Genomic DNA, 113362 nt, shown 5'->3' on the forward strand with positions numbered 1-113362 from the left:
GGGAAGGGGCGGGATAGGGGCGGATTAATGATTAGCCGGAAAATTAAGTGATGGCTAATTGCTACAGTCCGTTAAAAAGAGTTAACTTTTCACGCTGCGAGGCGCCGGTTTCACAAAGCTTTCATCTGGCTGTCACACGAAAACGATACCGCATCGCAGACGTCCAACGGCGTCAGTTCAATGGAGAGAACACATGTTCAAATTCACGGGGAAAGTGCTTTCCCTTTCGGCCGCGACCCTGATGGTGTCGTCGGTGATTTCGTCCGCCGCTTCGATGGACGATCTCATCAAGGCCGCCAAGGCCGAAGGCCAGCTCACCACGATCGCCTTGCCGCATGACTGGTGCGGCTACGGCGACGTCATAGCCGGTTTCAAGGCGAAGTATCCGGAAATCACCGTCAACGAACTCAACCCCGACGCCGGCTCCGGCGACGAAGTCGAGGCGATCAAGGCCAACAAGGACAACAAGGGTCCGCAGGCTCCTGATGTCATCGACGTCGGCCTGTCCTTCGGCCCGACCGCCAAGGCCGATGGCCTGTTGATGCCATACAAGGTGTCGACCTGGGACTCGATCCCGGACAGCGCCAAGGATGCCGATGGCGCCTGGTACGGAGACTATTATGGCGTTCTCTCGTTCATGGTGAACAAGGACCTGATCAAGGAGTCGCCGAAGGACTGGGCCGATCTCCTCAAGCCCGAATTCGCCAACGCGGTCGCCGTTGCCGGCGATCCGCGCGCTTCGAACCAGGCCATCCAGGCCGTCTACGCCGCAGGCCTTTCCGGTGGCGCGGCTGCTGGTGAAGCCGCTGGCACCGCCGGCCTCGACTTCTTCAAGAAGCTCAACGCCGCCGGCAATTTCGTGCCGGTCGTCGGCAAGCCGGCAACGCTTGCCCAGGGCCAGACCCCGATCCTGATCAACTGGGACTACAACGCGCTCGCCGGTCGCGACACGCTGAAGGGCAACCCGCCCGTCGACGTCATCGTGCCGAAGACCGGCGTTGTCGCCGGCGTTTATGTGCAGGCGATCAGCGCGTTCGCGCCGCATCCGAATGCAGCCAAGCTGTGGATGGAATATCTCTATTCCGACGAAGGCCAGATCGGCTGGCTGAAGGGCTATTGCCACCCGATCCGCTTCAACGATCTTGCCAAGAACGGCAAGATCCCCGCGGACGTTCTGGCCAAGCTGCCGCCGGCGGAATCCTACGCCTCGGCTGCCTTCCCGACGCTCGACGAGCAGGGCAAGGCGAAGGAGACCATCAGCAAGAACTGGGACGCCGTTGTCGGCGCCAACGTCAAGTAAGGCTTGAAATCCACCGGGCGGCCGCGAGGCCGCCCGGCTTCCCCTCGAAGACGGTAGCCGGCGCATGACCGATCTTACGCTTTCAAATCAGTCTGTCACCACCAAGCCCGCGCCGCCGAACGAGGCGACCACTTTCCGCTTTCCGATGCAGTGGATTGGCGTGGCGCCTTTCTTCATCTTCGTCCTGATGTTCCTGATCCTGCCGACGATCTATCTCGTCCTGGGCGCTTTCCAGAATGGCGACGGTCAGCTGACGCTGGACAATATCCTGCAGCTGGTCAGCGATCCCTCGATCAGCGCTTCCTACTGGGTTTCGATCAAGATCAGTTTCTGGTCGGCGGTCATCGGTGCCTTTGCCGGGCTCGCGATTGCCATCGCCATCGTGCGCGGCGGGCTTCCCAACTGGACCCGCTCGGCGACCTTGACTTTTTCGGGCGTCGCCTCGAATTTCGCCGGCTTGCCACTGGCCTTCGCCTTCCTGGCGACCCTCGGCCGCGTCGGCATCGTCACGACGCTTCTGCGTGACGTTCTCAATGTCAACATCTACGCGATGGGTTTCAATTTCCTCACGACATCGGGTCTGATCGCGGTCTATCTGTTCTTCCAGATTCCGCTGATGGTGGTCATCATCGTGCCGGCCATCGACGGCTTGAAGAAGGAATGGGGCGAGGCCGCCGCCACGCTCGGGGCCACCCAGTCGCAGTATTGGCGCATGGTGGTCATCCCGGTCTTGTGGCCGAGCTTCCTCGGCACCGTTATCCTGTTGTTCGCCAATTCCTTCGGCGCCATCGCCACGGCTTATGCGTTTGCCGGCCCGGCACTCAACATCGTCCCCATCAAGCTCTATTCGCAGATCAACGGCGACGTGCTGCACAACCCGCAGCTCGGCTATGCCATCGCCTTCGGCATGATCGTCATCACGGGCTTGGCCAACGTCTTCTACATCTGGTTCCGGACCCGGTCCGAAAGGTGGCTGAAATGAAGTCGGGCAAATTCTGGGCCTGGGTCGTCTTCATTGTCGGCGCGGCCTATTTCTTCATTCCGCTGATGGCGACTGTCGAGTTCTCGTTGCGCATGCGCCGCGGCGTCCATTCCTTCGACGCCTACCAGATCGTGCTGGGCGACGCTCGCTTCCAGTCGACGTTCCTGTATTCGGTGGTAGCGGCCGTCTTCACCATCATCCTCGGCGTGCTGATCGTGGTGCCGGCGGCATACTGGATCCGGCTGCGCCTGCCGCAGCTCAGGCCGATCGTCGAATTCATCACGCTGTTGCCGCTGGTCATTCCGGCCATCGTCATCGTGTTCGGCTATATCAGGATGTACGGCTCGAATTCCCCGCTGCCGTTCCTGGGCAGCAATATGGGCGCCAATGCCTTGCTGGTGATCGGCTATGCGACGCTGGCTCTGCCCTACATGTATCGCGCCGTCGATACCGGGCTGCGCACCATCGATGTGCGGACATTGACCGAAGCAGCGCAGATTCTGGGCGCCGGCTGGGGCACGATCATTGGCCGGGTGATCCTGCCCAATGTCCTGATCGCCGTGCTGTCGGGCGCCTTCCTGACCTTCGCCATCGTCATCGGCGAGTTCACCATGGCGAGCCTCCTCAACCGTCCGGCCTTCGGCCCGTATCTGCAAAACGTCGGCGCCAACCGTGCCTATGAGCCGGCAGCCCTAGCCATCATCGCCTTCGCCATTACCTGGGGCTGCATGTCGCTCATCCAGATCCTGTCCCGCTTCGCGCCGAAATCGGCGAACCGCCCGAATTGATCGAAAAGCACTGACCTGAGAGAAAAAGCCATGGCCGAGCCATTCCTGTCCATCCAGCATGTGCGAAAGTCCTACGGGTCCAACACCGTGGTGCAGGATTTCAGCCTCGACGTCGAGCCGGGCGAGTTCGTCTCGTTCCTGGGGCCATCCGGATGCGGCAAGACCACGGTGCTGCGCATGGTCGCCGGCTTCGAGGAGCCGTCGGCCGGCAAGATCGTCGTCGCCGGCAAGGACATCACCCGGCTGAAGCCCAACCAGCGCAATGTCGGCATGGTGTTCCAGGCCTATGCGCTGTTTCCGAACCTCACCGTGGCGCAGAACATCGCTTTCGGGTTGAAGGTTGCCGGCATGCCGAAGGCCGACGCCGACAAGCGTGTGGCCGAGATGCTCGACATGATCAGGCTGCCGCAGATGGCGGACCGCTATCCCTATCAACTCTCCGGAGGCCAGCAGCAGCGCATCGCGCTGGCGCGTGCTATCGCGCCGAAGCCGAAGCTCCTGCTGCTCGACGAGCCGCTGTCGGCGCTGGACGCCAAGGTGCGTGTGTCGCTGCGTGAGGAAATCCGCTCGATCCAGAAGAAGCTCGGCATCACCACCATCTTCGTCACCCATGACCAGGAAGAGGCGCTGTCGATCTCCGACCGCATCGCCGTCATGTATGGCGGCAAGGCCGAGCAGGTCGCGACGCCGTTCGAGATCTACAACCGGCCGGCGACCAAGTTCGTCGCCAATTTCGTCGGCACGCTGAACGTGCTCGAAGGCAAGGTCACCGACGCCGCCTCCGGCAAGGTGCAGGTCAACACGCAGGAAGTCTCGCTCAAGGGCAAGCTCAACGGCTCGAAGTCCGGCGATACGCTGTCGCTGGCGCTGCGGCCCGAGGCGATTTCGCTCGGCCGCCAGCCCGGCCGCGACTCCAGCCTGACCGGAGAGATTTCCGAAGTGCACTTCCTCGGCTCGGTTATCCGGGTCCGTGTCGGCATCGGCGGCAACACGGTGTCGCTCGACACGTTCAACAACTCCGCCACCCCGCCGCCCGCAGTCGGGGAGAAGGCCGAGATTTCGTTCTCGTCGAGCGATATGCTGGTGCTGCATTAGGTAGTCCCGCTGTCGGAAGGCGCTCCCAACCGGCGCTCCAGCCATCGGGATTTTCTCATGCTGTCCGCGGCGACAGGACCCGTGCCAGAGGTGTTCCTGTTGTTTCACGACCATGACTTTGGCACTGCCAATCGCCTCGTTCGGCGGCTACGATAGTGCATGGCTCTTTTCGAACTGACGCTTATCCTCCTGTTGATTGCAGTCGCGCTGACAGCGCTGTCGCGGCGGCTGCAAGTTCCCTATCCGTCGCTGCTGGCGCTGGCGGGCGCGGGCATCGCCTTCCTGCCCGGCATGCCCACCATCGAAATCGACCCGGAACTGGCGCTCGCCTTGTTCATCGCGCCGGTGCTGCTCGACGCCGCCTATGACACCTCGTTGCGCGACCTCAATCGCAACCGGCTGCCGCTCGCCCTGCTGGCCTTGGGAGCGGTCGTTTTCACCACCGCAGCGGTTGCGCTGCTCGGCTGGAAGATGGCAGGCCTGCCGATCGCCGCGGCTGTCGCCCTTGGCGCCATCGTAGCACCACCCGATGCCGTCGCGGCGTCGGCCGTGCTCGGACAATTCAAGGTGCCGCACCGCATCACCACCATCCTGCAAGGCGAGAGCCTGCTCAACGATGCAACCGCGCTGCTGATCTACCGTATCGCTGTCGCCGCCGCACTCGGTCCGTTCCTGTTGAGCAGCGCCGCGCCCATGGTCGTCTTGTCGACCGTTGGTAGCCTGGTGGCCGGCTATGTACTCGGCCGGCTGTCGCTCGCCACGCTGAGCCGCATCGAGGACGCGGCCAGCGGTACCGTGGTGCAGTTCGCCGGCACGTTCGGTGTCTGGATCCTGGCGGACAGGTTGGGTCTGTCGGCGATCATCACCATCGTCGTTTATGCCATGACCATCGCGCGGACCGCGCCACGCCGAATGTCGGCGAGAAAGCGTGTCAGTTCCTATTCGGTCTGGGAGACGGCGGTGTTCGTGCTCAACGTGCTGGCCTTCGTGCTGATGGGTCTGCAGGCGCGGTCGATCGTCGGACGGCTCGCCGGTACGGGAGAGCTCGACGCATTCGTCTTTGCCGCGGCTGTGCTGGCGGTCGTCATCGTTTCGCGCCTGATCTGGGTGCTGGGCTGCGGTGCGGTCATCAGGTGGTTTGCCCGCTTTGGCGGCGCCGAGCATCAGCCGGATACGCCGTCCTTTCGCGGCGGCGTGCTCATCGGCTGGTGCGGCATGCGGGGACTGGTAACCCTTGCCGCGGCATTCGCCTTGCCGGTCGAATTTCCTGCTCGCGACCCGATCGTGCTCGCCGCCTTCACGGTCGTGCTCGGCACCCTGGTGCTGCAAGGAATGAGCCTGAAGCCGCTGCTGCGCGTCCTGAAGCTGGATCCCGACGAAATGGTCGACCGGGAGGTAGCGAAGGCGCGCGTCGTGGTCATGCAGGCTGCCCTCGATGTATTGAGCGGCAAGACCTCGAGCGCCGCAGCCGCGGTGCGCGAGCAATATGCCGCCCAGCGCAAGATCGCCAAAAATCCCGAGGATGCCCAGGCCGCGACCGAATATGACAGGCTGCGTCTCTATGCCATCAAAAGCCAGCGCGATGCCCTGGAGGAGCTGCGCCGCAACGGCACCATCGGTGACGAAGCCTATCACCGTCTGGAGGAAGAGATCGACTGGACGGAACTTGCGGCATCGCCGGCAGGCCGGTTCCAGCCGCTGACCACCGACTAGCAGATACCGCGTCTCGGCCGCTGCCCTGCTGGCCCAAGCCCCGTCCGTCCTCCTGCACATTGCAAGCGATCGGCCGAACCGTTACTGCCAACACCGAAAAGTGAGCCGGATAAGCAATGAAGCTGGTCAGCTACAACATCCAGTACGGATTCGGCAGCGACGGGCGCTACGATCTTTCGCGTGCGGCACGCCTTGTCGCCGGCGCCGACATCATCGCCTTGCAGGAGGTCGAGCGGCACTGGCAGCGCAGCGATTTCGACGACCAGCCGGAGCGGCTTTCCCAATTGCTGCCTGGGTATTACTGGGTCTACGGCCCAGCCTTCGACATGGATGCCAGCGAGCTGCGCGACGGCCGCCTGGTCAACCGCCGCCGGCAGTTCGGCACCATGGTTATGTCGAAGCTGCCGATCGTCTGGTCGCGACTGCACGCGCTGCCGATGCGCCGCACGCTGCGGCCGCTCAACACCCGCAACGCCGCCCTCGAATGCATGATCCGCACGCCGGCCGGGCCGGTCAGGGTGCTGTCGCTGCATCTCGCGCACATCGCGGCGGAAGAGCGGCTGGAGCAGATCGACTATCTCATGGCCGAGCACCGCCGGGCACCATCGGAAGGCGGACCGTGGAGCGGCGCGGACGATGAACCTTCGCGTAACTGGACACATGGGGAAGTCGAGCCGGAAAATCCGCTGGCGACGATCTGGATGGGCGATTTCAACATGGAACCCGGCAGCGCCGAATATCGCCGCATTGTCGGCAGCACGCCCTATCATCGGGGCGCTGCCTATCTCGACGGCTTCGTCGATGCCGCTTCTGTCGCCAGCGAGCCGGTGGCGGATTTCCATACGCATGAGAAGATCATCGACGGCAGACTGGCAAAGCGCCGGCTTGATCATTGCTTCGTCGGCGGCATGCTGGCCGGGCGTGTGCGTTCTGTTGGATCAGACATGGGCGAGGTGGCTTCCGACCACTTCCCGGTCCGGGTCGACATCGATCTCGAGACGCCCTTCGGCTTGGGAGGTCGATGAGCTCCCCATGACGCTTTTCGTCTTTTTCGCGGTGCTTGCCGCGGCCGCCATGCACGCGATCTGGAACGCACTGGTCAAGGTGCATCTCGACCGCTTCCTGTCGATCACGCTGATGACGCTCGGCATGGGCACTGCTGCCCTCGTCGTGCTGCCCTTCGTCGAGTTGCCGAAGGCGGAGGTCTGGCCCTACATCATCGCTTCGGTGATCTTCCACGTGGGCTATCGCACCTTCCTGATCGGCGCCTACCAGGCCGGCGATTTCGCCCAGACCTATCCGCTGGCGCGTGGCACGGCACCCCTGCTGGCCGCGATTGGCGGCATGTTCGTCGTCGCCGAAGTGCCAGCGCCGCTTGCCATCCTTGGCATCCTGCTGTTATCGGCCGGCACGCTTGTGATGTCGTTTCGCGGTGGCGCGCATCTGGAGAAGCTGAACCTGCGCGCGGTCGGCTATGCGCTGGGCACGTCGATCTTCATCGCCAGCTACACGCTGTCCGACGGCAGCGGCGCGCGGCTGGCGGCAACGGCGCAAAGCTATGCCGCCTGGTTGTTCATCTGCGATGCATTTGGCGCGCTGGTGCTGTGCCTCGTTTTCCGAGGGCCCAAAGCGCTTCCCGTTCTGGCGCGCGACTGGAAGACGGGACTGTTCACCGGGGTGCTTTCCGGCGCCGCCTACTGGATTGTCATGTGGGCGATGACCAAGGCGCCGATCGCCTCGGTGGCGTCGCTGCGCGAGACCTCGATCCTGTTTGCCATGATGATCTCGGTCTACGCCCTCGGCGAGAAGATGACAGGCTGGCGCGGCGCTGCCGCGCTCAGCATTGTTGCAGGCGTCATCGCGTTGAGGATGGGTTGACCTCTCAGCCGAGCACCGTCATTACCTGGCCGCGCCGCTCCGGACTGAAGCGGATGACGACGATGATGCAGACGGCGACCACACCGGCAAAAAGCGCCAGCGCATAGCCATAGCTGCCGCCGGGGGCTTCGGCGATCCCGGCCTGATATGGACCGCCATAGGAAGCGGCGAGATTGCCGGCCTGATAGATGAAGCCGGGCAAGGTGGCGCGCACCGCACCGGGAGAAAGCTCGTTGAGGTGGACCGGGATGACACCCCAGGCGCCTTGCACCGCGACCTGCATGACGAAGGCGCCAATGGCCAGCATGAAGGGCGTGGAACTGTAGGCCCATAGCGGGATCGCCGGCAGGGCGATGATGCAGGCGAGTGTAATGGCGTTGATGCGGCCGATCTTCTCCGACAGCGCACCGAATGCCAGGCCGCCGACGATGGCGCCGATGTTGGCAACGATGGTGATCCAGCTCACCGTGTGTGGGTCAAAGCCGTGCTGTTTCTTCAAAAAGGTCGGGTAGAGATCCTGCGTGCCATGGCTGAAGAAGTTGAAGAACATCATCAGCACGACGGCATAGAGCGCGACGCCCCAGTGCTTCTGCAAGGTCTCCAGCATCCCCGGTCGAGCGGTTTTCTGTGCCTCGACGAAGGCAGGAGATTCCGGCACATGCGAGCGGATGAACAGGACGACCAGCGCCGGGACGAAGGAGAGCAGGAACATGGCGCGCCAGCCGATCGTGTAGCCGCCGATCGTCTGCTGGTAGAGCAGGCCATAGACCACCGCCGCCAGCAGGTAGCCGGCCGGATAGCCGCATTGCAGGATGCCCGAGACGATGCCGCGGGCGCTCGGCGGGACGGATTCCATGGCGAGTGAACTGCCGAGGCCCCATTCGCCGCCCATGGCGATGCCGAACAGCGCGCGCAGCGCCAGGAAGATGCCGAGATTGGGCGAGAAGGCGGCCAGCGCCCCGATCACCGAATAGCTGACGATGTTGAGCATGAGAATGGGCTTGCGCCCGTATTTGTCGGCTAGCATGCCAAAGAAGAACGCGCCGATGAAGCGCGTGGCCAAGGTCAGGAACAGTGCCTTTGAGACTGCCGGGACATCCGTCTGGAATTCAGTCGCAATATCGGTGAGCAGGAATGTCAGAAGGAAGAAATCAAAAGCATCGAGCGTCCAGCCCAGGAATGAGGCCAGGACGGTTTTCTTCTGCTCGGTAGTGAGGTTCAAGGCGTCCTCCTTTGCATCCCCCAAAGGAACGATATGTCGCCCTGTCGGCAAAAGAGAACAGCGATCAGCCGGCTTTCGAAAGGCCGGCGGTCACTTTTTCGTAAGATCGAGATCGAAGACCATCAATCCGTCCGCGCCGCCTTCGAGAGCCGCGACCAGGCGAGCGCCGGCACGCTGATGCGCCTCATGGACGAGATAGGCGTCGCGCGCCGCGGCATCGCGGAAATCGATGGTGAAGCCATGGGTGAACCCGCGCGCGAAAGGCTCTGGGCTGACATTGGTGCTGAACTGGACGGTGTCCATGCCTTCGATCACCTGTCGCAACGCCTCGAGGCCGGCGTGGATGGCCGTGCGCTCGGTCGACGACACATCGCTGCGAAATCTGGCGAAGACGCAGTGGCTGATCATTTCTTCATCCCCTTCAAGCAGCCCGGTTTCCTGAAAATACAGCCGGCGGCAGCGGTTCGCGGCCGAGGATCAGGTCGGCACCCTTTTCGCCGACCATGATGGTCGGTGCATTGGTGTTGGAGGAGGGCACGCGCGGCATCACCGAGGCGTCGCAGACGCGCAAGCCTTCGATGCCGCGCAGCCGCAAATCCGGCGTCACGACAGCCATCTCGTCATGGCCCATGCGGCAGGTGCCGACAGGATGGTGATCGGTCTTTGCGCTGCGGCAGGCGTAGTCGAACAGTTCGTCATCGGTCGCCAGCGACGGGCCGGGCAGCACTTCGCGCAGCACGTAAGGCTGAAGCGCCTTCTGCCGCATGATCTCGCGCGCCAGCCGCAGCCCTCTCAGCGACATGTCGCGGTCATAAGGATCGGACCAGTAGTTGGGGTCGATCAGCGGGTGGTCGGCGGGATCAGCGCTTTTCAGCCGCACCGTGCCGCGTGAGCGCGGGCGCAGGAAGGCCGAGTTCAAGGTGACGCCCGGGTTTTTCAGCTTCTCGACGCCAGCCTCGATGCCGGAGCCAAGACCCAGATGGAACTGGATATCGGGCGAGGCGGCGGTCGGGTCGGCATACCAGAAGCCGCCCGTCTCGAACAGGCTGGAAGCCACCGGCCCCTTCTTCAACAGCAGATATTGCAGGCCAGCCCAGGCCGTGCGGTGCAGCTTGGCGTAATTGTCATAGGTGTGGTCGCCGGTGCATTCGGCGATGACGAACAGGTCGAGATGGTCCTGCATGTTGGAGCCGACGCCGGGCAGGTCATGCATCGGCGTGACGCCGACCGATTTCAGATGGTCGGCCGGGCCGATGCCCGACTGCATCAAAAGCTTAGGCGAACCGATGGCGCCGGACGAGACGATCACCTCGCGGTCGGCGCGCAGGATTTTTGTCTCGCCGCCCGGCCTGTCGACCACCTCGACGCCGATGGCGCGACCGTTCTCGACGACGATGCGGGTGACCAGTACGTCGGTCCTGACGGTGAGGTTCTTGCGAGCGCGGATCGGCCTGAGATAGGCGACCGAGGCGGAGGAGCGCCGGGCATCCTTCTGGGTCAGCTGGTAATAGCCGACGCCTTCTTGGGCAGCGCCGTTGAAATCCGGATTGAAGGGAATGCCCATCTCCTGGCCGGCGCGGAAATAGGCTTCGCAGATCGGCAGCGGCGCAATCGGGTTCGAAACGCCGAGCGGGCCCTGGTCGCCGTGGAAATCGTTGGCGTAGCGCTGGTTGTTTTCGGCCCGTTTGAAATAGGGCAGCACGTCGCGGTAGCCCCAGCCGGCCAGCCCTTCCTCCTTCTCCCAGGCGTCGTAGTCGCGCGCATTACCGCGCGTGTAGATCTGGGCGTTGATTGAGGAGCCGCCGCCGACCACCTTGGCCTGCGTGTACCAGAAGACGCGGTCGTTCATGTTTCTCTGCGGCACCGTCGACCAGCCCCAGGACGCAATGCCCTTGGTCATCTTGGCAAAGCCCGCCGGCATGTGGATATAGGGATGCCAATCCTTGCCACCGGCTTCGAGCAGCAGCACGGAGTTGGAGGGATCCTCGCTCAGCCGGTTGGCCAGCACGCAGCCGGCAGGGCCGGCGCCCACGATGATGTAGTCGGTCATTGTCTCATCCACTCACAGCCGAGGCACGGAAAGCGCGCCGTCGACATTGATGATCGAACCGGTCGAAAAGCCCAGTCTCCCGGCAGCGAGCGCGGCCACCATGGCGCCGATGTCGGACGCTTCGCCCCAGCGTTTCGCCGGCACCAGGCCGCCGTCTATCAAAGCGTCGTATTTGGCGGTCACGCCCGCCGTCATGTCGGTGCGGATAATGCCCGGCCGCAGCTCGAACACGCCGATGTTTTCCGGGGCGAGCCTGAGCGCCAGATTCTTCACCCACATCGAAAGCCCTGCCTTCGATATGCAATATTCGGAGCGTTCCGGCGAGGCCATCTCGGCGCTGACCGAGGTGATAGTGATGATCGATTTCGCTTCATCGCTGGGCTGGCGGAGCATCGCCTTGGCGACCGCCTGGCTGAGAAAGACGGTGCCCCGCAGGTTGACGCCGATCGCGCGGTCGAAATTGTCGGGTTTGAGGTCGAGCAGGTCGCCCCGCACCACGGCGCCGACGCCGGCATTGTTGACCAGGCAATCGATGCGGCCGAACGCGCCCATGGCAGAGTCGACGAGGGCGGCGTGGGCGTAAAGATCGGCGATGTCGCAGCCGAAATAGGCGAACTTCGCGCCGCGCGCGGTTATGTCAGCGGCGAGCTCGCCTGCGGCTGTTTGGGCAAGGTCAGCGACGAGAATGTCGAAGCCGGCGTCGGCCAGCGCTTCGGCGCAGGCAAGGCCGATGCCGCGCGCGCCGCCGGTGACGATGGCCGCCGGGCGGGTCATGCGGCGAGGTCCGTCTTGCGGATGTGTTCGGCGACACGCAGCGCCTGGGCGGCGATCGACAGCGCCGGGTTCACGGCGGCCGAGTTCGGCAGAAAACCGCCGTCGACGACGAACAGGTTCCGGTGATCGAAGGCACGGCAGAACGGATCGAGCGGCGACGTCGCCGGATCCTCTCCGATTTTCACCGTCCCGCACTGGTGCGAGGGCGTGCGTTTGTCGAAAGGGCGCGACAGCACCAGGGGATAACCGCAGGCGCGAAAATTCTCGCGCATCACCTTGGTCAGCCCGTCGAGCGACTGCATATTGGAGCGCCGCCATTGCATGACGATGTCCTTGCCGTCGACCATGATGCGGCTTTCGGGGTCGGGCAGGTCCTCGCACATCAGGTACCAGTCGACCGCATGGCCGGCCATGAAATCGAGCGCGAATTTCGGCACTCGTTTCACATTGGCCTTGAGCATGTTGCCGTCGATCTTGCCGAGAAGCTGGACATTGCCGAGCGGTTTGCCGCCCTTGCCGTCGGAGAGGTAATAATCGTTGAGCATCAGCGTCTTCTGGTAGACGGCATCGTTCCGGCGGCGCGGATCGATCGCCAGCATGGCGCTCGAATTGTGGTTCATGAAGTTGCGGCCGACCTGGTCGGAGCGGTTGGCCAGGCCCTTGCCGCCCCCCTTGCCATTGCTGGGTGAGGGCGAGCGCAGCAGGATGACCGCTGAATTGACCGCGCCGGCCGACAGGATAACCAGTTTTGGCGACAGCTTTTTCAGCTCGCCGCTCTGGCGGTAATGAACCGCTGATACGGTTTTACCGTCCGGAGCAGTCTCGAGATATTCGACATAGGCGCCGGTTTCGAGCTTGATGTTAGGATCGTTCAGTGCCGCCGCCAGCGGTGCGGTCTGGGCGTCCATCTTTCCCTGGCCAGTGTTCGGAAAAGCGTCCCAGCCGGTCCTGCCTTCCCTGAGCCAGGTGCCGATATCGACGCCAAGCGGCAGCGAGGCCGGATGCAGGCCCAGCCCCTTGAGCTCGGCGCGGGCACGGGCGATCGGCGCCTCGTCCGGCACTGGCTTGTAGGAATAGGGGATCGAGTGGAACGGCTCGGTCGGGTCCTCGCCAAGCGTGCCGCGCACGCGGAACAGCTGCTCTGCCCTGGAATACCAAGGCTCGAATTCGTCATAGGAAAACGGCCAGGCCGGCGAGACGCCGCCGAAGTGCTCCATGGCGGAGAAATCCTCTTTGCGGTAGCGGATCAGCACCGCGCCGAAGAATTTCGAATTGCCGCCGACATAGTAGTAATTGCCCGGGTTGAATGCGGCGCCACCGGCCTCACGCCACATCTCCTTCGGCCGGTAGTGGCCATCAACGAAAATCGAGCGCGTGTCGCGTGCATGCGGCGTTGCCGGCAGTGGCTCGCCGCGTTCCAGCATCAGGATCGAGGCGCCGCTGCCGGCTAAGCCGGAGGCGATCGTGGCGCCGCCGATGCCGGAGCCGATGATGACGATATCCGGGTTTGTCATGGCCTAAAGCGCGCCGCTTTTGAATGGACACATGCGACGCGCTTTAGGTCTATTGTCTTGATGCATGTCGTTGCCCCAAAACCGGACCCACTTTTGGGCGACGCACATCAGCGGATACGGCTCTCGGTCGCCGGATCGAAGAACACCGCCTTGGTCAGGTTGAAGGCGAGCGGCGTGTTGGTGCCGGGCTGGATGTTGGCATCTGCGCGCAGCCGCGCCACCACGCCTTTGCCGCCGAGGTTGGTGACGGCGAAGGTATCGGAACCGGCCGGCTCCACCACCTCGATATGGCAATCGGCGGTGGCGATTTGCGAGGCGTTGCGCTCCGCGCCTTCCGGATCGGTGAGCGCCTCGGGGCGAACGCCGAAGATGACCGGCTTGCCCTTGAACGCCGACAATCCGGCCGGGGCGTTGGCCATCGGCAGAGTGATCGGCTGGCGTGCCTCGCGATCGAGCACGACGGCCAGGTCGCTGCCATTGCCGTCGATGGTCGCCGGGATCAGGTTCATCGCCGGCGAACCCATGAAGTCGGCGACGAAGACATTGCTGGGGTTGTTGTAGATCTCGGCCGGCGTGCCGAATTGCTGCACCTCGCCATCGCGCATGACGGCGATTTTGGTCGCCAGCGTCATCGCCTCGATCTGGTCGTGGGTGACATAGACGATGGTTGTGCCGGTGGTGGCATGCAGGCGCTTGATCTCGATGCGCATGTCGACGCGCAGCTTGGCGTCGAGGTTGGACAGCGGCTCGTCGAAAAGGAACAGCTTGGGGTCGCGCACCAGCGCCCGGCCCATGGCGACGCGCTGGCGCTGGCCGCCCGAAAGCTGGCTCGGCTTGCGGTTCAGCAGATGGCCGATCTGCAGCACCTTGGCCACCTTGTCGATCGCCTTCTGGCGTTCGTCGGCCGGCACGCCGCGCATCTCCATGCCGAAGGAGATGTTCCCGGCGACCGTCATGTTGGGGTAGAGCGCGTAGCTCTGGAATACCATGGCGATGTCGCGCTTGGACGGGTGCAGATCCGTGATGGTGCGGCCATCGACGCGGATATCGCCGGAGGTGATGGTCTCCAGTCCGGCGATGGTGTTGAGCAAGGTGGATTTGCCGCAGCCGGAAGGACCGACCAGCACCAGGAAGCCGCCCTTTTCCAATTCGAGATTGATCCCCTTCAGGATCTCGACCTGGCCGAAACGCTTCCTCAGACCATCAATTTCCAGAAAAGCCATTGGGTTATCCTTTGACCGCGCCCGCCATCAGGCCACGCACGAAGTAGCGGCCGGCGAGCACGTAGACGAGAAGGGTGGGCAGTGCCGCGATCATCGCGGCCGCCATGTTGACGTTGTATTCGACGACGCCTGTCGAGGTGTTGACGACGTTGTTGAGCGCCACCGTCATTGGCATGGCGTCGCCGGTGCCGGCATAGGCGGAGGCGAACAGGAAGTCGTTCCAGATGTTCGTGAACTGGTAAATGACGGTGACGACGAAGATCGGCATCGAATTCGGCAGCATGATGCGCCGAAAGATCTGGAAGAAAGAGGCGCCGTCGACCTGCGCGGCCTTGACCAGTTCGGTCGGGAACGCCTCGTAATAGTTGCGGAAGAACAGCGTGGTGAAGCCGATGCCGTAGACGACGTGGACGAACACCAGGTTCACCGTCGGGTTGCCGAGGCCGAAGCTGGTTCCGACCGTGTTCTGCAGCGTCACGCCGAACCGGCCGAGGCTGCCCAGGATCGTCGCCATCGGCAGCAGTACCGACTGGAACGGGATGAAGCAGGCAAACAGCATCAGCCCGAATACCAGGGTCGCGCCGCGAAAACGCCATTTGGTCAGCACGTAGCCATTGAGCGCACCGAGCATGGTCGAGATCAGCACGGCCGGAACCACCATCTTTATGGAGTTCCAGAAATAGCCCTTGATGCCGGCGCAGGTGAGGCCTACGCAGCTCTCACCCCAGGCCTTCAGCCAGGGGTCGAAGGTCGGCGCCTTTGGCAGCGCCAGCATGTTGCCGTTCTGGATCTCGTCCATGGTCTTGAACGAGGTCACCAGCATGACGAACAGCGGCATCAGGTAGAACAGCGCGAACAGCGCCAGAAGCCCGTAGATGACGATGCGATTGACAATCTTGACGTTGACGCCGCCGCTGACCCGGCGGGCGGGAGTGGTCACGGCGCTCATCGCGACTTCTCCCTGAGTTCCGAATAGAGATAGGGCACGATGATGGCGACGATGGTCATCAGCATGATCACGGCGCTGGCCGAGCCGACGGCCATTTCGTTGCGCTTGAAGGTGTATTCATACATGAAGTTGGACGGCAGCCAGGCCGAGCCGCCGGGACCGCCGCTGGTCAGTGCCACGACCAGGTCATAGGATTTGATGGCAAGGTGCGCGAGCACGATGAAGGCCGACAGGAAGATCGGCCGCAAGAGCGGAATGACGATGCGGCGATAGAGCTGGAAGGTGGTGGCGCCGTCGATCTGCGCCGCCTTCATGATCTCGCCGTCAATGCCGCGCAGGCCGGCCAGGAACATCGCCATGATGAAGCCGGAGGCCTGCCAGACGCCGGCGATGACCACGGTGTAGATGACGAAATCCTTGTTCTTGATCCAGTCGAAATGGAAGCTCGTCCAGCCCCATTGATGCAGCGTCTGTTCGAGACCGAGGCCGGGGTCGAGGAACCATTTCCAGGCAACACCGGTGACGATGAAGGACAGCGCCATCGGATAGAGGTAGATGGGACGCAAAACGCCTTCGCCGCGGATCTTCTGGTCAAGCAGGATGGCCAGGAACAGGCCGAGCGCCAGGCAGATCAAGATGTAGAGAAAGCCGAAAATGCCCATATTGGTGATCGACGTGTACCAGCTCGATGGCGGGTCGGTGTCGAAGGTCCAGCCCCATAACCGCTGATAGGCGCGTGCGCCCGTAATGGCATAGGACGGGAAGGTCTTGGAGTTGGTGAAGGACAAATAGATCGTCCACAGGATAAAGCCGTAGACGAAGACGATGGTGATGGCGAAGCTCGGCGCCAGCACAATTTTGGGCAAGGCATCCTGCAGGCGCGAGCGCACCGAGGTGCGCGACCGCTCCGGTGTCAGCTTGATCTGGGTTGTCGCTACACTGCTCATGGGTTCCTCCCGTCGGCATCCGGCCGATCGGCCTCACGGACCGGAAACCTTCCCCGCCGGAGCGGGGAAGGTGTTTGTGGCCGGCGCTTACTTGGCGTCGTCGATCGCCTTGACCAGTTCGGTCACGGCCTCGTCCGAGGTCTTGATCTGACCGTGGACAAACTTCGAGATGACGTCCTTATAGGCATTGGCGACAGCCGGAGGCGCGCCATAGCCCTGGGCAAGCGAGCCGAACAGCGTGCCGCCTTCATTGGCCTTCTTCAGGTCGGCGATACCCTTCTTGCCGCAAGCGTCGAAGTCGGTGTCAGGCACGTCGGTGCGGGCCGGAACCGAACCCTTGACGACGTTGAAGGCCGACTGGAAGCTCTTCGACAAGGTGGCGGTGGCCAGAGCGACCTGGGCGGCCTTGCGGTCGTCCGGAACGTTGAACATGCCGAACATGTCGGAGTTGTAGATCACCGAGCCGTCGGTGCCCGGGAAGCGATAGCAGAGGAAGTCCGTACCCGGCGTCTTTTTAGCGGCGTGGAACTCGCCCTTGGCCCAGTCGCCCATGACCTGCACCAGCGCATCGCCCTTGATGACCATGGCGGTGGCGAGGTTCCAGTCGCGGCCCGAGAAGTTCGGGTCGACATAGGTGACGAGCTTGGCCAGATTGTCGAACGACTTCTTCATCGTGTCGGACTTGAGCGACGCGTCGTCGAGGTCGTTCATCGCCTTCTTGTAGAACTCAGGTCCGCCGGTCGACAGCACGACGGAATCGAACATGGTCGCTTCCTGCCAGTTCTGGCCGCCAAGCGCGAGCGGGGTGACCCCAGCCGCCTTGGCCTTGTCGAGCAGGGCGATGAAATCGTCGAAGGTCTTCGGCTCGGTGCCGCCGATCTTGTCCATCACCGCCTTGTTGATCCACAGCCAGTTGACGGAGTGGACGTTGACCGGAGCGGCAACCCACTTGCCGTCATAGACGGAGAACTTCTGCAGCGCGGCCGGAACCGACTTGTCCCAGCCTTCCTTCTTCGCCGTCTCTGTGAGGTCGCCCATCACGCCGGCAGCGGCATAGTCGAGCACGGTGTAGCCGAGCATCTGCGAGGCGGTCGGATAGTTGCCGGCCGCGACCATCGCCTTCAGCGCGGTCATGGCGGCATCGCCGCCGCCGCCGGCCACGGGAACGTCCTTCCAGGCATAGCCTTCCTTGGCCAGATCGCCCTTGAGCACGTTGAGAGCAGCTGCTTCGCCGCCCGACGTCCACCAATGCAGCATCTGCACTTCCTTGACGTCCTCGGCATGGGCCGCGAAAGCCAGGCCCGAAGCGAGCGCCGTTCCGATAAGCAGTTTGCGCAACATGTACTTCCTCCCTTGTTGCATTACACGACCGGTGGCAGCCCACCGGGTTCTTCCCAACTCAGCCGACCCACCAACCGGTGCGCTGGCCGCGATGAAACTGGATTGTCTTTTCCTCGGTATAGTCCTCAACAGCGCGCTTGCCGAGTTCGCGGCCCAAGCCCGACTGCTTGTAGCCGCCGAACGGCAGTTCTGGATAACCTTCCATGAACGTGTTCACCCAGACAGTCCCCGAACGCACGCCCCGCGCCACCGACATGCAGGTGTCGATGCTGGCGCTCCACACACCCGCCGACAGACCATAGGGCGTGTTGTTGGCGATGCGCAACGCCTTTTCAATCGATTCAAAAGTCAGCACCGAGAGCACCGGCCCGAACACTTCCTCGCGCGCGACCGTCATGTTTTCGGTGACGTTGCGTAAGATCGTCGGATCGAGATATTGGCCGGCATTGGAAGGGCGTTGCCCGCCGCCGCTGTAGATACTGCCGCCTTCACTCGCGGCAGCCGCGACGTAACCCGTCACCTTGGCCAGATGGTCTGACGAAATCATCGCGCCGACCTTGGTGAGGTCGTCGAGCGGATCGCCCACGGTTACCCTGGCGGTCAATGCCTTCACGGCGCCCAGGAAGTCGTCGGCGATCGCCTCATGCACGATCAGCCGGCTGCCGGCATTGCAGCACTCGCCGGCGTTGAAGAAGCCGCCGAATACCGCGGCATCGGCAGCGGCTTTAAGATCGGCATCGGGGAAGACGATCTGGCCGTTCTTGCCGCCGAGTTCCATCGAAACTTTTTTAAGGGAATTCGAGGCCGCGGCCATGGTCATCTTGCCGACGCGGGTGGAACCGGTAAACGAAACCATCTCGACCAGGGGATGGCTGACCATCGGCGCGCCGACATCGGCGCCGAGACCTGCGAGGATGTTGACGACTCCAGCGGGAACGCCGGCTTCCAACAGGATATCGCCAAGCACGAAAGTCGAGGCCGACGTCATTTCGCTTGGCTTGACCACGGCCGTGCAGCCGGCGGCGAGCGCGAAAGGCAGTTTCTGGCTGACGATGAGGAATGGGAAATTCCACGGCGTGATGATCGAGACGACGCCGATCGGCTCACGCAGGACGACGCCCAGCATGGCATCGCCAAGATTGGCGTAGCTTTCGCCGTGCAACGTTCGGGCCAGTGAGGCGGCATAGCGCCAGATGTCGACGGCGCCGCCGATCTCGCCGCGCGCCTGGGCGATCGGCTTGCCGGATTCCAGCGCATCGAGCCGGGCGATGTCTTCCAGCCGGATCTCGATCAGGTCGGCGGCCTTAAGCAGGATCGCGGCGCGTTCGGACGCTTGCATGCGCGGCCAGGGGCCGGTCTCGAAGGCCCTGTGCGCCGCCTGCACCGCGGCTTCCACTTCGGCGGCACCCGCCTGAGCATAGTGTGAAACCATGAAGCCGTGGCCGGGGCTCTTGCGTTCCAGCATGCGGCCATCGCGGGCATCGACATGCTTGCCGTCGATCAGAAGCTTGTATGCCTTGGGGGCCACGGAGGCCTCGGCAGGCATGGGAATCTTCAGAGGTGCATTCATGTGATTTCCACTCTGTCCTACGAACGCGAAAACACGGGCTTCTGCTTGGTCTTGAAGGAGCCGACGCCGGCCTTGAGATCACCGGTGAGCGCCATGAAGCCGCTGGCCAAGGCTTCTGTTGCAGCGGCGCTTTCCTCGCCCTCCGCCACCGCAATCATCAGCTTGGCGGCTTCGGTGGCCAGCGGTCCGCGTTCGGCGATTTTTTCAGCCCAGATCCTGGCTTCATCCGAGGCCTTGCCGGTTTCGACGACGCGGTCGACGACGCCTAGCGCAAGCGCTTCCGGCGCCAGAAAAATCTCGCCACCGACAGCCATGCGACGCACCGCCTGGGCGCCGAAGCGACGCACCGCGCGCTGCGTGCCGGACCAGCCGGGGACGACGCCGATCGAGGTCTCGGGGAAGCCGAGCTTCACCTGCGTTTCCGCGACGCGGAAATCACAAGCCACAGCCAGTTCCAGCCCGCCGCCAAGCGCGTGGCCGGACAGAACGGCGATGGTCGGTTGCCGCAGCCGCGCCAGCCGGTCGAAGACACGGTGGCCGTAACGCACCCATTGCACCTGGAAATCGGCGGCGCTCATGCTCCCCCAGGCCTCGACATCGCCGCCGGCGCAAAACCCCTTGCCTTGACCGCATATGAGGACGATGCGGACATGCTGAGCGCTTTCCGCCTCGTCCAGCGCCGCTTCCAGCGCGCGCAGCATCGGGATATCGAGCGCATTGAATTTTTCCGGACGGCGCAAGGTGACAATGCCGATCGCGCCATCCTGCTCGAAGGTGACGAGGCGCTCAGCCATGCGCGCCTCCGAGCGAGGCGCCGCCATTCAGCGACAGGCCGATCGGCCGATCCTGGTAGAGTGCCGCCGGCGTCACCTTGAGGTCGTTGGCTACGTTGAGCGGGATCTCGGCCTGCGCCAGCACATCGCGCTCGAGGTCGATGCCCGGCGCCAGTTCCATCACCATCAGCCCATCGGGCGTCAGCTTCATGACGCAGCGCTCGGTGACATAGGTGATGTCCTGTCCCTGCGCGACGGCGCGCTTGCCGGAGAAGGAGATGTGCTCGACCTCCTCGACGACTTTCTTGACCTTGCCTTCCGCGTCGATGCGGATGCCGCCATTGGCGAGCGACAGCTTTGCCCCGGCATTGAAGAAGCCGGAAAAAACGATCTTCTTCGCCCGTGACGTGATGTCGACGAAGCCGCCGGCGCCGGCGGTGACATGCGGCCGCGCCGAAAGCCTGGACACGTTGACCGAGCCGTGGCGATCGATCTGCAGGAAGGAGAGCAGCGAAGCGTCGAAGCCACCGGCCTGGAAATAGATGAACTGGTGCGGCGAGGGCATGATCGCCTCGGCGTTGGAGGCGCAGCCGAACTTGAAGTCGAGCAACGGCACGCCGCCGACCGCGCCCTGTTCGATCAGCCAGGTGACCTTGCCGTGCTGGCCTTCTTCCAGAAGAATACGCGGCACGTTGGCCGAAATGCCGAAGCCGATGTTGACGGCCATGCCGTCGCGAAGCTCCATGGCGACCCGGCGCGCGATCACCTTTTGGACATTCATCTCGGCATTGCGGAAGCTCGACAGCGGCCGGAAGATCTCGCCGGAGATTGCGGGATCGTAGGGCGTCAGCGTCGTCTGCAACTGATCCGGCGCAATGACGATATGGTCGACCAGCACGCCCGGCACGCGCACATCATGCGGCTTCAACGTGCCGTTCTCGACGACGCGTTTGACCTGCGCGATGACGATGCCGCCATTGTTGCGGGCGGCGAGCGCCTGCTCCAGCCCGCCGAGATAGGCCCCCTCATGCTCGTAGGTAAGGTTACCGCGCTCGTCAGCCGTGGTGGCACGGATGATCGAGACCTGCGGCACGATGGCGCGGAAGTAGAGCCATTCTTCGCCGTCGAATTGCTGCACCGACACGATCGGCTCGGCGGCGGCGGCGTTCATGGCGCAGCCCTGGTGGCGCGGGTCGGCGAAAGTGTCGAGGCCGACCTTGGTCAGCACGCCCGGTCGCTTGGCGGCGGCCTCTCGGTGCATGTCGAACAGGATGCCGGACGGCACGTTATAGGCGGCAACCGCATTGTCGCCGATCATCTTCCAGATTTGCGGCGGCTCGGCGGAGGAGGGACCTGACGGATAGGAGCCGCACAGCGTACGCTTCAAGAGACCGGGCTTCGCCAGATGATCGATGCCCTTGATGCCATACATGTCGCCGGCGGCGATCGGGTGCAGCGTGGTGATATCCTTCGGATGGCCCTCGCCGTCGAAGCGTTCGCCGATCGCGGCGAGCACGGCGTCCGGACAGCCGAGGCCGCTCGACGAGGACACCGAGACGACCATGCCGTCCTTGATCAGGCTGGCGGCCTGCGCCGATGAGACGACCTTGCTCAATTCATGCTCCCGAGTTTCGGGTCGATCTTGACGGTCCTGCCGGAAGCCGCCGATAGCAATGCCGCCTCGGCAGCGGCGAGCGACCAGATGCCGTCTTCTCCGGTGGCGGAAGGCTGGCCCTCGCCACGGACCGCGGCATGGAACCCGCGTACCGACCTGGCGTATAGATCCTCGCGGTCGAAGCTCAACTGTTCTTCGCCGCTGGCGGTGCACAGGAGGACCGAGCCGGCCGGCTTCTGCGTCATCACATCGCGGGCGATGAGCGAGCCCTGCGAGCCGTGCACCTCGAAGCCGGTGTCGGCAAACCTGGTGGTGAACCCCTCATGCGATTGCGCGATAAGGCCCGATTTGAAGCGCCAGACGCACATGGCGCCATCTTCCAGCCCGCTCCCGGCCATGCCGGCGGATTGCGTGAAAGCGGAAACCTCGACCGGATCGTCGCCAAGCACGAAGCGCAGCGTGTCTGCATCGTGCACGGTGATGTCGAGCACCACCCCGCCGCCCGCCTCGGGCCTGGCGATGCGCCAGCCCTGCAGGTTTTCGGGCAGGTAGACGGAATGGAAGACACGCGCGGCAATGGGGTTGCCGATGCGGCCCGCGGCAACGGCGTCGCGCATGGCACGGTGCGCGCCGGCATTGCGCAGATGATGATTGGTACCGAGCACGATGCCAGCCTCCTTGGCCGAAGCGACCATCTTGCGCGCGTCATCGCTGGTCAGCGCCAGCGGCTTCTCGCACAGCACATGCTTTCCCGCCTTGGCGGCGGCCAGCGCCTGTTCGAAATGCAGTTCATTGGTGGTGGAGATGTAGACGGCGTCGATGTCCGATCCGAGCAAGGCGTCGAGATTCGATACGGCGGCTGGAATGCCATTTTCCCTTGCATAGGCCGTGGCGCGTTCCGCGCTGGAACTCATGACAGCCGCGATCTCGCCATCGGGTTGAGCGCGAATGGCATCGATCATGAATTGCCGGGCGATCGTGCTGGCGCCGATCAGCCCCCATTTGACGCTCATGGCGCGGTTCCCGCTGCCACGGGCCTTTTTCGCGTGCGGCGGTCCGGGCCGCAGCTTTCCCTGACCACGAGATTGACGGCGCCGACATGATCCTCGGCCCGCGTGGTGCGCGACTGGATCATCTTGATCATGACGTGGGCCGCGCGTTCGCCGAGACCGGCGGAGTCCACCGCTACGCTGGTCAGCGGCGGCATATAATGTTCGGCCTCGACCACATCGTCGAAGCCGACGACAGCGAAATCCGCGCCCGGCTCAAGTCCGCGCTTGCGCAGCGCCAGCATGACGCCAAAGGCAACGGCATCGTTGAAGCACAGCGCCGCGGTCGGCGGCTCGGCCATTGCCAGCGACGTTTCCAGACAGGCCATGCCGCCCTTGCGGTTGGTCTCGCCCTCGATGATAAGCGCATCGCGGGCGTCGATGCCGAGCGTCTCGCAGGCCTCGCGAAAGCCGCCCAGGCGCTCATGATAAACGACGAGGTCGGACGAACCGCCGAAGAAGGCCAGGCGGCGATGCCCCTTGCCGACGAGATGCGAAGTCGCGAGATAGGCGCCCCGATGATTGTCGGGAGCAATCACCGGAATGCGGCTTTCAGGCAGCCGGCGCATGGCGAAGGCAATCGGCAGACCGGCTATTTCCAGCCGCCGGAACGCCCCTGGCGTCGTGCCGCGCGCCGGGGAAACGATGAGCCCGGCGACGCCCTGTTCCATCAGAGACTTCAGCACTTCTTCCTGGCGCACCGGATTTTCGGCAGTGTTGGCGATGAAGGGCACGATGCCGGCCGACTGGAAGACCCGCTCCATGCCGACCGCCATCTCGGCGAAGAACGGATTGGTGAGGTCGTTGATGACCATGCCGATGACGTTGGAGTGGGCCTTGCGCAGATTGGCGGCGCCGCGGTTATAGACATAGCCGACATCCTCGATCGCCTTGCGCACCTTGACCGCGGTTTCGGGGCGGATCAGGCCGCTGCCCTGGAGCACGAGCGACACCGTCGATTTGGACACGCCTGCTTCGCGGGCGATGTCGAAGATCGTCGCCTTCGGCCGGCTGGCCATCCAGATATCCTCCCCGGTTTTTTCAATCGAATTTATTGGAACGTTCTAATCCTTGCTCCGAGGATGAGTCAATCAGGATTTTTCTCTAGCAAGAGCAGCAGGTCATATGTGGTCAAACGATTGCTACCCAAGGGGTCGTTGTGTTGCAACGCAGCATCGCTGGCCGTCCATCTCAAACCTTAAAGGTTCTTGATTTATTGGAACGTTCCATTTAGGAGACACGAAAGGGAGAGATCCATGGACATTGCCTTGCCTGGCGAGGGTGGCCGCAGCACACCCTACGCGCTTGTCGGACAGCCGGTCCAGCCGGTGACCGGCGCGCGGTTTTCGCGCATCGCCTATGCCGCCGCGCATGTCGTCGCCGATCCGCTGGGAATGACAGATCCATGGTCGCGGCCCGTTGTCGATTGGGACAGGACGATGGCGTTTCGTCATCATCTATGGCGGCTCGGCTTCCGCATCGCCGAGGCAATGGACACGTCGCAGCGCGGCATGGGTTTCGATTGGACGAATGCGCAGGAATTGATCCGCCGTTCAATCGCGGAGGCGCGGACCGTCGCTGGCGCCGATCTCGCCTCGGGTGCGGGCACCGACCATCTGGCACCGTCGAAGGCCCGGACGGTCGACGACGTGGTCGCCGCCTATGAGGAGCAGTTCGCTTTCATCGAAGGCCAGGGCGGCAAGGCGATCATGATGGCCAGCCGCGCGCTGGCGGCCGTGGCGAAGGGGCCAGACGATTACGCCCTGGTTTACGACCGCATATTGGGCCAGGCCTCCGGCAAGGTCATCCTGCACTGGCTGGGCGACATGTTCGATCCGACCTTGAAAGGCTACTGGGGCAGTGACGATTTCGAGACCGCGCTCGATACGGTGATCGCCATCATGGAGCGCAATGCCGGCAAGGTCGAAGGCATCAAGATATCGCTGCTCGACGCCGGCAAGGAAGTGGCGCTCAGGAACCGGCTGCCGGACGGCGTGATGATGTTCACTGGCGACGACTTCAATTATCCCGAGCTGATCGCCGGAGACGGCAAGCGGCACTCGCATGCGCTGCTCGGCATTTTCGACGCGATCGCACCGGTCGCCAATGCCGCGCTGGCGAAGCTGGCTGCCGGCGATCGTGCCGGCTACGACGCGCTGATGGCGCCGACCGTGCCGCTGTCACGAAAAATCTTCGAGGCGCCGACTGAATATTACAAGGCCGGCATTGTCTTCATGGCCTGGCTCAATGGCCACCAGGACCATTTCTCGATGGTCGGCGGCATGCAGTCGGCGCGCGGCATCCGCCATTATGCCGACGTCTTTCGCCTCGCCGACCAGGCAGGATTGCTGGCCGACCCCGACCTTGCCATTTCGCGGATGAAAAGCCTGTGTGCTGTCGCGGGGGCCTAAACGCGTTTCGCGATCGGATCACCCGTCGTCCATTCCGGTGAGCGCCAGGATGCTCGCGCCATTATGCAAGGTCCGAATATCTGGGTTGGATGGTGGGCGTGACAGGGATTGAACCTGTGACCCCTGCAATGTCAATGCAGTGCTCTCCCGCTGAGCTACACGCCCATCCGAAGCCGCGCATACACCATTTTTGGTCAGGCGCGTCAATAGCAGGAAAAGAGGAAAAACACGTCGTCCCGCCGCGGCTGTGGACCGACGCCGGCGGCTTGCGAAAGGCGGTTCAAGCCGCCTGCAGCATCTTCTCGACCTCGTTGACCAGATCGCGCAGGTGGAAGGGCTTGGACAGCACCTTGGCGTCTTTCGGCGCCTTGGAATCCGGGTTCAGCGCGACGGCGGCAAAACCGGTGATGAACATGACCTTGAGGTCGGGATCGATTTCGGTGGCGCGACGCGCCAGTTCGATGCCGTCCATCTCCGGCATGACGATGTCGGTCAGAAGCAGCGAGAACGGTTCCTCGCGCAGCCGCTCATAGGCGCTGGCGCCGTTGTCGAAATCGCTGACCTGATAGCCGGCGCGCTCCAGCGCCTTGACGAGGAACCGACGCATATCGTCGTCGTCTTCCGCCAGAAGAATGCGTGCCATGTTATCCCGTCCGAATCACCCGCCGGAGACTGCCGTGGGGCAGGCCCGTTAACCATCCTGTATATGAGGAGGTGAGAGTAAACATCAAGTGAACGCGGACGCGCCTGACCCACATTTGCCCAGCGGCACGACCGCCGAAATGCTGGACATGCGGTCAGCAAGGTGGCAGTTTCATGCCATGATGCACTGGTGTTTTCGGGTTCGTTCAAATTGAAGACGGCAGCCGAGGATTTTTCGGTCTTTCCACCCTTCGAAATCCGGTCGGGCGCCGAGCAGCGCGTCCCCTTCCTTTTCAACTCGCCGCATAGCGGCCGCTACTATCCCGAACGCTTTCTTGCCATGGCAAGGCTCGATCGCAATGCCATCCGCCGCTCGGAGGATTGCTATGTCGACGAGTTGTTCGGCGGCGCCGTGGCGCTCGGCGCGCCGCTGCTGGCGGCGAATTTCCCGCGCGCCTATCTCGACGTCAACCGCGAGCCCTGGGAACTCGACCCGCGCATGTTCGCCGAGCCGGTGCCGTCCTTCTGCAACATCCGCTCCGCGCGCGTGGCCGGCGGGCTCGGCACCGTGCCGAAGCTGGTGGGCGAGGGGCTCGACATCTATTCGGGCCGCTTGCCGCTCGCCGAGGCGGTTGCCCGCATCGAGGCCGTCTACAAGCCCTATCACGAAACGCTGAAGCGGCTTTTGACCAGGACCCACGCCCGGTTCGGCTTTGCCGTGCTGATCGATTGCCATTCGATGCCGGCGAGCATCCGTGTCGGCGACAGCGGGCTGCGGCCGGATTTCATCATCGGCGACCGTTTCGGCATCTCGGCCACCGCGGCCCTGACCGAAACCGCGATCGGCCTATTGACCGCGATGGGCTATACGGTTGCCCACAACAAGCCTTATGCCGGCGGGTTCATCACCGAGCATTACGGCCGTCCGGCGCGTCATTTGCATGCGCTGCAGATCGAGGTCAATCGCGGGCTCTACATGAATGAGCGGACATTCGAGAAAGCCGCCGGCTTCGACGCGCTGGCCGACGACCTGACGCGGTTTTCAGCCGACCTGATGGCGATGCCGGACCATCATTTCATCGATCTGCCGCTGGCTGCGGAGTGACGACCACGCCTTGTCTCATGCGTGCCACCGCCCAAGATTTTTGTGTGCTTCTTTGGACGGCCCGCTCCAGGAGCGGCCGTGAAAAAAAGACCGCATCGTTTGCACGATACGGTCGAAGTCTAGGGAGGAAACGCCCAAGGAGGGCATGGACAGGAAACCCTGTCCAAGATTGAGGGTATTGTGCAGCGCACAAATGTCAAGCGACGTTTAGGCTTTTTTAATTCAGAGTGATGTGGAAATTGCGTTTCGATCACGTCGGAGTGACATTCCGGCAACAGTTGTCGCGGCGGATAAATCAATAAACAAGCTTGTCTTGGCGGGGAAGTCGCGGCAGGCCCGGCTCGGGCGCGCTGCAAAGCGGGAGAATCAGTTGGACATCAGCATCGATTTCATGCGCCGTATCGCGCAAGCGGCGGCGGCGGAGACCTTGCCGCGCTTCCGCGCCCAGGGCGCGGTCGCCAACAAGGAAAAAGGCAGTTTCGATCCGGTCACGGAGGCCGACCGCGAGGCCGAGCGCGCCATCCGGGCGCTGATATCGGCTGAGTATCCCGACCACGGCATCCTGGGCGAAGAGCACGGCAGCGAGAACATCTCCAGCCGGCATGTCTGGGTGATCGATCCGATCGACGGCACGCGCGCCTTCATCTCCGGCCTGCCGGTGTGGGGCACGCTGGTCGGGCTGACGGTCGATGGTGACGCGGTCGCCGGCATGATGGCACAGCCTTTCACCGGCGAGCTGTTCTACGCCAACGCTTCCGGTTCCCATTATGAGGGGCCGGGAGGCCCCCGCAAGCTGACGACCCGCAAGACGACGAAGCTGGCCGAGGCCACGTTGTTCACCACAACGCCGGCCCTGTTCAAGGGCGAGGCACGCAATCGCTATGACGCGTTCGAGCGGCAAATCCAGCTCGCCCGTTATGGCGCCGATTGCTATGCCTTCGCCATGATCGCCTCGGGGAGCGTCGACATCGTCGCCGATCCTGGATTGAAGCCCTACGACATCGTGGCGCTGATCCCGATCATCGAGAAGGCAGGCGGGGTCGTCACCACTTTCGACGGCGGACCGGCGGAGAATGGCGGCGACGTTCTGGCGGCCGCGACACCGGAGCTTCATGCCGCCGCCATGGCTGCCCTGCGCGGCTGACATCGCCTCCGGTCGGCGGCTTCTCGAGCGCTGGAATGCCGCCGGCGTATGCCCATAGGTCTGCCTGAACGCCGCCAGCGCCGCCTTCCTGAAAAAGGGAGTGTCAGCTACGCCCTCTCGCGGAAGAGCCGCAGGCCTGTCAGGCTGTCGGGTCGTCTGAGCCGGGGACGAAGGCGTCGAAGGCAGCGAAGAATTGTTCGCGGTAGAGATCGGCTTCCTGCAGGATTTCGTGCTTGGCGCCGTCGATCATCAACAGCGAACCCAGCCTCAGATTTCTCGCATATGCCTCCACCGCCCTGGTCGAGACGACCTGGTCGGCGCCTGCGGCGATGATCAGCAGCGGCACCTGAATGCGGGCCATGAAGTCGGGGTCGCTGATGGCTGCCGACGCCTTCGCCGCCGCCTGCAGCCAGCGGATCGTCGGGCCGCCGAGCGCCATTTGCGGATATTCTTCATAAATGCGCGTGTTACGGCGATAGCGTTGCGGATCCGATGTCACCTTGTTGGCTTCGAAGGGCAGCGTGTGTCTCGGCCTTGGACCCCAGGCGGCATAGAGCCAGCCGAGCCCCAGGGCGCAGAAAAACGAACAGATCCGGCGCACCGTCCCTATCGAGACCGGCAGGTCGGGCAATGTCAGGAACGGCGCGATCAGCACCATGCGCCGCACGCGGTTTACCATCGACGGCGCGGCAAGCAGCGCGATCACAGCGCCGGCCGAATGGGCGAGGATATAGTACGGTCCGCGGCAGTCCGGCAGCACGATCTCTTCGAAGAACTGCTCCAGGTCAGCCGTATAGTCGCGGAACGACCTGACATAGCCACGCTGGCGATCGCGGATCAGCCTGTCCGAACCGCCCTGACCGCGCCAGTCCAGGATGGCGACACCAAAGCCACGCGCGGCAAGGTCACGGATGGTCTCGAAATATTTCTCGATGCACTCGTTGCGGCCGCCGAGCAACACCACGGTGCCCCGCATCGGCCGCGCCACCCCCGCGAACAGGCCATAACGTATTTTCTTGCCGTCGCGCGTGGTGAAAAAGCCGCCCGTGGCGTTTTCCGGTCGCGGATTGCCCTCGGTTTCGTGGAAGAGCGGAGTGTCGTGGAAAAGATCCGTCATTCGGCGCTTTGTGCTCGGCGTCCTTGCGCGCCAGCCGGTCGCGGCTGGCCTCGTCACGGTGATAGACGCCAACACATCAAAAGCAAAGCAAATCCGGGTTATGGAGGACTGAGACGGGTCAGGCCGGAAGCGGCTTTGAGCGCGCTTCCGGCCCCTGTCGATCCGGGAGGAAGGGACGTTAACACCCGGTTCGGCCTCGTTGCGGCACCTTCGCAGATCCGGCGCCGCCAATCCTTGATCTTGAAAGCCACTTTAGCGCGGGCTGTCTGAACGGGCGCCGAAGCACCGGTTCATCTGCCGTTCATCAAAGGTTGGCCGCCTCGTTCTTTTTTGCCGTCAAACGAAACTTGAAATGCTTTCGAGCGCTCCCCAGATGTGGGTTGCGGTCGCCAATCGGGGCCGCTGGTCCTCCCGAAACGCCGCTCGCGGGTTTCGCACCGACCATACGCAAACCATGTTGCTCAACAGGAGAACACCTCATGCGTCACGTTGATTTTTCCCCGCTTTACCGTTCGACCGTCGGCTTCGACCGTCTCTTCACCATGTTGGATTCGCTTGCGCAGCCCGACGGCGCGCAGACCTATCCGCCCTATAACATCGAGCGCACCGGCGAGGATTCCTATCGGATTTCGATGGCCGTCGCCGGCTTCTCGGACGAGGAAATCTCGATCGAAGCTCACCGTAACGTGCTGACCGTGAAGGGCGAGCGCAAGGACGAGGGCACCGGCGAGGGTTCCGAACTGCTCTATCGCGGCATTGCCTCCAGGGCCTTCGAGCGCCGCTTCCAGCTTGCCGATCATGTTGAAGTCGTCGGCGCCGCGCTGAAGAACGGCCTGCTCTTCGTCGACCTCAAGCGCAACATTCCCGAAGAGCTGAAGCCGCGCAAGATCGCGATCACCTCGGCTCCGGCCAAGGCCAAGCAGATCGAGGCCAAGACGGCAGCCTGACGACCGCATAAAATCTAAAGTCTCCTCCCGAGACGGAAGCGGCGCCGCGAGGCGTCGCTTTTTTGTCCGAAGATTGACTGTTATCCGGCGATCAGCTGGCCAAAGCGGTCGACTTCCTCAGTCGTCGTGGCAAAGCTGGTGACGAAGCGATAGAGCAGTTCGTCCTCGCCGATATGGCCGTCAAAACCATGCGGCCTGTGCCAGTCATAGAAGGCCGCGCCTGCAGCCTGCAGCCTGTCTGCTTCGGTTTTCTCGATCACCGCGAACACCTCATTAGCCTGCGGCAGCCAAGCGAGCTTTGCCGTGGCCGAATCCTCGATCGCCGCCGCAAGGCGCGCGGCCATGGCGTTGGCATGCCTGGCGGTGTCGAGCCACAGCCCGTCCTTGAAATAGGCTTCGAACTGCGCAGCGACGAAGCGCGACTTCGAAAGCAGCTGTGCGGCACGCTTGCGCAGGAAGGCCAATTCCTTGGCACGGTCGAGGTCGAACAGCACGATCGCCTCAGCACACCAGCAACCGTTCTTGGTACCGCCGAAGGACAGGACATCGACCCCGCGTTTCCAGGTCATTTCGGCCGGGGTGGTGTCGAGCGCGGCCAGCGCATTGGCAAAGCGGGCGCCATCCATGTGCAGTGGCACGGAATGCTGTTTGGCGATGGCCGAGATCGCGTCTATGTCGTCCAGACCATAGACGGTGCCGACCTCGGTCGACTGGGTGATCGAGACCGCCATCGGCCGGCCCCAATGGACAACCTCGCTTGCGAAACGGCCGATCGCCCTGTCCAGATTGGGCGGGTCGATCTTGCCCAGGGGGCCGTCGACGGCGTGCAGCCGCGAGCCGCCGGAAAAATACTCCGGCGCGCCACATTCATCCTCGATGACATGCGATTCTCGGTGAGCGAAGGAAATGCCGCCCGGCTTGTTGAAAGCGGTCAACGACAGCGAATTGGCGGCGGTGCCGGTTGCCACGAAGAACACCGCGACCTCGCGTTCGAAAATTTCACTGAAGCGCTGATAAACCGCCTCGTCGAGGGCGCTGTCACCATAGGCGGTGGCAAAGCCGCCGGCCACGGCCGACAGGCCGGCAACGATATTGGGATGGGCGCCTGCCCAATTGTCGGAAGCGAAGAACATGTATCTGCCTGTGTTGGGGAAATCAGCCGGAGTTGACCGGTTTAACGCGCCGACCGCAAGGGCCAGGCGCCGGAAAACCGTTGAAGCCAGCCAACGTGGCGGCAAGCGTCGGCGACTTAAGCTTACGTTTTTCTCCAACTCCGTGTAATTTTATGTCGCGGAAGCTCCAAGTTTTTTGTGAATCGGTCTTGTGCGCGTTTCGGAATTCTGCCATAAAAATTTAGGACAGTAGTGCTGTCTTATTTTGTCGCACAAAACAGGCCGGATTGGCGTAACATATTGGCCTCTCCGGCTGTTGCCGCGAGCGACAGGTGGACGGCCGGACGCTGGCCTGTACGATACCAGATGCGAAGCATGCGAAAAGCCGCATGGTTCGAAAAGGATTTCGCAAGACGTGCCGCAAGGATCAGGGTGAGCCAAGCGCTTGCCGAGGCAAACCAGCGCCTGAAGGGCTGGAATGGAGGACAGGACAATGACGGAATTGACGCTCTCTGCGACGAACGGCCAGGCCGCGCAGACGAAAGCGGCTCCCGTCAAAAATACCTCCACCAAAAATTGCGCGACTGCCGGCGGCTTGACCGCCCAGGGCCTCTACGATCCACGCAACGAGCATGACGCCTGCGGCGTCGGCTTCATCGTCAACATGAAGGGCGTAAAGTCGCATCAGGTCGTCAAGGACGGGCTTGCCGTGCTCGAGAACCTGACGCATCGCGGTGCCGTCGGCGCCGATCCGCTGGTCGGCGATGGCGCCGGCGTGCTGGTACAGCTTCCGGATCTTTTTTTCCGTGAGGAGATGGCGGCACAAGGTATCGAACTGCCACCGGTAGGCCAGTACGGCGTCGGACACTGGTTCATGCCGCAGGATGCTGCCCTTCGTGCACATATCGAGGAGATAATCGCCGAATCGGCGCAGTCCGAAGGGCTGCCGCTGCTCGGGTTCCGCGACGTGCCGGTCGACAATTCGTCGCTATCGAAGGCGCCTGACATCGTCGCGTCCGAGCCGTTCCACCGCCAGGTCTTCATCGGCCGCACGGCCGACATTACCGACGACGAGGAATACGAGGCAAGACTTTATCTGCTGCGCAAGGTCATATCGGGCCGCATCTACGCCGAGAACGACAACAAGGACATCGGTGCCTACTGCGTGTCGCTGTCGGCGCGCACCATCGTCTACAAGGGCATGTTCCTGGCTTATCAGGTCGGGGCCTACTACAAGGACCTCAAGGACCCGCGTTTTGAGACCGCGCTGATCCTCGTCCACCAGCGCTTCTCGACCAACACCTTCCCGTCGTGGAAGCTGGCGCATCCCTACCGCATGGTCGCGCATAATGGCGAGATCAACACGGTGCGCGGCAACAACAACTGGATGGCGGCGCGCCAGGCGTCGGTCGATTCCGAACTGTTCGGCAACAACATCTCGAAGCTCTGGCCGATCTCCTATGACGGCCAGTCCGATACCGCCTGCTTCGACAATGCGCTCGAGTTTCTGTTCCAGGGCGGCTACAGCCTCAGCCACGCCATGATGATGCTGATCCCGGAAGCCTGGGCCGGCAACAAGCTCATGGATGCCGATCGCAAGGCCTTCTACGAATACCACGCCGCGTTGATGGAGCCTTGGGACGGGCCGGCGGCGGTCGCCTTCACCGACGGACGCCAGATCGGCGCCACGCTGGACCGCAACGGCTTGCGCCCGGCACGCTATATCGTCACTGACGACGACCGCGTCATCATGGCTTCCGAGGCCGGCGTGCTGCCGGTGCCGGAAGAGAAGATCGTCCAGAAGTGGCGGCTGCAGCCCGGCCGCATGCTTCTGATCGACCTTGGCAAGGGCCGCATCGTCCCCGACGAGGAAATCAAGTCGGAGATCGCGACCAAACACCCCTACAAGACCTGGCTTGCCAATACGCAGCTCATCCTGGAAGATTTAAAGCCGGTCGAGCCGCGCGCGCTGCGCAAGGATGTCAGCCTGCTCGATCGCCAGCAGGCGTTCGGCTACACCCAGGAAGACACCAAACTATTGATGTCGCCGATGGCGACCACCGGCCAGGAAGCCGTGGGCTCGATGGGCACCGACACGCCGATCTCGGCGATGTCGGACAAGTCGAAGCTGCTCTACACCTACTTCAAGCAGAATTTTGCCCAGGTCACCAACCCGCCGATCGACCCGATCCGCGAGGAACTGGTGATGAGCCTGGTGTCGTTCATCGGACCGCGGCCGAACATCTTCGACCTGGTCGGCAATTCGCGCCGCAAGCGGCTCGAAGTGCGCCAGCCGATCCTGACCAATGGCGATCTCGAGAAGATCCGCTCGATTGGCCACACCGAGGACCGTTTCGACACCAAGACGATCGACATCACCTATGGGTCGAGCGAGGGTGCTGCCGGCATGCAGGGAGCCATCGACCGGCTGTGCGAGCGGGCGGAAGCGGCAGTCGCCGGCGGCTACAACATCATCATCCTGTCCGATCGCCAGCTCGGACCGGACCGCATCGCCATTCCGGCGTTGCTGGCGACTGCCGCCGTGCACCACCATCTGATTCGCAAGGGGCTGCGCACCGCGGTCGGCCTGGTCGTCGAATCGGGCGAGCCGCGCGAGGTGCATCATTTCTGCTGCCTTGCCGGCTACGGCGCGGAAGCGATCAATCCCTATCTCGCCTTCGACACCTTGCTCGACATGCACAAGCGCGGCGAACTGCCCGAGGAGGTCGACGCCTATGAAGTGGTGTCGCGCTACATCAAGTCGATCGGCAAGGGCATCCTCAAGGTGATGTCCAAAATGGGCATCTCGACCTATCAGTCCTATTGCGGCGCGCAGATCTTCGATGCCATCGGGCTGAAGACCGATTTCGTGCAGCAATACTTCACCGGTACCGCGACACTGATCGAAGGCGTCGGACTGGATGAGGTCGCGGGTGAAACCGTCAGCCGTCACACGGACGGTTTCGGCAGCGATCCGGTGCTGCGCAACAGCCTGGAGGTCGGTGGCGAATACCTGTTCCGCATGCGCGGCGAGGCGCATATGTGGTCGCCCGACGCGGTCGCCACCTTGCAGCACGCCGTGCGCCAGGGATCGTGGGAGACGTTCAAGGACTATTCGGCGCAGATCGACAGCGAGACGGCCCGCGCCCAGACCATACGCGGCCTGTTCAAGATCAAGCTGGCGGATGAGACCGGCCGCACGAAGGTCGCACTCGACGACGTCATGCCGGCGGCCGACATCGTCAAGCGCTTCTCGACCGGGGCGATGTCGTTCGGCTCGATCTCCAGGGAAGCGCACACCACGCTGGCGCGTGCCATGAACCAGATCGGCGGCAAGTCGAACACCGGCGAGGGCGGCGAAGAGGCCGATCGCTATCTGCCGCTGCCAGGTGGCGGCAAGAACCCCGAACGTTCGGCGATCAAGCAGGTCGCGTCGGGGCGTTTCGGCGTGACGGCGGAATACCTTGTCAACTCCGACATGATGCAGATCAAGGTGGCGCAGGGCGCCAAGCCCGGCGAGGGCGGCCAGTTGCCCGGCCACAAGGTCGACGCAACCATCGCCAAGGTTCGGCATTCGACGCCGGGCGTCGGCCTGATCTCGCCGCCGCCGCACCACGACATCTATTCGATCGAGGATCTGGCGCAGCTGATCTACGATCTGAAGAACGTCAATCCGGCGGCCGACGTCTCGGTCAAGCTGGTGTCGGAGGTTGGTGTAGGCACGGTCGCGGCCGGCGTTGCAAAGGCGCGCGCCGACCACATCACCATCTCTGGCTATGATGGCGGCACCGGTGCGTCGCCGCTGACCTCGCTCAAGCATGCCGGCAGCCCGTGGGAAATGGGTCTTGCCGAAACGCACCAGACGCTGGTGCTGAATGGCCTGCGCTCGCGCGTGGCGCTGCAGGTCGATGGCGGCCTGCGCACCGGGCGCGACGTCATCATCGGCGCGCTGCTCGGCGCCGACGAGTTCGGCTTCTCGACCGCGCCTTTGATCGCGGCCGGCTGCATCATGATGCGCAAATGCCATCTCAACACCTGCCCGGTCGGCGTCGCGACGCAGGATCCGGTGCTGCGCAAGCGCTTCAAGGGTACGCCCGAGCACGTCATCAACTTCTTCTTCTACGTGGCGGAAGAGGTGCGGGCGCTGCTCGCCGAAATGGGCTTCACCCATATCGACCAGATCATCGGTGACGCCGACCTTCTGGAAAAGCGTGACGTGATCCAGCACTGGAAGGCGCGCGGGCTCGATTTCTCGAAGATGTTCTACAAGCCCGATGCGCCGCATGAAGCGGTGCACTGGACCGAGCGGCAGAAGCATCCGATCGACGATGTGCTCGACCGCAAGCTGATCGAACTGGCCAAACCCGCGCTGGAGGCCAAGCAACCGGTCAAGATCGAGGTCGACATCCGCAATGTCGACCGTTCGACGGGCGCCATGCTGTCGGGCGAGGTCGCCAAGCGCTTCAAGCACAAGGGCCTGCGCGAGGACACGATCCAGGTAAAACTCACCGGCACGGCCGGCCAGTCCTTCGCCGCCTTCCTGGCACGTGGCATCTCGTTCGAACTCGTCGGCGCCGCCAATGACTATGTCGGCAAGGGCCTGTCGGGCGGGCGCATCGTCATCCGGCCACCGGAAGAGGCAAGGATCGTCGCGGCCGACTCCATCATCGTCGGCAATACGGTGCTCTATGGCGCGACCGAGGGCGAGGCCTATTTCGCCGGCGTCGCCGGCGAGCGCTTCGCGGTGCGCAATTCGGGCGTCGCCGCGGTCGTCGAGGGCGTCGGCGACCATGGCTGCGAATACATGACCGGCGGCGTCGTCGTCGTCATCGGCAAAACCGGCCGCAACTTTGCCGCCGGCATGTCGGGCGGTGTCGCCTATGTGCTGGACGAAGCAGGTGATTTCGCCGAGCGCTGCAACATGGCCATGGTCGAGCTGGAGCCGGTGCCGGAAGAAGACGATCTGATGGAAAAGCTGCTGCACCATGGCGGCGATCTCGACCACAAGGGCCGCGTCGATGTGTCCGGCGACATGACCAGTCATGACGAAGAACGGCTTTACCAGCTGATCTCGAACCACGTGCACTATACGGGTTCGGTGCGCGGCCGCGAGATACTCGACGACTGGGCTATTTTCCGGCCGAAATTCCGCAAGATCATGCCGGTCGAATACCGCCGCGCGCTGATCGAGATGGAACGCATGCGCATGGGCGTCGCGGCCGAATAGATTTGATAATTGCCGGGGGGCCCAGGCTTCCCGGCCCCTTCATCGACAGTTTGACCTCGGGCTCAAGGTTGCCACGGCTGCCTCAAGAGGTTAACGGGTGCGGCGAAACCGCACCATCTGGACAGCAGGAACTGGACTATGGGCAAGGTAACAGGCTTTCTCGAAATCGACCGGCAGGTGCACAAGTACCAGCCGGCCTCCGACCGCATCCGGCATTTCCGCGAATTCACGCTGCCGATGTCGGACAAGGAAGTCGAGAAACAGGCCGCGCGCTGCATGGATTGCGGCATTCCGTTCTGCCATGGGCCAACGGGCTGTCCGATCCACAACCAGATCCCCGACTGGAACGACCTCGTCTACAACAGAGACTGGGACAACGCGATCCGCAACCTGCACTCGACCAACAATTTCCCGGAGTTCACCGGCCGCATCTGCCCCGCGCCTTGCGAGGAAGCCTGCACGCTGAACCTCGAGGACATTCCGGTCGCCATCAAGACGGTGGAGCAGGTGATCGCGGACAAGGCTTACGAGACCGGCCACATCAGGCCCTATCCGCCGGAGAAGAAGACCGGCAAGCGGGTCGCCATCATCGGCTCCGGCCCAGCCGGCATGGCGGCCGCCCAGCAGCTTGGCCGCGCCGGTCACGACGTGCATGTCTATGAGCGCGAGAGCCGCCCCGGCGGGCTGATGCGCTACGGCATCCCCGACTTCAAGATCGAGAAGCATTATATCGACCGGCGCATCGAACAGATGCAGGGCGAGGGCGTCACCTTCCATTGCGGCGTCAATGTCGGCATCGACATGCCGGTGGCTGAACTCCTCGCCGAACATGACGCCGTGCTCTATTGCGGTGGTTCGGAAACGCCGCGCGCTGCCGGTATTCCCGGCGACGATCTCGGCGGCGTGCATGACGCGATGCCCTATCTGGTGCAGCAGAACCGCCGCGTCGGCGGCGAACCGATCCAGTCGGTGGCATGGCCGTCGCATCCAATCATCGCCGGTGGCCAGCACGTCGTCGTCGTCGGCGGCGGCGACACCGCGTCCGACTGCGTCGGCACCGCCTTCCGCCAGGGTGCGGTGCGCGTCACCCAGCTCGACATCCGTCCGCAGCCGCCCGAGAAGGAAGACAAGCTCTCCGTCTGGCCCTACTGGGCGACCAAGATGCGCACCTCGTCCTCGCAGGCCGAGGGCGCCGAACGCGAATTCCAGGTGGCGACGCTCGAATTCATCGGCGAGGAAGGCCAGCTTACAGGCGTGAAGTGCTGCGAGGTCGACGACAAGCGCAAGCCGATCGCCGGCACTGAATTCGTCATCCGCGCCGATCTCGCCTTCATCGCCATCGGCTTTGCTGGCCCGGCGATGGCGGGCGTTGCGGCGGAACTCGAGGGGGAGATGAAGATCACCACCGACAGCCGCCGTTCCAGGAATGTCGAGGCCAATGACCGCGATTACAGGACGAGCGTCGACCGGCTCTACGCGGCGGGCGACGTACGCCGTGGCCAGTCGCTGGTCGTCTGGGCGATCCGCGAAGGCCGCCAGGCGGCACGCTCGATCGACGAGGCGCTGATGGGGACGACCGTCCTGCCGCGTTAAGGGCTGATCGCCGTGGTGGTGTCGGACGCTGCCGCTGTCGCCGGACTTGCCTTCGGCGGCCGGGAAAAGTCGTCGGCGCGGCCTGGGGAAGCCTCCGGCGCCTTGCCCTCGATCACCAGCCTTTCGCCAGGAAGAGCCGGATTGGCCTTCGGCGGTGGGGCGGCGCCGAGCAATTCTGTGCCGCCGTCGAGCGCGGGATCGCTGAGCAGCATGGGTTGGGTGCGATCGATGACGATAGGCGCGGCCGCTGGAGCGGGGGTCTCGACCGGTGCGCCCGCCGGCGCCGTCGTCGGTGCCACGCTTCCCGGCGCGGCCAGTCCAAGGATCTTAAGCAGCGGCTTTTCGGTGTAGAAGGCGAGCTTGCGCTTGCCGGCTTTGGACACGTTGATGCCGTCATCGGCGCGCAGTCGCACCGGCTGACCGTTCATGTCGGGGCCAGAGGTGACGAAGGCGCCGTTCTCGTCGACGAAGCCGTCCCAGACATCGACGAATTCGCCGCCGTGGCTTTCGGCGGCCTTGTGGTAGATGTCGTTGAAGGCCAGCATGTCGGAGGTCATCTTCGGCACCCGGAAGGCCGGCATGCCGACCCACAGGAAAGGCACCTTGGCGGTGGCGATTGCCTTGCCGAGCTCATCGGTGCGGCGCTCGTATTCCTTCGTCCAGTTTTCGGAGCGGGGCTGTTCGCGTACGTCGCCGACCTTCATCTGCTGGCGGTCGTTCGACCCAAGCATGACGACCACCGCGGCGGGTTTTTCGGTGTCGATCAGCGATTTGATCTGTTCGGGCCAGTTGTAGAAATCATCGCGCACGAAGCCTGACGAGCCATTGCTGCGGACCACGATCCTGACGCCGGTATTCTCGGCGAAGGCTTCGTCCAGACCCTCGGCGAGGCCGGCCGCCATGAAGTCGCCGACCACCAGGACGGTGCGGGCGTCCGGCGCTTTTTCGACCACGGGCGTTGCCGGCTCCTCTGGTGGGCGAGGCGCACGCGGTTTCTTCTTGGGCTTAGGTCTCGCCTTCTGGATGTCCTGTGGCGGCTCGACCCGCTCGCTGCGGCGCGGAAACAGAAGGTCGCGCAATGACCAGCCCCGGCTTTGCTGCGGCTGTTCCTGCGCCATGGCTGGGGCATGGACGGCTCCGGCCACGGCAATGGCGAGCACGGCGAAGGCCAGGATCAGCACCGGCATGCGACGGACGAACGTCCCGATGCGCGTAGGCCAAACCAATCGCTCCCTCCCTACTCAACTTCGTCAGGCTCTATTTCTGCCTGAGCCATTTCAGCACTTCCAAGCTCGGATAGCCATCCTGGGTCAAGCCAACCTTGGCCTGATAAGCCATGATGGCCGTCTTCGAGCCGTCGCCGATCTTGCCGTCGAATTTGCCGTCGTAAAGGCCGTGCTGGGAAAGTCGCTTCTGCAACTCCTGCCGTTCCTCGAAGCTGAGCTTGGTAAAAGGCCGGTTCCAATCCTGGACCAGGCCGCTGCCACCCGCGATCTCATCGGCAAGCAGACCGACGGCGAGCGCGTATTTGTCGGCATTGTTGTAGGCCTTGATGACCGAAAAATTCCTGACCATCAGGAAGGCCGGCCCGCCACGGCCGTCCGGCACTTTCAGCGTTGCCTTGTCGGTGAGGTTCTTGAACGGCTTGCCGCTGGCGCGGCCCACGCCGAGCGCCTGCCATTGCGCCAGGGTCTTCGACCCGGCGGGAAGTTTGCCGGCCGGCAACGCGACCTCGTAGCCCCAGGTCTTGCCGGCCTGCCAGCCATTCTTCTTGAGCAAATTGGCTGATGTCGCCAGCGCATCGGGAATGGAATTCCAGATGTCGCGCTTGCCATTGCCGTCCATGTCGACGGCATAGTGCTGGTAACTGGTCGGGATGAACTGGGTCTGGCCCATGGCGCCCGCCCAGGAGCCCATCAGGTGGCTTTCGTCGATATCGCCGGTCTGCAGGATCTTCAGCGCCGCTACCAGCTGGGTGCGGGCGTATTTCGACCGTTTCGCGTCGCCATAACCCAAAGTCGCCAGCGAACGGATGACGTTGCGCATGATGTCGTCGCGCTTGAGAATTTCGCCATAGTTCGATTCCATCGACCAGATGGCCAGGAGAACGTAGCGGTCGACGCCGAATCTCGCCTCGATCCTGTCCAGCCAAGGCTTCCATTTCTTCGCCATCTGCTGCCCGACGGCGACGGACTGGTCATGGACGCGGTTGTCGAAATAATCCCAGGCGGGCGCGGTGAATTCGGGCTGGGTGCGGGCCTTTTCCAGCACCACCGGATCGGGCTCGTTGATGCCCCGGAAAGCCTGGTCGTAAACGGCGCCGGAAACGCCACCCGCCACGGCGGTGGCGCGGAAGCCGGCGACCCATTGCCGGAAACCGGCGTCGGCGAAGGCCGGCCCGGTGGGGACAAGCAAAGCGAGCGAGAGGCTGGCCGCCGTCATGACGCTGGCGAAACGTTTTGCGGCATTGCGAACGGACATTTTTTCCTCCTTCTCTGTCCCAGGAAAGACCATTCTTCGCCGAACCGGGTTAGGAATTAGTTTACCATAGGCGTCGCCTGGAACGAAAAGACACCTCGATGCTTTAACCGGCGGGAGTTTCCCTCAGCCGCCCCACTAATCTTCAATTCCGGCGCGAAAATGTCGGGGGACGGGGATTGCGGAGCTGGCCAGCAAACGGATAATTTAAACTATGAAGAGAGTTCGCAAGGCAGTTTTCCCGGTCGCCGGTCTCGGCACGCGGTTTCTCCCGGCCACCAAGGCTGTTCCCAAGGAGATGCTGACCGTCGTCGACAGGCCAGTCATCCAGTATGTCGTCGATGAGGCGCGCGAGGCGGGCATCGAGCATTTCATCTTCGTCACGGGCCGCAACAAGGCGGTCATCGAGGACCATTTCGATATCCAGTTCGAACTCTATGACACGCTGGCACAACGCGGCAAGGACGAGCAGCTTGCCCGCCTGCAGCGGCTGCAGCCGGCACCGGGGCAGACCAGCTTCACCCGCCAGCAGGTGCCGATGGGTCTTGGCCATGCCGTCTGGTGTGCGCGCGAACTGGTCGGCGATGAGCCGTTCGCCCTGTTGTTGCCCGACATGATCATGCAGTCGGAAAAGAGCTGCACGAAGGCGATGGTCGAGCTCTACGAGGAGACCGGCAACAACATCATCGCGGTGCAGGAATGCGACCCGGCGGAGGCTCATAAATACGGCATCGTCGGGCGCGGCGAAGACACGCATCACGGCTTCCGCATCACCGAGATGGTCGAGAAGCCGAAGTCGGGCACCGCGCCGTCCAACCTCTACATCAACGGCCGCTACATCCTGCAGCCCGAGATCTTTAGGATTCTGGAAGGCCAGGAAAAGGGCGCCGGGAACGAGATCCAGCTGACCGACGCGATGCTGAAGCTGGAGAAGCAGCAGGCCTTCTACGGCTACCATTATAAGGGCCGCACCTTCGATTGCGGCTCGCCGGAAGGTTTCGTCGAGGCCAATGTCGCCTTCGCGCTGTGGCGCAACGACATGAACCAGAGCATGGCCGGCGTTATCCGCACACTGCTCGACGAGATGAAGCCATCAGAACGGCGCGGGGCAGCCTTTTAGGGCATGCCGATATTCAGGTGATGCCGGCCTGCGAATGGCCGCTTCCTACGCTTCCCCATTCTACCGCGCCGCAGTAGAACTGTGCTCACGTACATAAAGGCTCTCGGTATCAGCCATTCTCGACTCGGCCCGACCCTGACTCTCGCCATACCTTGGCGCACACGCCTTCAGCGCTGCACCTTCACGCCGACGAAGATGCTGTTGGCGGTGTAGTCGCGGCCGGGCAGGTTACTGGTCAGCTTTTCGGTCCTTACCCTGCTGGTGAGGCCCGCATAGCGGTTCAGCCACCAGGTCAGCCCGGCCTCGGCGCTCAAGATCCTGTCATGGCCGTCAATGCCGACATAATCGCGCCAATCGAGACCCAGGGCCGCATTCGCGGTAAGATTGGATCGGATCACGCGCTCGCCCGTCAGGCGTCCGGAATAGAGGATATCGCCGCTTTCGCCCGATGTGGTCGTGGTCTCGACGGTGGTCTTGCCGGTCAAGCCGATGGTGGTGCCGCGCTGCGGCGACCATTTGAGGTCGGCATTGAGGGTGGCCCCCGAAATCGCTTCCAGGCTGTTGTCGTCGATCGCCTCTCTGAGCCAACCGGCCGAGAATTCGCCCGACAGCTTCTCGCCCATATCGAGTTGCAAGCCGGCGCGGGCGCCAAGACGCGTCGAGGAGCGCTCGAAGCCTTCATTGTCGATGCGCTGGTCGTAGGCCCGGCGGCCGACCTCGATCTCGGTGAAGGGCGTGAGCGCGGGGGAGATCTCGTAGCCGGTGCGCAAGGTTGCAGTGTAGAGCGTATTGTCCTGATCTTTCTGCGACAGCGAGGTGCCGTCCGAGAGCTTGGCGTCACCATAGAAGTCGTGCGAGACCGCCCCGGTCAACGTATACTGCATCTTGCCGACGGCCTTTTCGACGCCGATGCTGCCGTCGATGGTCTGCCGCAGCGGCTGGGTGCTGACGCCAGCGATGGCATCGGGCGAGGACGCGGATTCCGGCACGGCTTCGTAGCCGAGCTTGGCGATGGCACGCAAGTCATTGTCGAGGTCGACATTGAGCTGGCCTTCGATGCGCCCCTGCGCATCGTGAACCGGGTAGCCCGACACGGTTTCACGGAAAATTCCGTAGCCGTCGATGGTCGCGGCGTTTTCACGCCAGTCGGAAGCAGCGGTAAAGCGCAGCGCCGTCTCGGACAGCAGCGCCGATGTGCCGGCACTGCTCGAATCGCCGTTCGTCGTCGCCGTCAGCCCCTGTTCGATGGTCGGCCGGATGATGAAGGAGCCCCATTTGACGCCGGTTGCGGCGAACGGATCGTCCTCGGGTTTCTTGTTCTGGCCCTCGATTGCAGCGGTGCGCTCGGCGCCGGGGTCGAGTTTCTGCTTGTCCGCACTGTCGATGGTGAGTGCACGGCGATTGGCCGCTTCCTGATCCGCCGCGATATCGGCGGTGTCGTCCGTCGCGGCCGTCGTGGCGGTGGTGGTTGGATCCGTAGCCGCCGTGGTGTTCTTTTTCTTCTTCTTTTTGTCGGCGACCTTGTCCTTTGCCTTGTCGGCCGCATTCTGCCTGGCGGTCGAAGCGCGGCGTGGCTTGGGCGGCGTGGGCGCGTCGGCGGAGGCATCGTCGCCGGCCTGGGGCGGGTCGAAGACGCTGGTGGTCGAGTTCGCGGCGTCCGCGTCGTCAGGCACGGCGCCGGCGCTGGCCGGCAGATAGGTTCGCGCCGGCGCATTGTCCTGCGCGGCCGCGTTGGCCGCCGCTTGCTGTGCAAGAACCAGGTTTCTCGCCTTGCGCTGCTGGTCGGACAGGATCGCCGATTCCGACACTTCTCCGCGCAATTCCGTTTCCTGGGCATGGAGTGGCGTGGAACGCAGCAAGGCAAGGATGCTGGTCGCCAGCAGCAAGGCGCAGATCGCCTTGCCCTGTCGTCCTCTCAATTTTTCTGGCTGGACCCCGGACATCGCCACCACTGCCTGCGCGGCGCACGCGCGCCATACTTACCGAACCGTAAATGGGGATGGTTAACGGAGGGTTGAGGTCGCGCGCGCCACTGGCTCCAAACGCGGATTTCCGCGGGCGACAATGCGGGTCTGCGTCGTGCCTTCCATTTGATCCTTGTCGTCGTCCCCAACGACCGCACACATCCGGCCGTCATGCAGAGGCCATTTCTGTTGGACAGGCGGGCGGCAAAGCGCTAATCGCATCACCCATGCATGCGAGATCTCTCGATAAGAAGCCTCTGGACAGGCAAGCGTCGATCGAATCGGCGCTGAGAACGGTAACAACCGAACAGGCGGGAATCGCGGCCCTTGCCGAGGCGCTTGAGAACGGACTGGCGGCACCCTTTGCCCAGGCCGTCGAGACGATCTCGAAGATCGAGGGCCGGCTCATCGTCACCGGTGTCGGCAAAAGCGGCCATATCGGTTCGAAGATCGCCGCGACGCTGGCCTCGACCGGCACGCCGGCCTTCTTCGTCCATCCCGTCGAGGCAAATCACGGCGATCTAGGCATGATCGCCAGGGACGACGCCATCATCGCGATCTCATGGTCGGGCGAGAGCAAGGAGATGATGGGCATCGTCGCCTATTCCAGGCGCTTCTCCATTCCACTCATCGCCATCACCTCCGGAGAAACCTCGGCGCTGGCGCGCGCGGCCGACGTCGTGCTGCTTTTGCCGCGCACCCCGGAAGCCTGCCCGCACGGCCTGGCGCCGACGACGTCGACGCTGCTGCAACTGGTCATCGGCGATGCGCTGGCGATCGCACTGCTCGAGGCGCGCGGCTTCACGCCGGACCATTTCCGCACCTTCCATCCCGGCGGCCAGCTCGGCGCCAACCTGACCATGGTCTCCGAGATCATGCGGGTCGGCGAGCAGATGCCGCTGGCTTCGCTCGGCACCAAGATGCCGGAAGCGGTGATGACGCTGTCGCAGAAGAAGGTCGGCTGCGTGCTGATCGTCGACGCCAATGGCGAGTTGGCCGGGATCATCACCGATGGCGATGTCGCGCGCAACCTGCACCGCAACCTGGCCGACGTCATTGTCGACGAGGTGATGACCCGCACACCCAAGACGGTCGACCCGCAGACGCTTGCAGGCACTGCGATCGCGCTGCTCAACGAGCACAATGTCGGTGCGCTGGTGGTGACCAGGAACAACATGCCGCTGGGCGTGGTGCATTTCCACGACCTGCTGCGCATCGGCGCCGCCTAAGATATTGATCTTCAGGTGAGGCCGGCCTGCGAGCGAAGGCTTCCTGCGCTTCCGGCATAGGCCGGAGCGCACGGACTTAATGTCCGCCCTGCTCGTCGCAAGAGCGACCCGAAACCAATCGTTCACGACTTGGCCTGACCTGAATCTCAATACTTTAGCGCGTTGGCACTCGCTGGAATTCAGACCCGCTCCACCGTCAGTTCCAGATCCGTGTCCGCGGCGCTTGTCACACGAACCTGAGTGCCGGCGGGCAGATCGGGGCCGGAGACACGCCACAGCGTGTCGCCGAGCTTGATGCGGCCACGACCGTCGCGGATCGGTTCGGCGAGCGTCGCCATCCTGCCGACCATCTGGGCGCCACGGCGATTGAGCAGCGGCTGATCGGTTGGCTGGTCGTGTCCGCCCATGAGTTTCTTGCCGACAAAGGCTGAAACCAGCGACAGCACGAGGAATAGCAGCACCTGGACCTGCCATGTCCAGATGGCGACATCCCAGATCAGCAGCGACACCGCGCCGACGATCAGAGCGGCGATGCCGATCCAAAGCATGAAGAAACCCGGTGCGATGACCTCTACCACCAGCAGCACGAAGCCCAGAACCATCCAGTTCCACGGCCCGAGTTCAGAAACGATGCGGTCGATCATGAGAGTGGCCTATCTCAGTTGTCGGAGGGCCCGACGACGGGCGGACGTGCCGCCTGCCTTTGCGCGCCGGTCGTGCCTTCGCTGCGAAAGACTTCCTTGGCGATTTCGCCGATACCCCCGAGCGAGCCGATCAGCGACGATGCCTCGAAAGGCATCAGCACGATCTTGCTGTTGGTGGCGGTGCCGATCTTGCCCAGCGCCTCGGTGTATTTTTGGGCGACGAAGTAGTTCAGTGCCTGGACGTCGCCCTTGGAGATCGCTTCCGACACCACCTGGGTGGCGCGGGCTTCCGCTTCGGCGGAGCGTTCGCGCGCCTCGGCGTCGCGGAAGGCGGCTTCCTTGCGGCCCTCCGCTTCGAGGATCTGCGACTGCTTGAGGCCCTCGGCGGCCAGGATCTGCGCGCGCTTGTTGCGCTCGGCGGTCATCTGGCGGCCCATCGATTCGATCAGGTTGGCGGGCGGGTTGATATCCTTGATCTCGACGCGGGTGATCTTGATGCCCCAAGGATGCGCGGCCTCGTCGACGACGCGCAGCAGGCGCTCGTTGATGGCGTCGCGGTTCGACAACAGCTCATCGAGGTCCATCGAACCCATGACGGTACGGATGTTGGTCATCGTCAGGTTGAGGATGGCGTTCTGCAGGCCGGCAACCTGATAGGCGGCCTGTGCCGCATTGAGGATCTGGTAGAAAGCGATGCCGTCGACACCGACGATGGCATTGTCGCGGGTGATGATCTCCTGGCTCGGAACGTCGAGCACCTGTTCCATCATGTTCATCTTGGCGCCGATGCGATCGACGAACGGAAAGATGAGGTTCAAGCCGGGGCTCAGTGTCTTGGTGTAACGACCAAAGCGTTCGACGGTATAGTTGTATCCCTGTGGGATTGTCTTGATGCCCTTGAACAGCACCAGTACGACAAGCGCCACCAGAACAACGACCGCAATATCGAAACCACTGAAATCCATTTGGCCCTCCCTCATGGGCAGGCCGCGCGAGCCATTCCCGCGCAACCGGCTTCACCAAAGACTTAAGTGTGTTTCAGGAACGTTACAATCAGGTGATGAGGGATTGTTTGTGGGTATGCACTCAGCGGTTGAAGGCAAACAGGCTTGCATCCGTGTCTTCAAGCCCGCCGATCGAAGCAGAGATGATCTCGGCGGCGATGCGCGAGAAGGTAATGCCGTTGCCGCCATAACCCATCACGGCATGGATGCGCGGGTGCCTGGGAATGGCGCCGATGTAGGGGAGGCCAGTGGTCGTGGTGCCGAAGGAGCCGGTCCAGGCAAAGTCGGGCCGGGTGTCGAGGTGCGGAAACATCAGGTCGAGTTTTGCGGCAATGCGGGCGCTTTTGTCGGCTATCAGCTTATCGCGCCGCGTCTCGTCAAGGAATTCCTCGTCCTCGCCGCCGCAGATGACCCGGCCATCGGCGGTTGCCCTGACATAGAGGTAGGGATCCGACGCCTCCCAGATGAACGCCGCGCCCGGCCAGAGCTTCCGTGGTTGCGGACATGTCGCAATCGCCCATGTCGAGATGACCCGGTGAGCGGCCGCCGGCACGATGTCGATCAGCTCGTAACCGGTGGCCAGGACAACATGCCGTGCCGTGATGGTGGGGCCGTCCGTGGTTGCCACCACCACCTCATAGGCGCTGTCCTCGATCGCCGTCGCTTCGACGGGAGCGTATAAACGTGCCTTGCGCTCCAGCGCCTTGAGCAGCAGCCCTGCCGTCAGCTTGCGAGGGTCGAGCGCGATGTTGCCATGGCTCAGGATGGCGCCACCCCGATCGATGCCGAATGCTCCGGCCAATGGCGCCGATGTAAGATAGGTCGCGCCGATGCCGGCCATCTGCCGCGCCTCGGCTTCGTCCCGGAGTTCCGATGGGCCGAGCACGGTGCCAGCCAGATAAAGCGATTGGGTGCGGCTTATGCCGCAGTTGATGCCGAGTTCGGCGATGCGGGCGGCAAGGTTGGAAACGGCTAGCCGGGAGCGTCGCCAGGCCTGCCGTGCCTGGCCCTTGCCGATCATCCTCGAGAGCGTTGAAAGCGGCTGGTCGATCTCGAATTGCACAAGCGCGGTTGTTGCCGCCGTCGATCCTTTCAGCGGCCCACGCCGGTCGATGCAGATCACGGCGTGAGCGCCGGCTGTCAGCGCCTCGGCCATCATGGCGCCGCTGATGCCCATGCCGACGATAAGCACATCGGTCTTGACGTCCCGGGTCAGACTGCCAGTCGGTACCGCGGGCGCCCGATAGGCGAACCAGACGGGCCGGCCAGTGCTGAGGTCAAGTTTGCGGAGCATTGAGTTCTCCGGAGGCGCTGCTCAACGCTCCGGAGCTGGTGTTGTTCCGGCATCAAGCCCAGCCTGACAGCTCGCGCCGTACCATCGCTTCGATCACCGCCATGCCTTCAGGGCTGTCATTCAGGCATGGTATGTGGGCGAAGTTCTTGCCGCCGGCATGGTGGAAGGTCTCGGCCGCTTCGCGGCCAATCTCATCCAGCGTCTCGATGCAGTCGACTGAAAACCCCGGATTGACGACGGCGATCGACTTGACGCCGTCCTTGGCCAGTTTCTCCACAGTCTTGTCGGTGTAGGGCTGCAGCCATTCTTGCGCCCCGAAGCGTGATTGGAAGGTGGTGATCAGTTTTCTTTCGTCCCAGCCGAGCCTGTCGCGCAGCAGCCGCGTCGTCTTCAGGCAATGGCAATGATAGGGATCGCCCTTCTCAAAATAGGGTTTTGGAATGCCGTGATAGGAGGCGATGACCACCTCGGGCTGGAAATCCAGGGTCGCCAGGTGCCGTTCCATCGAACTGGCTAGGGCCTCGATGTAGACTGGCTCATCATAATAGGGCGGCACGCTGCGGACGGCAGGTGCTGCCCGCATCTTCATCAAGGCGCGAAACAGCTGGTCGTTGGCGGTGGCGGTCGTCGTCGCCGAATATTGCGGATAGAGTGGAAAGCTCAGGATGCGATCGCAGCCTTGTGCGACCAGCCTTTCGGCGACGCTCGACGTCGAAGGGTTGCCGTAGCGCATCGCCCAGTCGACGACCACGTTGGGCAGATCGCGTAGCGCCTCGGCCAGTTTTTCACCTTGTGCGCGGGTATAGGTTCGCAAAGGCGACTCGTTCTTCTCCCGGTTCCAGATCCTGGCGTAGTTGGCGCCCGACTTCTTCGGTCGCGTGGTCAGCACCAGTCCATAGAGGATGGGATACCAGATCGCCTTGTTGAGTTCGATAACGCGTGGATCAGACAGGAACTCCCTGAGATAACGCCACATCGGCCTGAACTCGGTGCCGTCGGGTGTTCCAAGGTTGACCAGCATGACCCCTATCTTGCCGGTCTTGACGGGGGGATGCTCGACCGGTCGTGGGCCAGGGGCTTTCGCGGCTTTGGGATCGACAATAGTGGAAAGCGGCATATGGGTCTCCGAGACGTGAACCTAACCATCCTGCAGGAGCTTTCAATGCCGCGTCTGGCCGCACCTTGCAGCATGTCGCGGCGGATAGGATTAGCCCGACCTGCCGTAAGCTTCTGATAACCGAGGACACCTCCGGGCGACATGCATCAGGCCATGGAGATATAAACCCGCCCGGTTCCCCGGGCGGGCGATGTGGCGGAGCTGGACGAAATTACTTCGCCGGGATGGTCAGTGTCGCGCCCGGCATAAGCCGATGCGGCCTTTGGCCCTTGTTCGCCTCATAGATGAGCTTCCACTTGGTCGCATCGCCATAGGCCTTCTTCGCCAGATCCCAGTAGGTATCGCCGGTCACGACGACATGATTGCCGGTGGCTGGTGTGGCTTCAGCGGGCTTTGCCGGCTCGGCGGGCGCGGGCGTCGCAGGCGCAGGAGTGGCCGGCGCGGGAGTGGTCTCGGCAGGCTTCGCCGGTTCGGCAGGTGCCGGCGGGGCCGGTGGTGCAGGCGCGTTTTCCGTCGATATGGCTGGCGGCGTGTTGGCGATATCGCCTGAGTTGGCAGGCAATTCCGGCATCGCCGGTGCAGCCGGTTTGGCAGCCTCGGCCGGTGCCGGCGCTGCCGGTGCGGTCTCCGCCGGCTTTGCTGGTTCGGCGGCGGGAGCTGCCGCTGTCGTCGCGGCGATCTCGGTGATGCGGCCGTCGAGCTTCGGCGTATAGGGCCGGTGCGCGCCGAGATAGTCGGCCACGACCTGTTCGAGGCCAGGGCCGTAGTCATAAGCGTTCTTGGCCTTTTCGGCGAAGACCTTGTAGCCGTCGCCGCCCTGGCGGACATAGTTGTTGGTGGCGACCAAATAGTCCTTGGTCGGATTTATCGGCGTCCAGGCGCCATTTTCCATCACCTCCACCGACTTGACGCGGCCGGCATTGGGTGCGACCGATCTGTCGAAGGAATATTTGAGGCCCGCCACCTGCGGGAAGCGGCCGGCGCCGTCCTCGATCTGGCTGAGCCCGCCTTCGAGGCCGGCGACCAGGTCCTTGCCGGAAATCTGGAAAGTCGCCAGCGTGTTTTGAAACGGCAGCACGGTCAGCACCTCGCCCATGGTGACGGTGCCCTTATCGATGGAGGCGCGCAGGCCGCCACCGTTGGAAATGACGATCTCGACGCCCTGTCCCTTGACCCGATCGAGGATGGCGTCGGAGACGAGATTGCCCATCGCGCATTCCTTGGCGCGGCAGCTTTCGCGGCTGCCGTCGATGACGTCGGTGGTCTCGGCCACTTCCTTGTTCTTCAAGGCCTCGATCGGCGCGCCAAGCTCCTTGATGCGGGCGAGCACGGCCGGGTCCGGCGTGATCGATTTGTCGAGATAGATCGGGTCGCCGCTTGCCGATTTGACGACGCCGTTGTCGTCGAACACCACCTTGAACTCGCCGAGATATTTCGAATAGGACGCCGCCTGCACCACCGGCACCCTGTAGCCGCCGGGGTTGTCGACCATGGTCGGGTAGGGGCCAGCCGCCTTCGGATCAGTATTGGACAGAAGCGTGTGGCTGTGGCCGCCGACCACGATGTCGATGCCAGGGATCTTGGCGATAACGTCGCGCTCCCTGTTGTAGCCGATATGGGTCACGGCGATGATCTTGTCGACGCCTTCTCCCTTGAGTTTCTCGACCTCGGCCGTGATCGACTTGACGTCGTCCTCGATTTTGATGTTGGGGCCGGGGGAGGCGAGTTCGGGCGTGTCGTTGGTGACGGCGCCGATGATGCCGATCTTCTGTCCACCGACCTCGACGACAACAGACGGCTTGACGCGGTCGCCGAGCTTGGACTGCGCGTTGGCCTTGACGTTGGCGCCGAGCACCGGGAACTTGATCATGTCGAGGAACGGCGCCAGCGCCGCCTCGCCGTCGTCGAATTCATGGTTGCCGAGTGCCATGGCGTCGAACTTCATGTCATTGAGGAACTCGCCTTCGACCTTGCCCTTGTATGTCGTGTAGAACAGCGAACCCTGGAAATTGTCGCCGGCGCTGAGCAGCAACACGTTCTGGCCTTCCAGCTTCTTGCGTTCCTGGGCAATGGCGGTGATCAGCCGGCCGGCGCCGCCGATGCATTCGCCCTTGGTCTCCTCCTCGGCCGAGCAGGTCGATTCGTATTTGTTGTTGCCTTCGATGCGGCTGTGCCAGTCATTGATGTGCAGGATGTTCAGTGTGTAGTCGGCAAAGGATGCGCCGGCCGACAGGCCAAGCGTCGAAGCGGAAAGGGCGGCAATGGCGGCAAGCTTCTTCATCTTCGTCTCCCGGTAGGCTGATCAGAGGCGTCTGGCGCCCTTGCTTGACTGGGTATTACAGCCAGCCTTTCGATCATGTTCCCATCGCGTTCGGGCCGACGCAAGCGGAAATGCGGCGGTATCTCCAGGCGCGAAACCCGGGATATGCCGGTACAAAAAAGAACGGCGGCCGAGGGGCCGCCGTTCTTTGTGACTGGAATGTTCGCCGAGTTCAGGTGCGCCGCGTCAGCACGAAATTCTGGCCGGCGGAGCTGGTGCAGTTGAGCTGGCTGGTCGACACCATCAGGCAATTGAAGCTTACCGGGGTTTGGCGGATCAGCGAGGTGCCGCTGATCTGTACCGACGTGGCGCCGGTCATCGTGTAGCTGCCATCGGCAAGCTTCTGTCCCGTGTCGGTGGCGACGGTCGTGAAGGTGCCGCCGGTGAAGGTCGACAGGCCGGTGCCCTTGGCATCGATCCAGGAACCTTCGACCCCTTTCGGGGCGGCGGCCATGGGCGGCGTATCTGGGCCGCTGGTGGCACAGGCAGCAAGCATCGAGGCAAGGGCGCCCGCCAGGCCCGTCGAAAGAACTTTGCGCGCAATCGTCATATGAAATCCTCTCCAAACGCGTCGTCCCAGAAATCGGGCCGATTTCTGGGAATTGACGCGAACGTCCAAAGTGCCGGGGTATTCAACGGACGCACATCGCCACCCCAGGCCGCCTCCCTTCAATCGCCCGATTTCCGGGCGATTGCAAGGCAAGGGCGCATGGTCCGGGTGCTGCTATCGGACGAGGATGTTGCGGAATTGCCACGGGTCGCTGCGGTCGAGGTCCTCCGGGAAGAGACCCGGGCGTCTGTCGAGCGGCGTCCAGTCGGTATAATAGCCCTTGACCGGTCCGAGATAGGGCGACTGCACGTCCAGGCAGCGTTTGTAATCCATCTCGTCGGCCTCGACGATGCCGGCGGCGGGATTCTCCAGTGCCCAGACCATGCCGGCCAGGACAGCCGAGGTGACCTGCATGCCGGTGGCGTTCTGGTAGGGGGCCAGCTTGCGCGCTTCGGCGAGTGACAGCTGCGAACCGTACCAGTAGGCATTCTTGTCATGGCCGTAGAGCAGGACGCCGAGCTCGTCGACACCGTCGACCAGTTCGTTCTCGTCGAGCACGTGGTGCACCGGCTGCGGCTTGCCGGCGGCACCGAACATCTCGTCCAGCGATAGCATCGCATCGTTGCAGGGATGGTAGGCGTAGTGGCAGGTCGGGCGGTATTGAACCTTGCCCTTCTTGGAGCGCACTGTGAAGAAATCGGCGATCGAGATCGCCTCGTTGTGCGTTACCAGCAGGCCATATTGCGGTCCCGGCGTCGGGCACCAGGAGCGCACGCGGGTGTTGGCGCCGGGCTGCTCCAGGTAGATCGCGGCCTTGGAGCCATGCTTGTGCTTCTTGCCGTTCTTGGGCATCCAGGTCTCATGCGTGCCCCAGCCGAGCTCGGCTGGCTGCAACCCCTCGGAGATGAAGCCCTCGACCGACCAGGTGTTCCAGAACACATCCATCGGCTTGGGCTTCTTGGTCCGCTGGGTGTCGCGCTCGGCGATGTGGATGCCCTTGACGCCGGCCTTCTTCATCAGCTTGGCCCAGCCCTCGCGATCGTCCTGCGATGGCTCGGAGAATTCCATGCCAAGATCGGTGGCGAGGTTGACCAGCGCCTGCTTGACGAACCACGACACCATGCCGGGATTGGCACCGCAGGTGGATATCGCAGTGGCGCCGCCCGGCTTGTCGTGCTTTTCCTTGATCAGCGCCTCGCGCAACGCATAGTTGGTGCGGCTGGCGTTGTCGGCCTTGGCGTCGAAATAGAAGCCAAGCCAAGGCTCGACGACGGTGTCGATATAGAGCACGCCGAGCTTGCGGCAGAGCCGCATCAGGTCCACCGAGCCGGTATCGACCGACAGGTTGACGCAGAAGCCCTGGCCACCGCCATTGGTCAGAAGCGGCGTCAACAGCTTCTTGTAGTTCTTCTCGGTCACCGCTTCCTGGACGAAGGCGATGCCGCGCTCGTCGAGCAGCTTGCGATCGGTATCGCGCGGGTCGAGGACTGTCATGCGCGACTTGTCGAACTCGAAATGGCGCTCGATGAGCGGCAACGTTCCGCGTCCGATCGAGCCGAAGCCGATCATCACAACCGGGCCGGTGATCTCACCGTAAACGGGCCAGTTTTCGTTCGCCATTTTATCGAGCACTCCTTCAACTACGTCCAAAAGCCGGGCAACCGCGTGCAAAAGCTGGACAACTGCGTGCAAAAGCCGGGCATTTTCGCCCAACGGCCATGCGCTACATCACAGATCATTGTCACAAACCAGCGAAAAGCGCCAACCAGCGACTACGCGTCCTTGGCCATGTGGTTAAGGGCGGCGATCAGCCGATCGCGATCCGATGTCAGGCCCTTGTAGTCGAGCTGGGCGACATCGAGCGCTTCGAGCTGCGCGGCAAAGGACGCTGCCAGCGTCGCCCGGTCCGGGTGCCGCGCCAGCACGGCGAGCGGGTCGAGATGGATGCGGATGGTGAACAGGATGTCACGTGAGGCGGGCAGTTTGCGCAGCGTCTGACGCTCGACCCGGATGAAGGCGTGCGTCTTCACGTCACCGTCGGGGAAACGCGTCGGCCGGCTGGTGGCGCGGTCGATGCGCTCGATATTGGACAGCGGATGGTAGAGTGCATCGCCTGATTGGATCGACCAATTGTAACGTTCGACGGCTTGGCCCTGCAGGCCATCGAACATCCGGTTGATCAGATCGGCCGGCCTTGTGCCTGGGCCGAAGCCCGGCACCGGCTCGTGGATCTGCTGCAGCGGCTTGCCGAATTTTTCGACAAGCGACCAGGATGAGGGAAAGCACAGCGAACCCGCGGCGAGCCGCCAGCCGTCTTCGCCCCGCCGCATGAGGATCAGGTCTTCCTGGACCAGCAGCGAGGCCGCGACGAGGGGGGCGCCGGCGAGGCTGGAGGGGATCGTGGGACGGCTCATCGCACCCACGATCGCAACGCCCGCATCGCTGCGCCGGTGGGTGTCGGGAAATCTTTCCGGCAGGTAAGCGCCGAGCAATTCGAGCACTTCCTGCTGGGCGTCGCGCGTACCGTCCTGCTCGACGAAGACGCGTTCAGGGATTTCGGCATAAAGCCGGCGCTTTTCGGCGAGATAGGGCAGCAAATGGCCGTCTACCTCGATCCAGTTCGCGGGGTCGAGCGGCTTCAGCCCGATGGTGAAGAGTTTCGACGAGCCGTCATACGGCGTGTGGGCGGGTAGGGACGTCATGCCTCAGATCAGTTTGACTTCAGATTAGTTTGGCCGGGATCAGCCCGCGCAGCGAATTGCCGACGAACAGCGCCTTGGCGGATTTCAGGTCATTCAAGCTGTAGATCGCTTCACCGGCGCGGCCTTCATCCAGAAGCGCGCCGCGCAGTACGCCAGGCAGCAGGCCGCAATCGAGCCGGGGCGTTGCCAGCACGCCGTCGCCGAAATCGGCGAAGACATTGGTGATCGTGCCTTCGCAGATCTCGCCGCGCTCATTGGCCAGCAGCACCTCATCGGCCTGGGTGACGAGGTATTCGGAGCGGGCATGGGTGTAGGGCTGCCGCCGGCTGGTCTTGTGGCGCAGCAGCATGTTGCTCGAATCGAGCCTCGTCCGCGCCAGCCGCAGTGCCCACACCTTGTCGGCGGCAAGCGGTTCATAGGGCTGCGCCGAGGCGTTGGCCTGGCCATTGCGCGACAGGGCGAGCCGCGTGCGCATGGCGACGGGCGATCGATCGACCGCGTCGCTCAGGGCCTCGCCAACCCTTTGCGGATCATAGCTGAAGCCCAGTTCCGCCGCCGAGCCATAAAGGCGCGCAAGATGGCGATCGAGGCGCAGGAAGCCCGAGGCGGGCTCCCAGCGCATGGTCTCGATCAGCTCGAAACCGGCGGTGTCCCCGTCGCGAAACGGGCTTTGAGCAGACACTCCTGATACTCCTCTTCCGCGACCGAATCGAAGACGATGCCGCCGCCGACATTGTAGACGGCCTCGCCGCTGGCAAAGAGCGAGATGGTGCGGATCGCCACGGAAAAGCGCATCGTGCCGCCGGGCGCGATCCAGCCAATGGCGCCGCAATAGACATCGCGCGGCGTGGCCTCCAGATCGTGCAGGATCTCCATGGCGCGGATCTTCGGCGCGCCGGTGATCGAGCCGCAGGGAAACAGCGCCGCGAATACCTGTCGTATCGAGAGGCCGGGCAGCAGCTTGGCCCTGACGTCGCTCACCATCTGGTGCACGGTCGGGTAGGTCTCGATGCGGAACAGTTCCGGCACCTCCAGCGTGCCGACCTCGCTGATCAGCGATATGTCGTTGCGCAGGAGGTCGACGATCATCCGGTTCTCGGCCTGGTTCTTCTCGTCATTGCGCAGGAAATTCTTCTGCCGCTCGTCCTCGTCCCCGGTTGCGCCGCGCGGTGCGGTACCCTTCATCGGATGCGTCTCGATCATCCCCGCCGCATCGATCTCGAAGAACAGTTCGGGCGAGCGCGACAGGACGATCGGGTCGCCCAGCGCGATCAGGGCGCCATATTTCACGGGCTGGCGTTCGGTCAGCGCGTCGAAGGCGGCGAGCGGATCGCCGGACCATTGCGCGTGCACCGGAAAGGTCAGGTTGCCCTGGTAGCAATCGCCTTGCCTGATGTGCCGATGCAACCGCGAGAACCGCTTCTCGTAGTCCTCGAACGACCACGTTGCCCTTGCGTCGAAGATCGGGCCGTTGGTCGGCGTACCTAGCGGCGGCACCGCTTCTTCATCAGGAGCATCGAAGACCCCGAGGCAGACCAGCGGGGCCCGGCGCCGGCCCGGCAGCAAGGGAACGAGTTTCGATTCGAGCAGGTAACCGGCCTCGTAGGAGAAATAGCCGGCCAGCCATTTGCCGGCATCGTGCGCGGCCTGCGCCGCTTGCAACGCCGCCGGGAAGTCTTTGGGCTCATGCGCAACGATGACATCGGCCGGCCGCTTGAAAACGAGCTGGCGCGCGCTTTCGTCGTTGCGGAAAATTGCTGCGGGCAGGGACATGGGAACCGGGATCGATGGAGCTGACGATCGCTCTATATAGGGGGCCGGGCGCGCGCAATCGAGGGAACGGCACCCTGTCCCTCAAAGCCGACCTTTGCCGGATCGAACCTTGCCGACAAAAGAAAGCGGCGGCGCCCTTGGCGCCGCCGGTCGCATGGCCTCTGTATCCGTCGTTCAGGTATTGCTGGCGGTTCCGGCCGTCGGAAACTGCTTGGCGAATTCGGCCTCGTTGCCAGCGGCGAGCAGCTTGGCCTGCTCGATCCAGCGTTCGCGCGCGATGCGGCCGTCGAAGTTCATCACCTCCTCGATCCGCTTGATGTCGGCTGGTGTCCAGCCGGCGATCTGGGCGTATGTGGTGACGCCTTGCGCCTTGAGCAGCTTTTCGTTGACTGGGCCGATGCCGATCAACCGGCGCAGATTGTCGGGCTTGCCCGACGCCGGCTTGGCCGCTGCCGGTGCGGTCTTCTTTGCAGCGGGTGCTGCCTTGGGCACGGTCGAAGTCTTCGCCGGAGCCTTGGTCGCCGGAGCCTTGGTCGCCGGAGCCTTGGCTGCCGGTGCCGAAGCAGTTGCGAGTTTGGCGGCCGCGGGCTTCGGTGCTGCCTTTGCCGGGGCCGCCTTCGCGGCGGCTGGCTTGGCTGCCGCCGCACCGGATTTTGCAACGGCTGGCGTCGACATCAGGGCTGCCGGTGGCTGACTTGACGCCTTTGCTCCGCCGGTGCCCGACGAGGCCTGCGCCTCGCGCAGCTGACGCTCGAGGTCTGAGCGGCTCTTGCCGCATGCACTGAGTTCGCCGGTCAGGCGGTCGCTGTCGGCGCGCAGCTTGTCGCGCTCGCTGCGGGTGCGATCGAGGTCGCCGCGAAGACTGTCGAGCTCACCGCGCAGGCGCCCCCAGATGAACCAGCCGACCAACACGCCTACCAACAACGCCAGGACCACGTAGAAAAAAGTGCCCATTGTCTCTCTCCAGTCAGATCCGTCTGCCGTGGGTCATGGCCTTCGGCGCAGGACTACTCGATGATGGTTCCGCGGTTCGCGGAACAGCCGGCTTCGGTCAAGCTGTCGGCGATCGGCTTTGCCTGCCCATGGCCAACGGCCGTTGTCGCGTTTGCCTGATCGCCACGGCCGGCTGAGATTTCCCTCGCCGATCCGCATGCGCTCCGGCTGAGCTTAAACGGAAAGCTACCATAGAGCTTGCGGAAAGCTATGGGAAAACGTCGATGTAGAGTTCTTCAAGAACAAATATTTAGGGCAAGAAAAGCGCGGCCCGAACATGCATTCCGGCTAAACTGTTCTTGCCGGGCGAGATGCGTCTCAATCGTCGAGCGTTTCCAGTTCGTCAATCAGGCCGCCGATGACGCCGAGCCCGATCTGCCAGAAGGCCGGATCGGTGGCGTCGAGGCCGAAGGGCGCCAGAAGCTGCGAATGATGCTTGGTGCCGCCGGCACGCAGCATCTCGAAATATTTGTCCTGAAAGCCGCGTTCGGCATTCTGGTAGACGGCGTAGAGCGAATTCACCAGGCAGTCGCCGAACGCATAAGCATAGACGTAGAAGGGCGAGTGAATGAAGTGCGGAATGTAGGTCCAGAACACCTCGTAGCCCTCGCGCAACTTGATCGCCGGCCCGAGGCTTTCGGCCTGCACCTCCAGCCAGAACTCGCCCAGCCTGTCGGATGTCAATTCGCCGTTGCGGCGCTCGGCATGCACCTTGCGCTCGAATTCATAGAAGGCGATCTGGCGCACCACGGTGTTGATCATGTCCTCGACCTTCTGGGCGAGCATGGCCTTGCGCTCGCGCCGGTCGGTGGTCCGCTCGAGCAGCGAGCGGAAGGTCAGCATCTCGCCGAAGACGGATGCCGTCTCGGCCAGCGTCAGCGGCGTCGAGGCCATCAGCGCGCCCTGGCCGGCGGCCAGCACCTGATGCACGCCGTGCCCAAGTTCATGCGCCAGCGTCATCACGTCGCGCGGCTTGCCCATGTAGTTGAGCAGCACATAGGGGTGAGCCGAGGGTACGGTCGGATGTGCGAAGGCGCCCGGCGACTTGCCCGGACGCACCGGCGCGTCGATCCAGTTGCGGTCGAAGAAGGTGCGCGCGATCTCGGCCATCTCGGGCGAGAAGCGGTGATAGGCCGACAGGACCGTGTTCCTGGCCTCATCCCAGCCGATCACCGCCTGCGGCGTCTCCGGCAAGGGCGCGTTGCGGTCCCAGTGGTTCATCACCTCCATGCCGAGCCAGCGCGCCTTCATCGCATAATAGCGGTGCGACAGGCGCGGATAGGCCTCGCGCACGGCGGTGGCGAGCGCATCGACCACGCCGCGTTCGACGCGGTTGGCGAGGTGGCGTGAATCGGCAATGTCCTCGAAGCCGCGCCAGCGGTCCGAAATTTCCTTGTCCTTGGCAAGCGTGTTGGTGATCAGCGTGAAGGTGCGCAGGTTCTTGCGGAAGGTCGTGGCCAACGCCTCCGAGGCGCGGCGGCGGACCTCGCCGTCGGCATCCTGCAAGCGATTGAGGGCCGGCTCCAGGGTCAGTTCCTCGCCGTCGATATCGAAGCGAAGATCGGTCATCGTCTCGTCGAACAGGCGGTTCCAGGCGCCGCGCCCGGTTATCGATTTCTCGTGGAAAAGCTGCTCGACGCGGTCCTCGAGCTGATAGGGCTTGTCCATTCTGAGATCGAGCACCCACGGGCGGTAATGCCCGAAGGCGGGATCGGCGGCCAGCGCGCCCTCGATCGCCGCATCGTCGATCAGGTTCAGCTCGAGCGCGAAGAACAACAGATGCGCGCTGGCGTCGGTCATCTTCTCCTGGATGTCGCCATAGAGCTTGGCGCGCTGCGGATCGGCGGTATTGCCGGCATAGACGAGGCCGGCATAGGAGACGATGCGGCCGATCAGTTCCTCGAGCGCCTCGTACGCGGCCAGTGCCTCGCCCAGCCTGCCGGTAGTTCCGCGCCCGGCCTCGGCGGCGAGCGTGCCTTTCCAGCGGGCCTCGAATGCGACGGTGTCGGCCGCCGCCTTGGCAATGTCACGCTTCAGTTCCGGCGCGTCCATGCCGGCATAAAGGTCGGCGAGGTTCCATTCCGGCAGATCGCCAAGCCCGGCAGCGCCCTGACCGGACGCTGGCGCTGCAATCCGCCGATCAAACATCATGCGCATCGAGATACCTTCTTTGAATCAAATGGCCTGGGTTGAATCACGTGGCCGCAATCACGGAGCCGGACTCAACGGGAATGGAGAAGCCGGTCAAATCCTAAGGAATTCGTTCACCGGGTTTTTTGAAACCTTATTTAGAACCCTGTGCCAAGATGATCCATGGGGTTTTCGGGCGCGGGCGAAGCAAGACAGTCATGACAGGTTCCATACTCATAGTCGATGACGATCCCGTGCAGCGCCGGCTGCTCGAGGCCGCGGTGACGCGGTTCGGCCATACCGCCATCGTTGTGGATGGCGGTACCGCCGGCCTCGAAGTTCTCGACGGGCCTGGCGCCCGCGATGTCTCGGTCGTGATCCTCGACCTTGTCATGCCCGGTCTCGACGGCATCGGCGTGTTGAAGGCGATGCGCGAGCGCGACATCAGCGTGCCGGTCATCGTGCAGACCGCGCAGGGCGGCATCGAAACCGTGGTTTCGGCGATGCGCCACGGCGCTTTCGATTTCGTCGTCAAGCCGGCTTCGCCCGACAGGCTGCAGGCCTCGATCTCCAATGCGCTCAAGGTCGAGGCGGTAGAGGGCGAGGTCAAGCGCACGTCGCGCAAACGCGGCGGGCTGCTGACCTTCAGGGACATGATCACCCATAGTCCGGCCATGGACCGGGTGATACGTCTCGGCCAGAAAGCGGCGGCCTCTCACATCCCGATCCTGATCGAGGGCGAGTCGGGCGTCGGCAAGGAACTGGTGGCGCGTGCCATCCAGGGCAGCGGCGACCGCCGCTCGAAACCCTTCGTCACCGTCAATTGCGGCGCCATTCCCGACAATCTGGTGGAATCCATCCTGTTCGGCCATGAGAAAGGCTCGTTCACCGGCGCCACCGACAGGCACACCGGCAAATTCGTCGAGGCGCATTCCGGCACGCTGTTCCTCGACGAGATCGGCGACCTGCCGCTCGACGTCCAGGTCAAGCTGCTGCGCGCCGTCCAGGAAGGCGAGGTCGATCCGGTCGGCGGCCGCTCGACCGTCAAGGTCGACATCCGGCTGATTTCGGCGACGCACCGCAACCTCCTGCAACAGGTCAAGGACGGCAAATTCCGCGAGGATCTGTTCTACCGGCTGAACGTCTACCCGATCTTCGTGCCGCCTTTGCGCGACCGCCGCGACGACATTCCTCATCTGGTCACGCATTTCATGGAGAAGGTGGCGCCGGCCGACCCGCGCCACCGGCTGAAAGGCATTTCGGCGGCAGCACTTGCGGTGCTGCAGGCTTATGACTGGCCCGGCAACATCCGGCAGCTCGAAAACGCCGTCTTCCGCGCCTCGGTGCTGTGCGAAGGCGATGTGTTGACCGCCGATGACTTCCCGCAGATCCGCGCGCAGGTGGAAGGCACCGTCAATCTCGACGCGGACGACACGTTGGAAGCAAGCAGCGTTGCGCCGCCGCCGTCGCTGGAGCCGCGCGACGAGGACGTTGTGCCCGACGAGACCGCTCCGGCGGCTGTGCTGCCGGCCGGGGTCCAGGCCCGCTTCGGCACGCTGCGGGCGCTCGACGAGCGCGGCAATGTGCGTGCGCTGGCCGATGTCGAGCTCGAAATGATCAAGCTCGCCATCGATCACTACAATGGCCAGATGAGCGAGGTCGCCCGCCGGCTCGGCATCGGTCGCTCGACGCTTTACCGCAAGCTCAAGGAATATGGCATCGACCCGGAAACCGGCCGCGTCGACAGGCTTGCTTCCTGAGCCGCAAGGCAGGCACCAGTTTCCCTCGTCATTATATGGTTCGACAGAGCGCCGTCGCCGGATAATGGCGGCGCTCGACGGGGTATTGTTCACGCATTGAGGCCGGCGGTAACAGATTGTGTTCGGCCCAAGCCGGAATCCTGATCTAAACCAGCGGTTTACCAAGAAACCTTGCGGACAATTTTTGACGGGATATCGCCATGGTCTTACCGCATTTTGGCTTCAATAAGCGATGATTAACCATTAGGATCGATATTCGGATGTGAAAACGACACGTCCGTTTGGGCAAATCCGGGGACAAACGGCAGCCTGCAAGGCCTTTTGATTTGAACAGAATCGAACGACTCACAAACGGGCGGCACTATCATTTGAGCGTCTGGCCGAGATGGTTGGCGGCGGTGATTGTCGCATTTGGTTTTGTTGCCGCGGCCGCCACTGGCGCCCAGGCCGAAGTTCGTTCACTGAAGCTCTACCATCTTCACACGCATGAGAAGGCGGAGATCGTCTACAAGCGCAATGGTCGCTACGTTCCCGAAGGCCTGAGGAAGATCAACATCATTCTGCGCGACTGGCGTCGCAACGAGCCGACCAAAATGGACCCGCGTCTGCTGGATCTGGTCTGGGAGGCGTATCGGGAAAGTGGCGCCACCGATTATATCCAGGTCGTCTGCGGCTACCGTTCGCCGTCCACCAATTCGATGCTGCGCAGCCGCAGCCGCGGTGTCGCCGAGAAGAGCCAGCATATGCTTGGCAAGGCGATGGATTTCTACATTCCCGGCGTACCGCTGAAGAAGCTGCGCAACATCGGCCTCAAGATGCAGGGCGGTGGTGTCGGCTATTACCCGACCTCCGGTTCGCCATTCGTCCACATGGATGTCGGCAATGTGCGCCACTGGCCCGGCATCAGCCGCCAGGAACTGGTCAGCCTGTTCCCCAATGGCAAGACGCTGCATGTGCCGAGCGATGGCCGGCCGCTGCCCGGCTATGAACAGGCGCTGGCCTCCTACAAGTCGCGCAAGGGTTCGGGCACACCGAATATCGAAGTGGCCAGCGCTGGCGGCAGCGGCAAGAAATCCGGCGGGTTCCTCGCTGCCTTCTTCGGCGGCGGTGGCGATGACGAGGCCGACGACAGCGCAGACGTCGAGACCGCTTCGGCCGCACCCGCGCCCAAGGCTAGAAATCTGAAGCCGGCCGCGACAGCCAAGAGCGGCAACCTGCCTGGCATCGCCATCGTGGCCCCCGAGAATGCCCAGCGCGCCGACATTCCGCAGATTGCCGACGAGCAGGCTCCGGAACCGGAGAAGGACACGCCGGAGACAATCATCGCGGCGCTGCCGGCCAAGGAAATCCCGCTGCCCGATTTCGCGCCTCGGCCGAAGGCCGATGTCGGCGCACAGACGCCTGAAAACGTTCCCTTCGCCACGGCGGATGCGACGACCACCACGGAACAGGCCGTGGCGACCGCGCAGGCGCCGGCGAACATGCCTTTCGGCAAGGCCGATCCGGCGGCGCTGGCAGCGGCGGCCGATCCGGCGCAGGTCGCCGTCAACAATATCCCCTTGCCGACATGGCGTCCCGAACGCACGCTGCCGGCGGATCTCGCGCCGCCGCCCAGCAAGGATGTGCTGATGGCGCTGGCCGAAACGGCTGACCAAGGCAAGACCGCGACGGATGCGTTCTCCGTGCTGCCGACGGCGCGTCCCGAGCCGGCCAAGCCGGATGCCGTCAAGGCCGTGCTCGACGAGGCCAATGCCAAGGCCGGCGCCGCCGACGAATATCAGCTGGCCTCGCTGTCCGTAGAACCGCGTTCGGCCTTCAACGATCCGTCCGGTGTCGATGCGGCGTCGCCGCGCCAGGCTGTTGCCGGCCGGCCGGCCGGTTCGGATCCGGCCGCCGCGATCGGCGCCGGTGTGAAGACGACCCGCAAGGAAGCCAGGGCCACCGCCCGCGATCAGAAGCCTGGCCCCAGGGCCGTAGTGGTTGCCGCAGCGCCGCAGGCCGCCCGCTGGGCGCTGACCAGCGGCGAGAACGTCGCCACCGTTTCGAGTGCGACGACCGCGCCGGGTTACGCCTACAACATCGTGCATACGCCGCCGAGCGAGGTCTATACGGCCGGCTTCCAGCAGGACAATCAGGTGGCCGACGCCAATCGCTTTACCGGCAACGCCGTCAAGTTCCTGTCTGTCGCCCGCTTCCAGACGAAGTAACGAACAGGCCGCAGTATGCCGAGGCCGCGCCGGGGGACCCGCGCGGCTTCTTGCTGTCCCAGCGTGTGATGCATGCGGCCTCCGACCCCTGAGGATCACGCGCGGCTGAACTTCTCGTGAAGCGGGAACGGCCCGCTCATTTCCGGTTTAGTGTGGGTACGCTCCAACCCGAGGATACTCATGAAAAAGATTATATTGGCATCAGTTATGGCGGTGGCGGCAGCATCGGCCGCCATCGCGCCATCACAGGCGGAGACCGTTGTCGTCAAGACCGACAATCATATGCACATGATCAAGAAGCACTGCCGCACCAGGGTGGTGACGCACTGGCGGCACCATCGCAAAGTGACGGAGACGGTCAAGGTCTGCAACTGATCGCAGTCTGGATTAGCCAGTCAGAAAGGCCCGGTCGACGCTCGTCGGCAGGGTTTTTCATGCCGTGCGGAAAGACGCTATTTCCCGAGTTCGCTGGCAGCGCGTGCGAGCGCTTCGATCTGGTCCCACTTGCCGGCCTTGACCATGTCGTCGGGCGCCACCCATGAGCCGCCGACGCAGATGACATTGGACAGGCTGAGATAATCGGCCGCGTTCTTGCCGGTGATGCCGCCAGTCGGGCAGAACTTGACGTCCGCCAGCGGCGAGGCAAAAGCCTTGAGCGAAGCGATGCCGCCGGACTGTTCGGCCGGGAAGAATTTCAGGAAGCGAAGGCCGGCTTCGCGCGCGGCCATGATCTCGCCGGGCGTGATGGCGCCGGGCAGCAGCGGAACCTCGCTGTCGGAGGCGGCAGCCAGAAGCTCGCGGGTGATGCCGGGGCTGACGATGAAGCGCGAACCGGCCGCGGCCGCTTCGTCGAACTGGCTGGCATCCAGAACGGTGCCGGCGCCGACGATGGCTTCCTCAACTTCGCCCGCCACTCGACGGATCGCTTCGAGCGCATCCGCGGTCCTCAGCGTGATCTCGATCGCCGGCAAACCGCCACGCGCCAGGGCACGGGCCAGCGGCACCGCATCGGCAACGTTGGCGATCTTCAACACCGGAATGACCGGCTGGCCATTGAGGAGCGACAGGAGGTTCTCGGTCTTGCTGGACATTCGGTCTCTCCTTGTCGGGGGCGTATCGAAGGGAATTTCAACCGATTAGCAGACAGGTATTGCCCTGTCCACGGAACCCATCGCGGCGCGATGTCACGCGTTGCCGCTCAGCTTAAAGGTTCTTTCCCGACAGGGCCATGACAGACGGATCGAACCCGTTTCACTTGAATCGGCTTCTACTAGCGTCTAGTTGCTCTGGCAATGACAACACTGCCCGCGCCATCCCAGCCAGCCCGCGTCGCCGCGCTCTACCGTTTTGCCCGGCTCGATGCTTTCGAGGCGTTGCGCGCGCCGCTTGCGGCCTTCTGCTGCGGGCGCGGCATCAAGGGCACGCTGCTCCTGGCGCATGAGGGCATCAACGGCACCGTCGCCGGCAGCGACGAAGCGATCGCCGCGCTGATCGAACACATCGAAGCGATCGACGGCCTGTCGGGTCTCGAGGTCAAGTACAGCAGTGCCGCGGCCATGCCTTTCCACCGCATGAAGGTGCGGCTGAAGCGCGAGATCGTCACCATGGGCGTCGAGACCATCGACCCGGCGGCAAGTGCGGGCACCTATGTGGAGGCGGGCGACTGGAATGCGCTGATCTCGCAAGCCGACACGATCGTCATCGATACGCGCAACGCCTATGAGGTCTCGATCGGCAGCTTCAAGGGCGCCGTCGACCCGGCGACGGCGAGCTTTCGCGAATTCCCGGCCTGGGTGGAAGCGCATCGGGCGGATCTCGAAGGACGCAAGGTGGCGATGTTCTGCACCGGCGGCATTCGCTGCGAAAAGGCGACCGCCTATGTGAAGTCACTCGGCTTCGAGGACGTGTTCCACCTCAAGGGGGGCATCCTCAAATACCTTGAGGAGGTTCCAGCGGAGCAGAGCCTGTGGCAAGGCGAGTGCTTCGTCTTCGACGAGCGGGTTTCGGTGTCGCACGGCCTCACCGAGGGTGATGCGGAGCTTTGCCGTGCCTGTCGCCATCCGCTGACGGCAAGCGAGCTGGCTTCGCCTCGATATGCCGCCGGCGTTTCTTGCCCGCATTGTTTTGACGCCCGCTCGGACGAAGACCGGAAGCGCTACGCGGAGCGGCAGCGACAGGTCGAGCTCGCGCAAGCGCGGGGCAGGGGACCGCACATCGGGTCCTGATCGAGGGCGCCGGGGCCGGGCAAACCGGGGCACTGTCATTGCAATGTCAAGCTTCGGGACCTACCTCTTCGGCGTTCGAAACCTGCCCGTTCGGCTGGGCAAATCCTGGAGGCATCGATGTTCGATCCCAAGAAGCTTCTTGACGATCTGCTCGGCTCGCAAGTTCCCGGTGCCAGCGGCACGGTCCGCGACAAGGCTGGCCAGGCGGTGCAGATGGCCAAGGACAATCCGCTGGCCGCCGGTGCGCTAGCCGCCGTGCTGCTTGGGACCGGCGCCGGCCGGCAGGTGACGGGTGCCGCGGTGAAGCTTGGCGGACTGGCCGCCATCGGTGGTCTCGCCTACAAGGCCTACCAGAACTACAAGGCCGGCAACGCACCGGAACAGGCGCCCGCGGCTGGCGAGCCGGAATTGCTGCCGCCGCCCAAGGACACCGCCTTCCACCCGTCGCAGGCGCCGCAAGGCGAGGATGAGTTCACGCTGACCCTGGTGCGGGCGATGATCTCGGCGGCCAAGGCCGACGGCCATGTCGACGACGAAGAGCGCCGGAAGATCGCCGGCAAGCTCAGCCTCGCCGGGATCGGCACCGATGCGGAAAAATTCCTGATGGCGGAGCTGGAGAGGCCGCTCGACCTCGACACGCTGGTGGCCGGCGCCAAGACCGACGCGCAGAAGCTCGAACTCTATACGGCGTCGCGCCTTACCATCGATCCCAACACGCGCGCCGAGCGCGGTTACCTCGACCTGCTTGCCGGGCGTCTCGGCCTGCCGGACTCGCTGATCGACCATGTCGAGGCGACGGTTTCGGCGGCGAAAGTGCCCACGGCCGAGGGTACGCCACCCAATCCGCAGTGGTAACCCGGATTGGCACACAGGCCGTGGAGGCGTTAACCTTTCGTTAACTCAGGAAGCGCATGATTCTACACAGTCGGATCGGCTTTTCCTCCTCCCAAGCCCGGTTCAGATCAGGGCGGTCGCCAATGACCGCCCTTTTTGTCCGTCCTCGCCGGCTGCCCTCCAAATAAATGGGTTCACTTTTCGAGGCCATGTCCCAGTGGCCGCGCTTGCCATCGCTGCCATCATTTGCGATGCCTTCTCCACCCGAACCAAATTTGTAGATCAGGCGAGCACGCACATCGCTGCCGGAGGACATCAGCCATGACCGAGCAAAAGACCGCCATCGTCACCGGGGCCGGCACCGGGATCGGCAAGAGCGTAGCCACGGCATTGCTCAAGGCCGGCTGGAATACGGTGTTCTGCGGGCGCCGCAAGCCGGTGCTGGATGCCGCGATCGCCGAGATCGGGCCGACCGAGGCCAAGGCATTGGCGGTTGCCTGCGACATCAGCAAAGCCGGTGAGGTCGACGATCTGTTCGAGACCGTGGCGGAGGCTTTCGGGCGGGTCGATCTGCTCTTCAACAATGCAGGCATGGGCTACAAGTCGACGCCGATCGACGAGATCCCGGTCGAGGTCTGGAACGATATCGTCGGCGTCAACCTCACCGGATCTTTCTTGTGCGCGCGCGCGGCCTTCGGCGCCATGCGCAAGCAGAAGCCGATGGGCGGCCGCATCATCAACAATGGTTCGGTGTCGGCCTATGCGCCGCGCCCGGGCTCGGTGCCCTATACGGCGACCAAGCACGCCATCACCGGGCTGACCAAGACGCTGGCGCTCGATGGCCGCCCCTATGACATCGCCTGCGGACAGATCGACATCGGCAATGCATTGACCGACATGGCGCAGCCGATGACCGTCGGCGTGCCGCAGGCCAACGGCTCGATATCAGCCGAAGCGGTGATGGATGTCCAGCGCGTCGCCGACGCGGTCTTGCACATGGCCAGCCTGCCGCTCGACGCCAACGTGCTGTTCATGACCGTGATGGCGACCAAGATGCCGTTCGTGGGGCGTGGGTGAGCAGCGGGCGCTGGCGGCGCTTTTGCCCGTGCCTCATTTTTCCGCCAGCGGCACGCCGGGCTTGAAGAGTAGAATGGGCCTGATCTCGTAAACGGCGGTCGGATTGACACGACGAAGATCGCGGGCGATCGCGATGGCGTCATCCCTGGTGACGCAGTCGACGACATAGAGGCCGAGCAACTGTTCCTTGGTCTCGGCGAAGGGCCCATCGATGATCATACCGTCGCCCGGGCCGCGCAAGGTGCAGGCATCCCGTGTCGTTCCCAGACGCGCTGACGGCCCAAGCGTGCCTTCCGCATGAAGCCTGCCGTTGATCTTGAGCAACTCGGCCATCAGCGCCGCATCTTCCTGCGGCGTCAGCGCCTCGATCGCATCTTCCACGTGATAGGCAAGGATTGCATAGAACATGCGAGATTCCCCCATTGGTCCTGATACGGGAATTCGTAGCCGTTTTCGGTATGCCCGCACAGCCTTGGCTACGCGCCTCCGGACGGCTCATGACACCGTCATGGAATGCGGTGGCAAGCTATCCGGCTCGCGCGGCGACGCTGATGCTCACTTGGCCAGAAACGCCCCGATCCGCTCCAGCGCGCGCAGGATGTTCTCCTCGGAATTGGCGTAGGAGAGCCTGATGTAGCCTTCGCCGAGAATGCCGAAATCGGGGCCGCCGATCAGCGCCACACCGGCCTCGTCGAGCAGGGCCGAGGCGAGTTTCTTGGCCTTCCAGCCGGTCTTCGAGACATTGGGGAAGGCATAGAACGCGCCCTTGGGCGTGATGCAGGAGATGTTTGGCAGGGCATTCAGGCCCTCGACCACGATTTTCCGGCGGTTGTCGAAGGCGCGCATCATGGTGTCGACGTCATCCTGCGGGCCGTCGATCGCCGCGATGCCGGCGAACTGGCTTGGTGCGTTGACGCAGGACCAGCAATTGACCGCCAGCTTGCGCACCTTGTCGTAGAGGTGGGCGCCCTTGTCGCCGTTCGGCCAGATCGACCAGCCCATGCGCCAGCCGGTCATCGCCCAGGTCTTGGACCAGCCGTTGAGCACGATCAGCCGGTCACGGATCTCGGGAAAGCCAAGCAGCGAGCAATGCGTCTCGCCGTCATAAGTCATGACATCGTAGATTTCGTCGGAGAGAATGGCCACGTCTGGATGCTTCTCAAGCCCCTTGACCAGCTTCTCGATCTCGGCGCGCGGGGTGACGCCGCCGGTCGGGTTGGCCGGCGAGTTGAGGATCAAGAGCCTGGTCTTCGGCGTGATCAGCCCCAGCGTCTCTTCGGCCGAGAAGGCGAAGCCGTTCTCCTCGCGCATCGGCACCGGAATGGGGGTTGCACCGGTGAACTCGATCATCGAGCGGTAGATGGGAAAGCCGGGGTCGGGATAGAGGATCTCGGCGCCGGGCTCGCCGAACATCAGGATGGCGGCGAACATGGTTGGCTTGCCGCCGGGCAGGATCATCACCGCCTCCGGCGAGACCTTGACGCCGGTGGTCGTCAGCGTGCGCCGCACCACCGCCTCGCGGGTCGCCAGCAGGCCATTGGCCGGCGTGTAGCCATGGTGGCCGTCACGCAGCGCCTTGATCGCCGCCTCGACGATGTGCTGCGGCGTCTTGAAGTCGGGCTGGCCGATGCCGAGATTGACGATGTCGCGGCCCTGGCTCGCCAGCGCCGTTGCCCGGGCCAGCACGGCAAAAGCGTTTTCCTCGCCAAGACGGTCGAAGGCCGAAATCGTGTGGAGCATTTTTCCCGTCCCTGTGGTTCTTACTGTTGGCGAGCGTTTTTGTGAGCGTCCGCCCGCAAAAGTCAAACGGATTGGAGTTTTCGGTGTCGGAAAATCTCAAAGACTGGCAGCCGCGCCCGCGCCCGGAGCGCAAGGTTCTGGAGGGCCGCTATGTCAGGATCGAGCCATTGAGTGCCGCAACACATGGCGACGGCCTCTACGAGGCGTCCTCCGTGGCCGACGTCGACGGCCGCTTCGCCTGGCTGCCCGACTATCCGCCGGAAACCCGCGCCGCCTTCCAGCCCTGGCTGGACAAGGTGGAGGCGAGCGAGGATCCGCTGTTCTTCGCTATTGTCGACAAGGCAAGCGGCAAGGTCGCCGGCCGCCAGACGCTGATGCGCATCGATCCGACCCATGGCGTCATCGAGATCGGCAACATCTACTGGGGACCCCTCATCTCGCGCAAGCCGGCGGCGACGGAAGCACAGTTCCTGTTCATGAAATACATCTTCGACGAACTCGGCTATCGCCGCTACGAATGGAAGTGCAACAACCGCAACGGGCCGTCGAAGCGCGCGGCGGAACGGTTCGGCTTCAAGTTCGAGGGTATTTTCCGCCAGCATCTCATCGTCAAGGGTGAAAACCGCGACACCGCGTGGTATTCGATCATCGACAAGGAATGGCCGGCTCTGCGCAAGGCTTATGAAGCCTGGCTCGATCCGGCCAACTTCGACGCCAATGGCCAGCAGAACCGCCGGCTCGAGGATTTTCGCGCGGAATTCGGCGCCTAACGGGAGTTTGCCATTTGGCGCATATCCACGATCACAGCGGGCACGATCACGGCGGCGGCCATGTGCATGGGTCGACGGACCAGAAGCGCGTCCTGATCGCGGCCTGCCTGACCGCCGGCTTCATGGTGGCCGAGGCGCTCGGCGGCCTGTTTACCGGGTCGCTGGCGCTGCTGGCCGATGCCGGCCACATGCTCGCCGACGCCATTGCGCTCGGCCTGGCCTGGTATGCCTTCCATCTGGCGGGCCGGCCGGCAACCGGCCAGCTCACCTACGGCTTCGGCCGCGTCAAGACGCTGGTGGCCTACACCAATGGCATCGCCATTTTCGTCATCGCTCTGTGGATCGTCTACGAAGCGTGGGATCGCCTGCTGACACCGGCGCCGGTGCTGGGCGGGCCGATGCTGGTGGTGGCGATCCTCGGCCTGCTGGTCAATATCGGCTCCTTCCTGGTGCTGCATGGCGGCGATCGAGACAACCTCAACATGCGCGGCGCCATCCTGCATGTGCTCGGCGATCTGCTCGGCTCGGCAGCCGCGATCGTCGCGGCACTGGTCATCCTGGCGACCGGCTGGACGCCGATCGACCCGATCCTGTCCGTGCTGGTATCGCTGCTGATCCTGTCCACCGCGTGGTCGCTGATGCGCGCCGCCGCCCACGTCCTGCTCGAAGGCGTGCCGCCAAGCCTCGATCGCGACCTGATCGCCGGGGACATTCAGGCAACGGTCCAGGGCGTGCGCGAGGTGCACCATATGCACATCTGGTCGCTCGACGGGTCGAGCAGCATGGCGACGCTGCATGCCTGCCTCAACGAGGGCGTCGATGCCCATCAGGCGGTCAGCGCCATCAAGAAGCGGCTTGCCAGCGAGCACGGCATCAGCCATGCCACCGTGGAACCGGAATTCGGCCGGTGCGCCGACGATGGCGACGACCATCATCACGAACATGAGCACGATGCGGCCGCGCATCACGGCCACTATCACTAGGATCGATCGATGACCATTGATCGGACCCTCAGGAGTCCTCCAGCTTTGCAACTCAGCTCGATGAACGACCGCCGTTCCGGTGCGGCATGATGGACCGTGACACGCGCAATGCGGCCATTGCGGCGGTCTGGATCATGCTTCTGTTCGGCATTGCCGCTTTCTACCTGCCGACCGTGATGTTGGCACTCGGCAGTTATTCGACCGTGCTGGCGGGTATCTTCGGCACCGTCTTCGTGCTGGCGTTTTTCCTGGTGTTCTGGTTGCGCGCGCGCACCCAGCGCAAAAATCGGAAGTAAGGGATATCGGACATGCGCATTTTGATCACCGGCGCCGCGGGCATGGTCGGCCGCAAGCTCATCGCCCGGCTGGCCAAGGACGGCACGCTGCGCGGCGAGAAGATCACCGCGCTCGACCTGCACGACATCGTGCCGCCGCAAGCGCCAGCCATGGACGGCGTCAGCGTCGCGCTGCACACGGGGGACCTTGCCGAAGCAGGCGCCGCGGAAAGCCTGGTTGTGTCGCGCCCCGATGTCGTCTTCCACCTCGCCGGCATCGTGTCGGGTGAGGCGGAAGCGAATTTCGACCTCGGCTACCGCGTCAACCTCGACGGCACGCGTGCGCTGTTCGACGCCATCCGCCTGGCAGGGTTTGCGCCGCGCGTCGTCTTCACGTCGTCAATCGCCGTTTTCGGCGCGCCGTTCCCGGATGTCATACCGGACGAATTCCACCCGACGCCGCTGACCTCCTACGGCACGCAGAAGCAAATGAGCGAAGCGCTGCTGGCAGACTATTCCAGGCGCGGCTTCTTCGACGGCATCGGCATCCGGCTGCCGACGATCTGCGTGCGGCCCGGCAAGCCCAACAAGGCGGCGTCCGGCTTCTTCTCCGGTATCATTCGTGAACCCTTGAGCGGGCAGGAGGCGATCCTGCCGGTGCCGCGCTCGGTCGTGCACACCCATGCCAGCCCGCGCTCGGCGGTGAGTTTCCTGATCCATGGCGCGGAGATCGAGGGCGCAGCCGTGGGGCCGCGCCGCAACCTGACGATGCCGGGTGTCGCCGTCACCGTTGGCGAGCAGATCGAGGCGCTGGAACGGGTGGCTGGATCGCAGGCGACAAGCCTGATCCGCGAGGTGCCCGACGAGACGATCTGGGCAATCGTCAAGGGCTGGCCGACCCGCTTCGAGGCGCGGCGGTCAAGGGAACTTGGCTTCAGTGCCGAAAAGAGTTTTGACGAGATCATCCGCGCGCATATCGAGGATGAGCTGGGCGGCAAGATTCCCGGTCAGTAGCGCACGGTGCCTATCCCATTCCAACGGAATGGTAGGGTCTAAACGCTGCCCGTCAGGCTCGCGGACAGCAGCAGCAGTCCGAACAGGAAGACGAAGGCCGCGCCGCCGATCTCGACGATCGAGTGGATGCGGTTGCCCATGCGGCCGTCGCCGGCGAAATACACCGCCCAGTTTTTGGCGGTCACCGCCAGTGTGGCCAGGGCCGAGACGGTGATCGCGGTTCCGATCGACATTGCCAGCACCGACAGCAGGCCGCCGAGCCAGAGCCCGTTGAGCAGCGCGAAGCTGAGAACGATCAACGCACCGGAGCAAGGGCGGATGCCGACGGCGGCCACCGCCGACCAGGCGGTGCGCCAGTCGAAGCGGTCACCCGACAGCAGCGCCGGATCGGGCGCATGCGAGTGGCCACAGGTGTCGCAGACCTCGCCGCTGGCGTGGTCGTGATGCGCATGATCATGCGCGCCGTGGCCGTAATGATCGTGCGAATGGCCATGCCCATGGTCGTGATCGCCATGCCCGTGCAGTGCGTGGGAATGAGCGTGCGCCGCATGGTCGTGAGCGCCATGCGAATGGCCGGCATGGGAATGACCGGCGTGAGCCGCCGACAGGCTGTAGGCCGGGCCCTTGCCAAACAGGCGCAGGACGGCTGGGCCGAGCTTGCGCCACAAAAGCCAGGCGCCAAAGAGGGTGACCAGGGCAAAGCTCATGATCTCCATGAACCAGGCCGCATCGGTCATCGAGATGGTGGTGCCGCGCAGGACGAAATAGGCCAGCAGCATCACCAGGGTCGCCGTCAGGCCCTGCAGCAGCGCCGAGACGAAGGACAATAGGATGCCGCGCTTCAGCGCCACTTCGTTGGCCACCATATAAGACGAGATCACCGCCTTGCCGTGGCCGGGGCCGGCGGCGTGGAAAATGCCATAGGCGAAGGACAGGCCGATGAGTATCCAGATCTTGCTGTTGTCCTGGCGCATTGCCTTCATGGCGGTCGCCAGCGCGCGGTAGAATTCCTGCTGCCTCAGATTGATCCACATCAGGATATGGGCGAACGGACCGGTGGTGGGTGCCATGCCGTCATTGACGCCGATGCCGAGCGAACTCTGGGCGTGCGCGGCATTGGCGAAATGCATCATGGCAAAGGCAAGGGCCAACAGGCCGACTGCCAAACGCAGGGACGGTTTCGAACAGTTCCCGATCGGGTTCACCGGATCTATCCTTCTGGCTGACAGGTCAGTTCGAGTTTGGTGGCAAAGATCTTGCTCATGTCGGTGCCTGTCGGATCGTTGAAGAAGGCATCCGTCAGGGTCTTCTGGTTTTCCTTGATCGCTTCGTCCGGGTCCGGCCGGACGACCTTGCTCGTGCAGTTCGACGGCAGGCCCTCGACGGTGATGTTGGAATCCTCGGTGAAGTCGATCGCCGTGTAGAAGGTCGGATCGTAGACGCCGATGTCGATCGTGCCGGACAGCTTGATCGGCGCCTTCGGTTCGGATTCAAACAGGATGATCAACTGGTCGTTGTCGAAATTGGCCATCAGATGCGGCGGCGGCGTCATCGCCACGTCCTTGCCGTCCTGCGTGACGAGCTGGAAATAATTGAACTCGGCCAGCGAGGCATGGACGGTGTCGGCGACCTCCTTCAGCTCCTTGTCGTCAAGCTTCAGGTCGGAGTTCTTGTCGAACTCCATCATCACCGTGCTCGAAAACAGATCGTCGAAGCGCCACAGATGACGCAACGCTTTCACACTTTGGTGATCCGGGGACAGGACCACGTCGAGGCGCGCCTCGGCGAAGACGTGCGGATGCACCTCGGCCGGTCCTGTCGCGGCAAAGATCGCCGCCAAGGCCGAGGCCAGCATGATTGCGTGCCGTTTCAGATGCATTCGCGGTCGCGATTCCCTTGGCTTTCGAGAGCGTGGTCGAAGGTTACCAGAAAGGGGGCGAAATTGGGACTGCGGGCGCATGTCACCCAAAAGTGCGCGAGGCTTTGGATAGCGCCACGCATGCAGGAGAGCTCAAAAGCGTGCGGTATCCGGGCTGCTGGGGCAGGTCAGGCGCTCTCGCGCGTCCTGAACCACTGCACCAGGAAATCGACGAAAACGCGCACCTTCGCCGGAAGGTAACGGCGATGCGGATAGACGGCGAAGATGCCGCCGCCCGACAGGATGCGGTCGTCGAGCACCGCCACCAATTGGCCGCTCTTGAGGTCTGGGGCGGCGATGAAATCCGGCAGGATGCAAAATCCAAGCCCCGACAAGGCCGCAGCGCGCGCCGCCATCGGGCTGTTGACCTCGATCGGGCCGGAGACGGCGATGCTCACCGGATCGCCATTGTCGCCCTTGAAGGGCCAGTTGTTCAGTCCGCGGCCATTGGTGTCGACGATGCAGGGCATGTGGCTGAGATCCTGCGGTCGCGTCGGCATGCCATGCTTGGCGATCAGTTCTGGAGAGCCGCAGAGCTTGATCGAAAACGGCGCCAGCCGCCTGGCGATCAGCGACGAGTTCTCCAGCCGCGAGATGCGCACGGCAAGGTCGAAGCCTTCCTCGACCAGATCGACAAAGCGGTCGTCGAGCTGGATGTCGAGCACGATGTCGGGATACTGCTTAGCGAAGTCGATCAGCGACTGGCCGATCGGCGCGTCGGCGAAGGTGCGCGGCGCCGACAGCTTGATGCGGCCGCGCACGTCGCCGGAGGACTCGCGCACGGCGTCGGCCAGGCTATCGACCTCGCGCACGATTTCCGAGGCGCGGCGGTAGTAGGTGTGGCCGGCCTCGGTCATCGAGAACTGGCGCGTGGTGCGGTTCAGCAGCAGAGCGCCGAGCTCGTCCTCCAGCTCGCGCACATATTTCGACAGCAGCGCCTTGGAGCGGCCGATCTTGCGCGCCGCCGCCGAAAAGCCTTCGGCCTCGACGACGTCGATGAAGGCGCGCATGCGGGTCAGTGTGTCCATTGTTCAGGCTCTTTGTGCTGCGTCGAGAAGTTTTCGGCCGAGCCGTATCAGGGCAATGTCGCTGCCGGAAGGGCCAAGCAGCGACAGGCCGAACGGAGCGCCGGCGACCGAGCCGATCGGCAAGGTGATCTGCGGAAAGCCGGAGAGCCCGGCCAGGCATAGAAGATGGAGCGCGCGTTCGCGGTAGGCCTGGAATTGCTCCGGTGTGCTGTCGACATAGGGTGCCGGACCCGGCACCGTCGGCAGGACAAGGAAGCCGTCCTTGCCAAGCAAGGCGCTGAGTTCGCCGCGAAAGGTCAGCCGGCGCACCTTCTCGGCCTGTGCTGTCCGGTCGTCGACCGCACGGCCAAAGCCGAACCGTTCCTCGACGCCGGGCCCGAGCTCGCGCTCGCCGCTGGTGATCCATTCGCCATGCACTGTCCAGGCCTCCTTGGCCTGCAGGCGGCGAAAGCACCAGTAGAGTTCGTCCGGGGACGAGCTGAAGCGCGTCGCTGGCGTCGCCGGCGTGCCGAACACCGTGCCCACCAGCGCCTTCATTCCGGCATATTCGGCGGCCGCCGGCCGGGCGACCATCTCGTCCAGCCAGCCGAGCGCCACCGGGCGGTCCAGGGAATGCTGGTGCGGATCGCGGCCAAGCAACAGCTTGCCGACAGTCTCATAGGTTTCGATGTCGTCGGCGAACCAGCCGAACGTGTCGAAACTCGGCGCCAGTTGCATGGTGCCGTCGAGGGAAATGCGGCCATGCGTGGTGCGCAGCCCGATCAGCCCGCAGAAACTCGCCGGCGCGCGGATCGAACCCCCGGTGTCTGACCCCGTGGCGATGTCGGCCAATCTGCCCGCCACCGCCGCCGCCGACCCCGACGACGAGCCTCCGGTGACACGGTCGGGAGCCGCGGGGTTCACCGGAAACGGAAAATGCGCGTTCTGGCCGAACAGAGCGAAGGCGAGTTCGTCGGTCTGCGTCTTGCCGATGAAGCGCGCACCGGCGTCGAGAATTGCCTGCACGGCCGGCGCCGTGCGCGAAGCGGCGTGGCCATTGGCGAATTTCTGCAAATTGCCGCAACCGGTGCGGTAGCCGGCAACGTCGTAAATATCCTTGACCGCCAGCCGCAGGCCGGCCAGGGGTCCAAGTTCGGCATGCGCCACCGGCATCTGGCGAAGGTCGAGAAAGGCGTTGAAAGGGCCGTGCGTGCCTGTCATCGTTCGATATCCGTATACGGTTGGCCAACATTGTTCGATGGCAGAAATTTTACAACCTGCGATAAGATTTTTATTGATTGTGAAATGCTTCGCTCTTATATCGCGCTTGCCCAAAGTCGCACGTGCCTGTGGGTGTCCGCCGATCCTCGAATGGTGAGGGAAATCGGTAAGGTAACTGGAGCTAACCCCTCCAGTCGGTTTAGCGGCCAACCGCCAGACCGAGGACACCTTGAAGCAACGACGGTGCGGGCCTTTCTGGTTCTCTGCCGGTTGTCCAAAGACCGGGGTTACTGAAGAGGCACACCTTCATTGCCGGCAGTGCGGAACGGGGTTCTCCCAATCCAAGCCAAGGCAGACAAAGCGAACCGAAGCCGGGCAAGGCTAAGGTTCATCGCCGCGAGACGGCGTTTCATGGTTCCGGGGTCTCCACCGGCTGGTTCCATGGATTTTCCGTCCCGCCTTTGTTTGACCGCGTGTTCGCGAGGCCGACAGCCCGCGCCCGCACCCTTGTGCGCGCCGAAAGGCGCGATGGAGAAACCCGATGGCCACACAGCGCATCCTCGACTTCCTCGCCACCCGACGTCCGTCCGGCCCCTGCCTCGTCGTCGACCTCGACATCGTGCGCGACAATTTCCGCGCCTTCGAGAAGGCTCTGCCCGATTCCAAGATCTACTATGCGGTGAAAGCAAACCCGGCGCCGGAAATCCTGCGCCTGCTTGCTGCGATGGGCTCGTCCTTCGACACCGCTTCCGTTGCCGAAGTCGAGATGGCGATGGACGCCGGTGCGCCGGCGGACCGCATCTCCTTCGGCAACACCATCAAGAAGGAGCGTGACATTGCACGCGCCTACCAGCTCGGCATCCGGCTGTTCGCGGTCGATTGCGTCGAGGAAGTCGAGAAGATCGCGCGCGCTGCTCCAGGCTCCCGCGTGTTCTGCCGCGTGCTGACCGATGGCGAGGGCGCCGAGTGGCCGCTGTCGCGCAAGTTCGGCTGCGTGCCCGACATGGCCGTCGACGTGCTGCGCCATGCCAGGGGCCTCGGCCTCGACGCCCATGGCGTGTCGTTCCATGTCGGCTCGCAGCAGACCGACCTGACCGCGTGGGACCGTGCTCTGGCCGACGCCAAGAAGGTGTTCGCGACGCTCGCGGAAGAAGGCATCGTGCTCAAGATGGTCAATATGGGCGGCGGCTTCCCGACGCGCTATTTGCGTGACGTGCCGGCGGCCCAGGCCTATGGCCAGGCGATCTTCTCGGCGCTGCGCAAGCACTTCGGCAACGCCATTCCCGAGACGATCATCGAGCCGGGTCGCGGCATGGTCGGCAATGCCGGCGTCATCAAGTCGGAAGTCGTGCTGATCTCGAAGAAGGCCGACAACGACAATGTGCGCTGGGTGTTCCTCGACATCGGCAAGTTCGGCGGTCTGGCCGAGACCATGGACGAGGCGATCCGCTATCCCCTCGTCACCCGCCATGACGGCAGCGAGACCGCGCCTTGCGTGCTCGCCGGCCCGACCTGCGATTCGGCCGACGTGATGTACGAAAAGACGCCCTATCCGCTGCCCTTGTCACTGACCATCGGCGACGAGGTGCTGATTGAAGGCACCGGCGCCTACACGACCACCTACTCGGCGGTCGCCTTCAACGGCTTCGAGCCTCTCCGATCCTACGTGATCTGACGGCTCATTAGAGCTGTTCAGATCATCCCAGGTGGGCGCCCGTCGCCCACTTGGGCTCGCCTGTGGAACATATCTCCGCTCGTGAAGGGATCGCGGAAATGGAAATGTCAGTCGAATTCGTAGCTCATGCGCCGGCCTTCGCCATGGTCGCCGAAACCGCTGCCGACATGGCGGCGCGCGAAGCCTTGCTCGATCGCGCCATGGGGCCGAAGCGCAAGACCAAATCATCGGAGAAGCTGCGCCGCGGCCGCCGGCCCTCGGAGGGGCTTGCCTTCGTCGCACGCGATGCCTCGGGCGGCGTGGCCGGCACCGTGCGGCTATGGGATGTCACGCTGGGCGAGGGCGGTCCGCCAGCGCTGCTGCTTGGCCCGCTCGCCGTCGACCCGTCGCTCAAGAGTGCCGGCATCGGCTCGGCGCTGATGCGGCATGCCATCGCGGAAGCCGCGCGCCTCGGCCACGCCGCGATCCTGCTGGTTGGGGACGAGCCTTACTATGGCCGCTTCGGCTTTTCGGCTGCCAGGACCGGGGCGCTCGCCATGCCGGGGCCTTACGAACGGCACCGTCTGCTGGCCTTGGAACTGGTGGAGGGCGTGCTTGACGGCGCCAGGGGTACGCTGAAGGCGTCCGGCCGCAAGCTCAAGGCACAGGCGCCGACCTTGGCCGCATGAAGCCTTAAGCGCGACTGCCCTTCAAACGAAACGCCGCCTGAAAAGGCGGCGTTTCGTTTATCTCGAAGTCGCTTCTGGCGGCCGCGCCTGTCAACCGATCAACTGGCTCAGCGCCATGGCGACGGTCATGTCGCCCTCGACCTTTATCTTGCCGGTCATGAACGCCATGGTCGGGTTCAGGTCGCCCGCGATCAGCGAATCCAGATCGTCGAGCGACAGCTTGATGGTGCAGTCGGCGGGAGCGTCCGTGGTCGAGACGGTCGCGCCGTCGATGACGATGACGCCGTCGCTGCCGGTGTCGAACTTCACGGAACGGTCGAAGCCGCTGCTGGCCACGCGCGACTTGATCTTCTCGGCTATATCCTGAACGCTCACGCTGTTCTCCCTGTCTGGTTGCATCTGTCACGCTACGCACTTCGGTCCAGCCGAAGTTCATGCGGCATCACTGGCGATCATGATCGCTGCCGCATATAGCTTCGGATTGACGTTTACGTCAACGCGAATTGCAGGGATTGGCCCCAACGCCGACTGCTCTAGGGCCACCGGCACCGGGCCGATGGCTTAGTGCGCGCTGACCGGCTTGGGAGTCTCGGTCGCCTGGGTGCTGGCATCCTGCCGCCGACGCAGCCAGTTGTCGCGGATCTCATCCTTGCTCAGGAAATTGACCTGGTCGATCAGGACCTCATGGACCAGGGTTGCGCCGACCCGGGTGTTGATCGTGTCGCGGATCGCGGCGCGAAAGGCATCGAGGTCGAGCGTCGCCTCCTTGGTGAAGTCGATCTGGGGGTTGGCGTAGAGGTAGGTGTAGACCTGGTCGGTGATGAGCGCCTCGGCCGGGATCGACAGCTTCTTTATCTGCTCCGGCTCGACGGTGTAGACGAGCTTGGCCAGAAAATAGCCGTCGATCTTGGAGTCGTGGATCAGCGGCACCGAAATGATGTCGGTCTTGACGTAGTCCAGCCCGCCCAGCATCGGCTTGGGTTTCTCACCGACGCCCTGTTCACCGGCGGCCTGGAACGAATAGAACACCGCGCCGAGCGTGGCGGCGCAGATCCAGACCGCTATGGCGATGACCTTGATCATTTTGAACGCGAGCTCGGCATTGCCGCGCTCTAACCTTTCATCCTGCCGAACTCGCCGGCGGAGTAGGTGCCGTCGGTCTCGGCGCGCTGGATGGCACTGCGCAGCAGGCTGGCGACCTCGTTGACGGCGCTCAGATGCGCCAGGATAGCGGCTTCGTTCTTCGCCAGCTTCTGGCGCAGCCGGGTCAGGCCCTCGCGGTGCTGCTCGAGGAACTCGGCTTCGCTGCCGCCCTTCATGGCCCGGGTCAGCTCGTAGAGATAGCGGCTCTTGCGGGCGTTCGACGCCTTGAGGTCATAGCTTGTATCGCTGCGGATGCCGGCGGTCTCTTCCTCGACCACCTCCTCGATGCGGCCGATGATGGCGGCAAGGTTTCCAGGCCGCGCGAAAGGAGTCGGTGCGTCCGACGCGGTGGTGCGCGCGGGCAGCTTGGCGGTGAATTCCGAAGAGTCGGCCATGTGTTTCCCAGTCCTAGATCTTGATGTCTGTTTTTTTGGTTGTCTCGTCGCCGGTCATCGACTTGGCGGCCTTGCGCTGCAGCTCCTGGACGAGCGAGGTGGACAGACGGGTCTGCTGATCGATCTCGGTTTTTTCCGGCCCATTCGAGACCGGGCCGATCGGAATCTTGCGCTTGCCGTCCATGTAGTGGTCGGCGAGCAGCGACTTGGCGATGCCGATGCCGCCGCGGTCAGCCATGACGTCGGCGACACGCTCGGCGAGCTGCGATTTCCACATGTCGCCTGCGAGACCCGTGCCATAGACGCCCTCGGTGTCCTTGGGCAGCATGTTCTGGATGAAGGTCTGCAGGACCATCGCCTCGAACTTCTTGAACTTCTTGGCCGGGTCGGCTGTTGCGGCGGCCTTGTCCGCCGTCGCGCGCGACAGGATCGAGCCGGCATCGACCGAAGCCGCGGTGTCGACCGAAAACGTGCCGGCGACGCTGCCGGCGCGCTTGGTCAGCGCGGCGCGGGCAGCCTCGATATCCATCGGATCGGCAGCTCGGACGACATCCATCACGATGTCGCTGGGTGGAGAAATCGCCAAGAAGGTCCGCCTTTTGCCGGGTTTCCTTAGCCAGGACCATGCCTCAACAAGCTTGTGGCAGGCTTGCGGGGAGGCGGGCTTGATCTGGTTTCTCCGGGTCCAAGCCGCCTAGCCACCTTCCGTCAGGAAGCAGGAAGGCCAGCTCTCGACAGCATTTCGAGGAATCTCGCGTGATGATGATCCTTCACATAGCGAGGCACAAAGCCGGGGCAGACATTGCCCAGGTTGAGATGAGGAAGTTGTGACAGGCAATGGTGTATGGCCCTAGAGGCTTCTTCGTTGTTTCCGGTCGCCGACGCGGACGCGGCCCAGTAAAGGGCGCCGCGAACAAATCCCGGCTTTGTCCTGACCACCCTGCGGGCGACTTCGAGCGCCCGCCGATCGTCGCCGCCCGCAAACAGTGCGACAACCAAGCCATGATGACGCCAGAAATCGATGACGTCATGCGTTCCGAGCCGGATTGCCTCGTTCGCCTCACGCACTGCTTCGTTTACCTCTCCGCGCAATGCCAACAGCATCGAAATGTCGCCGTGGCCGGTCGGATAGCTTGGATTGAGACCGATCGCGTGCTGGCATTCGGCGATCGCTTCGTCGATGCGGCCACAGCTTTCGAGCGCGAATGACAGGATGCAGCGGGCAATTTCGTCGTCAGGCACCGCCCGTACCGACGCCGCCGCAAGCTCGACCGCCCGCTCGATCTGGCCCGGCTCCCTGGGTAACGAGCCGAACGCCACGCCCATTGAAATTATGATCGAGAGCGTCCGCTTCGCACGCGCGTTGTCGGCGCCTATGGAGACAGCTTTCTCGGCAAGTTCTAGCCCGATCAGAAGCGAGTCCCGGGTCATCTCAAAATACTTCATCAAAGCTTCGTTCACCAACCTGCGCACTTCGGGGGGACCAGGCGGACTCTTGTCGCGGACTTTCCAGTTGGTCAGTTGAAGGTCGAGGATCACGGCCAAGACAACAGACTGTGCGATCCTGTCCTGGAATTCGAGCGCATTCTCGGACTGCCCGTCGAACTTCTGGGCCCAGACGTTGTGGCCGCCAGCGGCATCGACAAGCTGGATGTTCACCCTCAGCCCATTGCCCGATCTCTGGACGCTGCCGCTAAGCACGTATCGCGCACGGAGCGTTCCCGGGATCTTGGTTCCTTCGGCACCACTTTTCTCCGCAGGCGGCTGTGCGGAGAGCACGACGTAATCGGCCACCTCGGAAAGAGCCGTGGTGATGTCCTGCATGAGCCCCTTGGAGAAAAAGTCGTCGCCTTGCTTTCCGGTCAGATTGATGAAGTCGGCAACGCTGATCGATGGGCGCCCGTGGCGCTGGTTGGCTGGAACAGTATTTGCCGACTGTGTATTCGACGCCGTATCGGCAGACAGCATGGATTGCCAAAGCGCTCGCGTTTCCGGGCCGACCTCGACCCCGAATTCTTTCTTCAACATGCTTCTGCAAACTTCGTATGTCCTGATCGCCCTGTCGCGTTGACCCGACGCAAGCAGTAATTCCATCTTGAGCCGATAGGCCTCTTCCCGCGTCGGTTCCATGACGAGAACGCGATCGACCAGTATGATTCCGGTTTCCGTGTCAACGAGACGGGCCAATTTTTCGAAAGCTTCAAGTGCGCGGCTCAGCAATCTGTCGCGTTCGGATGCGACCCAGCCATCGAACCCATCGCTTCCCAGATAAAACCCGTCGAGGAACGGCCCGTTGTAGTTCGCCAGAGCCTTTTCGAGTTCCGGCACAGAACGGGCCGTGAGGCCTGCTTCGAACTCGTCCACGTCAACCCGAACCGCGTCTGGCGTGAGGCCAATCGATTCCCCGCGGGAATGGATAAGATTCACGCCTGCCCGCGATAAATCCCGGCGCAGAATACTGAGGGTTTGCCTCAGACTGTTGCGGGAGTGTTCGCTATCGCTGTCACTCCAGAATAGATCAGCCAGCCTCTCCCGTGTCGCTGCCATGCCTGGAGACCGGGACAGATAAGCGATGATCGCAGGCCCTCGTTTTCCTGTCAGCCGGAGCGAATCCGCCATGGCATTTTCGATCCTGAAACCACCGAAGAGTGAGATTCTATTTGTCTCGTCCTTATCTTCATTTTGCATTTGCTCTCCCCGCCTGACGAAATTCTAACTCAAAACTAACGCTTCGCAAACAGTAGCGGCCCACCCTCAAGCGCTGCCGTGATGCAGGATTGTCTAGGTCCGGCGAGTTAGGGGGCCGAGTCATCAAGAACTTGGCTTGAGGGGTGCCGGGTGTCTGAGATCAGAGCCAATTTGCTGCTGCTGTTGGCGGCCGCTATATGGGGCCTCGCCTGGCCCGATCCCTTCCGTAGTGCAGTGCTCGCCAGCCGGTTGCCGGCAATGCTAGCGACAACCGTAGCCCTCGGGGGGACCTTCCCGCGGGTCTGGTTGGGCGAGTCCTTCGCGGCGCTCGCCATGCAACTGAGTTTGCTGGGCTGTTACCTTCTATGGACCAAGGCGGATCTGCTGCTGCTCGGCGCGCGGAGCAAGGTTCTTCGCGAGATTTCCACATGTTGAAAAGTAACTGTTTGAGAATGCCCGTCTTGAGGTGGAGAATGACATGTTGGGTAGTATGCATCGGGGCGTAGGTGCCCTGTCCGTAGCGGCCTCTTTTCGCGAGCAGGCGTGCGCGATATGCAGGGGTACCCTGATATCGGGGACAGAGCGGTCAGCCGAAGGGCCAGCAAAGCGTGCCGGCCTATTTTTGGCGCTGGTGGGGACACTTGGAGCTTCGGTGGTTTGGGCGCCGCAGGCCTGGGCGGCCAACGTCGATGTTGCCGTAGTATTCGCTGTCGATTTCTCATCCTCGGTCGATCCAAAGGTCGCCGATCTACAGCGCGAAGGTCATGCTGCGGCACTTACTTCTCCAGAGATCATCGCCGCCATCGCGCGCAATTACGTCGGCTGCATCAGCGTTGCCTACTTTGAGTGGTCAAGTCCCGGACACTCACGCGTCGTGCTGCCGTGGACAAACATCTGCGGGCTGGAAGACGCCAGAGCGGCCGCATCGGTGATCAGCAAGAAAGGAGATACCGGCTTCGCCCGTCGGGGGCGGAGCGGAACGTCCGTATCGTCGGCTATTGATGTCGGTGCCCTTCTGCTCGACCAGTTTCCGGGAACGGCAGCAAAGAAAGTAATCGACATCTCAGCCAACGGCGAGAATAATGATGGGCTTCCTGTCCAGCCGAGCAGGCTGAACGCCGTTGCCAAGGGGTATACAATCAACGCGATTGCCATTCCAACGCAGGATGAGGATCCCGATCAACCGTTGGCATCCTATTTTGCCAAATCGGTCATTGGCGGCTCCCAAGCCTTCGTTATAACGCCGAAGGGACCGAGTGACTATGTGATGGCCCTTCGCCGCAAGCTGGTTACGGAAGTAAGCATGGACGTTAGCCGGCAGGCGGATGGACTCTCTACGCAACATTGATGAGTTCGGGCAACGTTCCGGCTCCGCCAATTACTCCTGTCCCCGCTTCTGCGCGATCAGGTCCAGCCGCTCGCGGTCTGATCTCTCGCGCTCGTCGCGGTTGCGCAGGTCCCTGTAGGCGCGCTCGACCATGTTCGTGCGGGCGGTTGCCGCGGCGATGAGGGCGGCTTCTTGTCTCGCGCCTTCCAGGCTCTCCTCCTGGCGCACGACGGCCTGGGCGATGCGGCGATGATAGAGATCGGGGAACAGGCTAGAGAGGGAATTGTCCTGGTCGAAATGGCCGATCAATTCGCGGGCCTCGGTCTCGGCGGCGCTTGCCGCGGCGACGAAGGTGGCGTGGCGGGTTTCGTGCAGGGCTTTCAGCTGTCCCTGCACCTTGACCAGTTTCCTCAGACGATCCTTGCGCGTGCTCATGTCACCTCGCCAGCGTGAGGTCGACGAAGCCGTCGACGAACAGCGACAGCATGGTGCCGGCGGCGAAATAGAAGATCAGCATGCCGCCGGCCATGACGAAGGGCTGCGAGATGAAATAAATCGGGATCTGCGGCGTCAGCTTGTTGACGAAGCCGATCGTCAGATTGACGAGAATGGCATAGGCGACGAACGGGCTGCCGAGGCGGATGACCAGGAAGAAAGTGTCCGACACGGTGTCGGTGATGTCGACCAGCGCCGCCTGCGGGTTGAAGAAGACGTTGACCGGCGCGACCGTGTAGGACGCCACGAGGGCGCGGACGATCTCGTGATCGAAGTCGAAGACGAACAGCATCAGCAGCGCCGAGAACGAAATGATGGCGGCAAGGGCTGCCTGCGGCTCCGGTTCCTCGATCGCCGGTCCGCCGGAACCGCCATAGCCGATCAGCATGGCGATGGCCGAGCCCATGAAGCGAAGCGCCTCCATGTAGAGCCTGGTCATGGCGCCGATCAGCCCGCCGACCAGCAACTCCGAGATGATCATCGGCACCAGGATCTGCGGACGCGGATCAACGAAGGGAAAGATCTTGTCCCACAGGAAGGCAAGCAGGCCGCCGGTGGCGGCGATCGCGACGAACAGCCTGACCTGGACCGGGACGCGGGCGCTGGACAGGCCAGGCATCAGCATGAAACAGGCGCCGATGCGGCAGAAGGCGAGGAACGCCGCGATGACGACGGCCTGCGAGAGAACGCTCACGATATGGTCCCGAGCACCCTGATCTCGACGCCCTTGGCGATTTCGACATGGGAGAGCACCGGCAGCGTGGTGAACAGGCGCTCGATGATCATGCGCACATAGGGGCGGGCGTCGGGCGCGGTGACGAGGACAAAACGCTCGCCGGCTTCGAGGTGTTTCTTGATCGCCTTGGTGGCGTCCTGGCCGAATTCCTCCAACTGGCGCGGATCGATGTCGAATTCGCGCACCTCGCCCTTGGCGTCGCGCTTGAGGCTCTGGTGGAAGGCAAGGTCCCAGCGGTTGCCGAGGCGCAGCACCTTGAGCACGCCGCCTTCGGAGAGGTCGCCGCAGATCTGCTGGGCCATGCGGATGCGCACATGTTCGACGATCTGCTCGGTGCGGCGCACATGCGGCGCGATCTCGGCGATGGCCTCGATGATGAGATGCAGGTTGCGGATCGAGACGCGTTCGGCAAGCAGCAGCTTGAGCACCGCCTGCAGGCCGGGATAGGAGATGTGGGTGGTGCAGATCTCGTCGGCGAGCTTGCGGTATTCCTGGTCCTGGCGTTCGAGTAGCGCCTTCATGTCCTTGTAGGACAGGAGCTGCGGCAGGTTGTTGCGGATGACTTCCGAGAGATGGGTGAGCAGCACCGACATGTTGTCGGCGAAGGTGAAGTTCTCGCGCTTCAGATCCTCGGCGAAGGTTTCCATGACGGAGTAGGCGCGCATGCCGAAGGCGGGCTCACGAATCTCCTCGCCTGGGATTTCGGGTATGTCGCGGTTGCCGAGCAGCACCATGATCTCGCCGACGCGCATCGAATATTCGGCGACCACGGTGCCGTGCACCTTGATCTGATAGCTTTTCGGTGGGATGGCGAAGTCGTCGGCGACACGGACTTCCGGCACGACGAAGCCGTATTGCTGGGCGAATTTCTTGCGCATCTTGGACATGCGGAAGACCAGTTCCTGGTGCGAGACCAGGAGCCGGGTCGAAAGCTGCTTGCCGATCAGCAGTTCGATCTCGGCGGTGGCGAGCGAGGCCTTGACCGAGTTCTTCTCTTCCTCGGCCTTGCTCGCTTTTTCCTGGCTCTTCAGCGCCTCGGCCTCGGCGACGGCCCGGTTGTGGCGCATTGGAATGACATAGCCGAGGCCGGCCATGCCGGCGGCGAGCGCGAAGAACGGGAACAGTGGCAGGCCGGGCATCAGGCCGAGCAACACCAGCAGTGCGGCCGCCACGTAGAGCGCGCGCGGATGGGCGCCGAGCTGGCCGAACACGGCCTGGTTGGTCGAGCCGCGCGTGCCGCCCTTGGAGACCAGCAGGCCGGCGGCGAGCGAGACGATGAGCGCCGGGATCTGAGTGACGAGACCGTCGCCGACCGACAGCTTGATGAACACGTCGGCGGCCTCGCCCATGCCCATGCCGTGCCTGATGTAGCCGATGGCGATGCCGCCGACGATGTTGATGGCGGTGATGATGAGGCCAGCGATGGCGTCGCCGCGGACGAATTTCGAGGCGCCGTCCATCGAACCGAAGAAGGAGGATTCCTCTTCCAGTTCGCGGCGGCGCAGTTGCGCGGTCTTGTCGTCGATCATGCCGGCGGAGAGGTCGGCGTCGATCGACATCTGCTTGCCGGGGATGGCGTCGAGGGTGAAGCGCGCACCGACCTCGGCGATACGGGTGGCGCCCTTGGTGATGACGATGAAGTTCACCACGATCAGGATCATGAAGACGATCAGGCCGATGACGAAATCGCTGGCCATCACCAGCTTGGAGAAGCCGGCGATGACATAGCCGGCGGCGTGCGTGCCCTCATTGCCGTGCGACAGGATCATGCGCGTGGTGGCGATGTTGAGCGACAGGCGCAGCATGGTGGCAATGAGCAGCACGGTCGGGAAGGACGAGAAATCGAGCGGCCGCTGGATCCACAGCGCCACCATCAGGATCAGCACCGAAAGCGCGATCGAGAAGGCAAGCCCGATGTCGATGAGAAAGGCCGGGATCGGCAGGAACAGCACGGCCAGGATGACGACGATGCCGAGCGCGAAGAAGACGTCGCGGCCGTTCTTGGCCACCGCGCCGGGCTGGATGCTTTCGCTGATCGCCATTCTCGTCCTCGAAACCCTGGGCTGCCGAGCATGCGACAGCCCGGCGAGGGTAGCTGGCCAAGCTTGCGCGAGGGTGGGAGAGTGACGGAATCGACTCTCTCGCGAAGGACACCTCATGCTGCTGATCATCGGTACGATCCGCCTGCCGCCCGACAGGCTCGACGAGGCAAGGCCGGTGATGGAGCGCATGGTTCGCGCCAGCCGCGCCGAGGACGGCTGCCTTGAATATTCCTATGCGCAGGATGTGCTTGATCCCGGCTTGATCCGGATCACCGAGATGTGGCGCGCCAGACCGGCACTGGATGCGCATTTCCGCTCGCCGCATCTTGCCGACTGGCGCGCGAGCTGGCCGGGGCTCGGCATCGGCGAGCGCAATCTCGTGCTCTACGAGGCCGGCGAAGCCATACCGACCTGAGCGGTCCGGCGGCTAGATCCTCGCCGGCTCCGGCTCGGTGTACGCATTGTGCTGAAAGGGCATGGTGAATGCGCAACTGGCGGGCAGCCCCCCTCGGCCCCAAGGCGGGAAGGCCGGATCGGGCGGTTTCGCGGCCATAATGGCGCCTTTGATGTCGGCATTGTGGTTGTCACGACGTGCCGCCCGGCGTATCAGGCGGGTCTTCCTTTGCCTTGATATCGGCGAGCCGCCCCGGTGCTTTCCAGAAACCAACCCCAAGTCTACGCCCGCCGGCTGCGCGCGGTTCTTTTGAGGTCAGTCCCTCTGCTGGAGGCACGCGGCATCGCCGTGGTCATGCTGGCGGGCGTTGTCGGCGTCATGGGCGGCATACTGGTCACCGCGATGAGCCAGATCGTACAGGACCTGCACGGGCTGCTGTTCGGCGTCCAGCCCGGCGGGCGCCTATCTGGCATGTTCTCGCTCGCCAATCCGATACAGGCGCTGATCCCGGCGATCGGCGGTATCCTGCTCGGGATATCGGTGGTCTGGCTGAGGCTCCGGAAATTCCGCACGCCGGTCGATCCGATCGAGGCCAACGCGCTCTATGGCGGGCGCATGTCTCTGACCGATACCTTCATCATCGTCGTGCAGACGATGATTTCCAGCGGCTTCGGCGCTTCGGTCGGTCTGGAGGCGGGCTACACGCAGGTCGGCTCAGGCGTCGCCTCACGGCTGGCGCGCGCTTTCCGGTTGCGCCGCAACGACGTCCGCATCCTGGTTGGCTGTGGTGCCGCCGGCGCCATATCGGCCGCCTTCGACGCGCCGCTGACGGGCGCCTTCTACGGTTTCGAACTGGTCATCGGCATCTACTCGGTCGCCAATGTCGCCCCTGTCATGACGGCCGCGATCTCGGCGTCGCTGACGGCGGAAGTGTTCGGCGGCGTGCCCTTTCCGCTCGAGCTTTCAGGGTTGCCGCAACTCACCGCCAGCCAATATGTGCCTTTCCTGTTGCTCGGCCTGCTTGGCGGTGCTGCCTCGATCGCCATCATGCAACTCGTGACGTTGATCGAGCGTGGGTTCAACCGCCTGTCGGTCGACGCCTCGCTGCGCCCCGTCATCGGTGGTGTGCTGGTCGGCCTCCTCGGCCTGATCACGCCGCAGGTCCTGTCCAGCGGCCACGGCGCGCTGCATCGCGAGTTCGCCATGAATTACGGGCTGGCGGTGGTGGCCAGCGTCTTCGTGCTGAAGCTGGCGGCGTCGGCGATCTCACTGGGTTCGGGCTTTCGCGGCGGATTGTTCTTCGCCTCGCTGTTCCTTGGTGCGCTGCTCGGCAAGTCGTTCGCCGGTGTCATGGCGCTCGTGTCGCCGGCGACCGGTATCGACCCCTCCGTCGCCGCCGTTGTCGGCATGACGTCGCTTGCCGTCGGCGTCGTCGGCGGGCCTCTGACCATGACCTTCCTGGCGCTGGAATCGACCCGCGACCTGACGCTCACCGGCGTGGTGCTGGCCGCCTCGATCATGGCGGCGATCCTGGTGCGCGAGACCTTCGGTTATTCGTTCTCGACCTGGCGCTTCCACCTGCGCGGCGAGACGATCCGCAGCGCCCACGATGTCGGCTGGATGCGCAGCCTGACCGTCGGCTCGATGATGCGCGAGGACATCAAGACCGTCGATGCGTCGACGACGCTGGCCGCCTTCCGCAAGGAATTCCCGCTGGGTTCGGCCCAGCGCGTGATCGCCGTCGACCCGGGGGATGAGTATGTCGGCGTGCTGATCGTGGCCGAACTGCATAGCGATCCCTCCGGGGGCGAGGTGTCGGTGCGCGACCTTGCCCAGTACAAGGATGCCGTCCTGGTGCCCAGCATGAACGTGCAGGCTGCCGCCGAGACCTTCCAGCGCGCCGGCGCCGAGGAACTGGCCGTGGTCGAGGACTTCGCCGACCACATCGTGCTCGGGCTGCTGACCGAGGGCCATTTGATGCGGCGCTATGCCGAGGAGCTGGAAAAGGCGCGGCGGGACCTGTCGGGCGAGGGGTGAGGCGCCGCGAACCTTCGAATTCGTCAGTGCTCGATCGGCCCCTTGGCCATCACCAACGCGGTGCCGGCGGTCGTCGGGCGCTCGATGACGCGGCGCACGCGCGGCGGCTCGTTGCCCGAGTGCAGCGCCCGCAAGCGTTCGCCGACCATGGCGTCGGCTTGGGTGATGCGACCGTTATGCCTGACATATTCGAGCCAGGTCGGCGTGTGGTAGTGCTCGATCCAGATCGCCGGATTTTCGAGATCGCGCGCCAGTGTCCAGTTGCGGGCGCCGTCGCGGCGGCGGATGCGGCCGCGCTCGGCCATGGTGGCGAGGAATTCCGCCTCGTCCTCGTGCCGGATGATGTATTCGATCATAATGGCGATCGGACCGCTGCGCGGCTTCAGGTCGAGTGCCAGGTGGGGCTCCTTGAAGCGGTTGAGCGGGTCGAGGTTGAGCACCTGCTGTTGCGGCAGCGGCAGCACGAGGCCGATGGCGCCGCCGGCCAGCATGGCGATGGCCGCGGCGATCAGCGCCGTCTCGGCGCCATGCGCGTCGGCGACGACACCCCAGATCCAGCTGCCCAGTGCTATGCCGCCGAAGGTTGCGGTCTGGTAGACCGACAGAACCCGGCCGACCACCCAGCGCGGTGTCGCCATCTGCACGGTGACGTTGAAATGCGAGAGCGCGATCACCCAGCAGGCACCGCCGACCAGCAGGCCGAGCGAGGTCTGCCAGGCATGCTGGCTGACGGCGGCGTTGAAGGCGCAGGCCGCAAAGCCGGCGAAGGCACAGCGCACCATCGTCTCGCTGGAGAGCAGTTGCCGCAGCCGCACGCTGATCAGCGCCCCGCCGACGGCGCCGATGCCGAAGGCGCCCAGCATGATGCCGTAGGTCAGCGCATCGCCCTTGACGACGTCGCGCGCCACCAGCGGCAGCAGCGCCAGCACCGCGCCGGCGCTGAAGCCAAAGGCGGCGCCCCTGACCAGCACCTTGCCGATATTGGGCGACATGGCGACGTAGCGCAGGCCGGCGCCCATGGCGGCCCCCAATGACTCGCGCGGCAAGGTCGAGGCCGGCAGATCCGGCTTCCAGCGTGCGAGCACGACGATAAGCCCGACATAGCTCACCGCGTTCGCCGCGAAGGCCGCGGCCGCGCCGGCGGCCGCGACGATGATGCCACCGATTGCCGGGCCGACGCTGCGTGTCAGGTTGAAGCCCATGGAATTCAGCGCCACGGCGGCAGGCACCTTGTTGCGCGGAACGATGTCGCCGACGGAGGCCTGCCATGACGGGCTGTTGAGTGCCGTGCCGCTGTCGATCAGGAAGGTAAAGGCCAGCAGCGTCCACGGCGTGATCAGGTCCAAATAGGTGAACGCGGTCAAAAGCACCGAAACGACCAGCATGAAGGTCTGGGCGACCAGCATCACCTTGCGGCGATCGAAGCTGTCGGCGATGGCGCCGGCGACAAGCGCGAACAGCATGATCGGCAAGGTGGTCGAGGCCTGGACCAGGGCGACCTGATAGGGCGAGGTGGCGATGGTGGTCATCATCCAGGCGGCGCCGACGCCCTGGATCAAGCCGCCGAAATTGGAGACGAGGCTCGCGCCCCATACGGCCCGGAAGATGCCATGCCGGAACGGCGCCAGCGCCGAGACGCTTTCGCTATCCGGCTTCTCGTCAATCATGGATGGGTTCCTGCCACGGCGCGCTGATCCTTGCGGGAATCCGTTTCCCCGCATGATTTGCCGAAACTATGGCATCGCGGCGCAAAGGGCGAATGCCTTGCAGGGAAGATCATGGTCCAACAAGGGGATAGCGAAGGGCCACACGCTGGCGCCGCCACCGCAAACCGTCGCGCCCTGAATGGCACTCCACAGCATGTCGCGGCGAACCGGATTCGCCCGACCTGCTGTAAGCTTCTGATTCTATGCACGTCGTTGTTCCGGAACCGGGAACCACTTCCGGGCGACATGCATTAGCCGCAACCCGGACGCCTGCTAGCTGCGTTCCATCCCGGCGCAAATCTGGGCGGAAGCGTCGAGCACCCTTGCTGGAAATCGCTCAGAAACCGTTCTGGATGCGCTCGAAGATGACATTGGTGAAGGCCGATATCTGGCCGCCGATGAAGGGACCCGTAAGCGCCACCACCAGCATGATGGCGACGATCTTGGGCACGAAGGTCAAGGTGATTTCCTGGACCTGTGTCAACGCCTGGATCAAGGCGATGCCAATGCCGACCGCCATGGCGACCAGGACCACCGGAGCGGATGCGGTCAGCACCGTCCACACCGCATACTGGACGATGTCGAGTGCGTCGGCCTCATTCATGTCGGCGGTTGGCCTAGCTCGCCGGCTTGATCGACACGCCCGCGCCGACAGGGACCGTGGTGCCATCCTGCAACACCGCGATCAGTCCGTTGCTGCCAAGCGTCACCGACGCCACCGTGCCCGTTGTCTTGCCATCGGCCGAGGTGATGTTGCGGCCTATGAGAGCGTCGGCCTGCGACAGCGCCGAGGACTGCATGATCTGGTCGAGCTTGGTGTTGGTCTGCACCGATTGCTCGACCTGGGAGAAGGTGGCGAGCTGGGCGACATACGCCGTCGAATCCATCGGTTTGGTCGGATCCTGGTTCTTCATCTCCGCGATCAGAAGCTTCAGGAAGGACTGATAGTCTACCGCCGTCTTCGAGGTCGACGTGGTGGCCTGGTTGGCGCCAACCGGCACCGTCGTCGTCATGTCCACGGTCATCAGTATCGTGCTCCCACGGCCAGCGGGCGCGCGGCGCCCGGAACATCGTCATTGCCGCCAAGCGCGCGGCGTTCGAGAGGATAAAGCGAACGGATCGCCTTCAAGGCCTCGTAGATGTGATCCTCGCCGACCATGCGGTCGACCTGTTTCAGCGCGCTGCCGATCTCGGCGTCTTCGAAACTTGCAATGAGCAGTGGCAGCGAGCGGCGGAACATCTCGCGCGCTTCGTCGGCGCCAGCGGGGTTTATCAGCATGACCTGCACGATGAAATAGAGCTGCCGCAATGGCGTCGACGCGTCGTCTGCTTGGATCACATGGCTCTCGAGCAGGAACTGCACGTCGTTCATCAGCTCGATGGTGACCTTGCGGTCGACGCGGATGACCGCGCCGTTGATGTAGATCTTCTCATTGGGCTTCAGCGATAACTTCAACGTGTTGGTCATTGAATGCCGTCGCGGATGATCTGGGATACTTCGATCAGCCCCTCGAAATTGTCGGTGCGGCCCTGGCGGATGTCCTCGGCCTCGCGCAGCAGCCACAGGCCGATGGAGATCAGGTTGGCGCGCAACTCCTTGGGGAGCGCATTGTCGCTGGAACCGAGATCCTCGACGAAGGTGGTCCAGACGCGATTGGTGAAATGCAGCGCCTCGACCGCCTCCATCGAATGCTGGCCTGCCGCGGCGGCGGCCGACAGCATGTCGATCGAGCGGGTCAGGAGGTCCCGCTCGCGGTCCTTGGCGTCCGCGACGGAGGTGCTCTGAACGTCGGCGTAGGAGAATTGGTACATCGGTGGCTCTACCGTTCCGCTGGAGGTGTCAGGTCAGGTAATTCAACAGGCTGAGCTGCTGCAGGCGCGCCGTCAGGGCGAAAGACGTCTCGATATGCTGCGTCAGATTGGCGACGCGGGTCGCCGCTTCCGCCGGATCGACTGCCTCTAGATCCAGAATGTGGCGTTCGAACAGGTCGATCTGCGTCTTCATGCGGTCGCTGGCATCGGAGACGCGCTTCTGCACGATGCCGGTCTGGGATTGGACCTGGGCGATGCCGCTCAGCGCCTCGCCGACCAATTTCTGCGAGTGGTCGATGATGGTGTCCTTCGCCGCCTGGCTGATGTTGGTGGACATCAGGCTGGAGACCAAGGCCGCCGCCATGGCGAGCTTCCTGATGCCGTCGCTGTTGGCCCCGGTCGAGGTCTCGGTGGTTTCGTTGAGCGCGATGCGGCTGACGATCTGCTGGTCGGTCGCATTCGACATGTTGGTCTGCCAGCCCGCGCCGAGGAACTGCGGCGTGACATCGTTGGTGATGAAATCGTCCATCTGGGCCGCGGTGATGTTGGCCGCGGCCGGGTCACTGGGCGGGAAGCCGAACTTGGCGACGAAGGAGGCGTCAAAGGCAGCCTTGGCGGGAGAGCCGGCGGCCGTGAAATCGTTGATCGGCTTGACGTCGGTGTTGGTGCCAGCGAACAGATATTCGCCGTTGACGCTGGTGTTGAGGATCGACGTAAGCTGCTGGATCGTTGTCTGGCCGGTCGATTGGGTCAGGCTGTCGGAGTTGTCGCCCGACGACGCGGTGGTCAGGCTGGACAGGAAAGTCTGCGCGACGCTGGAGAGCTGGCCGAGCGAGGTCTGGGTGGATGAGAGCCGGGCGGCCACCAGTCCGTTGGAATCGACAACGACGTTGAGCCGATCGAGGTCGCGCGAAAAGGTGACGGACTGGGCGGTACGCCCACCAAGTGCCAGACCGACATCGGCGACCTTGCCGGTCGAGGACTCTTTCGTGGCTTTGACGAGATCGGCCTGCATGCGCATCTGCTGATAGCGCATGGCATTCGTAAGGGCAGCAGAGGAGACAAAGGTCATGGCTTATCCCACCGCGCTCAACAGCGCCGTCATCATGTCGTCGATGGTCTTCATCATCCGGGCGGATGCCTGATAGGTATGCTCGAGATCGAGCATCAGCGACATTTCCTGATCTACATTGACGCCCGTTGCGTTGGACAAGGCATCGGCACTGCGCTGTGCCAGGGCTTCCTTGGCGTCGGCGGCGGTCGAAGCCTGCTGACGAACGCCCTGCAACCAGCCGATCGAATTGGCGGCGTAGTCGGCAACGCTGGAGGTTGCCGAAATCCCGGCCGAGGGATCGAACGTCATCGGTTTGTCCAGCTGGTCGCCATAGGCGACCAGAAGGTTGGAGTATGAAGCCCCGCCAGTGGTGTTGGCGACGTAGGCGACGCCATTGGCGCCCCCATCGCGCAGCAATGTCGGGTTGCCGCCAGTGCTGGGATCCATCGCGGCATTGATCTTGATCGTTCCAGCAAGGCCGTCGACGAGCGTGCCCGCGGCTGGCACCGCCGGTGCGCCCGACCAGGTGAACAGGCCCGCCGCATTGGGCATCGACGGTGCCGTTTCGGCAAAGGCGGTGATCAGGCCGCGCGCGGTTTCGTCGAGCTGGCTTTGCATGGTCGAGGCGACGCCGTCGCGCAATTGCAGCAGGCCGGCAATGGTGCCGCTGGCGGTGGTGTTGCCGCCGCTGCCCGCCGATACCGGTACGTTGTCGATATAGACCGTGTTGCCGGCTGCACCCGCGGCATAGCCCGAAGACGGAGCGAAGCTGACGGTGCGTGGGATCGTCTCGAACAATGTCGTGCCGTCACCCGTGGTGATGACCATGTCGTTGTCGCCACGCGTGAAGGTCGACACCGGAATGTAATTGGCGATCTTCTTCAACAATGCGTCGCGTTGGTCGAGCGCATCGGAAACGTCGGTGCCTGAACGGGTTCCGGACATGACCGCGGTGTTGGCATCCTGGAACTGGTTGAGCAGCGAGTTGAGATCCTTGACGGCGGTATCGATCTGGCCGTCGGTTTGGGTACGAAAATCCTGAATGGCCTTGGAGCCTTCATTCAGGGACCGCACGACCTGTTTGGCCGCGTCGATCACGCTCGAGCCAAGATTCTGGTTGGACGGCGAGGTGGCGTATAGCTGCAGCGCCTGCTGCAGATTGCCGATCGCTGTCGAAGGCGAGGAGGCGTTGTCGACGCCATTCACCGATACGTCGAGCTGATCCATGCCGTTGTAGAGCGCGCTCTGGCCGGCATAGGCGGACAGAGCGCCGAGGTTCTGGCGAAACAGCAGGTCGTTGGCCGCACGCTGGACATCAACCGAACGCGCGCCGGGCGTCGTGCTGGTGACCAGCGCGATGCGGCGCGAATAGTTCGGATTGTCGGCGTCTGCCACGTTGCGCGTGACGACGCTTGTCTGCCGCGAGGTGGCCAGAAGCGCCGATTGGGCGATGCTCAGTGCGGAGGAAAGCGACATGCTGGTCTTTCACGGGCGAAGCCCGGTTTATCTCTTCAGGTTGACAAGGACGTCCATCAGGTCGGAACCGGTCTGGAAGACTTTGGAATTGGCGGTGTAGCTGCGCTGGGCCGCGATCATGTCGGTCAATTCCTCCGCGATATCGACGTTGGAATTTTCGAGCGCGCCCGAGATGATCGAACCGGCCTTGCCTTCGTTGGCAAAGCCGACACGGACCGCACCGGAGTCGGTGCCTTGCGCGTAGACATTGCCAGGCAGCGCCTTGAGCTGGTCAGGGCTCTGCACGTCGGCCAGCGGAATTTTGTAGAGCGGCTTGGAGGTGCCGTCCTTGTACTGGGCGTAGATGGTGCCGTCCTTGCTGATCTGCACCTTGTCGATGGTGCTCGGCGCGTTGCCGTTCACCTGGGCGTCGGTGACGGTGAAGCCGGTGCCGAGCTGGGTCAGCTTTGACAGGTCGAGGGCAAGGCTGGCGCCGCCCGGTACGGTGAATGAAACGCCGGTCGGGGTGCCGGTGAGCTTGCCGGTGGTGGTATCGAAGGTCAGGTTGGCCGTGCCCAGGGCGCCGCCGGCAGCGTAGGGGAAGCCAGTTCCGGCCGTCGCCTTCGACTGGTCGAAGACCGCCACCTCCCAGGTGCCTGCGCCGGTGTTGGTGAAATAGACGTCGAGCAACTTCTTGTTGCCGAGATTGTCATAGGCGACCATCGACGACTTCGAAGTATACTGCGCTCCCGCCGAGTTCGTGCTGGGCAGGTTGATGGCAGCGACCGGTGTCGCACCTGCCGGCAGATTGCCGCTGAAATTGCCTTGGGTGCTCGGCGTCGCGGTCAGTCCCTGGTCGGAGATGACAACCGGCTCGAGACCTTCGAAGCCGTTCACCGTGGCCGCCGGCGTGCCATTGGCGTAGCTGTAGGCCATCAGCTGGAAACCGGCGGCATTGACCAGCCGGCCCTGTGCGTCGGGGACGAAGGCGCCGGCGCGGGTCAGGAAAGGCGTGCCGCTTGGATCCTGGACGACGAAGAAACCATCGCCGCTGACGGCAAGGTCGGAGACCGAGGTCGTGTATTGAAGTACGCCCGGATCGCTGACCGCCTGGCGGATGGTGGTGGTGACGCCACCGGAATTATAGGCGCCACCGGTCGACGGCATGATCAATGTCGAAAATTCGGCCGAGGACCGCTTGTAGCCGGTGGTATCGGAGTTGGCGATGTTGTCGGCTGTCGTCGACAGGCGGTTCGCCTGGGCGTTCATGCCCGAAACGCCGGTCCGCATCATTCCGTAGAGGCTCATCGAGATGTCTCCGCAATATCCATGCCACTGGCTTCGAGGCTACGCGTCCTGTCTTGCGCGAGGCTGGCGCGGTGCCGCATCAGAACACGAGCCGGTAGCCGAGGAAGCGCTTGGAATCGATCGGGTCGGTGCCCAGCTTCTCGCGCAGTTTCTTGCGCAACTTGCTGATGTGGCTTTCCACCACGTTCTCTTCGACCTCTTCGTCGAAGATGCCGTAAATGGCATTGAACACCTGGGTCTTGGTGACGCGGCGGCCACGGTTGCTCGCCAGATATTCCAGGATACGGCGCTCGCGGCGCGGTAAGGGCAGCGGCTGCCCGTCGATCTCGGGATCGCGGCCGTCCATGAAGATGCGCATGGCGCCGATCTCGGTATAGGCGACATCCTCGCTGGCGCGGCGGCGGATGGCGGTGATACGGGCCAGGATTTCGCGGATGTGCACCGGCTTGCGGATGACGTCATCGACGCCGCTCTCGAACAACCGCAGCGTGTTTTCCAGCGAATGCTGCTCGCTGAGCGCAATGACCGGAGCTCCGGTGCGGTCGCGGATCTGGCGCGGCGAGATCGCGCCGTCGCGACAGTCGCCGATCAGGAAGGCCCGCACCGATCGCAGATCGGTGTCGGCGGCCGAGTTGACCCACTCGCCGAACTCGCCCGGCGCGAAACCGGCGCAGGCGATCCCCTCGCGGTCGAAAAGTGAATTGTAGCCCTCTGTCACGAGCTCTCGCTCGTCAACGATAACGATCATCGGCCCCGCCTCCGAATCAGCACATTTGCCCCGTGGGGAAAGGCGTATCCGCTGGCGGGAATCCTGAACAACCGTCATTTCTTGTAACTAGTTTCTTGGGAGTCCGGAATCGTATCGGTTGCATTAGCGTGCAGCCAGATATGCTTGGGGCCCAAGTCTCGGCCAAGTCGAATCGATCGCTTCGCAGCCACGGGACTGATGTATTAGAAGTGGAAAATGCGCTTACGGGTTGCAGAAGGCGCGTGCGTTCGTGGTCCATTTGCCGAAGCCGGTGGCCACCATGTTGGCGATCACCCTGCAGACATAGACCTTCTGCGCCGGGTCGTTGTCGGGTCCGGCATGATAGCGGGCGACGGCCATGGACCAGGTCTCATGGCGGGCATGGAGGCTGGCCAGGAAGCGTGCCGCGTAGTCGACGTTCTGGCGCGGGTCGAGCATGTCCTCGACGCTGCGGAAATGCGAGGCATGGTAGTGATGGTTGATCTGCATGCAGCCGAGATCGATCAGCGTCTTGCCCTCGCGCTGGGCGTTGGCGAAGGCGGCAAGTGCTTCGTCCCGGCTTCTCGGGAAGACTGCTTTTCCCTCTATATTCAAGGCATTGGGTTGAAGGCTGCCCTTGTTTCCGGTTTCCGTCAACCCGACGGCATAGAGGATGCCGGCAGGCACGCCATAGCGGTCGGCGGCACGCAGGATCTCGGGTTCGCAAGGATTGGTGGCGGCGCCCGCGCTGCTCGCGAGGCTAGATAAAAACACCGCCGCCAGCGCGCTCGCGAGAAGGCGAAGCGGCGCGGCCATGTGCTTGCGCTTCATCATGATTACCCCTTGCGGATTGCTGACCTGACTGCTGGCCGCCGGTTCCACTGTTGCCGCCGCCGGAATTTCCGGGCTGGAAGGATGACGGATCGCGGCCGGGTGCAGCGCTCATCGAGGCGGTTGCATCCGTGCGGGTTGTAGAGGGAAGCGCTACCGAAGGTTGCAGGATGGTGACCTTGTCAACCTCGAAGCCCAGCCCGCGCAGCGACTTGACGATCGCCTCGCTGTCGCTGGAAAGCCGGCGATAGGCATCGTGTGTTTCGGGCTTCAATTCAATCGACAGTTGTTCTCCGGAGAGCCGAAGATGGGCCGTGACCATGCCCAGTTCGGCCGGGTGAAGTTCGATCTTCAACACATGTGTCGGAACGGCAACAGAGCCTGTCAGCTGAGCGGTCGCGGAGGCCGTGGAAAGCGCCTGGTTCGGACCGCCATCGGCTGAAATGGCGCCGATCACGTTGAGGGCTGCCTGGCTTATCGGTGCCTGCGGCGGGGCGGGGAAGCTGCGCTCGGAAACGACGTCGATGCGCGCCGCCGCCGACTGCTGTTTTCCCGGCTCGGACCGCAACGCGGACTGGAGATCGGCGATCGATTTCAGCTGCGGCGCTGCCTGCTTCGTCTCCACGCCCGGCACCTCCGCAGGCGCCTCGGGCAAGGGGCCGGCCGCGATCGTACTGTCATGTTTCGGCGTGCCGGCGGCATCGCGAATGAGCCGGCCGTCGAGTTTCGTCAACGGTCCGTCGACCAGCGATACCCGCTCGGGCTTGGCCATGGGTTCGAGACCGTCACGTCCGGCGGCGGATTTCTGCCGATAGGCCTTCGGCGGAAGCTGTCCAAAGACCGCGGCGTCCTGTTCCGTTCCGGCCGCGCTCTGGTCGGCCGTTTTGGCCGATGTCGAGAAATGGCGTAGGTCATGAAACGCCATCAGCAGCGCTAGATGCTCGTCGAGCGGCGTCGCGCCCGATTCGGCGGCCGGCGCGTCGGCATCGGCATCCTTGTCCGTCCCGGCGTCCTTGCCGTCCTTCATGGATTTCGCGGCAGACGATCCGCTCGGCGTGGTCCTTGCCTTGCCGGCCGGCCTAGGCTCGTCCTCGCCTGCCTTTGCCGCGAGCTCCGCGGCAAGCTTGCTCCACCGCGGATCGCGGGAGCCTGGCCCGGCCGGTGGCTGCTTCTCCGAATGGGCAGGGCTTGCGCCGCCGTGCACCATCTCTCCGAACCCGGTGTCGTCCTTCTTTCCGGACGCGGCCGGCTGCTCGGCCGTGCGCGCGGCGGTAAATCCTGGCAGGGCCGGGCCGAGGCTGGGGGTCATTTCGGGGCGGCTCCAAGCATCTGGTCGATCAGGTCTAGCTGTCGACGGGTTTTCGTCATGGCGGCGTCGGTCGGGTCTGTCGTGTCGGCGGCGGCCGCGACCGCCGGGGCCGATGCCGGCAGGACGATTGCCGGGTCGGTTGCCGGCGCGGATGTGTTCGGCGCAGCGGGCGCCGCCGCCTGGGGCGCCACGGCCGGCTTCTCGGACACGGCACCCTCGACGGGTGGCAATCCGGCGGCATCCGTGGTCGATGCGGCCGCAATTTCGGGTTCGGGCGATGGTACGATCGGCGCGGGCGCCGGATTTGCGACCGGAAGAAAAGCAGGCGGCGCCACCACTTCGCCGGCGATCGCCTGGGCCGCGTCGAGCAAGGCCCGGTCGCCGTCCGATAATTTGCTGCGGTCGATCTTGCCAAGTTTGGTGCGCACGTCCTCGATCGTATCGGAGGTCACCGTGGACAGGCTGGAATAGAGCAGGGCGCGCGGATCGCCCTGATTGGTGTTGCCGTCGCGACCCTGTTCGGCCCGCGCCGAGGCGAAGGCCGACAAGTCACTCATGCCGTCAATCGCGGCGCGGCGTGCGATACGCAGATAGATCACCTTCTCGCGCTCGGGGTCCATCATCGAGGTGATGTCGGCCAGCTTGTCCTGGCTGATCGACATATGCAGTGCAATGACGCCGGAGACGAAGGAGTCGGCGAACTGGCTGGCGTAAGGCGAATAGAGGTAGCGCTCGACATATTGGGTGGAGGCAAGCGCGAACCGCGCCGCGTCGCCCTGCGTCACGGCAATGCCGACCGAGCGCCGCAAGGCCGCTTCCTCGACCAGAGTGCCGGGGCTGAGCAGCTTGGCTTCATCGAGCAGCGTGAGTGCGGCCGCCGGCTGATCCGTGGCAAGCAATGAGCCTTTGACCAAAGCGAGGAACGCGCCGAGGTCGCCTGGCAGGGTCATCGGGTCGATCGGCCTCAGGGCTTCGATCGCCTCGCCTGGCCGGCCGTTCAGATAGTCGATCACCCCTTTGGCCATGGCAAGGTTCCGCGGATCGGAGGCGGCGCGCGACACGGCCGCCTCGACGGTCACCGGATTGCCGCCGCTCATGCCGTAGACCAGCAACGCCCGAAAATTCTTGGGATCCTTGAAATCCTCGGCGTCCGCCGCGCGCAACCGCGCATCGGTCATCTCGAGCAGCTTGGCCTGCATCGGCATCGCGGCATGATCGCCGGCCGCGATGCGGTCCTGAACGAGCTGCAACGAGCGGACCAGCTGATAAGGCTGCAGCGTGTCCTGGGCGAGGCCCGCAGACGGACAAGCCGTGGCCAGCAGCAACAGGCCTATCATGCGGCTGGTGAGCGCCGCCCGTTTCATCCGCCGGTCGCCATCAGGATCTCGATGCGGCGGTTGGCCGCCGACAGCGGATCAGCGGCATCCTTGGGCTGGCGATCGGCGAAGCCGGCAACCTCGGTGATGCGGCGTTCATCGACGCCGCCACGCACGAGCATGTAATAGGCCGAGTGCGCGCGCGCCGTCGACAGCCGCCAATTGTCGTAGCTGACACCGCGGAAGGGACGCGCATCGGTGTGACCGTTGATGCTGATGGTGCCTTTCTGGCCGTTGACGATGCGGCCGATCTTTTCCATCGCCAGTACCAGTTCGCGGCTCGGCACCGCCGAGCCGACCTCGAACATGCCGAAGTCGAGCTGATCGGTGATGGAGATGACGACACCCTTGTCGGTGGCTTCCACCGAGACGCCGTCATGCAGCTTGTCGCCGGGCTTGAAGGCATCGGCCAGCTGTTGCTTGACGTCGGCGGCGGCCTTCAGCGCGGCGGCGGTCGGAGCCTTGTCCGCCGCCTCGGATTGTGTGGCCTCCTGCTTCGCAGCGGCCGTGCCCGCCTTGGCCATGTCCGCGGCCTTGCTGTCTCCAGCCTCGGCCTTGGTACCGCCGGCCTTGGCATCAGCAGTCTTGACCATTGTCGCCGCGACGTCCTTGCCGTCCCCGGCCAGGGGCTCCAGTGGTGCATCCTTGATCGGCGGCGCCGGCGGCACGGCCTTGACCTTGGCGATCTGCGTCTCGGCAGCCTTGTCGCCGGGCTTGAGCGGATCGCCCTCGACCCTGGGGCGCTGGGCACTCGCCTCGGCGCCGGGCGCGGCGACCTGCTGCGACCAAAAGTCCGGCTCGAAAGGATCGCGGTAGGACGCGCCCCCCGAGGCGCCCGTCGCCGGGCCGGAACTCTGCGCGCCGCCATCGCCCTTCTGGCTGACATTCTGCATGACGCCGGTATCCGTGGCGATCTCCGAAAGCACCGCATAGGGGTCGGCGAAAAGATGCTCGTCGGACTGTTGCGACTGCTGCGGCTCCTGCTTGTCCTGTTTGCGATTGGACGAGCCCGCGGCGCCGGTGCCGTCCTGTCCAGCCTTGGTGGTCGCTTCCTGCGGGTCTTCGGCCGTCGGCCCGGCCGTGCGCGGTCCATTGCCGAGATCCTTAAGGCCCTTGCGGCTCGACTCGCGGTCGACCAGCTTGACGGGGTTGAAATAGCTGGCGACGGCCGTCTTGGTCTGTTCGTTGGCGGCATTGATCAGCCACATGACCAGGAAGAAGCACATCATCGCGGTCATGAAATCGGCGAAGGCGATCTTCCAGACGCCGCCATGATGACCTTCGTCGTGGTCGTCATGGCCGCGCCGCACGATGATGATCTCGTGCCTGCCATGATCGGCTTCGGCGACGCTCATGACAGGACCTCGGACAGGGTTGCCGACCATTCGGCCATTCGCGTTTCGAACACGGCCTCGTCGATGGTGACCATCAGGTCGAAGCCGGGCGCCTCGATGAAGTCGAGATTTGCGGCGCGGGACCCAAGCGACGCCTTCAGCGTTTCGAACAGCGAGAGCGGCCCGCGAACGGCGATGCGCACGGCTTCGCCATCGCCAACGGCTTCGCGGATCGCGCCGGCGAGCGCTTCGAGCGAGCGCTTCCGCAGATCGTCGCTGACAACGCCGCCGATGATGCGGGCGACCGTGGCGGTGACAAGATCCGTCACGCGCGCCTCCATGGCGTCGATGCGCGACGAGACCGCCTTGCCGACATCGCCGCCGAAGCTGTCGAGAAAGGCCTTTGCTTCCTCGGCATTTGCCTGGCGTTCCGCTTGCAGCGTTGCTTCATGGGCGGCGGCAAGCCGTTCGCCGAGCGCCGCCTCCGCCTGGGCAACGGCTTCGGCGATCAGCGTGCCGATATCGGCCGTCGGTGCTGCCGCCTCGGGCTTGTGCTCGGCGGTGGCCTGCGGCTGGCTGGCGCGTTGCGCGCGCGTGCCGAAATCCGGGAGAAGATCAAAGAGGGCTGCGGAGGGCATGGTCTACGCCGCGACTTCCTGGGCCGCCCATTTGCGCAGGATCTGCGCGGTGCGTTCCTCGTTGATGTCGACCATGCGGGCAAGCCGCTCCTGCGGAGCCGGCCTGATCTTCTGGCGCAGATCGTCGAGCGGGGTGGCGCCGGCACGCGTGCCGGGCAGAGCGCCAATGGCGGCACCCGCATCGGCGGAAGCGGCTGCCTCCGGGGTGGGCAGGGAGCGCTGGACCTCATCGAAATTGGGGCCTGCTATAGCGGGCGTCGCCTTTGCCGTCAGCGCGGCCGCCATCGGCCGCAGGCCGAAGAAGGCGACCAGGAACACCACCACGATGAAGGCGCCGGCATTGATCAGCGTGCCGGCATGCTGGCCGATGGAATCGAGCATTCCCGCCTGTGGCACCGCCTCGCCGTCCAGCCCGTCGATGAACTCGACGGCCGAGACGTCGATGACGTCGCCGCGCTTGTCGTCGAAGCCGGTGGCGGAGCTTACCATCTTCTGGATTTCGGCGACGCGCTTGGCGATCTGGTCCGGTGTCGCGTCCTTGCCCAGGATCGTCTTCAGCCGGTCCTGGTTGACGACGACGGCGATCGACATCTTGGTGACGCTGTAGCCATTGGAGACGGTGGCGATCTTCTTGGAGTTGATCTCGTAGTTGGTGATCTCCTCCTTGCGGTCGTTGGCCGAGGAGGTCTGCGGACCCTCGGTGCTGGCCGCCTGCGTCTCCGGCAGGTTCTGCTCGACGCTGGCCGGGGTCGAGGCCTGTTTCTGGTTGCTGTTCTCGTTGGCGCGCACCGATTGCACCGAGCGCTCGACACGGGACTCCGGATCGAAGATCGTCTCTTCGGTCTGGCGGGTGTCGGTGTTGACATCAGCTTTTACGCTGGCGCGGAAATTGTCGGGCCCGAGATAGGGCGTGAGCGCGCGGCGAATGTTGTCGCCGATCTGCGCCTCCACGGTCTGCTCGACGCCGAGCGTGCGAGCGGCACTGGTGTTGGATGGATCATCGCCTGCGGCCAGCAGATTGCCGTTGGAATCGAGCACCGTCACCTTGTCGGCCGACAGGCCAGGGACTGCGGCGGCGACGAGATGGCGGATCGACATGGCGCTCTTCTCCGCGTCGATGCCGGCGTAACGGATGACGACCGAAGCGGAGGGCTGCTGTTCGTCGCGACGAAAATTGGCGCGCTCGGACATGACGATGTGGACGCGCGCCGCCTTGATGCCCGATATCGATTGGATGGTGCGGGCGATCTCGCCTTCGAGCGCGCGCACCCGGGTGATCTGCTGCATGAAGGAGGTGAGACCCATCGCGCCGACATTGTCGAACAATTCGTAGCCGGCATTGGCGCTGGTCGGCAGGCCCTTTTCGGCAAGCAGCATGCGCGCCTGCGCCGTGGTGCCGGCCGGAACCAGCACGGAGGTTCCGTCGGCGCCGACGTCGAAGCCGATGCCGGCCTCGCCCAGCACCAGGCCGATCTGGTTCACGTCGGAGCGATCGAGCCCGACATAGAGCGTGTCGTAGGCCGGGCGGTTGAGGTAGACCGAGGCAATGCCGATGACGCCCATCACCAGGACGGCGATGCCCGCCAGTATGGCCAGGCGCCTGACGCCAAAGCCGCGGAGATTCGAGATGATGCTCTGGATCTGTTCCGGCACGATTGAGCGACTCCCAGCATGACTGTCCGCCGGAACACTAGCCCCCGAAGCTTGTGCGAAAATGAAATCGGGCCGCGCTTGCGGCGCGGCCCGTGAATTTCGAAGTATCCGTCAGCTAGGCCAAGGTTAGCCGTTCTTGAACAGCGACAGGATCGACTGCGAGGAGCTGTTGGCGATCGACAGCGACTGGATGCCGAGCTGCTGCTGAACCTGCAGCGCCTGGAGGCGGGTCGATTCCTTGTTCATGTCGGCATCGACGAGCTGGCCGACGCCGCGATCGATCGAGTCCATCAGGCTCTGCGTGAAGGTCTTCTGCAGGTCGATGGAGCTCTTGGCCGCACCGAGAATGGTGGCGGAGTCGGTCAACTGGCTCATGACCTTGTCGATCTTGCCGACCATCTGGGTGATGATGTCGTCGGTCACGCCGGCCGCGGTGATATCGAGATTGTAGGCGGAAACATTGTCGATCCTGGGAACCACCGTCCCGGCCGCGGTCTGGCCGGCGTTGTTGGCGGCAATGTCCGTGCCGCCGCCGGCGATTGCGGCCGCATAAGCGGTATCATACAGGTCCTGGGCCGCCGCCGTGGAATAAACCGAGGTCTGGCGGTCAAGCGTGCCCTGGTTCTTGACGGCGGTGGAGAGACCGGAATCGAACAGCTTGGTGCTCTCGACATCGATGTCGATCGTCCCGAGCGAGATGGCGCCCGACGATGAGCGATTGAAGGACGACACGATCTTGGCGTCGGCCTGGACGCCATCATTGGCGGCGGCGACCTGCGTCGACGTTACCGAAAGATAATTCGAGCCCGAAAAGGTGGCGGCATCGGCAAAGGACTTCATCTGCGCCTGGAGCGCGGTGATTTCAGTCTGCGTCTTTGCCTTGGCGGCACCCGTCTGGCCAATGGTCGAAAGCAACTTGGTCTTGATCTTGCCGATCGTATCCAGCGCATTGTTCATGCCGGTATAGGCAGTGTCGACTTTCGAAGCGCCCAGGCCGAGCGCGTCCTGGACTGTCGACAGCGCCTGGTTGTCGGAGCGCATCGTCGTGGCGATCGACCAGTAGGCGGCGTTGTCGGAGGCCTCGGAGACCCTGTAGCCCGTGGAGATTCGGGACTGCGTTTGCTCGAGCGATTTGTTGGTGGCGTTAAGGCTTTGAAGTGCGGTCAACGCCGCGGCGTTCGTCATGATGCTCGCCAAGAAACTCGCTCCTTTTTCCAGACCGGTCTTTCTCAAACCGGCGTTGCCCTCGCGAGCCGCTCGACCCGCTCGTGGATTACCGTCACCCGATCGGGCCGATTCGGCAATCCGTTGTAAGTCATTGGTTAACCATGACTAGCGCGTTATGGTTAACGGCCTGTTAAAAGCCAGCTTTCGAGGGTTAAGAAACGAGGGTTGCGCGGGGCTGGAGCAAACGCAAAACGGGCCGCGCTTTTGGCGCGGCCCGTTTGCCTGGTTTGATCGGTCGAGAGGGATCAGCCGCGGAAGAGCGACAGGATCGACTGCGACGAGCCGTTGGCGATCGACAGCGCCTGGACGCCGAGCTGCTGCTGAACCTGCAGGGCCTGGAGGCGGGTCGATTCCTTGTTCATGTCGGCATCGACGAGCTGGCCGACGCCGCGATCGATGGAGTCCATCAGGCTCGAGGTGAAGGTCTTCTGCAGGTCGATGGAGCTCTTGGCGGCGCCGAGCTTGGTGGCAGCGTTGGTCATGCCCTTCAGCGCGGCATCGACGACGTTCATCATAGCCTGGATCTGGGTGTCGCTCGCAGCGGTGGTGCCCGAGAAGATCTTCAGGCTGGCGACCGAATAAGTGTCGGTGGCCGCCGCGGCAGCGCCCAGGGTCGGGTTCGAGGCCGCGGCCGCGACGCTGCCATCGGTACCGAGGCGGTCGGCGTCGAGGATACCCTTCGTCACGCCGGCAGCAGTGCCGGCTTCATACAGCTTGATGCTTTCCACGTTGACGTCGATCGTCGAGATCGAAACCGCGCCGGTTGCGCTGCGGTTGAAGGCGGAAACGATCTTGACGTCGGCCGCGGTCGTGGCGGTGGCGCCGCTGTTGACCGAGAGCATGTTGGTGCCGGAGAAGGTGGCGCCATCGGCATAGGCCTTCAACTGCTTCTGAAGAGCGGCGATTTCGACCTGGGTCTTTTCCTTGGAAGCGTCCGTCTGGCCGTAGGATGCGGTCAGCTTCTGCTGGATCTGGTTGATGGTCGTGATCGCGCTGTCCATGCCGGTGTAGGCGGTGTCGACCTTCGAGGCGCCGAGGCCGAGCGCGTCCGAAACGGTGGACATCGCCGAGTTGTCCGAGCGCATCGTGGTGGCGATCGACCAGTAGGCGGCGTTGTCCGACGCCTGGGAGACGCGATAACCCGTCGAGATGCGGGCCTGGGTGGTGTCGAGGTTCTTCTGGGTGGCGTTCAAGCTCTGCAGAGCGGTCAACGCCGAGGCGTTGGTCATGATACTGGCCATGGCTACTCGTACCTTGTTTTACAGGGTGTTTTTTGCATACCGGTTTGTCCGGTATGACGGAGCGGCATCATGCCAATGACCGTTGCGTTTGGGTCACCCGCCATCTGCGAGCGACTATGGCGGCGAGTCCCTACCAAACGACTAAACTGGACGGTTAATCGAAAATAATTCGGAGGAATTCGATGACGCGGCGCGCTGCCTCATTCCGCAGGCAGGCCATACCCGATGTCGAGCGCGCACGGTCAGGTAAAAGAGCGCACCAGGCTGCCGACGAGCAGGTTCCAGCCGTCGATCAGGACAAAGAACAGGATCTTGAACGGCAACGACACGACCGTGGGCGGCAGCATCATCATGCCCATCGCCATGGTGATGGTGGCCACGATCAAGTCGATGACCAGGAATGGCAGCACGATCAGGAAGCCGATCTCGAAGCCGCGCCGGATCTCGGAGATCATGAAGGCAGGCACCAGGATGCGCAGGTCGACCGTCTCCTTCGCAACGACCTGGCCGCGTTCGCGGGCAAGGTCGGCGAAAAGGTCGAAATCCTTGTCGCGCACATTGTGCAGCATGAAGGTGCGGAACGGATCGGAAATCTTCTCGAAGGCCTCTGTCTGGCTGATCTGATTGTCCATCAACGGCTTGACGCCGGTATTCCACGCCTGATCGAAGGTCGGCGCCATGACATAAAAGGTCATGAACAGCGACAGCGAAATGAGGATGAGGTTCGCCGGCGTCGATTGCAGGCCAATGCCGGCACGCAGGATGGAGAAAGCGATGACGAAGCGGGTGAAGCTGGTCACCATGATCAGCAGCCCCGGCGCCACCGACAGCACGGTGAGCAGACCGAACATCTGGATGATGTAGCCGACGGTGGCGCCATCGGCCTTGCCGATGCCGCCAAGGTCCAGTTGCTGGGCCGCCGCGACGGAGGTGGCGGCGCCAATCAGTGCCGCGGCAAGAAGGAATTTTCTCATTCGAGCAGCAATGTCCTGACGAGAACCTGTTTGACGTGCCCCTGACTGCGGATCGAGGCGCGTTCGTCGAGATCGGCCTTCAGATGCTGGTAGCCGCTGGCGCCTTCGATCTGGTGCATCTTGAGGGTACGCACGAAGGCCAGAAGATCCTGCTGGACGTCCTCCGCCATCGCCGGCGGCTGCGGAGCGTCGTAGACCACGGACACTTCCATCCTGATCCAAGTGTCCGCGGGCGAGGCGATGTTGGTGGTGATCGGCGCCAGCGCGACGAGCGTCGGCCCCGCGCCAGCTTGTTGAGCGGCTTCGGGCTGGGGTACCTTGCCCTCGTTTTCAGGCGCGACTGGCACCGACGATGGTGCGCCGACGCCCTTGAGATAACCGCCCGACATCCAGCCCATGCCGATGGCGGCGGCCGTCACCACGAGCAGCATGGCGCCCTGCACGGCAAGGGAAGGACCCTTGCGAGGCTGAATCTGATCGACATTGGCCATGGTGCCGCGCTCTCCAATGCCTAGAACGGAAGAACCTGGTCGAGGACCTGCTGGCCATAAGCCGGCTGCTGGACCTCGCTGACGCGGCCACGGCCGCCATAGGAGATGCGCGCCTCGGCGATGCGTTCATAGGAGATGGTGTTTTCCGCGCCGATGTCCGACGGGCGCACCATGCCGGCGATGGTGAGCACCCTGAGCTCGTAGTTGACGCGCACTTCCTGGGAACCCCTGATCATCAAATTGCCGTTGGGCAGGACCTCGGTGACGACGGCGGCGACGTTGAGCTCCAGGTTTTCGGAGCGCTTGATTTCGCCGTCGGCATTGGTTTCGGTGCTGGAACTCAAGCCGGCGTCGCCCTTGCCGCTGGTGCTGTTGCCTTCCCATCCGAGCGTGACGTCATAACCCAGCTTGCGTGCGGCGGTGCGGCTCCGGTCGTTCTGGTTCTTGAAGTTGGCCTTGTCGTTGAGCTTGATCCTGACGGTCAGGATGTCGCCTTCGCGCAGCGCCCTGGGATCGGTGAACAGCCGGCTCTGGCGGTCGTCCCACAAAGAGAACTTCTTGACCGGCGCGGCGGGCGGCTGAGGATAGCTGTAGGGTGCTGTCCCGTCGCCGCCGATGCCCGAACCGACCGGCGACAGCGATGGTTCCCTACCGATTTCCTTGAAATTGGTTGCGCAGCCGGACAAGGCTGCCGCCGCGCACAGGATGAGCATTCTGCGGATCATGACGGATCTACCCTTCGGGCTGCGCTGGCCATGATGCCGGTGAGCGTCGCCGCCGCCTTCTGGTCCATTTCGTTGAGGATGACACCCGCCTTGCGTGAATCGAGCTTCATCAGGATGGCCGCGGCGAGGTCCGCGTTGACGATCGCCAGGCGTTCGGCCGCGGCATCGGGCTTCATGCCGGCATAGATCTTGACGACGCCGTCCTCGGCCCGGGCCAGAAACACCTCGCGCCGCTTCAACCAGGTTTCGTATTCGGCTTTTTTTGCGTCCAGCGCCTTCATGCGCTCGTCGATGCCTGCCTGCAGCTGTTTTAACTCTTCCGCCTGCAAGGCATAGCGGCGGTCGCGCGCGGCGTCGGCGATGTTGGAGCAGAAGCGCTCGATCTCGCTCTGGTCCGGCGCCTTTTCTCGTGTCAGTTGCTGCGGTGCGACCGCGGGCTGCGCTCCGGGCAGAATCTGACGAACGACATCCTCGCCGCGTGCGCCGCTGCTCGAAACGGACATGGCCGCGAGGACCGTGGCCGCGAACAAGATTGCGCGGGGAGGGCGTCCTTGATGGGATGAGAGGGAGGTGATCATCGACATCGCTATTGGAGAACCAGATCGGCTTGCAAGGCGCCGGCCGACTTGATGCCTTGCAGGATGGCAATGATGCCGTCCGGCTTGACGCCGAGACGGTTGAGGCCGGAAACGAGAGTTTGCAGGTCGGGCCCGTCGAGCACGGCGACGCGGGCGTTGGGCCGGGTGGCATCGATGGCTGTGAACGGTTCGACGGCGGTTTCGCCCTTGGAGAAGGGTTCGGGCTGCACGACGCGCGGCGCTTCCGTAATGCGCACCGTCAGCGTGCCGTGGCTGATGGCGACACGTGAGATCTTGACGTCGTTGCCGATGACGATGGTACCCGTGCGCTCGTCGATGACGACGCGGGCCGGCGTGTCGGACTCGACCACCAGGTTTTCGATCTCGGCATAGAAGCGGGCCGCCGAAACGCTCTTCGGCCGCCTGATCTGCACGGTGCGGGAATCGCGCTCCGCCGCCACGCGCATTCCGAAGCGCTGGGCGGTGTAGTCGTTGATCGCGTCGGCGATGCGGATGGCGGTCGAAAAATCGGGATTGCGCAATTGCAGTATCAGCGTCGACTGGTCATCGAACTCGGCCTTCACCTGCCGCTCGATTATGGCCCCGTTCGGCACGCGGCCGGCGGTCGGTACGCCTTGCGTCAACTGCTCGGCCTGGCCTTGAGCGGTGAAACCGGAAACGATGACCGCGCCCTGGCCGACGGCGTAGATCTCCCCGTCCGCCGCCTTCAGCGGCGTCATGATCAGCGTGCCGCCGGCAAGCGAGGTAGCGTCGCCCATCGAGGAGACGTCGATGTCGATGCGGGCGCCGGACTGCACATAGGGCGGCATGTTGGCGGTGACGATGACGGCGGCGACGTTCTTGGCGCGTGCGCTGCCGCCTTCGGTGGCGATGCCGAGATTTTCGAGCATGGCGCGGATCGACTGTTCGGTGAACGGCGAGTTGCGCAGGCTGTCGCCGGATCCGGCGAGCCCGATGACGAGGCCGTAGCCGACGAGCTGGTTGTCGCGCGAACTCTGCAGCTGCGCGATATCCTTGATGCGCGAGGCGACCTGGCCAGGCGGCAGCGAGCTTGGTCCGGGCGAAACGCGGAACATGCGCGTGGTGGTGGCGGGATCATATTCGGGATCGTCGTAGACACCGCCATTCCTCGCGGCGAGTTCGCGCTTGGCCTTGGGCGTCAGGCCATCGGCTAGTGCCGGCTGCAGACCGAGCGTGGCCGCAATCAGAAGGGCAAGCGGGCGCATCATGAAGCGCCGACCTGGATGGTGCCGTCGGCCATCACCGTGCCCGAGAGAATCTTGCCGCTGTCGCTGTTGCGGACCTTGATGAAGTCGCCCGCCGAGCCCGGCTGCAAGGTCACGGCGGTGGCCGTTATCGTCAGCCCGCCGGCGACGAAGAAGACCTGCACGGCGGCACCCTGCTCGACCAGCCAGGCCTCACGGACGGCGGCTGAAGGAATGTAGCGGCCGGGCAGCAGCGTGCGCTTGGCGATCTTGCCCTGCAATTCCTCGGAACGGGTCGCAACAGCATCGGGCTTATGCTTGCCGGGGATGAGGGTGACCTGCTTCAGGGCGGCGAGTTCGATGGTCTCGCCGGGATAAATGACCCGGTTGGGGATCAGCACGACCTCGCCAGCAGGTTGGTTGCTGGCGATCTGGTTGGCCGAGTCCTGGGCGAAAGCCGGCATGCCGCAGGCCACCAGCGCAAGGGCGAGCGCGGCGCGGCTGAATGCGGAGCAGGAGATCGGCATGGCCATCATCCGTTACCTGATGTTCTTGGAGACGACGGAGGCCATGTCGTCGGCGGCCTGGATGACCTTGGAGTTCATTTCATAGGCGCGCTGCGCCGAGATCAGTTCGGTGATTTCCTTGACCGGGTCGACATTGGAGGCCTCGAGATAGCCTTGCTGGATGGTGGCGAAGCCGGGATCGCCGGGCACGCCGACATTGGCCGGGCCGGAAGCCGTTGTCTCCTGGAAGAGATTGTCGCCGAGCGGCGCGAGGCCCGCCTCGTTGGCGAAGTTGACGATCTGGAGCTGGCCGAGGTTCTGCAGGTCGGTCTGGCCGTCGATGCGGGCGAAGACCTGGCCGGTCTTGTTGACGATGACTTCGACCGCATCAGTCGGCACGGTGATGGCCGGAATGACACTGGCGCCGTCCACCGTCACCAGCTGGCCGGTGGCGTTGGTGTTGAAGGCGCCGGCGCGGGTATAGAGCGTACCGCCATCGGCGCCTTCGATCTGGAACCAGCCCCTGCCGGTGAGCGCCATGTCGAAGCTGTTGCCGGTGCTGGTCAGTTCACCCTGGGTGTGGACGTTGCGCACGGCGGTCGTCTTGACGCCGAGACCGATCGAAACGCCTTCCGGCACCAGCGAGGCATTGGAGCGGTTGGGGACGCCTTGCGTGCGATCGACTTGGTAGAGCAGGTCGGAGAATTCGGCGCGCGCGCGCTTGTAGCCGGTGGTGTTGATGTTGGCGATGTTGTTGGCGATGACTTCCAGATTGGTCTGCTGGGCATTCATGCCGGTGGCGGCGATGGCGAGTGCTTTCATGGCCTGCTCCTCAGATGCCCATGCGACTGACTTCGAGATAGGCCGAGACCACCTTGTCGCGAATGGCGACGGCGGTCTGCAGCGCCTGCTGGGCGCTCATCACGGCATCGACCACCTGGCGGGTGTCGGCGTCGCCCTTGAGCGCCTGCATCGACACCTGCTCGGCATTCTGCATGGTGCTGACGGTCTTGGAGGCAGCCTGGCTCACCGCTTCGGCGAAGGAGGTGCCAAGGTTGCCCGTTGCCGCCGGCGCAACGCCACCCTGCAGCAGATCGGTGGCTGTATCGCCCAGCCCAGGCTTCAGGTTAAGCGCGCCGATGCCGTTGACGATCATTGGTT

The 113362-nt window shown here is 63.7% G+C and carries 105 protein-coding genes and 1 tRNA gene (1 of these 106 cut by a window edge); 31 read left to right on the top strand and 75 right to left on the bottom strand.

Features of this window, described 5'->3' with window-relative positions:
* Positions 1 to 193: 193 nt before the first annotated feature.
* The 7 genes from FJ950_RS24610 (at position 194) to FJ950_RS24640 (ending at position 7756) form a co-directional block, all read left to right on the top strand.
* On the top strand, positions 194 to 1300 hold the full coding sequence (locus FJ950_RS24610) for an ABC transporter substrate-binding protein (RefSeq protein WP_015315809.1): 1107 nt from the start codon (positions 194 to 196) through the stop codon (positions 1298 to 1300).
* 145 nt (positions 1301 to 1445) lie between these two features.
* Complete coding sequence (locus tag FJ950_RS24615) at positions 1446 to 2282, top strand: ABC transporter permease subunit (RefSeq protein WP_181165828.1); 837 nt, start codon at positions 1446 to 1448, stop codon at positions 2280 to 2282.
* On the top strand, positions 2279 to 3070 hold the full coding sequence (locus FJ950_RS24620) for an ABC transporter permease (RefSeq protein WP_015315811.1): 792 nt from the start codon (positions 2279 to 2281) through the stop codon (positions 3068 to 3070). The genes FJ950_RS24615 and FJ950_RS24620 overlap by 4 nt, the downstream gene beginning before the upstream one ends.
* 30 nt (positions 3071 to 3100) lie before the next feature.
* Entirely contained in the window at positions 3101 to 4165 is a 1065-nt protein-coding gene (locus tag FJ950_RS24625) for an ABC transporter ATP-binding protein (protein ID WP_015315812.1), read from the top strand.
* A 159-nt stretch (positions 4166 to 4324) separates the two neighbouring features.
* A complete protein-coding gene (locus FJ950_RS24630; protein ID WP_140619325.1) occupies positions 4325 to 5878 on the top strand; it encodes a sodium:proton antiporter in 1554 nt (517 codons plus the stop codon).
* Positions 5879 to 5994: 116 nt separating this feature from the next.
* Positions 5995 to 6903 carry an endonuclease/exonuclease/phosphatase family protein gene (locus tag FJ950_RS24635; protein ID WP_140619327.1) on the top strand — a complete coding sequence of 303 codons (909 nt, stop codon included), beginning with the start codon at positions 5995 to 5997 and terminating at the stop codon, positions 6901 to 6903.
* A 7-nt stretch (positions 6904 to 6910) separates the two neighbouring features.
* A complete protein-coding gene (locus FJ950_RS24640; protein ID WP_140619329.1) occupies positions 6911 to 7756 on the top strand; it encodes an EamA family transporter in 846 nt (281 codons plus the stop codon).
* Positions 7757 to 7760: 4 nt separating this feature from the next.
* Here FJ950_RS24640 and FJ950_RS24645 read toward each other — a convergent pair whose 3' ends face one another.
* From FJ950_RS24645 to FJ950_RS24710, 14 genes are all read right to left on the bottom strand, one after another.
* Positions 7761 to 8978, bottom strand: coding sequence for an MFS transporter (locus FJ950_RS24645; RefSeq protein WP_181171422.1), 1218 nt, complete (start codon positions 8976 to 8978; stop codon positions 7761 to 7763).
* Between the two features lie 90 nt (positions 8979 to 9068).
* Positions 9069 to 9386 (bottom strand): Dabb family protein, encoded by a 318-nt coding sequence (locus tag FJ950_RS24650; RefSeq protein WP_140619333.1) that lies wholly within the window; start codon positions 9384 to 9386, stop codon positions 9069 to 9071.
* Between the two features lie 13 nt (positions 9387 to 9399).
* Positions 9400 to 11028, bottom strand: a complete 1629-nt coding sequence (locus tag FJ950_RS24655; RefSeq protein ID WP_140619335.1) for a choline dehydrogenase — start codon at positions 11026 to 11028, stop codon at positions 9400 to 9402.
* A gap of 12 nt (positions 11029 to 11040) precedes the next feature.
* Entirely contained in the window at positions 11041 to 11802 is a 762-nt protein-coding gene (locus tag FJ950_RS24660; RefSeq protein ID WP_140619338.1) for a 3-ketoacyl-ACP reductase, read from the bottom strand.
* The gene (locus FJ950_RS24665) at positions 11799 to 13316 is read right to left on the bottom strand and encodes a GMC family oxidoreductase (RefSeq protein ID WP_140619341.1); all 1518 of its coding nucleotides are present in this window, start codon (positions 13314 to 13316) and stop codon (positions 11799 to 11801) included. The genes FJ950_RS24660 and FJ950_RS24665 overlap by 4 nt, the downstream gene beginning before the upstream one ends.
* Before the next feature lie 107 nt (positions 13317 to 13423).
* A complete protein-coding gene (locus FJ950_RS24670) occupies positions 13424 to 14539 on the bottom strand; it encodes an ABC transporter ATP-binding protein (protein ID WP_140619343.1) in 1116 nt (371 codons plus the stop codon).
* A 4-nt stretch (positions 14540 to 14543) separates the two neighbouring features.
* Positions 14544 to 15488, bottom strand: coding sequence for a carbohydrate ABC transporter permease (locus FJ950_RS24675; protein WP_140619345.1), 945 nt, complete (start codon positions 15486 to 15488; stop codon positions 14544 to 14546).
* Positions 15485 to 16435, bottom strand: coding sequence for a sugar ABC transporter permease (locus FJ950_RS24680; RefSeq protein ID WP_015315823.1), 951 nt, complete (start codon positions 16433 to 16435; stop codon positions 15485 to 15487). Before FJ950_RS24680 ends, FJ950_RS24675 begins: the two co-directional genes overlap by 4 nt.
* An 87-nt stretch (positions 16436 to 16522) precedes the next feature.
* A complete protein-coding gene (locus tag FJ950_RS24685) occupies positions 16523 to 17776 on the bottom strand; it encodes an ABC transporter substrate-binding protein (RefSeq protein ID WP_140619348.1) in 1254 nt (417 codons plus the stop codon).
* Positions 17777 to 17834: 58 nt separating this feature from the next.
* Positions 17835 to 19346, bottom strand: coding sequence for an aldehyde dehydrogenase family protein (locus tag FJ950_RS24690; RefSeq protein WP_140619351.1), 1512 nt, complete (start codon positions 19344 to 19346; stop codon positions 17835 to 17837).
* 17 nt (positions 19347 to 19363) lie between these two features.
* Positions 19364 to 20140, bottom strand: a complete 777-nt coding sequence (locus tag FJ950_RS24695) for an enoyl-CoA hydratase/isomerase family protein (RefSeq protein ID WP_140619354.1) — start codon at positions 20138 to 20140, stop codon at positions 19364 to 19366.
* The gene (locus FJ950_RS24700) at positions 20133 to 21734 is read right to left on the bottom strand and encodes an acyl CoA:acetate/3-ketoacid CoA transferase (protein WP_140619356.1); all 1602 of its coding nucleotides are present in this window, start codon (positions 21732 to 21734) and stop codon (positions 20133 to 20135) included. Before FJ950_RS24700 ends, FJ950_RS24695 begins: the two co-directional genes overlap by 8 nt.
* Positions 21731 to 22747 carry a Gfo/Idh/MocA family oxidoreductase gene (locus FJ950_RS24705; RefSeq protein ID WP_140619358.1) on the bottom strand — a complete coding sequence of 339 codons (1017 nt, stop codon included), beginning with the start codon at positions 22745 to 22747 and terminating at the stop codon, positions 21731 to 21733. The genes FJ950_RS24700 and FJ950_RS24705 overlap by 4 nt, the downstream gene beginning before the upstream one ends.
* Positions 22744 to 23802 carry a LacI family DNA-binding transcriptional regulator gene (locus FJ950_RS24710; RefSeq protein WP_140619360.1) on the bottom strand — a complete coding sequence of 353 codons (1059 nt, stop codon included), beginning with the start codon at positions 23800 to 23802 and terminating at the stop codon, positions 22744 to 22746. Before FJ950_RS24710 ends, FJ950_RS24705 begins: the two co-directional genes overlap by 4 nt.
* 237 nt (positions 23803 to 24039) lie before the next feature.
* Here FJ950_RS24710 and FJ950_RS24715 point away from each other — a divergent pair, with 237 nt between their 5' ends.
* Positions 24040 to 25194, top strand: a complete 1155-nt coding sequence (locus FJ950_RS24715) for a dihydrodipicolinate synthase family protein (protein WP_140619363.1) — start codon at positions 24040 to 24042, stop codon at positions 25192 to 25194.
* 90 nt (positions 25195 to 25284) lie between these two features.
* On the opposite strand, the gene FJ950_RS24720 is transcribed toward FJ950_RS24715, so the two are convergent.
* Positions 25285 to 25359: transfer RNA gene (locus tag FJ950_RS24720), tRNA-Val, on the bottom strand.
* Positions 25360 to 25474: 115 nt separating this feature from the next.
* A complete protein-coding gene (locus FJ950_RS24725; protein WP_006199474.1) occupies positions 25475 to 25837 on the bottom strand; it encodes a response regulator in 363 nt (120 codons plus the stop codon).
* Between the two features lie 162 nt (positions 25838 to 25999).
* Between FJ950_RS24725 and FJ950_RS24730 the strand changes: the two genes are divergently transcribed.
* On the top strand, positions 26000 to 26941 hold the full coding sequence (locus FJ950_RS24730; protein WP_140619365.1) for an N-formylglutamate amidohydrolase: 942 nt from the start codon (positions 26000 to 26002) through the stop codon (positions 26939 to 26941).
* A gap of 370 nt (positions 26942 to 27311) precedes the next feature.
* The gene (gene hisN / locus FJ950_RS24735) at positions 27312 to 28085 is read left to right on the top strand and encodes a histidinol-phosphatase (RefSeq protein ID WP_140619367.1); all 774 of its coding nucleotides are present in this window, start codon (positions 27312 to 27314) and stop codon (positions 28083 to 28085) included.
* Between the two features lie 139 nt (positions 28086 to 28224).
* Here the strand turns inward: hisN and FJ950_RS24740 are convergent, their stop codons facing one another.
* Complete coding sequence (locus FJ950_RS24740; RefSeq protein ID WP_140619369.1) at positions 28225 to 29202, bottom strand: alpha/beta hydrolase; 978 nt, start codon at positions 29200 to 29202, stop codon at positions 28225 to 28227.
* A gap of 479 nt (positions 29203 to 29681) precedes the next feature.
* Between FJ950_RS24740 and FJ950_RS24745 the strand changes: the two genes are divergently transcribed.
* Positions 29682 to 30149, top strand: coding sequence for an Hsp20 family protein (locus tag FJ950_RS24745; RefSeq protein WP_013893124.1), 468 nt, complete (start codon positions 29682 to 29684; stop codon positions 30147 to 30149).
* Between the two features lie 80 nt (positions 30150 to 30229).
* On the opposite strand, the gene FJ950_RS24750 is transcribed toward FJ950_RS24745, so the two are convergent.
* Positions 30230 to 31282, bottom strand: a complete 1053-nt coding sequence (locus tag FJ950_RS24750; protein WP_140619371.1) for a low specificity L-threonine aldolase — start codon at positions 31280 to 31282, stop codon at positions 30230 to 30232.
* Between the two features lie 472 nt (positions 31283 to 31754).
* On the opposite strand from FJ950_RS24750, the gene gltB reads away from it, so the two are divergent.
* Positions 31755 to 36488, top strand: coding sequence for a glutamate synthase large subunit (gltB, locus tag FJ950_RS24755; protein WP_140619373.1), 4734 nt, complete (start codon positions 31755 to 31757; stop codon positions 36486 to 36488).
* 138 nt (positions 36489 to 36626) lie between these two features.
* Positions 36627 to 38081: a glutamate synthase subunit beta gene (locus tag FJ950_RS24760; protein ID WP_140619375.1), complete on the top strand. Its 1455-nt coding sequence runs from the start codon at positions 36627 to 36629 to the stop codon at positions 38079 to 38081.
* On the opposite strand, the gene FJ950_RS24765 is transcribed toward FJ950_RS24760, so the two are convergent.
* Both FJ950_RS24765 and FJ950_RS24770 read right to left on the bottom strand, forming a co-directional pair.
* On the bottom strand, positions 38078 to 39268 hold the full coding sequence (locus tag FJ950_RS24765) for a DUF459 domain-containing protein (protein WP_083882972.1): 1191 nt from the start codon (positions 39266 to 39268) through the stop codon (positions 38078 to 38080). The genes FJ950_RS24760 and FJ950_RS24765 overlap by 4 nt on opposite strands.
* Before the next feature lie 70 nt (positions 39269 to 39338).
* On the bottom strand, positions 39339 to 40562 hold the full coding sequence (locus tag FJ950_RS24770) for a lytic murein transglycosylase (protein ID WP_015315838.1): 1224 nt from the start codon (positions 40560 to 40562) through the stop codon (positions 39339 to 39341).
* 211 nt (positions 40563 to 40773) lie between these two features.
* On the opposite strand from FJ950_RS24770, the gene galU reads away from it, so the two are divergent.
* Complete coding sequence (gene galU / locus FJ950_RS24775) at positions 40774 to 41679, top strand: UTP--glucose-1-phosphate uridylyltransferase GalU (RefSeq protein WP_015315839.1); 906 nt, start codon at positions 40774 to 40776, stop codon at positions 41677 to 41679.
* A gap of 167 nt (positions 41680 to 41846) precedes the next feature.
* Here the strand turns inward: galU and FJ950_RS24780 are convergent, their stop codons facing one another.
* Entirely contained in the window at positions 41847 to 43622 is a 1776-nt protein-coding gene (locus tag FJ950_RS24780) for an outer membrane beta-barrel protein (RefSeq protein ID WP_181171155.1), read from the bottom strand.
* Positions 43623 to 43870: 248 nt separating this feature from the next.
* On the opposite strand from FJ950_RS24780, the gene FJ950_RS24785 reads away from it, so the two are divergent.
* Positions 43871 to 44872 (top strand): KpsF/GutQ family sugar-phosphate isomerase, encoded by a 1002-nt coding sequence (locus FJ950_RS24785; RefSeq protein ID WP_140619376.1) that lies wholly within the window; start codon positions 43871 to 43873, stop codon positions 44870 to 44872.
* Positions 44873 to 45051: 179 nt separating this feature from the next.
* On the opposite strand, the gene FJ950_RS24790 is transcribed toward FJ950_RS24785, so the two are convergent.
* The 12 genes from FJ950_RS24790 to FJ950_RS24845 form a co-directional block, all read right to left on the bottom strand.
* Entirely contained in the window at positions 45052 to 45516 is a 465-nt protein-coding gene (locus FJ950_RS24790; protein ID WP_015315842.1) for an NfeD family protein, read from the bottom strand.
* Between the two features lie 14 nt (positions 45517 to 45530).
* Positions 45531 to 46481: an SPFH domain-containing protein gene (locus FJ950_RS24795; RefSeq protein WP_140619378.1), complete on the bottom strand. Its 951-nt coding sequence runs from the start codon at positions 46479 to 46481 to the stop codon at positions 45531 to 45533.
* A gap of 121 nt (positions 46482 to 46602) precedes the next feature.
* Positions 46603 to 47814 carry an FAD-binding oxidoreductase gene (locus FJ950_RS24800; RefSeq protein ID WP_140619380.1) on the bottom strand — a complete coding sequence of 404 codons (1212 nt, stop codon included), beginning with the start codon at positions 47812 to 47814 and terminating at the stop codon, positions 46603 to 46605.
* Between the two features lie 52 nt (positions 47815 to 47866).
* Entirely contained in the window at positions 47867 to 48931 is a 1065-nt protein-coding gene (gene hemH / locus FJ950_RS24805; protein ID WP_140619382.1) for a ferrochelatase, read from the bottom strand.
* 211 nt (positions 48932 to 49142) lie between these two features.
* Positions 49143 to 51212, bottom strand: a complete 2070-nt coding sequence (locus FJ950_RS24810; protein ID WP_140619384.1) for a bifunctional UDP-sugar hydrolase/5'-nucleotidase — start codon at positions 51210 to 51212, stop codon at positions 49143 to 49145.
* Between the two features lie 211 nt (positions 51213 to 51423).
* Entirely contained in the window at positions 51424 to 51801 is a 378-nt protein-coding gene (locus tag FJ950_RS24815) for a hypothetical protein (RefSeq protein WP_015315847.1), read from the bottom strand.
* A gap of 174 nt (positions 51802 to 51975) precedes the next feature.
* Positions 51976 to 53421 carry a homospermidine synthase gene (locus tag FJ950_RS24820; protein ID WP_140619386.1) on the bottom strand — a complete coding sequence of 482 codons (1446 nt, stop codon included), beginning with the start codon at positions 53419 to 53421 and terminating at the stop codon, positions 51976 to 51978.
* Positions 53422 to 53573: 152 nt separating this feature from the next.
* Positions 53574 to 54503, bottom strand: a complete 930-nt coding sequence (locus FJ950_RS24825) for a DUF3445 domain-containing protein (RefSeq protein WP_140619388.1) — start codon at positions 54501 to 54503, stop codon at positions 53574 to 53576.
* Positions 54504 to 54522: 19 nt separating this feature from the next.
* On the bottom strand, positions 54523 to 55185 hold the full coding sequence (locus tag FJ950_RS24830; RefSeq protein ID WP_140619390.1) for an aminotransferase class IV family protein: 663 nt from the start codon (positions 55183 to 55185) through the stop codon (positions 54523 to 54525).
* Positions 55134 to 56276: an aminodeoxychorismate synthase component I gene (locus FJ950_RS24835; RefSeq protein WP_140619392.1), complete on the bottom strand. Its 1143-nt coding sequence runs from the start codon at positions 56274 to 56276 to the stop codon at positions 55134 to 55136. Before FJ950_RS24835 ends, FJ950_RS24830 begins: the two co-directional genes overlap by 52 nt.
* A gap of 174 nt (positions 56277 to 56450) precedes the next feature.
* The gene (locus tag FJ950_RS24840; RefSeq protein WP_140619394.1) at positions 56451 to 57230 is read right to left on the bottom strand and encodes a proton-conducting membrane transporter; all 780 of its coding nucleotides are present in this window, start codon (positions 57228 to 57230) and stop codon (positions 56451 to 56453) included.
* A 357-nt stretch (positions 57231 to 57587) separates the two neighbouring features.
* Positions 57588 to 59426: a M3 family oligoendopeptidase gene (locus FJ950_RS24845; protein WP_181171424.1), complete on the bottom strand. Its 1839-nt coding sequence runs from the start codon at positions 59424 to 59426 to the stop codon at positions 57588 to 57590.
* Between the two features lie 191 nt (positions 59427 to 59617).
* Between FJ950_RS24845 and FJ950_RS24850 the strand changes: the two genes are divergently transcribed.
* The 3 genes from FJ950_RS24850 (at position 59618) to FJ950_RS24860 (ending at position 63741) form a co-directional block, all read left to right on the top strand.
* On the top strand, positions 59618 to 61159 hold the full coding sequence (locus tag FJ950_RS24850; RefSeq protein ID WP_140619396.1) for a sigma-54 dependent transcriptional regulator: 1542 nt from the start codon (positions 59618 to 59620) through the stop codon (positions 61157 to 61159).
* A gap of 398 nt (positions 61160 to 61557) precedes the next feature.
* On the top strand, positions 61558 to 63366 hold the full coding sequence (locus FJ950_RS24855) for a DUF882 domain-containing protein (protein WP_224596384.1): 1809 nt from the start codon (positions 61558 to 61560) through the stop codon (positions 63364 to 63366).
* 180 nt (positions 63367 to 63546) lie between these two features.
* Positions 63547 to 63741 carry a hypothetical protein gene (locus FJ950_RS24860; RefSeq protein ID WP_140619399.1) on the top strand — a complete coding sequence of 65 codons (195 nt, stop codon included), beginning with the start codon at positions 63547 to 63549 and terminating at the stop codon, positions 63739 to 63741.
* Between the two features lie 77 nt (positions 63742 to 63818).
* Here FJ950_RS24860 and FJ950_RS24865 read toward each other — a convergent pair whose 3' ends face one another.
* A complete protein-coding gene (locus tag FJ950_RS24865) occupies positions 63819 to 64457 on the bottom strand; it encodes a 2-dehydro-3-deoxy-phosphogluconate aldolase (RefSeq protein WP_140619401.1) in 639 nt (212 codons plus the stop codon).
* Between the two features lie 201 nt (positions 64458 to 64658).
* Here FJ950_RS24865 and FJ950_RS24870 point away from each other — a divergent pair, with 201 nt between their 5' ends.
* Both FJ950_RS24870 and FJ950_RS24875 read left to right on the top strand, forming a co-directional pair.
* Positions 64659 to 65591, top strand: a complete 933-nt coding sequence (locus FJ950_RS24870; RefSeq protein WP_015315859.1) for a rhodanese-related sulfurtransferase — start codon at positions 64659 to 64661, stop codon at positions 65589 to 65591.
* A 117-nt stretch (positions 65592 to 65708) separates the two neighbouring features.
* Positions 65709 to 66446, top strand: a complete 738-nt coding sequence (locus FJ950_RS24875) for a tellurite resistance TerB family protein (RefSeq protein WP_140619403.1) — start codon at positions 65709 to 65711, stop codon at positions 66444 to 66446.
* Positions 66447 to 66486: 40 nt separating this feature from the next.
* On the opposite strand, the gene FJ950_RS24880 is transcribed toward FJ950_RS24875, so the two are convergent.
* Positions 66487 to 66741, bottom strand: coding sequence for a hypothetical protein (locus FJ950_RS24880; RefSeq protein ID WP_140619405.1), 255 nt, complete (start codon positions 66739 to 66741; stop codon positions 66487 to 66489).
* A 5-nt stretch (positions 66742 to 66746) separates the two neighbouring features.
* On the opposite strand from FJ950_RS24880, the gene FJ950_RS24885 reads away from it, so the two are divergent.
* The gene (locus tag FJ950_RS24885) at positions 66747 to 67502 is read left to right on the top strand and encodes an SDR family oxidoreductase (RefSeq protein WP_140619407.1); all 756 of its coding nucleotides are present in this window, start codon (positions 66747 to 66749) and stop codon (positions 67500 to 67502) included.
* Between the two features lie 33 nt (positions 67503 to 67535).
* On the opposite strand, the gene FJ950_RS24890 is transcribed toward FJ950_RS24885, so the two are convergent.
* Both FJ950_RS24890 and FJ950_RS24895 read right to left on the bottom strand, forming a co-directional pair.
* Positions 67536 to 67910, bottom strand: a complete 375-nt coding sequence (locus FJ950_RS24890; protein ID WP_015315862.1) for a YciI family protein — start codon at positions 67908 to 67910, stop codon at positions 67536 to 67538.
* Between the two features lie 147 nt (positions 67911 to 68057).
* The gene (locus FJ950_RS24895; RefSeq protein WP_140619409.1) at positions 68058 to 69242 is read right to left on the bottom strand and encodes a pyridoxal phosphate-dependent aminotransferase; all 1185 of its coding nucleotides are present in this window, start codon (positions 69240 to 69242) and stop codon (positions 68058 to 68060) included.
* Positions 69243 to 69325: 83 nt separating this feature from the next.
* Between FJ950_RS24895 and FJ950_RS24900 the strand changes: the two genes are divergently transcribed.
* From FJ950_RS24900 to denD, 4 genes are all read left to right on the top strand, one after another.
* Positions 69326 to 70012, top strand: coding sequence for a GNAT family protein (locus FJ950_RS24900; protein ID WP_140619411.1), 687 nt, complete (start codon positions 69326 to 69328; stop codon positions 70010 to 70012).
* Positions 70013 to 70026: 14 nt separating this feature from the next.
* Entirely contained in the window at positions 70027 to 70995 is a 969-nt protein-coding gene (locus tag FJ950_RS24905; protein WP_015315869.1) for a cation diffusion facilitator family transporter, read from the top strand.
* An 86-nt stretch (positions 70996 to 71081) separates the two neighbouring features.
* Positions 71082 to 71291: a hypothetical protein gene (locus tag FJ950_RS24910; RefSeq protein ID WP_015315870.1), complete on the top strand. Its 210-nt coding sequence runs from the start codon at positions 71082 to 71084 to the stop codon at positions 71289 to 71291.
* Between the two features lie 12 nt (positions 71292 to 71303).
* Entirely contained in the window at positions 71304 to 72284 is a 981-nt protein-coding gene (denD, locus tag FJ950_RS24915; RefSeq protein WP_015315871.1) for a D-erythronate dehydrogenase, read from the top strand.
* Between the two features lie 38 nt (positions 72285 to 72322).
* On the opposite strand, the gene FJ950_RS24920 is transcribed toward denD, so the two are convergent.
* From FJ950_RS24920 to FJ950_RS24935, 4 genes are all read right to left on the bottom strand, one after another.
* The gene (locus FJ950_RS24920; RefSeq protein WP_246681370.1) at positions 72323 to 73417 is read right to left on the bottom strand and encodes a nickel/cobalt transporter; all 1095 of its coding nucleotides are present in this window, start codon (positions 73415 to 73417) and stop codon (positions 72323 to 72325) included.
* 77 nt (positions 73418 to 73494) lie between these two features.
* Positions 73495 to 74163, bottom strand: a complete 669-nt coding sequence (locus FJ950_RS24925; protein ID WP_140619413.1) for a DUF1007 family protein — start codon at positions 74161 to 74163, stop codon at positions 73495 to 73497.
* A 167-nt stretch (positions 74164 to 74330) separates the two neighbouring features.
* Positions 74331 to 75230, bottom strand: a complete 900-nt coding sequence (locus FJ950_RS24930; protein ID WP_127275856.1) for a LysR family transcriptional regulator — start codon at positions 75228 to 75230, stop codon at positions 74331 to 74333.
* A 3-nt stretch (positions 75231 to 75233) separates the two neighbouring features.
* Positions 75234 to 76430, bottom strand: coding sequence for an amidase (locus FJ950_RS24935; RefSeq protein WP_140619415.1), 1197 nt, complete (start codon positions 76428 to 76430; stop codon positions 75234 to 75236).
* 541 nt (positions 76431 to 76971) lie between these two features.
* Between FJ950_RS24935 and odc2 the strand changes: the two genes are divergently transcribed.
* Positions 76972 to 78105, top strand: a complete 1134-nt coding sequence (odc2, locus tag FJ950_RS24940) for an ornithine/lysine decarboxylase (RefSeq protein WP_140619416.1) — start codon at positions 76972 to 76974, stop codon at positions 78103 to 78105.
* Between the two features lie 98 nt (positions 78106 to 78203).
* Positions 78204 to 78773, top strand: a complete 570-nt coding sequence (locus FJ950_RS24945) for an N-acetyltransferase (RefSeq protein WP_140619418.1) — start codon at positions 78204 to 78206, stop codon at positions 78771 to 78773.
* A 90-nt stretch (positions 78774 to 78863) separates the two neighbouring features.
* Here the strand turns inward: FJ950_RS24945 and FJ950_RS24950 are convergent, their stop codons facing one another.
* From FJ950_RS24950 to FJ950_RS24970, 5 genes are all read right to left on the bottom strand, one after another.
* The gene (locus tag FJ950_RS24950; RefSeq protein ID WP_015315878.1) at positions 78864 to 79148 is read right to left on the bottom strand and encodes an SCP2 sterol-binding domain-containing protein; all 285 of its coding nucleotides are present in this window, start codon (positions 79146 to 79148) and stop codon (positions 78864 to 78866) included.
* Between the two features lie 186 nt (positions 79149 to 79334).
* Complete coding sequence (locus FJ950_RS24955) at positions 79335 to 79856, bottom strand: hypothetical protein (RefSeq protein WP_140619420.1); 522 nt, start codon at positions 79854 to 79856, stop codon at positions 79335 to 79337.
* Positions 79857 to 79885: 29 nt separating this feature from the next.
* Positions 79886 to 80311, bottom strand: coding sequence for a hypothetical protein (locus FJ950_RS24960; RefSeq protein WP_015315880.1), 426 nt, complete (start codon positions 80309 to 80311; stop codon positions 79886 to 79888).
* A gap of 13 nt (positions 80312 to 80324) precedes the next feature.
* Positions 80325 to 80897 carry a rod-binding protein gene (locus FJ950_RS24965; protein ID WP_181171429.1) on the bottom strand — a complete coding sequence of 191 codons (573 nt, stop codon included), beginning with the start codon at positions 80895 to 80897 and terminating at the stop codon, positions 80325 to 80327.
* Between the two features lie 122 nt (positions 80898 to 81019).
* Positions 81020 to 82999 (bottom strand): BTAD domain-containing putative transcriptional regulator, encoded by a 1980-nt coding sequence (locus FJ950_RS24970; RefSeq protein ID WP_140619422.1) that lies wholly within the window; start codon positions 82997 to 82999, stop codon positions 81020 to 81022.
* A gap of 150 nt (positions 83000 to 83149) precedes the next feature.
* Between FJ950_RS24970 and FJ950_RS24975 the strand changes: the two genes are divergently transcribed.
* Both FJ950_RS24975 and FJ950_RS24980 read left to right on the top strand, forming a co-directional pair.
* Positions 83150 to 83434 carry a hypothetical protein gene (locus FJ950_RS24975; RefSeq protein WP_181171431.1) on the top strand — a complete coding sequence of 95 codons (285 nt, stop codon included), beginning with the start codon at positions 83150 to 83152 and terminating at the stop codon, positions 83432 to 83434.
* A gap of 43 nt (positions 83435 to 83477) precedes the next feature.
* Positions 83478 to 84347, top strand: coding sequence for a DUF1194 domain-containing protein (locus FJ950_RS24980; RefSeq protein WP_140619424.1), 870 nt, complete (start codon positions 83478 to 83480; stop codon positions 84345 to 84347).
* Between the two features lie 30 nt (positions 84348 to 84377).
* Here the strand turns inward: FJ950_RS24980 and FJ950_RS24985 are convergent, their stop codons facing one another.
* From FJ950_RS24985 to flhA, 3 genes are read right to left on the bottom strand one after another with little or no spacing between them, the layout of a single operon-like run.
* Positions 84378 to 84761, bottom strand: coding sequence for a hypothetical protein (locus FJ950_RS24985; RefSeq protein ID WP_140619426.1), 384 nt, complete (start codon positions 84759 to 84761; stop codon positions 84378 to 84380).
* A 1-nt stretch (position 84762) separates the two neighbouring features.
* Positions 84763 to 85515: a flagellar biosynthetic protein FliR gene (gene fliR / locus FJ950_RS24990; protein ID WP_140619428.1), complete on the bottom strand. Its 753-nt coding sequence runs from the start codon at positions 85513 to 85515 to the stop codon at positions 84763 to 84765.
* Positions 85512 to 87599 carry a flagellar biosynthesis protein FlhA gene (flhA, locus tag FJ950_RS24995; RefSeq protein ID WP_015315887.1) on the bottom strand — a complete coding sequence of 696 codons (2088 nt, stop codon included), beginning with the start codon at positions 87597 to 87599 and terminating at the stop codon, positions 85512 to 85514. The genes fliR and flhA overlap by 4 nt, the downstream gene beginning before the upstream one ends.
* 115 nt (positions 87600 to 87714) lie before the next feature.
* On the opposite strand from flhA, the gene FJ950_RS25000 reads away from it, so the two are divergent.
* Positions 87715 to 88014 (top strand): putative quinol monooxygenase, encoded by a 300-nt coding sequence (locus FJ950_RS25000; protein WP_140619430.1) that lies wholly within the window; start codon positions 87715 to 87717, stop codon positions 88012 to 88014.
* A gap of 234 nt (positions 88015 to 88248) precedes the next feature.
* Complete coding sequence (locus FJ950_RS25005; RefSeq protein WP_140619432.1) at positions 88249 to 90030, top strand: chloride channel protein; 1782 nt, start codon at positions 88249 to 88251, stop codon at positions 90028 to 90030.
* Positions 90031 to 90053: 23 nt separating this feature from the next.
* On the opposite strand, the gene FJ950_RS25010 is transcribed toward FJ950_RS25005, so the two are convergent.
* The 26 genes from FJ950_RS25010 to flgC all read right to left on the bottom strand — a co-directional run.
* Positions 90054 to 91697: an MFS transporter gene (locus tag FJ950_RS25010; protein ID WP_140619434.1), complete on the bottom strand. Its 1644-nt coding sequence runs from the start codon at positions 91695 to 91697 to the stop codon at positions 90054 to 90056.
* A gap of 376 nt (positions 91698 to 92073) precedes the next feature.
* On the bottom strand, positions 92074 to 92340 hold the full coding sequence (gene fliQ, locus FJ950_RS25015; protein WP_013893193.1) for a flagellar biosynthesis protein FliQ: 267 nt from the start codon (positions 92338 to 92340) through the stop codon (positions 92074 to 92076).
* Between the two features lie 13 nt (positions 92341 to 92353).
* Positions 92354 to 92761 carry a flagellar hook assembly protein FlgD gene (gene flgD / locus FJ950_RS25020; RefSeq protein WP_140619436.1) on the bottom strand — a complete coding sequence of 136 codons (408 nt, stop codon included), beginning with the start codon at positions 92759 to 92761 and terminating at the stop codon, positions 92354 to 92356.
* A complete protein-coding gene (gene flbT, locus FJ950_RS25025; RefSeq protein ID WP_015315892.1) occupies positions 92761 to 93204 on the bottom strand; it encodes a flagellar biosynthesis repressor FlbT in 444 nt (147 codons plus the stop codon). The genes flgD and flbT overlap by 1 nt, the downstream gene beginning before the upstream one ends.
* On the bottom strand, positions 93201 to 93548 hold the full coding sequence (flaF, locus tag FJ950_RS25030; protein ID WP_015315893.1) for a flagellar biosynthesis regulator FlaF: 348 nt from the start codon (positions 93546 to 93548) through the stop codon (positions 93201 to 93203). Before flaF ends, flbT begins: the two co-directional genes overlap by 4 nt.
* 28 nt (positions 93549 to 93576) lie before the next feature.
* Positions 93577 to 94620 carry a flagellar hook-associated family protein gene (locus FJ950_RS25035; protein ID WP_015315894.1) on the bottom strand — a complete coding sequence of 348 codons (1044 nt, stop codon included), beginning with the start codon at positions 94618 to 94620 and terminating at the stop codon, positions 93577 to 93579.
* Between the two features lie 3 nt (positions 94621 to 94623).
* Positions 94624 to 96078, bottom strand: a complete 1455-nt coding sequence (flgK, locus tag FJ950_RS25040) for a flagellar hook-associated protein FlgK (RefSeq protein ID WP_140619438.1) — start codon at positions 96076 to 96078, stop codon at positions 94624 to 94626.
* A 27-nt stretch (positions 96079 to 96105) separates the two neighbouring features.
* Positions 96106 to 97365, bottom strand: a complete 1260-nt coding sequence (locus FJ950_RS25045) for a flagellar hook protein FlgE (RefSeq protein WP_015315896.1) — start codon at positions 97363 to 97365, stop codon at positions 96106 to 96108.
* 79 nt (positions 97366 to 97444) lie between these two features.
* The gene (locus FJ950_RS25050; RefSeq protein ID WP_015315897.1) at positions 97445 to 98113 is read right to left on the bottom strand and encodes a response regulator transcription factor; all 669 of its coding nucleotides are present in this window, start codon (positions 98111 to 98113) and stop codon (positions 97445 to 97447) included.
* A 222-nt stretch (positions 98114 to 98335) separates the two neighbouring features.
* Entirely contained in the window at positions 98336 to 98923 is a 588-nt protein-coding gene (locus FJ950_RS25055) for a transglycosylase SLT domain-containing protein (RefSeq protein ID WP_181171169.1), read from the bottom strand.
* Entirely contained in the window at positions 98853 to 100232 is a 1380-nt protein-coding gene (locus FJ950_RS25060; RefSeq protein ID WP_140619440.1) for a flagellar hook-length control protein FliK, read from the bottom strand. Before FJ950_RS25060 ends, FJ950_RS25055 begins: the two co-directional genes overlap by 71 nt.
* A complete protein-coding gene (locus tag FJ950_RS25065; RefSeq protein WP_140619442.1) occupies positions 100229 to 101596 on the bottom strand; it encodes a chemotaxis protein MotC in 1368 nt (455 codons plus the stop codon). Before FJ950_RS25065 ends, FJ950_RS25060 begins: the two co-directional genes overlap by 4 nt.
* Positions 101593 to 102963, bottom strand: coding sequence for a MotB family protein (locus FJ950_RS25070; protein WP_140619444.1), 1371 nt, complete (start codon positions 102961 to 102963; stop codon positions 101593 to 101595). Before FJ950_RS25070 ends, FJ950_RS25065 begins: the two co-directional genes overlap by 4 nt.
* Positions 102960 to 103580, bottom strand: coding sequence for a hypothetical protein (locus FJ950_RS25075; RefSeq protein ID WP_140619446.1), 621 nt, complete (start codon positions 103578 to 103580; stop codon positions 102960 to 102962). The genes FJ950_RS25070 and FJ950_RS25075 overlap by 4 nt, the downstream gene beginning before the upstream one ends.
* Positions 103581 to 103583: 3 nt before the next feature.
* Positions 103584 to 105233 carry a flagellar basal-body MS-ring/collar protein FliF gene (fliF, locus tag FJ950_RS25080; protein WP_140619448.1) on the bottom strand — a complete coding sequence of 550 codons (1650 nt, stop codon included), beginning with the start codon at positions 105231 to 105233 and terminating at the stop codon, positions 103584 to 103586.
* Between the two features lie 126 nt (positions 105234 to 105359).
* A complete protein-coding gene (locus FJ950_RS25085) occupies positions 105360 to 106430 on the bottom strand; it encodes a flagellin (protein WP_140619449.1) in 1071 nt (356 codons plus the stop codon).
* A gap of 275 nt (positions 106431 to 106705) precedes the next feature.
* Entirely contained in the window at positions 106706 to 107701 is a 996-nt protein-coding gene (locus FJ950_RS25090) for a flagellin (RefSeq protein WP_015315905.1), read from the bottom strand.
* 242 nt (positions 107702 to 107943) lie between these two features.
* Entirely contained in the window at positions 107944 to 108675 is a 732-nt protein-coding gene (gene fliP, locus FJ950_RS25095) for a flagellar type III secretion system pore protein FliP (protein ID WP_015315906.1), read from the bottom strand.
* On the bottom strand, positions 108672 to 109166 hold the full coding sequence (locus FJ950_RS25100) for a flagellar basal body-associated FliL family protein (protein WP_015315907.1): 495 nt from the start codon (positions 109164 to 109166) through the stop codon (positions 108672 to 108674). Before FJ950_RS25100 ends, fliP begins: the two co-directional genes overlap by 4 nt.
* A 20-nt stretch (positions 109167 to 109186) precedes the next feature.
* Positions 109187 to 109891, bottom strand: coding sequence for a flagellar basal body L-ring protein FlgH (flgH, locus tag FJ950_RS25105; RefSeq protein ID WP_140619451.1), 705 nt, complete (start codon positions 109889 to 109891; stop codon positions 109187 to 109189).
* Positions 109888 to 110469, bottom strand: a complete 582-nt coding sequence (locus tag FJ950_RS25110; protein ID WP_140619532.1) for a MotE family protein — start codon at positions 110467 to 110469, stop codon at positions 109888 to 109890. Before FJ950_RS25110 ends, flgH begins: the two co-directional genes overlap by 4 nt.
* Positions 110470 to 110477: 8 nt before the next feature.
* Positions 110478 to 111719, bottom strand: a complete 1242-nt coding sequence (locus FJ950_RS25115) for a flagellar basal body P-ring protein FlgI (protein ID WP_140619453.1) — start codon at positions 111717 to 111719, stop codon at positions 110478 to 110480.
* A complete protein-coding gene (gene flgA, locus FJ950_RS25120; RefSeq protein ID WP_181171433.1) occupies positions 111716 to 112228 on the bottom strand; it encodes a flagellar basal body P-ring formation chaperone FlgA in 513 nt (170 codons plus the stop codon). Before flgA ends, FJ950_RS25115 begins: the two co-directional genes overlap by 4 nt.
* Before the next feature lie 6 nt (positions 112229 to 112234).
* Positions 112235 to 113023: a flagellar basal-body rod protein FlgG gene (gene flgG, locus FJ950_RS25125; protein ID WP_015315912.1), complete on the bottom strand. Its 789-nt coding sequence runs from the start codon at positions 113021 to 113023 to the stop codon at positions 112235 to 112237.
* Between the two features lie 10 nt (positions 113024 to 113033).
* The gene (locus FJ950_RS25130; protein ID WP_181171435.1) at positions 113034 to 113357 is read right to left on the bottom strand and encodes a flagellar hook-basal body complex protein FliE; all 324 of its coding nucleotides are present in this window, start codon (positions 113355 to 113357) and stop codon (positions 113034 to 113036) included.
* Positions 113354 to 113362, bottom strand: partial view of a flagellar basal body rod protein FlgC gene (flgC, locus tag FJ950_RS25135; RefSeq protein ID WP_015315914.1) — the end only. It continues 408 nt past the right edge of the window; only the last 9 of its 417 coding nucleotides appear in the window; its start codon lies beyond the right edge, outside the window; the stop codon is at positions 113354 to 113356. Before flgC ends, FJ950_RS25130 begins: the two co-directional genes overlap by 4 nt.

The organism is Mesorhizobium sp. B2-3-14 (assembly GCF_006442175.1).
GTDB lineage: Bacteria > Pseudomonadota > Alphaproteobacteria > Rhizobiales > Rhizobiaceae > Mesorhizobium > Mesorhizobium australicum.

Coding starts and splice junctions, on each gene's coding strand:
- FJ950_RS24610 (WP_015315809.1), top strand. CDS start 194: ATGTTCAAATTCACGGGGAAAGTGCTTTCCCTTTCGGCCGCGACCCTG.
- FJ950_RS24615 (WP_181165828.1), top strand. CDS start 1,446: ATGCAGTGGATTGGCGTGGCGCCTTTCTTCATCTTCGTCCTGATGTTC.
- FJ950_RS24620 (WP_015315811.1), top strand. CDS start 2,279: ATGAAGTCGGGCAAATTCTGGGCCTGGGTCGTCTTCATTGTCGGCGCG.
- FJ950_RS24625 (WP_015315812.1), top strand. CDS start 3,101: ATGGCCGAGCCATTCCTGTCCATCCAGCATGTGCGAAAGTCCTACGGG.
- FJ950_RS24630 (WP_140619325.1), top strand. CDS start 4,325: ATGGCTCTTTTCGAACTGACGCTTATCCTCCTGTTGATTGCAGTCGCG.
- FJ950_RS24635 (WP_140619327.1), top strand. CDS start 5,995: ATGAAGCTGGTCAGCTACAACATCCAGTACGGATTCGGCAGCGACGGG.
- FJ950_RS24640 (WP_140619329.1), top strand. CDS start 6,911: ATGACGCTTTTCGTCTTTTTCGCGGTGCTTGCCGCGGCCGCCATGCAC.
- FJ950_RS24650 (WP_140619333.1), bottom strand. CDS start 9,386: ATGATCAGCCACTGCGTCTTCGCCAGATTTCGCAGCGATGTGTCGTCG.
- FJ950_RS24655 (WP_140619335.1), bottom strand. CDS start 11,028: ATGACCGACTACATCATCGTGGGCGCCGGCCCTGCCGGCTGCGTGCTG.
- FJ950_RS24660 (WP_140619338.1), bottom strand. CDS start 11,802: ATGACCCGCCCGGCGGCCATCGTCACCGGCGGCGCGCGCGGCATCGGC.
- FJ950_RS24665 (WP_140619341.1), bottom strand. CDS start 13,316: ATGACAAACCCGGATATCGTCATCATCGGCTCCGGCATCGGCGGCGCC.
- FJ950_RS24670 (WP_140619343.1), bottom strand. CDS start 14,539: ATGGCTTTTCTGGAAATTGATGGTCTGAGGAAGCGTTTCGGCCAGGTC.
- FJ950_RS24675 (WP_140619345.1), bottom strand. CDS start 15,488: ATGAGCGCCGTGACCACTCCCGCCCGCCGGGTCAGCGGCGGCGTCAAC.
- FJ950_RS24680 (WP_015315823.1), bottom strand. CDS start 16,435: ATGAGCAGTGTAGCGACAACCCAGATCAAGCTGACACCGGAGCGGTCG.
- FJ950_RS24685 (WP_140619348.1), bottom strand. CDS start 17,776: ATGTTGCGCAAACTGCTTATCGGAACGGCGCTCGCTTCGGGCCTGGCT.
- FJ950_RS24690 (WP_140619351.1), bottom strand. CDS start 19,346: ATGAATGCACCTCTGAAGATTCCCATGCCTGCCGAGGCCTCCGTGGCC.
- FJ950_RS24695 (WP_140619354.1), bottom strand. CDS start 20,140: ATGGCTGAGCGCCTCGTCACCTTCGAGCAGGATGGCGCGATCGGCATT.
- FJ950_RS24705 (WP_140619358.1), bottom strand. CDS start 22,747: ATGAGCGTCAAATGGGGGCTGATCGGCGCCAGCACGATCGCCCGGCAA.
- FJ950_RS24710 (WP_140619360.1), bottom strand. CDS start 23,802: ATGGCCAGCCGGCCGAAGGCGACGATCTTCGACATCGCCCGCGAAGCA.
- FJ950_RS24715 (WP_140619363.1), top strand. CDS start 24,040: ATGGACATTGCCTTGCCTGGCGAGGGTGGCCGCAGCACACCCTACGCG.
- FJ950_RS24725 (WP_006199474.1), bottom strand. CDS start 25,837: ATGGCACGCATTCTTCTGGCGGAAGACGACGACGATATGCGTCGGTTC.
- FJ950_RS24740 (WP_140619369.1), bottom strand. CDS start 29,202: ATGACGGATCTTTTCCACGACACTCCGCTCTTCCACGAAACCGAGGGC.
- FJ950_RS24745 (WP_013893124.1), top strand. CDS start 29,682: ATGCGTCACGTTGATTTTTCCCCGCTTTACCGTTCGACCGTCGGCTTC.
- FJ950_RS24750 (WP_140619371.1), bottom strand. CDS start 31,282: ATGTTCTTCGCTTCCGACAATTGGGCAGGCGCCCATCCCAATATCGTT.
- gltB (WP_140619373.1), top strand. CDS start 31,755: ATGACGGAATTGACGCTCTCTGCGACGAACGGCCAGGCCGCGCAGACG.
- FJ950_RS24760 (WP_140619375.1), top strand. CDS start 36,627: ATGGGCAAGGTAACAGGCTTTCTCGAAATCGACCGGCAGGTGCACAAG.
- FJ950_RS24765 (WP_083882972.1), bottom strand. CDS start 39,268: ATGCCGGTGCTGATCCTGGCCTTCGCCGTGCTCGCCATTGCCGTGGCC.
- FJ950_RS24770 (WP_015315838.1), bottom strand. CDS start 40,562: ATGTCCGTTCGCAATGCCGCAAAACGTTTCGCCAGCGTCATGACGGCG.
- galU (WP_015315839.1), top strand. CDS start 40,774: ATGAAGAGAGTTCGCAAGGCAGTTTTCCCGGTCGCCGGTCTCGGCACG.
- FJ950_RS24780 (WP_181171155.1), bottom strand. CDS start 43,622: ATGTCCGGGGTCCAGCCAGAAAAATTGAGAGGACGACAGGGCAAGGCG.
- FJ950_RS24785 (WP_140619376.1), top strand. CDS start 43,871: ATGCATGCGAGATCTCTCGATAAGAAGCCTCTGGACAGGCAAGCGTCG.
- FJ950_RS24790 (WP_015315842.1), bottom strand. CDS start 45,516: ATGATCGACCGCATCGTTTCTGAACTCGGGCCGTGGAACTGGATGGTT.
- FJ950_RS24795 (WP_140619378.1), bottom strand. CDS start 46,481: ATGGATTTCAGTGGTTTCGATATTGCGGTCGTTGTTCTGGTGGCGCTT.
- FJ950_RS24800 (WP_140619380.1), bottom strand. CDS start 47,814: ATGCTCCGCAAACTTGACCTCAGCACTGGCCGGCCCGTCTGGTTCGCC.
- hemH (WP_140619382.1), bottom strand. CDS start 48,931: ATGCCGCTTTCCACTATTGTCGATCCCAAAGCCGCGAAAGCCCCTGGC.
- FJ950_RS24810 (WP_140619384.1), bottom strand. CDS start 51,212: ATGAAGAAGCTTGCCGCCATTGCCGCCCTTTCCGCTTCGACGCTTGGC.
- FJ950_RS24815 (WP_015315847.1), bottom strand. CDS start 51,801: ATGACGATTGCGCGCAAAGTTCTTTCGACGGGCCTGGCGGGCGCCCTT.
- FJ950_RS24820 (WP_140619386.1), bottom strand. CDS start 53,421: ATGGCGAACGAAAACTGGCCCGTTTACGGTGAGATCACCGGCCCGGTT.
- FJ950_RS24825 (WP_140619388.1), bottom strand. CDS start 54,503: ATGACGTCCCTACCCGCCCACACGCCGTATGACGGCTCGTCGAAACTC.
- FJ950_RS24835 (WP_140619392.1), bottom strand. CDS start 56,276: ATGTCCCTGCCCGCAGCAATTTTCCGCAACGACGAAAGCGCGCGCCAG.
- FJ950_RS24840 (WP_140619394.1), bottom strand. CDS start 57,230: ATGGGCACTTTTTTCTACGTGGTCCTGGCGTTGTTGGTAGGCGTGTTG.
- FJ950_RS24845 (WP_181171424.1), bottom strand. CDS start 59,426: ATGCGCATGATGTTTGATCGGCGGATTGCAGCGCCAGCGTCCGGTCAG.
- FJ950_RS24850 (WP_140619396.1), top strand. CDS start 59,618: ATGACAGGTTCCATACTCATAGTCGATGACGATCCCGTGCAGCGCCGG.
- FJ950_RS24860 (WP_140619399.1), top strand. CDS start 63,547: ATGAAAAAGATTATATTGGCATCAGTTATGGCGGTGGCGGCAGCATCG.
- FJ950_RS24865 (WP_140619401.1), bottom strand. CDS start 64,457: ATGTCCAGCAAGACCGAGAACCTCCTGTCGCTCCTCAATGGCCAGCCG.
- FJ950_RS24870 (WP_015315859.1), top strand. CDS start 64,659: ATGACAACACTGCCCGCGCCATCCCAGCCAGCCCGCGTCGCCGCGCTC.
- FJ950_RS24875 (WP_140619403.1), top strand. CDS start 65,709: ATGTTCGATCCCAAGAAGCTTCTTGACGATCTGCTCGGCTCGCAAGTT.
- FJ950_RS24880 (WP_140619405.1), bottom strand. CDS start 66,741: ATGTCCTCCGGCAGCGATGTGCGTGCTCGCCTGATCTACAAATTTGGT.
- FJ950_RS24885 (WP_140619407.1), top strand. CDS start 66,747: ATGACCGAGCAAAAGACCGCCATCGTCACCGGGGCCGGCACCGGGATC.
- FJ950_RS24890 (WP_015315862.1), bottom strand. CDS start 67,910: ATGTTCTATGCAATCCTTGCCTATCACGTGGAAGATGCGATCGAGGCG.
- FJ950_RS24895 (WP_140619409.1), bottom strand. CDS start 69,242: ATGCTCCACACGATTTCGGCCTTCGACCGTCTTGGCGAGGAAAACGCT.
- FJ950_RS24910 (WP_015315870.1), top strand. CDS start 71,082: ATGATGGACCGTGACACGCGCAATGCGGCCATTGCGGCGGTCTGGATC.
- denD (WP_015315871.1), top strand. CDS start 71,304: ATGCGCATTTTGATCACCGGCGCCGCGGGCATGGTCGGCCGCAAGCTC.
- FJ950_RS24920 (WP_246681370.1), bottom strand. CDS start 73,417: ATGATGCATTTCGCCAATGCCGCGCACGCCCAGAGTTCGCTCGGCATC.
- FJ950_RS24925 (WP_140619413.1), bottom strand. CDS start 74,163: ATGCATCTGAAACGGCACGCAATCATGCTGGCCTCGGCCTTGGCGGCG.
- FJ950_RS24930 (WP_127275856.1), bottom strand. CDS start 75,230: ATGGACACACTGACCCGCATGCGCGCCTTCATCGACGTCGTCGAGGCC.
- FJ950_RS24935 (WP_140619415.1), bottom strand. CDS start 76,430: ATGACAGGCACGCACGGCCCTTTCAACGCCTTTCTCGACCTTCGCCAG.
- odc2 (WP_140619416.1), top strand. CDS start 76,972: ATGGCCACACAGCGCATCCTCGACTTCCTCGCCACCCGACGTCCGTCC.
- FJ950_RS24945 (WP_140619418.1), top strand. CDS start 78,204: ATGGAAATGTCAGTCGAATTCGTAGCTCATGCGCCGGCCTTCGCCATG.
- FJ950_RS24955 (WP_140619420.1), bottom strand. CDS start 79,856: ATGATCAAGGTCATCGCCATAGCGGTCTGGATCTGCGCCGCCACGCTC.
- FJ950_RS24960 (WP_015315880.1), bottom strand. CDS start 80,311: ATGGCCGACTCTTCGGAATTCACCGCCAAGCTGCCCGCGCGCACCACC.
- FJ950_RS24970 (WP_140619422.1), bottom strand. CDS start 82,999: ATGCAAAATGAAGATAAGGACGAGACAAATAGAATCTCACTCTTCGGT.
- FJ950_RS24980 (WP_140619424.1), top strand. CDS start 83,478: ATGTTGGGTAGTATGCATCGGGGCGTAGGTGCCCTGTCCGTAGCGGCC.
- FJ950_RS24985 (WP_140619426.1), bottom strand. CDS start 84,761: ATGAGCACGCGCAAGGATCGTCTGAGGAAACTGGTCAAGGTGCAGGGA.
- flhA (WP_015315887.1), bottom strand. CDS start 87,599: ATGGCGATCAGCGAAAGCATCCAGCCCGGCGCGGTGGCCAAGAACGGC.
- FJ950_RS25000 (WP_140619430.1), top strand. CDS start 87,715: ATGCTGCTGATCATCGGTACGATCCGCCTGCCGCCCGACAGGCTCGAC.
- FJ950_RS25010 (WP_140619434.1), bottom strand. CDS start 91,697: ATGATTGACGAGAAGCCGGATAGCGAAAGCGTCTCGGCGCTGGCGCCG.
- fliQ (WP_013893193.1), bottom strand. CDS start 92,340: ATGAATGAGGCCGACGCACTCGACATCGTCCAGTATGCGGTGTGGACG.
- flgD (WP_140619436.1), bottom strand. CDS start 92,761: ATGACCGTGGACATGACGACGACGGTGCCGGTTGGCGCCAACCAGGCC.
- flbT (WP_015315892.1), bottom strand. CDS start 93,204: ATGACCAACACGTTGAAGTTATCGCTGAAGCCCAATGAGAAGATCTAC.
- flaF (WP_015315893.1), bottom strand. CDS start 93,548: ATGTACCAATTCTCCTACGCCGACGTTCAGAGCACCTCCGTCGCGGAC.
- FJ950_RS25035 (WP_015315894.1), bottom strand. CDS start 94,620: ATGACCTTTGTCTCCTCTGCTGCCCTTACGAATGCCATGCGCTATCAG.
- flgK (WP_140619438.1), bottom strand. CDS start 96,078: ATGTCGCTTTCCTCCGCACTGAGCATCGCCCAATCGGCGCTTCTGGCC.
- FJ950_RS25045 (WP_015315896.1), bottom strand. CDS start 97,365: ATGAGCCTCTACGGAATGATGCGGACCGGCGTTTCGGGCATGAACGCC.
- FJ950_RS25050 (WP_015315897.1), bottom strand. CDS start 98,113: ATGATCGTTATCGTTGACGAGCGAGAGCTCGTGACAGAGGGCTACAAT.
- FJ950_RS25055 (WP_181171169.1), bottom strand. CDS start 98,923: ATGAAGCGCAAGCACATGGCCGCGCCGCTTCGCCTTCTCGCGAGCGCG.
- FJ950_RS25060 (WP_140619440.1), bottom strand. CDS start 100,232: ATGACCCCCAGCCTCGGCCCGGCCCTGCCAGGATTTACCGCCGCGCGC.
- FJ950_RS25065 (WP_140619442.1), bottom strand. CDS start 101,596: ATGAAACGGGCGGCGCTCACCAGCCGCATGATAGGCCTGTTGCTGCTG.
- FJ950_RS25070 (WP_140619444.1), bottom strand. CDS start 102,963: ATGAGCGTCGCCGAAGCCGATCATGGCAGGCACGAGATCATCATCGTG.
- FJ950_RS25075 (WP_140619446.1), bottom strand. CDS start 103,580: ATGCCCTCCGCAGCCCTCTTTGATCTTCTCCCGGATTTCGGCACGCGC.
- FJ950_RS25090 (WP_015315905.1), bottom strand. CDS start 107,701: ATGGCCAGTATCATGACCAACGCCTCGGCGTTGACCGCTCTGCAGAGC.
- fliP (WP_015315906.1), bottom strand. CDS start 108,675: ATGAGAAAATTCCTTCTTGCCGCGGCACTGATTGGCGCCGCCACCTCC.
- FJ950_RS25100 (WP_015315907.1), bottom strand. CDS start 109,166: ATGGCCAATGTCGATCAGATTCAGCCTCGCAAGGGTCCTTCCCTTGCC.
- flgH (WP_140619451.1), bottom strand. CDS start 109,891: ATGATCCGCAGAATGCTCATCCTGTGCGCGGCGGCAGCCTTGTCCGGC.
- FJ950_RS25110 (WP_140619532.1), bottom strand. CDS start 110,469: ATGATCACCTCCCTCTCATCCCATCAAGGACGCCCTCCCCGCGCAATC.
- FJ950_RS25115 (WP_140619453.1), bottom strand. CDS start 111,719: ATGATGCGCCCGCTTGCCCTTCTGATTGCGGCCACGCTCGGTCTGCAG.
- flgA (WP_181171433.1), bottom strand. CDS start 112,228: ATGGCCATGCCGATCTCCTGCTCCGCATTCAGCCGCGCCGCGCTCGCC.
- flgG (WP_015315912.1), bottom strand. CDS start 113,023: ATGAAAGCACTCGCCATCGCCGCCACCGGCATGAATGCCCAGCAGACC.
- FJ950_RS25130 (WP_181171435.1), bottom strand. CDS start 113,357: ATGATCGTCAACGGCATCGGCGCGCTTAACCTGAAGCCTGGGCTGGGC.